Here is a 113706-nt window from a genome sequence, read left to right as displayed (position 1 = left end):
AAACACATCCAGCAGGGACATGCCATCGCCGTAACAATGATGAATACGGAACAGCAGGGCCGCCCCGCCCTCGGCATTGGGCACCAGCCAGAAGGCCCAGTGGGGCCGGTTACGACGCAGGGGCTGATTGAGCCGTGCCGAGACCCATTGCTGCAGGCGCTGCTCATCCATGGCTTCCGGCACATGAACCAGGTGGTTGACCAGGTCAAAGTGGCGGTCCCGCTCCCAGCACCAGCCACAGGATTTTTCCACCGGAACCATGCGGAACCGTTCCCAGGTCAGCCAGTAGCGCTGCAGGAAGGCTCGCAATTCCGCAAAATTCAGCCCGTCAACGCGCATCAGCACAGTGATCGTTAACGGATTTTGCGGGCTTTCGAGATTCAGCCACGCCGCATCCATCGGCAGTAGTCGCAGCGGTTCCCTGTCGTTGACGGCGTCACTCAAAGTGTCGGATCCCGGATTTCCTGATCAATGTGATTCTGGAGTTTTTGAAGTCAGTCATGATAAGCGTCACTCAGAGGCTTATCAGGTCTCAAAATACCGATCCGGCATTGTGACAGAGGCGGGAAACCTGCTCCACTCTCATTAATAATGCCGATCGCTATTGCGCCACGACAGGCAAGTAATCGTATACTCGAATGAAGGGCTAGTGTCCCGTCTGGTTGATTCCTTGATCTACTGAGCCACTGAGAGCCTTGAGAGCAAGGCGCGGTGGCGAAGGTTTGGTGGTTCCAAATCGAGTCAGCGCAACACAGCTATCAAGGCTCTCAGTGGCTCCCGAAGGGCGCGACGCTGGGGCCTCTGGCCGGTGTTGCCAGCCCTTGATGTGGAACCACCACACCGGCGGACTGGCGCCTTGGTCAGAGGCCCCAGCGTCGCGCAGTAGGTCAACGAATCAACCAGACGGGACACTAGTCATTCAGGCTCCGGAGGTGGCCATGAAAGCAAGCCATATACGCAAACTGATCAAGCCTATCGACATCGCCTACTCGGAGATGTTCTCGGGACAGGTGTATCGCATTGGCCAGGGCGCGGTGTCAGTACGCAATCACAGTGGCGAAGCCCGTCATACCGTTATCGGTGTTCATGGCTACCTGGCAAACCACTGCTATTTCACGCAGCTGTACGACGACCCCGGCACCGAACTGATCCTGCTCACGTGCAGCAACTACCACATTCCGGTTAACGGCGTGACGCCGGAAGATGCCGAGTGGCAGTCTCCGATTGACGAGCTCGCAGGTACCATCGGCTATGATGCGGAACTGCTGATCCAGGCGCTGGAAATTCTGCCTTCATCGGAGCACGTGCGGGTTCACGGGCATTCCCGTGGCGGCGCGGTCGCCCTTGAGGCGGCACGCCGGCGCCCGGAGCTGTTCCGCGATGTGGAGCTGCTGCTGGAGGCTCCGGCCCTGCCCCAGGGGCGCACCCATGCCCTGGTAACCATCATGCTGGAACCGGTCAGCCACGGCATGTGGCCCTGGCTGATCCGCCTGATCAACAGTGCGCCGTCTTCTGTTTATGGTCAAACCTTCTTCGGGCGCATGAATGCGCGCAAGAAAACGCTGCTCAACAAGCTGTTTTCATCTACCCGGGACCAGCTCACCATCGTCCGAAACCTGGAAGACGTACTGGAATGGATGGAGAAGACGCCCACTGACATCTACGACAATGTCAGCCACGGCATCTTCCTGATTCCCGGCACCGACCACATACTCGACAAGTCCGCCATGGTGGAGAGCGCCCGGGCCTGCGCCACCATGACCATTCGGGAAACCGACTCCCCCAGTCATTTCCTGGCCCTGGACGACCCGTCACTGATCCCCCCGCTGGACGACCCGGAAGGCAGTGCCGACCCCGGGCTGGCCGGGGCGGCAAACTGACATCAGACGATGATGGTATCCAGCTGGTTGTGAATTTCTTCCTCGATGCGCCCCTTGAACGGTCTCAGCATCATGCCGAGTTCCAGATGGACGTGCAGTTCACTGGGGGAAATGTCCAGATGCCCCTTGACCCCTGAGCGGTGGAAGCGAAGCAGGTCGCCGTCCCATTCATACTGCACATCAAATTTTTCCGACAGGTCCTCTGCCAGTGTCTCGGCCGCGGCGCGGGCGTGCTCCCGGTCCAGTGAATGGCTCCGACGAACGTCGATGGATGACATGAATGGCTACCTTCTGACAGTTGATTTGTGCCCAGTTTATTGACGCCGGCGACAACAGGCCAGCATCCCGTCTGGTTAATTCCCTGGTAAAAAACTTTAGACTTGCCCGGCGGTTCCCTAGAATAGGGGCATTTACAGCACCGAGCAGACCGGTTCAAGCGTCTGCAGGTCGCCGCCCAGCACCCCGATGCCGAATGCCACAGGACACCTCATGAGCGAACAGCAGTCAGCCCCGGCCTCACATCAGAACGGCCCCGCCCAGGACGACACCACCGACTTTGGCTTTCGCAAGGTTCCGAAAAACCAGAAGGCCGGCCAGGTGGCCGAGGTCTTCCATTCCGTGGCCAGCAAGTACGACCTGATGAACGACCTGATGTCCATGGGCATTCACCGCTTGTGGAAGCGTTTCACCATCGAGCTCAGCGGCGTTCGCCCCGGCCACCAGGTGCTGGACATTGCCGGTGGCACCGGCGATCTGACCATGAAGTTCTCGGACCTGGTGGGCACCAACGGCAAGGTGGTGCTGGCGGATATCAATGCCTCCATGCTGCAGGTAGGTCGTGACCGCCTGATCGACCGGGGCTACGCCGGCAACATCGAGTACGTGCAGGCCGATGCCGAGCACCTGCCGTTCCCGGATAACTCGTTCAACGCCGTCAGCATTGCCTTCGGTCTGCGCAACGTCACCGACAAGGATCAGGCCCTGCGGGACATGACCCGGGTACTGAAGCCCGGCGGCAAGGTCATGGTGCTGGAGTTCTCAAAGCCCACCAATCCGCTGCTGAGCAAAGCCTACGACACCTATTCGTTCCGGGCCCTGCCGCTGATGGGCCAGCTGTTCGCCGGGGATGCGGAGAGCTACCGCTACCTGGCCGAATCCATTCGCATGCATCCGGACCAGGAGACGCTCCGCGGCATGATGGAAACCGCTGGCCTGGTCAACTGCCGCTACTACAACATGACCGGCGGCATCGTGGCCCTGCATGTGGGGACCAAGCCCTGATGTCACGGATTCCCACCCTGCACGCCGCCATCACCGGGACCCTGGAGCTGGCGCTGAACCGGGCTCTGGAGCTGGACCCACCGGGCCGCCGCGACCTGCTGAAGGCCCTGACCGGTCCGGTGTGCTTCGAGGTCAGCGAACCGGTCGACATGACAATTTGCCTGCAGGGCACCCGCCGCGGCGTGAGCGTTGCCGGCATTCGCCCGGACCATCCGGCGCTGGTGATCCGTGGCCGCCCCCTGGCGCTGGCGGCGCTGGCGATCGGTGACAACCAGGCCATTGCCGACGGTCGCCTGAGCGTGGAAGGTGATACCGCCCTGGCCCACCAGTTCCAGCAGGCTCTGGCGCGGCTGGATCCGGACTGGGAGGCCGCCCTGGCCCGTTACACCGGCGATATCCCGGCCCACTTTATCGGCCAGCGCATCCGTGGCGCGGTAAGCTGGAGCCGCCAGGCCGTGGCGTCGGTCACCGCCAGCCTGGAGGAGTACATCCACGAGGAAACCGGTACCCTGCCGGGCAAGCGGGAGCTGGAGCCCACGTTCGAGGAGATCGACCAGCTCAGCCTGCGCACCGAGCGCCTGGCGGCCCGGGTCGACCGCCTGGAAAGCGACGCCGCCCCGACCTCCGGCCAGTCCGGGACGGAGACGCCGTGACCCGACTGCAACGCCTGTTTCGCATTTCCTGGGTATTCTGCAAGTACCGGCTGGACCTGTTCCTGCCCATTGCCGAACTGCCCGCCCCCCTGAAGCTGTTTTTCCTGTTTGCTCCCTGGCACCTGTTCCCCAAGGGCAGTCTCGATCGCGGTAATCGTCTGCGGCTGGCCCTGGAAGAGCTGGGGCCGGTGTTCGTCAAGTTCGGCCAGATTCTTTCCACCCGGCGGGACCTGCTGCCGGACGACATGGCCGAGTCCCTGCGCCGGCTGCAGGACGATGTACCGCCCTTCTCCAGTGACCTCGCCCGGAGCATCATCGAAGAATCCCTGGGGCAACCGGTGGATGAGGTGTTCGCCGAATTCGGGCGCGACCCCATGGCCTCGGCCTCCGTGGCCCAGGTACACGCCGCCACCATGCCCGATGGCCGGCGGGTGGTGGTGAAGGTCATCCGCCCGGGTATCGAGCGGGTCATCCATCAGGATCTGACCCTGATGTATTTCATGGCCCGGTTGCTGGAAAAATACTGGTCCGAGGGTCGGCGCCTGCGGCCGGTGGAGGTGGTTGAGGATTACGACAACACCATCCACGACGAGCTGGACATGCAGCGGGAAGCCGCCAATGCCAGCCAGCTGCGCCGCAATTTCGAAGGCTCGTCACTGATCTATATTCCCACTATCGACTGGGACCACACCAGCAAGCGGGTGCTGGTGATGGAGCGGGTCAGTGGCATACCCATCGCCGATGTGGACGCCCTGCGGGCCGCCGGCGTGGACATGAAGGTACTGGCGGAGAAGGGCGTGGAAATCTTCTTCACCCAGGTGTTCCGTGACAGTTTCTTCCACGCCGACATGCATCCGGGCAACATCTTTGTGGATGCCACCAACCCCGCCGACCCCCGCTACATTGCCATTGATTTCGGCATTGTCGGCACCCTGGCACAGGACGACCTCAGCTACCTGGCCCGCAACCTGCTGGCCTTCTTCCGCCGCGACTACCGCCAGGTGGCGGAACTGCACATCCAGTCCGGCTGGGTACCCCCGGAAACCCGGGTCAACGAGTTCGAGGCGGCCATTCGTACCGTCTGCGAGCCCATTTTCGAGCGTCCGCTGAAAGAAATCTCTTTTGGCCACTTCCTGCTGCGACTGTTCCAGACCGCCCGGCGGTTCAATATGGAAGTGCAGCCCCAGCTGGTGCTGCTGCAGAAAACCCTGCTTAACGTGGAAGGCCTCGGCCGCCAGCTCTACCCGGACCTGGACCTCTGGAGCACGGCGCAGCCCTATCTGGAGAGCTGGATGAAACGGCGCATCGGCCCCAGCGGCCTGTTCCAGACCCTGCAGTCGCGGCTGCCTGCGTGGATCGAGCAGTCGCCGGAAATGCCCCAACTGGTGCACGACACTCTGGTGCGGCTGCGCAATTCCGGCAGCCAGGGCACGACAAAACAGGATACACTGGCAGCGATCAAAGCCGGGGAGCGCCGGGCCGACCGCCGCTGGCGCCGGCTGGTGCTGGCCGCCGCCCTGATTGCAGGCGCCTGGCTGGGTCTGCAGGGCGAGCTCGTTCCCATGGCCCGGGACATGCCCTGGCATGGCTGGGCCATGCTGGCCGGCGCCACCTGGCTGGTGGCCAAGCCTTTTAACCATTAAACAGCGCAACCGAACTGTGTCATGAATATGCAAGATTCAACCGATACCGTAACCGGCACCGACTGGCTCGACAGCGTTCGCTGGAACGCCGACGGCCTGGTACCCGCCATCGCCCAGGACGCCGACACCGGCGACATCCTGATGATGGCGTGGATGAACCGCGAATCACTGGCGCTGACCGCACGGGAACAGCAGGCCATCTACTGGTCCCGCTCCCGGGGCAAGCTTTGGCGCAAGGGCGAGAGCTCCGGCCACGAACAGCGAGTGAAGGAAATCCGCATCGACTGCGATGACGACGTGGTCCTGCTGAAGGTAGAGCAGCGCGGCGGCATTGCCTGTCACACGGGCCGTCGCAGCTGCTTCTACCGGGTACTGGAAGACGGCCGCTGGGTCACGAAAGACCCGGTACTGAAAGACCCGGACGCCATTTACGGAAACGGAGGCCACCGCCATGAGTGATGTACTGACGCAACTGTCGACCGTGCTGGAGGCCCGCAAGGCCGCCGACCCGGACAGCTCCTACGTGGCCAGCCTGCACGCAAAGGGTCTGAACAAGATCCTGGAAAAGGTAGGCGAGGAATGCACCGAAACACTGATTGCCGCCAAGGATGCCGAGCGTTCCGGCAAGACCGACGAGGTGATCTATGAAACCGCTGACCTCTGGTTCCACACTCTGGTCATGCTGTCACGGTTTGGTCTTGGACCGGATGATATTCTTGAGGAATTGGGTCGGCGCTTCGACCTGTCGGGGCTGGACGAAAAAGCAGCCCGCTAGAAATAACCGGGCAGCGGGGCTACCCATTCCGGGAGTCTGCAACCTCCCCTTGCGGGGTGTTCGGTTAGTGCCGGGGTTGGCGTACAATAACATCAGGCAAGTTAACCAAAGAGGTTCTGAAACATGGGCATTAGCATCTGGCAACTTCTGATCGTTCTGGGCATTGTTATCCTGCTGTTCGGAACCAAGAAGCTGCGTCATATCGGCACCGACCTCGGTGGTGCAATCCGCGGATTCAAGAAGTCCATGGGCGACGACGAAAGCCCGCAGGACAAGGCCGACGACTCCCTCGAAGAGCAGGAGAAGACCACGGCCCAGGAATCCGGCGCCGAGAAAAAAACCGAAGAAAAAACCCATAGCTGAGTCGCGCCTGCATGTTCGATATCGGCTTTATTGAGCTGGTGATCTGTGCTGTCATCGCCCTTCTGATCCTGGGTCCGGAACGCCTGCCCGCGGCGGCCCGGACCGCTGGTCGCTGGGTGGGCGGTGCCCGCCGTATGGTCACCCAGTTCACATCTGAACTGGACCGCGAGCTCAAGGCTGATGAATTGCGGAAAGAATTACGCAAGGCCGGGGATATCGGGCTGGACGACGTGGAAAAAACGGTAAAGGGCGCGCTGGATGAGGCCAAGCAGTACGAAGACATGATCCTGTCCGACAAGGACACCCGCAAACCCAGACCCGCGCCGGCCACCCGCCGCGTCGCCGGCGAAAAGGAAAAACAGCCGGAATCGCAGCAGGACGAACCGCAACCCCCGGGTGAGCCGCCGCACGAGGGCAGCCAGCAGCAGGATGACAGCGGTGAGGGTGACAACCGTCAGCAGCTCAGGGACTGGGAGCCACCGGAAAAGCCGGGCTACGACCCTCACGCCATGATCCGCAAGGGCAGTCATACAGATCCCGCTGAAGAACCCACCGACTCCGGAGACCCGGAGACGCCAAAGGATAAACCGGAACGCCATTCATGAGTTCAGCCTCCCCGGGCAGACTACCCCCTGAGCAGCAGGAAATGCCCCTGATCGAGCATCTGCTGGAGCTCCGCAACCGCCTTTTGAAGATGGTGCTGGCGGTGCTGGTGTGTTTTGCAGTTCTGTTCCCGTTCCGCAACGAACTCTACCTGATCATGGCCGGGCCACTGATGGAACTGCTGCCGGTGGGTCAGTCGATGATTGCCACCGATATCACCGCTACCTTCTTCGCGCCCATGAAGCTGGCACTGGTGCTTTCGGTATTCATTGCCATACCGGTCATCCTTTACCAGCTCTGGAGCTTCATCGCCCCCGGGCTCTACGCCCACGAGAAGAAACTGGCCTTTCCGCTGCTGTTCTCGTCGATACTGCTGTTCTATCTGGGCGCCATTTTCGCCTACTACGTGGTCTTTCCCCTGGTATTCGGCTTTTTCACCGCCGTCGGCCCTGAAGGCATTGTCGAGCTGCCGGACATCACCAGCTATCTCAACTTTGTGCTCAAGATGTTCTTTGCCTTTGGCGTTGCCTTCGAGATTCCCATTGCCACCATCCTGATGATCCTGTCCGGCGCCACCACACCCCAGGAACTGTCGGCCAAGCGGCCCTACGTGGTCGTTGGCTGTTTCGTGATCGGCATGATTCTGACCCCGCCGGACCTGATTTCCCAGACCCTGCTGGCCGTGCCCATGTGGCTGCTGTTCGAGATCGGCGTACTGTTCGGCTACCTCGCCGTGCGCCACCGCCCGGATGACGGTTACCCCGACGACGACGTATGAACCTGGCGCTGCTGTCGGAACAGGATCTGCTGGACGACCACCGCGCCAGACTGACCGGCCGTCGCCGTGACCACCTGGTTGACGTGCTGCGGGCCGGCGAGGGCGACACACTGCCGGTTGGCGTGGAAGATGGCCCCATGGGCACCGGTACCGTCACCTGCCTGACTGACACCAGCGCGGAACTGCGGCTGGAACTTGACCAGTCGCCGCCACCCCCTCTACCCCTGACACTGATCCTCGCCATGCCACGCCCCAAGATGTTCCGCCGTGTGCTTCAGACCGTCGCCGCCCTGGGCGTCAAGGACATCTGGCTGATCAACAGTTACAAGGTGGAAAAGAGTTTCTGGCAGACACCCTCGCTGCAGCCCGGGCACCTGCGGGAAAACCTGACCCTGGGACTGGAGCAGGCCATGGATACCCGCATGCCACAGGTGCACATCCGCCAGCGCTTCAAACCCTTCGTGGAAGATGAGCTGCCCGCCCTGCTTCGCGACCGCCCGGGGCTGGTGGCTCACCCGGGAACATCCACTCCCTGCCCCGTACATCTGCAACGACCAGCCACCCTGTGCATCGGACCGGAGGGAGGTTTTATTCCCTACGAGGTTGAGAAGCTGGAGGAGGCGGGTTGTCAGTCCGTTCACCTGGGGCCCCGGATACTGCGGGTGGAAACTGCCGTGCCGGTGCTGATTGGCCGGCTGTACGATCTCTGCGGGTAAGCGCCCGTGCACGGGCTGCCAGCAGGCCCAGCACTGGCACCAGCAGCACAAAGAATGTCATGGGGCGTTCCGGGCTGACCTCCAGTAACCAGCCTCCGGTCAGCGTTCCGATGATATAACCCAGCGTATGTGTACTCGCCAGCCTGCCGGCAACTTCGCCCTGGGCATCCGGATGACACTGCCGCAGCAGGCTGCCATACCAGGGTGTCAGCACTGCGGCGCCAAAGGCCAGCGCTGCAATTCCGCTATAAACGGCGGGCAGGCTTTGTGCGCGCGCCAGCACCAGCCCCGCCACCAGCAGGGAACTGCCCCAGATCGCCACGAGGATGACGTTGCCCCGTGCCCATGCATGAACCATCGGCCCGAATACGAGTCCGACGAGGGACGCCAGCACCAGCGCTGCGGCCGTCAGTGAGGAGCCCATTTCCGACGACACCCCCGCCATTGCGGTAAGGGTGGGCCCCAGCACGAATTGCACCGCGCCCACCCAGCCCGTGAGCAGCAGAGCCATCAGGTAGAAAGGCCAGCCCGCCAGCCAGCTCGGGCGACCATCAGCCCCGGAACCGGCCCTGCCCGGTGTCGCGTCCACCGGTGCTTGGGCCCGGGATCGGGCGCCACCGAGCACCAGCAATACGGCCAGTGCGCCGGCCAGCACCAGTACCGTCATCATTTCCAGCCACGCGGCCATGACAACCAGGGCCGGGCCGGCAAGACGACCGGTGTGCACGGCCATCTGCAGGCGGGACAGCCGGTAGCCCCACTCTTCCGGTCCGGTATTCGCTACCGCCAGCCGCTGCGCCGCCGGGAAAACACCACCCGCGCCCACCCCGTGGGCCAGCCGCGCCACCAGCAGACAAGCCACCGCAAGCTCGCCCTGCAGACCCGCTGCCAGAACCAGCAGCAATAGCCCGAAACCTGCCAGCACCATCATCGAGGCCTGGCCGGACACGGAACCGGCCCCCCGCCGGTCCACCACTCGCCCCCACAGAGGCGCCCCCAGAAGCACCGGTATCATGCCGGCAGACAGAATCAGCGACCAGGTACCCGCAGAAAGCCCGGTCCGGTCGATCAGCCATGGCAGGCAGGCCACCAGTGCCGACTGCAATACGCCCATCATCAGCACCGGGCCCCAGGCTTCCTTTCCCCGAATCATCATCTCCATCGCCTGCTCTGCTCCGCCTTGTCTTAATCTGTATTGCGAATCATTATGATTTAAATTACAGTCCTTCGCAAAGCGATCGGACAAGGACATGGTTATGACGCTATCCCGGGAATCCGTAACCCCCTCCCTGAATGCCTACTTCAATGCCCTGCTGCGGGAGACTGGCCCCTGGCCCTGGCACCCCCGGTGCCGGCACTTTTCCATCACCCATACCGGCACCGGGGAGAGGCTGCTGATACCCTGCCGCTTCCGGAGCCTGGGTGGCCGACACCTGCTGGGCCCGGAGCTTTGGCTGGAACGTGGCAGCGGGCCCGAACCCATCGGTTTTTCGGAAGCCGTACGATGGACCCTGGCACTGCCTGAACTTCGTAACCAGTCGTCGCCCGGGACCCGGCAGGGCTTTCTTCACCGGGTAGAACAGAGTGACGACAACCTCCGCCGGGTCCTTGCGCACCGCGCACAGCACTGCCCTGCACCCGGGCCCTCGCCGCAAAGCTTTATCGAGTCCGAACAGGCCCTGGTTAACGGTCACTCCATCCACCCCTGCCCGAAGGACCGGGGTAACATGAGTGACGACGAAGCCAGGGCCTTTGCCCCGGAATACAGCGCACGGTTTCCGCTGATCTGGTACAGCGTGGATCGTCATCAGCTGCGTTGTCATGACTCGGCGCAGGCATCACTGGCCGGGGTTGTCGAATCACTGCTGGAACATGAACCGGCACCATTGCGCCAGGCCGCTTACGCCGCTGCCTCGGCCGGACATACGATCATTCCCTGCCACCCCTTCCAGCACCGGCACTGGCAGGCACTGCCGGCCCTGCAGGAATTGCAATCGAAAGGCCGGCTGCACAGCCTGGGCATGGGCACCAGCCGGTGGTATGCCACGTCGTCGTTACGGGCAATCTGGGCCGATGATCAGGACTGGATGCTGAAGTTTTCGCTCTCTGTCCGCCTCACCAATTCCGTTCGGCACCTGCAGCCTCAGGAGGCGGTAAGGGGACCGGGGCTTGCCGATCTTCTGGACACTGCACCCGCCCGCCAGTGGCTGGACCGCCACCCCCGCTTCCGGATCCTCAACGAGCCGGTTACCACCGTGATCTGCGACAACCAGGGCCAGCCACTGCCGGAAACCACACTGGTGTTCCGGCACAACCCCTTCCGGAACAAGACGGACGAGGCTTGCGAGCTGCTGGCCTCGCTGCTGCAGGACGACCCTGCAACCGGACTTTCCCGTCTGGGTAGCTGCCTGCGGGCTCGAAACGCCAGTGAAGCGGACGCCGTAGCCTGGTTCCGCGGCTACCTGGATCTGGCCGTCAAACCCCTGCTGGACGCGCAGGGCAACCTGGGCCTGCTGTTCGGTGCCCATCAGCAGAACCTGATTCTGCGCCTGGACAGGCAGTTCCGGCCCGTGGCTGCCTGGTTCCGGGATTGCCAGGGCACCGGTTTCTCCTCACTGGCTCACCACCGGTTCGGGCCGGATCTGGCGGCATCGGTACGGGCGGGCGAAAACGAATTGCCGGACGGCCTCGGCGTGCGGCTGTTCTGCTACTACCTGTTCATCAACAGCACCTTCAATGTCATCACCGCCCTGGCGGCCGCTGACCTTTGCACGGAAGACCAGCTCTGGCACCAGCTGAAGCAATGGCTACAGCAGCAACGTGCAGAAGGCCCGGCGGACACCAGCGCCCTCGACTACCTGCAGACCAGCCCGCAGCTGTATGCCAAGAACAACTTCCTTTGTTCCCTGCGGGCCCTGAACGAAAACACCCTCACGGACCTCGAATCCATCTATCACCCCATGCCCAACCCACTGGTGATTGAACAGACCATGACACACAAGGACAGCAAACATCATGACACGCCTATCGCCCATTGAGCTGACACTCTCATCGGACCAACAGCAACTGCGGATTTCCCTGGACACCAGCAGCTGGCAGGCCCGACGTCACACCTCCTCCGGCAGCGAGTGTCTTCTGGACTGGGAGGGACCGGCACTGGACGCACAGAACAGCCACCGTGTGCTGGATACGCTGTTCCATGAACTGGGCACCCGACAGATAGACCTTTACGGCAGCGCCCGGGAGGCTTTCCATACCAGCCACCCCGCCTGGGTCAACGGAGCTGACCGCAGCGCCATATCACGACCGGCCTTCTACCAGGTTCGCGAACACTGGCTGGATCCGGCGTTGTGGCCGGTATTGCCTGAAGTGACCGAACAGACCGGAGACATTCAACACCCCAGGCGACCGGTGACCGGAGACCAGATCCTGTATCGCCGTTTCTCCCCTGCCCTGGGCAAGACCCTCACGCTTCGCCAGGCGACCGTGGAAAAAGACGGGGAACGCTTTCATCGCTGGCAGAACGACCCGCGGGCCGCGAGGTTCTGGGAGTATCCCTGGAGCCGGAAGCGCCTCGACGCCATGCTCGATGATCGCCGGGCCGACCCCCACTCCCTGCCCCTCATCCTGGAGGCCGACGGCGAGGCCGTGGGCTACTTCGAGACCTACTACGTGCCGGAAGACCGGCTGGGGCCCTATTGCGAGGCAGGCCCCTTCGACCAGGGCATGCATGTGCTGGTGGGCGAAAGGAAGTTTCTGGGCAACAGGCAGACAAATCTCTGGCTCAACACCCTCAGCCACTTCCTGTTCCTGAGCGAACCCCGAACCCAACGCCTGTGGGGCGAACCGAGGGCGGACAACCGGGGCATGTTGCGCTACCTGCAGAGCACAACCTGGCAACACCATGGTGAGTTCGACTTTCCGCACAAACGGGCCGCCCTGCTGAGCAATTCCCGTCATCGTTTCTTCGCCGACGCCCGACTCTGACCGACAGGAAGGACCATGATGGAAAACGCCAACCACTGGCAGACCGTCAATCACCGGCTGATGGCCCGCACGCTGGCCGAATGCGCCTATGAGGGGATCATCTCACCCCGCCGGGTGTACGGGGATCAGTATGAACTCGACACCGGCCAGCATCGCTACCGGTTCAGGGCCCGGAGAACACCCTGGGATTTCCTCTGGATACGCCCGCACCCCATTCTGCGTGACGGCTATCCCGTCAGTGATGCCATCCAGCTTGTACTGGACTGCCGCGAGGCACTCGCAATGAGCGACATTACTCTCGGTAACTTTATCGAGGAGCTAAATAACACCCTGGCCGGTGACCTGCTGCGACAACAGAACCTGGCGAACCAGACGGCCTCACAACTGCTCGACCTGCCGCCGGCCCGGCTGGAAGCGCTGCTGGATGGTCATCCGAAGGTACTGGCCAACCGGGGACGCCTGGGCTGGGGTATGGACGACCTTCACCGCTACAGCCCGGAAGCCGGACAGCCGGTGGTGCCACGCTGGCTGGCCGCCCACCGCGCCACCGGGCTGAGGGTTTTTGGCCAGCCCACTCCGGAACAGTGCCTTACCGCCAGCGAGCGCCAGGAACTGGCCCCATGGCTGGATTCCGGCGACTGGCAACTGGTGCCGGTACACCCCTGGCAATGGCAGCATCATATCCAGCCACAATATGCGGCCATGCTACAGGCTGGCAATCTGGTCGACCTGGGCTCGCGAGGCAGCCGCTACCTTCCTCAGCAGTCGATCCGCACCCTGTCGAATGTGGACGAGCCCACAGCCTGTGACCTGAAACTCTCGCTGACCATACTGAACACCTCCTGTTACCGGGGTATTCCGCCGGAACCCATGGCCCTGGCGCCGGCGCTGTCCCGGTGGTTGTCAGCCACCGCCAGCACCGACCCGTTCCTGTCCGCGACCGGCCTGACGGTGCAGCAGGAACTTGGCGGCGTACACCTGCCCCAGCCCCACCAGCAGCAGGTGGACGGCACGCCCTACCGATACCGGGAAATGCTCGGCGCCGTGTGGCGGGAAAGTCTGGCCAGCAAGCCGGCGGCGGGAGAACAGGGCTGGATCTTCGCAGTGCTGATGCAGACCGATGCCGCCGGCACACCATTGGTCGCAGAAATCATCCGCCGCTCCGGCTGGTCCGTGGAAGACTGGCTGACACGACTGTTTGACCGGGTCACCCTGCCGCTGTACCACCTGCTGTGTTGTTACGGCATCGGCCTGGTGGCCCATGGCCAGAACCTGGGCGTGATTTTCCGCCACTTCCGGCCGGAACGGGTGGTGCTCAAGGACTTTCACGGCGATCTGCGGCTGGTGGAAGGCGACCTGCCCGGCCGGGCCGGTGTTCCGGAGTCACTGACCCTGGCACTACCACGCCTGCCACCAGCCCATCTGTTGCACGACCTTTACACCGGACACCTGGTCACCGGCTTGCGCTTCCTGTCGCCGCTGCTGGAGGACCATCTCGGCTATCCGGAGCGGGACTTCTACCGGTTGCTCCACGACCGGCTGCAACAATACCAGCGGGAGCACCCACAACTGGCGACCCGTTTTGCACAGTTCGACCTGTTGTCTCCTGCCATGGCACGGGTATGCCTTAACAGGGTGCGCTTCCGGATCGGCTATGGCGACGACGCATCCCGCCCCACCCCGACCCTGGGCCCGGATCTGCCCAACCCCCTTCACCCACGAAATCATCACACCATGGAGATCTGCCATGAGTAAGGACATCCTCGACCTGGCCGGCATCGGCATTGGCCCCTTCAACCTGAGCGTGGCGGCCCTGCTGGACCAGCACCCGACGGTGAAAGCCGCCTTCTTCGACAGCAAACCGGGCTTCGACTGGCACCCTGGCATGCAACTGCCGGGCGCCCGTCTGCAGACTTCCTGTCTCAAGGACCTGGTGACAGGCGCCGACCCCTGCAACCCCCACAGCTTCCTGAACTACCTGGTTCAGCGGCGGCGCTTTTATGCCTTCCTCAGCGCGGAAAGAACAGCCATAAGCCGCCGCGAATTTGCCGACTATCTGAGCTGGGTGGCCAGCCGCCTGCCCAGCCTTCAGTTCGGGCATGGCGTGGAGTCGGTATGCTTCGAGGATGGCCTCTTCCGGCTCGATTTCCGGCACGGATCAGATCCTGTCTACAGCCGTAATCTGTGCATCGGCACCGGCATCCGCCCCCATATTCCGCCGGCCTGTGAGGCGCTGGCCCCCGAGCGCAGCCTGCACTGCATCCATCTGATGGACCGGGCCAGAGACTTCAGCGGTAAGCATGTGGCGGTCATCGGTGGCGGCCAGTCGGGCGCCGAGGTCATGTTGGGCCTGCTCGACGGCCTCTGGGGTCAGCCCGCCAGCATCCGCTGGTTCTCCCGTCGCCCCAATTTCGAACCCCTCGACGAAACACCCTTCACCAATCTCTATTTTTCGCCACAATACGTGGACACGTTCCAGGGTCTGCCCGAACAGCGTCGCCGGGACCTGGTGCACTACCAGAAACTGGCGTCGGACGGCATTTCTCCGGATACGCTGCAAGCGCTCTACCAGCGTTTGTACGAGCATCCCCTGGAACACCCCGGGCGACCTGAGCCAGAGCTGCTGCCCGGGCGATCCCTTTATGCGGTGACAGACAACGCGCCCATGAGCCTGCTCACCCGCAACCGGCTGGACGACCAGTTCGAGGAATTCCGGGCGGACCAGCTGTTGCTGTGCACCGGGTTCGAACATGGTCTTCCCGACTGCCTGACCCCCATCAAACCGAAGCTTCGCCTGGACAGCACCGGTCGCCCCCACCTGCACCGGGCCTTCAACCTGGATTGGGATGGCCCCGCCGACCGGTCCATCTATGCCGTCAACCAGGGCCGTTTCAGCCACGGCATCGCCGACTCCCAGCTCAGCCTCACCAGCTGGCGCTCCGCCGTTATCGTCAACCACCTGCTCGGCAGGGAGCAGTACCCGGTCGGCGAGGACGCAGTGCCGGTCCGCTGGGACAGCAGGGGAACCAGAGAGAACCCGGTAATACGGGACATTCCCCACAAAAAGGCGCACGCAGGAATTGAATCTATCTGATAATCGTTTACACTTGCGCTTTATTTACATAGGGAGAATTACTGATGACCGTCCGAAAGATTGTTCCGCTTGTCCCGCGGACCCTGCTGTCACTGGCGCTCGCAGCCCCACTGTCTGCACACTCCGCCTCACAGTCACTGGATGAACTTGTGGTGGTCGGCAGCCGGGCACCGACCCAGATCAGTGAAGTTCCGGGTACCGTGTGGGTAGTCGATGAAGAGGACATCTCGACTCAAGCGAGTAGCGGAAAAACCTTGAAGCAAATTCTCGGTGAACTTGTACCAGGGCTGGATGCCGGACCACAGGGGCGAACAAACTATGGCCAAAATATGCGTGGCCGCAAAGCCCTGGTCATGATTGACGGAGTCTCCCTGAACTCCTCAAGGTCAGTTAGTCGCCAGTTCGATTCCATCGACCCTTTCAATATAGCTCGAATCGAGGTGCTCTCTGGCGCCACAGCCCTCTACGGAGGCGGCGCCACCGGTGGCATCATCAATATCATCACCAAAAAAGGCGAGGCAGGTGAGACCCGCTTCAGTTCCATGGCGGGCGCCTCCTCGGGATTCAACGACAGCGATGACCTGTCCTATCAGCTGGCCCAGTCCGTTAGCGGTGGCAACGACCAGATCCAGGGACGACTCGGGATAGCCTATGCGGAAAATGGAGGCACCTTCGATACCGATGGCAATCAGGTCAAGCCTGATGTCACCCAGACCGATCTCCAGTACAACCGCTCAATCGATGTGCTCGGCAACCTGGGCATCTGGCTTGACGACAATCAACGCCTGGATGTCACCGCTCAATACTATGACTCCCGTTATAACGGCGACACAGGACTCTATTTTGGCGAGGACTTTGACGCCTTTACCGGAGTCGACCCCGACAGCTTCGATATCCGGGACGGTGTCAATTTTGACCAGGAGCCGGCGACAGAACGCTATCAGGTCAGCCTGAACTATCAGGCTTACGATGTGCTCGGTCACACCTTCTACGCCCAGGCGTATACCCGGGGCGAAGAACTCAACTTTCATCCGTTCCCTTATGTCAGGGCAGATGGCAGTGGCGGCCTTCTACCCGGCTCCTATTACTCAGCATCCCAGCAGGAAACTGCCCTCTCCGGCATCAAGCTCCTCATGACCAAAGAGCTTACGAACTGGAACCTGAGTTACGGTGTCGACTATTCCCGGGAACGTTTCGAAGCCGATCAGATGCTGTTTGATCTGGCACGGGCCGCCGATACAGGTGGCCTGGCCGCCGACAAGACAGACGTTGTGGGACGCTACCCCGACACGGATATCGACACGCTCGCGCCTTTCCTACAAGTTGAACATCAGGTGACTGATGCCCTTAAACTGAGCGGCGGACTTCGTTATGAAGTGGTCGACACAGAAATCGGCGACTTCGTGGACAACGCCTATCAGGTGAGGGTTTCCCAGGGCATGATTTCGTCGGCCGAGGCGATTCCCGGTGGTGAGGAAACCTACGAAGAGTTCCTGGTGAACCTTGGCGCCGTTTACAAACTGGACCAGAGCCAGCAAGTGTGGGCCAACTACAGCCAGGGCTCCACCCTTCCTGACCCGGCGAAGTGGTACGGTCAGGGAGATTACACAGTTTCCGGGGGGCAGGCCCTACTGGATAATGGCATCTCGATTGATGGTTCACCTTTACAACAGGTAAAAACCGAGCAGGTAGAGCTGGGCTGGAGAACGGGCAAGGCCAAATGGGATGCACAGGTCGCCTTGTACTACGCCTGGTCGGACAAGGAAGTGGCCACTGAAAACCTTTCCGTAGTGGTCAAGGACAACAAGACCCGCAACTACGGCCTTGAAGCCAGTGCTGCTTTCCGTCCTGCCGATAACTGGACCGTGGGCGGTACCACCCACCTCACCCGGGGTGAGGTGAAAGTTGACGGTGACTGGGAGAAAGCCAGCGTGACCGATGCCAGCATGCCCAAGGTGACCGGCTACGTCGACTGGCACAACAACTACAATCAGATTCGTTTCCAGGGTACACACCTGATTGACGTAGAGGATGAAGATGGAAACGAACTGAAAGGAAGAACCACCTTTGACCTGATCGGGAACCGGAAGCTGCCACTTGGCCAGGTGTCCCTGGGTATCAGCAACCTTTTCAACGAGGATTACTCCACCGTTTGGGGACAGCGTTCCGTCATCTTCTACTCTCCCGCCTACGGCCCGGAGGAAATGTTCGATTATAAGGGCCAGGGTCGCACCTACATCCTGACCTACTCCGTGGATTACTGATGGCATGCTGACAGGCAGTTGTCCGGGGCCCGCATTGCGGGCCCTTTTGATGCTATTGCTCAGCTTCACCGCCAGTGCCGGCACCGTGGTCACCCATGATGCCGGCGAACTGCGTATTGAGAACACGCCGCAACGGATCGTGGTGCTGAACTGGTGGCTGGCGGAACACCTGCTGGCGCTGGGGGTGACCCCGGTGGGCGCGGCTGACACCGACGGCTACCGGGAGTGGGTCGCGGAACCGCCGCTGCCGCAGTCGGTAAAGTCCGTGGGTCGTCGCCAGGCCCCCAACCTGGAAGCCATCCGCGCCCTGGAGCCGGACCTGATTCTGGTCTCCGGGCACCTGATGGCGGCGGTGCCCGCTCTGCAAACCATCGCCCCCACACTGGTGCAAACCACCTACGATACTGGCTCAGACCCCTGGGACAGGGCCCGCGAGCACCTGATCACCCTGGGGCGGGTGCTGGACCGGGAAGATCGCGCACGGGCCGTGATTGCGCAGGCCCGACAGGACCTTGCCGACACCCGGCAGCAGCTCTCGGAAGCCGGCCTGACGGGCCAGCCAGCGTTTATCGTTCGTTTTCTGGACGACCGCCGGGTGCGCATCCACGGCGACAACTCCATGCTCAACCAGGCCCTGGAGCAGGCCGGGCTCGACAACGCCTGGAACCGGTCCACCAACCTATGGGGATTTACCCCGGGCACCCTTGCCGATCTGGGCGGGCACCCGGATGCCTGGCTGATCTACATACGGCCATGGCCGGAAGCAGACCGGGAGCGCCTGCGGGCCAGCGGCCTCTGGCCGTACCTTCCCATGGCCCGTAGCGGTCGCATTTCCGGCGTGGGGCCGGTATGGACCTTCGGTGGTGTCGTCAGCGTTCCGCGTATGGCACGTATGCTGGCCGATCAGCTGATTGCCGTCGATACGGAGGTTCAACCATGAGCCTTGCCCCGTTGCGACAAACCACCGGACGACGTCTGGCATTACTGACAATGGCTCTGCTGGCGACGGGATTGCTGCTGTCGCCCGCCACCAGCCCCGACAACCTGGCCCGCCTGCCGGGCGCCCTGATACTGTCCGCATCCGCCAGCTTCGAGCAAGCGGTGCTGCATTTCACCCTGTTGCCAAGGCTGACCGTGGCCCTGCTGACCGGGGCCGCCCTCGGGTTTGCCGGCACCCTGGTCCAGCAGGTACTGCGTAACCCGTTGGCCGCGCCCACCACCCTGGGGGTCGCTGCCGGGGCCCAGCTGGTGCTGGGATTGGTGATGCTGCTCGCCCCTTCCCTGCTGGTGTGGCGAACGGCCTGGGCCATGGCCGGCGGACTTGCCGCCCTCGGCCTGGTGCTGCTGATGGGAGCCCGCCGCGGGTTTGACCCGCTGACCCTGACCCTGTGCGGCCTGATTGTCAGCCTCTACCTGGGGGCTATCAACACTGTCATCCTGCTGTTCAACCAGGAGCAACTGGCGGGGCTGTTCATCTGGGGCGCCGGCGAGCTCAGCCAGAACGACTGGCGCAGCACCCTGGCGCTGTTGCCGCGCCTGCTGGTGGCCGGGGCGCTGATACTGGCACTCTGGCGCCCGCTGCAGGCCCTGGACCTTGGCACGGAAGGCGTTCGTTCCCTGGGACTGTCGCCGGGCATCACCCGGGCCCTGGCGCTGGTACTGGCGGTCTATCTGACGGCGCTGACGGTCAGTCATGTGGGCGTGGTGGGCTTTATCGGCCTGGCGGCACCGGCCCTGGTCCGCCTGCTGGGGGCGCGCACCCTCCGCCAGCGACTGCTGGCCAGCGCCCTGACCGGTGCCCTGCTGTGTCTGGTGGCCGACGGCATGGCCCAGCAACTGACCCTGGCCTTCGGGCATCTGCTGTTTCCCACCGGGGCTGCCACCGCCCTGATTGGCGGGCCCGTGCTGCTGTGGGTGCTGACCCGCAACCGGACCATATCCACGCCACCGTCCGGGCCCACGGCCATGGCCCCGGCCCGGCGCGGGTTCCCGGTCTCCGGCATGCTGTTACTGGGCCTGGTCGGACTGGGCAGCCTGGCCATCACCCTGTCCCTCGGCCCCACCTGGGAAGGCTGGCGCTGGACACCACTCAACGGCGAGACGGCCCTGCTGGCCATGCGCCTGCCTCGCATGACCACGGCACTGATGGCCGGTGGTTTGCTGGCCGGGGCCGGCGTGATCGTACAACGGCTGACCCGTAACCCCATGGCCAGCCCGGAACTGCTGGGCATCAGCACCGGTGCCGCCATGGGCATGGTGCTGCTGGTGCTGACCATCGGCACTGGCAGCCGCATCCTGCAGATTATGGCCGGCGGGCTCGGTGGTACCCTGGTGCTGCTGGGGCTGTTGCTACTGAGCCGGCGCAGCGGCTTTTCACCCCAGCGACTGCTGCTGGGCGGTATTGCCCTGTCTGCCCTGCTGGACGCCGGCATCCGCATGGTACTGGCCATGGGCGATGCCCAGGCGGTGGCGCTGCTGAACTGGCTGGCGGGCTCCACCTGGCTGTCCGGCCAGACCGACGCACTGGCTCTGGCTGTGGTGACGCCGGTGCTGGCGTTGCTGGCCCTGCTGGCGACCCGCTGGCTGGATCTTCTGCCCCTGGGCGAGACCGCCGCCCGTTCCCTGGGTTTACCGCTGGCGCCGGCACGCCTGGCGCTCCTGTTGCTGGCAGCGCTGATGACCGCGGCCGCCACGCTGGTGGTCGGGCCCCTGTCTTTTGTTGGCCTGATGGCTCCGCATCTGGCCCGGTTGCTGGGCTATCAGAGGGCCCTGCCACAACTGCTTGCCGCCTTCGTGATCGGCAGCCTGCTGATGCTCTGGGCCGACTGGCTGGCACGCACCCTGGTATATCCCTACGAATTGCCCGCCGGACTGGTGGCGACCCTGATCGGCGGTGGTTACTTCCTGATCCGGATGGCGCGGATGCCAGCGCCCCGCTGACGGGCGCGGTGGCTCCCCTGAACCATCAGTTATTGATACGCATTTACATTTGAATTAGTATCTGACCTTTCACAGAGCGAGCCGACATCATGTTCCGACTGGACGCCGTCAGTTACCGGTTGCCGGCAAAAACCCTGCTGCACCCCATCGACCTCACCATCGACCACGGTCAGGTGGTGGGTCTGATCGGCCATAACGGGTCGGGCAAATCGACGCTGCTGAAACTGCTGGCACGACAGCTGACGCCATCCGCCGGGCGCATCATCCTGGAAGACAAGGACCTGCACCGCTGGGGCGATCGCCCCCTGGCCCGGCAGATCGCCTACCTGCCGCAGCAACCCCCGGCCACCGACGGGCTCACCGCCATGGAGCTGATCAGTTTCGGCCGCTATCCGTGGCACGGGGCCCTGGGCCGTTTTTCCTGGGAGGACCAGCAACAGGTGGAAAAGGCCATGGCACTCACCGATACCGAAGCCTTTGCCAACCGCGGCGTGGACGAACTGTCCGGTGGCGAGCGCCAGCGAGTCTGGCTAGCCATGCTACTGGCGCAGAATGCCCGCTTCCTGCTGCTGGACGAACCCACCTCGGCGCTGGATGTTGCCCACCAGGTGGAAGTGCTGTCGCTGGTACGCAAGCTGGGCAAGGAGCTGAACATGGGTGTGGTAGTGGTGTTGCACGACATCAATATGGCCGCCGCCTACTGCGACCACCTGGTGGCGCTCCACAGTGGTCGATTGCTGACCGAGGGCGCCCCGGAGCAGCTGATGAACCGGGACACCCTGGAAGACATCTACGGCATTCCCATGTCGATCCTGCCCCACCCCCACAATCACGGTGGCCGTATTGCGGTAGTGTGACACAGCGGATTCAGGCCTCGTCGGGAAGCAGCGCCCCTTTGGGTGGCCGGTCCAGGTGGGGACAGTTCCGGCACAGGGGCAGATCCGGCAACCGGTAGCGGATACAGCAGTGGCGCCTTTGCCGGTGCGGTTCACAGCTTTCGCCCCGTTCCACATACCGCACCGGACTGGCCATGGGGTTGGGGCGGCCATCCGGGCGCTTTTCCAGCGCAATGAGCTGGCGACCGTCTTCCAGCAGGGCGTCGGGAACGCCCCCTGCGCTCATGGTGCTGATCAGCCACTCAAAGTAGTTGGCAGCGTTATTCCACAATACCCGCCGTGACACTTTCACCTGCCGACTCCAGGCCTCGATCAGAGGCTCGAAGTTGTGGTCCAGCAGCTCCCGGAAACGATCATAGGGCCCACCGGGAGGCGTCGCGAAAGGCCTGCCCGCATCCGGCAGACGAAAAGCCTCGGGCAGACCATTTTCGTCGAGGATGACCTCAATCCGGTCCAGCGACACCGGCAGCTCATGGCCCAGAACCAGGTTGGCCGCGGCCACGGGCACGGTCAGCTTGACGAAATAGTACCGTGACCACAGTGAAAGCAAGGCCCGGTCGTCATCACCGGGCTGGAAGCGGCGGTATTCGGCAAGCAGCCATGCCAGGCCTTCGGGTGATATCAGGTCTCGCACCGGTATACCCGAGCGCCGATCTTCGCCCTTTATCACCAGCATATTCCGGTAATACTCAAAGTCGCCAACAAACAGGGGAGCCAGAGCAGGAATGGTCATCGGTCATCCATGTTGTCATTCGCCGGGATCAAACATCCCTGAGAAAAATTCAAGCTTAATGTAAACGCTTATCATTATACACAGGATGATCCGTATGACGAGGGCTCTGCGCCCGTCAGCTGCTTCCTGCCGTTTGCCCTGAAACATTCTGATGATTTTTTCGGCGATGGAACTTTCCAACAAAAAGTTCTACTGCTATACCTGAAAGGGTCAACGTTCCAGACAGGCACCGCCCCCTGAATAACAAAAAGGTGCCTGCGACGGCCCGGCTTTTCCGGAAGCCGGACAATAACGATAACAACAAAACAGAGACCGCTTATGGGATCCTACCTTCTGAAGCGTGTGCTGGCGCTGATCCCCACCCTGCTGATTGCCAGTGTGCTGGTGTTCAGTGTGGTCCGCCTGGTACCGGGGGACGTGCTCGATCTCATGCTCAGCGAGAACGACTACTCCGCCAGTAGCCACGATACCCGTGCCGATCTGGAAAAGGCCCTGGGGCTGGACGACCCGATCTACATCCAGTACGTCAACTGGCTCGGCGACATCGTGCTGCACGGTGATCTTGGCGAGTCCCTCTGGCGCAATACCTCGGTCAATCAGGAAATCGCCGATCGCCTGCCGGTCACCGTTGAACTCGGTGTGCTTTCGCTGCTCATTGCCCTGGTCATTGCCATACCGGTCGGTGTGTACTCGGCAATACGCCAGGAAACGCTGGGAGATAACCTGGGGCGAAGCTTTTCCATCGTTGCCCTGGCGGTCCCCAATTTCTGGCTGGGGACCATGGTGGTGATCCTTCCGGCCATGTGGTGGGGCTGGTCACCGCCCAATACCATCGAACCCTTCTTCAGTGACCCCATTGAAAACCTCAAGGTATTCCTGGTGCCCAGCCTGATTCTCGGCGCCTCCCTGTCGGCAGTGGTGATGCGGATGACCCGCACCATGATGCTGGAAGTGCTGCGCCAGGACTACATCCGCACCGCCTGGGCCAAGGGGCTGCGGGAACGCAAGGTAGTGCTGCGCCATGCCGTCAAGAACGCCATGATTCCGGTAATCACCCTGGTGGGCATTCTGGTGCCCATCCTGTTCGGCGGCACCGTGATCATCGAACAGATCTTCCGGCTACCGGGCATCGGTCAACTGCTGCTGGACTCCGTGAGCAACCGGGATTATCCGATCATCACCGGCATCTTCCTGATTTCCGGTGTCATGGTGATGGTAGTGAATCTGCTGGTCGATCTCTGTTACGGACTGCTGGACCCGAAGGTGCGCTATGACGACTGAAACCGCCCCCGCTGCCTTGACTACCCGCCCCCCCACAACCCCACCCCTGCGGGAGCGACTGGGGGACAACAAGGTGCTCGGCTTTATCGGCCGGCTCATCGTGCAACGGCCCATGGGTGCCTTCGGCGCCGCCATCTGCATCGTGCTGCTGCTCACCGGTGTCTTCGCCGACGTCATTGCCCCCGAGGGCTACAACGCCATCAACCCCATCGATCGCCTCAAGCCGCCGTCGGCGGAATACTGGCTGGGGACGGACCAGCTCGGGCGCGACCTGTTCACGCGTATTGTCCACGGTGCGCAGCTGTCGGTAATCGTCGCCTTTGCCGCCACCTCCCTGTCCATCGTGATCTCAGCGGTCATCGGCATTACCAGCGGTTACTTCGGCGGCCGTTTCGACATGGCCAGCCAGCGAGTGGTGGACGGCTGGATGTGCTTCCCGGACCTGATCATTCTGATTGTGGCGGTCTCGGTCCTGGGGCCGGGTACCTGGCAGGTCATTCTCATACTGGGTCTGCTGTTCGGCATTTCCGGCTCGCGCATCGTGCGCAGCTCGGTACTCAGCGTGAAGCAGAACATCTACATCCACGCCGCACAGTCCATGGGAGCCTCCACCCTGCGAATACTGGTGATGCATATCCTGCCCAACGTGATGGCCCCCATTATCGTGCTGTTCACCACACGGCTGGCGGCGGTAATACTGGCGGAATCCGGTCTCAGCTTCCTGGGGCTGGGCATCCCCCCGCCCGCACCCAGCTGGGGCGGCATGCTCAGCCTGGACGGACGCAGCTATATGTTCCAGGCACCGTGGCTGGCCATTGTGCCCGGCGTGGCGCTGACCGTTGCGGTGTTCGGCATCAACATGTTCGGTGACGCCCTGCGGGACATGCTCGATCCCCGCATGAAAGGGGTTGGCTCGGGCCGCTATGTAGCTGCGGTGCGCCGGGATCGCCCTTCGTCCAGGCAGTCCACCGGAGGTACAGCACAATGAAAGATGCAGTAGCCAACCAGCCGGCAAACACCCCCGGTGAAACCATGCAGAAGGACCCGGTCGGCGGTCTGTTGCAGGTTGAGCACCTGCGCACCGTGTTCCGCCAGGGACGCCGGGAAGTCAAGGCTGTGGACGGAATCTCTTTCTCGGTGAACCCGGGCGAGACCCTGGCCATCGTGGGAGAGAGCGGTTCCGGCAAGAGCATGACCGCCATGTCCCTGCTGCGCCTGATTCCCAGCCCGCCGGGCGAGATCATCGATGGCGACGTGTTTTTCGGCGGCCGCAACCTGCTGGACATGTCCGAGGATGAACTGAGGGATGTTCGCGGCAACGAAATCGCCATGATCTTCCAGGAACCCATGACCTCCCTGAACCCGGTGCTGACGGTACGCCAGCAGCTGGCCGAGCCGATGCGGGTTCACCGCAAGGTAAAGGAGGAGGACATCGAGGCCCGCTGCCTGGACCTGTTACGCCAGGTGCGGATACCCGACCCGGAAACCCGCCTGGACGCCTACCCCCACCAGTTCTCCGGTGGCATGCGCCAGCGGGTGATGATCGCCATGGCACTGGCCTGCGAACCACGCTTGCTGATTGCCGATGAGCCCACCACCGCGCTGGATGTGACCGTGCAGGCCCAAATCCTGGAGCTGCTCAAGGACCTGACCCGCCAGCACGGCTCGTCGATGATTCTGATTACCCACGACCTGGGGGTGGTCGCGCGCTATGCCGACCGCATCAATGTCATGTATGCCGGACGGATCGTGGAATCGGGCACGGCCCGGGAAATCTTCGAGCAGCCTCGCCACCCCTACACCCTGGGGCTGATCAACTCCATGCCCCGCCTGGACGCTTCGGAGAAGGCCCGCCTGTTGCCTATTGAGGGCCAGCCGCCGGATCTCGGCAACCTGCCGACAGGCTGTGCCTTCCATCCCCGCTGTCCGTTTGCCGTGGACCAGTGCCGCCAACAGGACCCGCCCCTGGAGCCTTACCAGGGCCACCATCTGAAAGCTTGCTGGGTGAACGTCGATGACTGATACACCGTTACTGGAAGTGCGCAATCTCAAGGTTCATTTCAAGCTGCCGGGAAGCCTGCTGCGGCCCCGCTCCGGCGGCTCGGTGAAGGCCGTGGACGGTGTCAGCTTTCACCTGAAGCGGGGCGAAACCCTGGGCCTGGTGGGCGAAAGCGGTTGTGGCAAGTCCACCACCGGCATGGCGGTACTTCGCATGACACCGGTGACGGATGGCGAGATACACATTGACGGAGAGGACATCACACACCTCAAGGGCCGCGCTCTGCGCCCCCTGAGACGGCGGATGCAGATGATCTACCAGGACCCGTTCGGCGCGCTGGACCCTCGCATGCGGGTACTGGATATCATCGGAGAGCCGCTGAAAGTGCACAAGCTGGTCACCGGCCGCAAGGCGTACCGTCAGGAAGTGCTGCGACTAATGGAACTGGTGGGACTGCTGCCGGACATGTGCGAACGCTATCCCCATGAGTTTTCCGGGGGCCAGCGGCAGCGCATCGGTATTGCAAGGGCCCTGGCCGCACAACCGGATGTGATCATCTGCGACGAACCCGTATCGGCACTGGACGTGTCGATCCAGGCCCAGATCATCAATCTGCTGAAGGACCTGCAGGAAGAACTGGGGCTCACCTACCTGTTCGTCGCCCACGACCTCGCCGTGGTAAGGCACATCTGCGACCGGGTCATGGTGATGTACCTGGGGCACGTGGTGGAAGTGGCCGACAGTGAAGCCCTGTATACCAACCCGCAACACCCCTATACCCAGGCACTGATGTCGGCCATCCCCATCCCGGACCCCCGGGCCGAATCCCGGCGGGAGGTGGATCCGTCCATCGAAGGGGAGGTTCCCAGCCCGGTGAACCCACCCTCCGGCTGTCCGTTCCATCCCCGCTGCAAGCATGCCACCGAGGTCTGCTCCCGGGTTGCACCAACCCTGCGGGAAACGACGGACGGGCACGCGGTTTCCTGCCATTTGTATGAACCGGAAACGGAGGCCGAGTCCCTGGTCAGGGTCGCATCAATTGCTTGAGCAACCCACAACGAGCACAGGCGAGCGTTATCGTGCGCTCCAAACCAACGAAAAAAGGTGAGTCCTATGCACTCAATGAAAACAACAAGAAAGCGCCTTATGGCAGTGGCCGTTGCCGCCGCCTTCCCACTGACCGCCATGGCGGAGGCACCACCTGATGATCCCGGAGGCATGATCAACGTTGCCAGCATCTACTACGGACTGGATGCCGTGACCTGGGATACCGCCAAGTGGAACTGGAAAGCCAACCACGACATGCTGTTCATGGATCACCTGATCATGGGCGATCTTCAGTACGGGCCCGGAGGCAGCGACGAAAACGACTTCATCGCCCAGGCCTTCATCCCCTCCGAACACTACACCGGCGACCTGGCGGAAAGCTGGGAAGTGAAGCAGGACCCGCTGCGAATCGAATTCGATCTGCGCGAAGGTGTCTACTGGCAGGCCAAGGAAGGTGTCATGGAGCGCCGCGAGGTGGTCGCCGAAGACATCATCAATCACTTCGAGACCATGCAGGCCAGCGACCGCTACATTCCCACCTACTGGGACTTTATCGATGAGTGGAAAGCCGAAGGCGACCACAAGGTTGTGGCTTATCTGAACGAGTTCAACGGCAACTGGGGCTACCGCATCGGCTGGGGTTACTATGACGGCATCATGCCACCGGAGTGGCACAGCCTCAGTGGCGAGGAGCGGGCCGACTGGCGCAACGCCACCGGCACCGGGCCCTACATGCTGACCGAGGTAAACCGTGGCCGGGAACAGGTCTACAAGGCCAACGAGGATTACTGGGACACCACCACCATCGACGGTGAAACCTACGACCTGCCGCTGAATGACGGTGTGGTGTACAACATCATCAAGGATGAGTCCAGCTCCATCGCCGCACTACGCAGCGGCAAGCTGGATATCCACGAATCCATTCGCTGGCAGTTCGTGGAGGAGCTGAAGAAAACCGCGCCTGAACTCAACTTCAAGAGCGCCCTCAAGACAGAAGGCACCTATATCGCCCTTCGCACCGACAAAAAGCCGTTCAATGACGTGCGTGTGCGCCGGGCGATGAACCTGGCGGTGGATCAGCCGGCTATCCAGCAATCGCTGCTCAATGGCGAGGGTGCCTTGCTGAACTATCCGTTCTCCCAACGCTGGGAGTCACTGTACACGCCTCTGGAGGAACTCTCCGATCAGGCTCAGGCCATGTTCGGCCACAACCCGGAGAAGGCAAAAGAGCTGCTGGCTGAAGCGGGTTATCCGGACGGGCTCGAGTTTGACCTGCAGGTCTGCTCCTGTGACCCCTACCACGTCGACATGGTGGCCATGCTCCAGGCCTACTATCAGATGGCCGGTATCACCATGAACATCAAGACACTGGAATACGGCGCCTTCCGCTCCCAGATGCGGGACGAGAACCAGGCCGACGGTTACCTGATGGACAATGGTGAGGGCAACCCTTTCTCGGTATTGCGCAAGAGCTACCTGACCGATCAGACCTGGAACCCGTCGTTCTATGCCGACGAAACCTTCGACAAGATGTGGAACACCGCTCTGCATGAAACCGATGTGGAAAAGCAGAATGAAATGCTGCGGGAAATGAACAACTACATCATTGAGGAAGCGGTACCCCAGGTATGGCTGCCCACCCAGGAGTTCTATATCGCCTGGTGGCCCTGGGTGAAGAACTACCATGGCGAACTGCGGGTTGGTGCCGTACGTCCGGCGCCCATCTATGCCCGTATCTGGCTTGACCAGGAGCTCAAGGAAGAAATGGGCTACTGATGGCCCGTCCCGGGTGCCAACGGAAATGGCATCCGGGATCCGCTCCACCACCCGGTTTACAGACCGCAAGTTCGGACCCACGTCAGGGAGGATCCGATGACAGACCAGCAGAACACACCGCTGAGCCAGTTCGTCAGGCACCCGAGCCATCGGGCAACACCACTGGATGTCCTGAAGGAAGCGCGTCGCCGCTGGCTTCGGGGAGAGCGCATCAGTCTTAACGAGCTGGCTGAGAGCGTAGGCATCGGCAGGACCACCCTGTTCCGGTGGGTGGGCACCAAGGAACTGCTGATGGCAGAAATCATGTGGTCGGTGTATGAACCTACCCTGAAACAGGCCCGTGAAACAGCCTCCGGCTCCGGCGCTGACTACATTGCCAACGTCTGTCGATACACCATGACGGCGGTGATCGAATCCCGGCCCCTGCGGCAATTCATCAGTGATGACCCCCAGTTTGCCCTGCAGATACTGACATCCACCCGGCTGCTCCAGGAACGCCGGCTCAATGCCATGAAGCAGCTGTTACTGGAGGAACAGGAGAAAGGCACGATTGCACCGGGACTGGAAATCGACAGCCTGGCGCTGATCATTATCCGCCTGACTGAATCCTTTACCTACAGCGACCTGATTGTCGGGCGGCGTCCGGCCATCGAGGAAGCCTGCAAGGCGATCCGCACCCTCTGCGGCAGTCAACCGGCCAGCTCCACGGCGTAACGGCAACCGCCCCCGCACCATTTCATCTGCCATCCATTCCGCGCCGACCATAGCCAAGGCGCGCCGTCCATAGCCAGGGACTGTTGCTACAGCCCCATGGCCTCGGCCGCCACCCGGTTCTTCAGGGGGGATGCCCGGTCCAGCCAGCGCATGCCGGTGCTTCGTAGCCAGCGAACGGGTAACTCGTCGCGGGCGAAAAGCTGTTTGAAGCCTTCCATGGCCGCCATCATCGCGAGATTCTCGCCCTTCCGCCGGCGCTGGTAGCGCTGCAGCAGCATCAGCTCGCCCGGTGACTGGCGACGACCGAACGCGCCCTCCAGCTCCGCCAGCAGCGCAGTGACATCACCATAGCCAAGGTTGGCGCCCTGCCCGGCCAGCGGATGGATGGTATGGGCCGCATCTCCCACCAGGGCAAGGCCCGGCTGGACATACTGCTTGCTGTGGCGCTGGCGCAACGGGAAGGCATAGCGCCGGGAGACCGCCTCGACCTGACCCAGCCGGCCTTCCAGGGCCCGGGTCAGCACCGCCATGAACGAAGCATCGTCCAGGTCCAGCAGGCGCCGGGCTTCCGGGGTGTCCTGGGACCAGACGATCGAGCAGAAATGCCCGCCCTGCCCTTCATCGTCTGCCTGCAACGGCAGAAACGCCAACGGGCCCGATGCCGTAAAGCGCTGCCAGGCGGTGTACTGATGGGGCAGTTCCATTTGCACGGTGCAGACAATGGCTTCCTGGTCATAATCCCACTCGCGGGTGGGCAGACCGGCCCACTGGCGAATGCGGGAATGAGCACCGTCGGCGCCCACCACCAGCCGGGCGGCAAGAGTGTCACCGCCGGACAGGGTCACCTGCCAGCCTTTTTCCGCCGCTGTCATGGCCTCCACCGTCTGGCCGTCGAGGCAGGCAAGGTCACTGTCCTGCACCGCCTCGAACAGGCCACGCACCAGGTGCCGGTTCTCGACAATGGTACCCAGGGCAGGCACACCCAGCTCGGCGGCATCAAAGCGGATACGGCCGATGGCCTCCCCGTCCCAGACATCCATGGCCTGGTAAGGGCAGTGGCGGGTGCGGATGGTTCGTTGCCAGGCACCGACGTTTTCCAGCAGGCGCTGACTGGCCACGGAGATGGCGCTGACACGGGGTTCGAAATCGGCCACCGCGCGGGCCGGCGCCGGTGCTGCCAGCAGCTTCGACATCGGCGCCGCTTCCACCAGCGCCACCCGCCAGCCCTGCTGTGCCGCGCCCACGGCCACGGCACTACCGGTCATACCGCCGCCGACGACAACAATATCGAAATCCTTCATTGCCAGTGCTCCCGGTCACGATCCGATGGCTGCCGGGCGGAACCACCCCCGGTTACACCCATGGCCCGGCGGGCAAACCAGTGCTTGGCAGCGGGCAGAATATCCAGCCCCACCAGTCCGGCGTTACGGGCGGCGCCTATGACCGGGTATTCATCGCCGAACAGGCGTACCAGGGAATCCGAGAAGCCAATGGTCTGCTGCTGATCCGGAGCATGCTGTTGCCGGTACCGGCTCAGCACCGTCAGATCTCCCGGCGACAGGTCGTTGTCCCGGGCAAAACGGAATGCCTCCACCAGGGCCATCAGCCCCCTCAGGGCCAGGTTGAAGCCCTGACCGGCCACCGGGTGAAGGGCGTGGGCGGCGTTGCCGACCAGGGCCACGCCGGGACGCACGCACTCGTCCGCCGTGATCAGGGACAGCGGATAGTGATGACAGTCGCCAAAACGGGTAAAGCGCCCCAGCCGCCAGCCAAACACCTGCTGCAGCCGGGCGCACCGGCCAGCCTCGTCCAGCGCCAGGACGTCGTCGAGATCTTCAGGGCTCAGAGTCCACACCAGGGCCGAGCGATGCCCGGGCTCGGGACCACTCACCTGGGGCAACAGTGCCATGGGGCCGCGCTCGGTAAACCGCTCCCAGGCCGTGCCGCCGTGGGGGCGTTCGGTACTGACATTGGCGATCAGGGCATACTGACCGTAATCCTGCTGGTGCACCGCGATGCCCAGGTCCTCCCGCAATCCGGAGCGGCCCCCGTCCGCCACCACCAGGCAGCGGCTGGTAAGGGTGAATGCCTCTTCTGCCTGGCGAATGCCCACGCGCACGCCCTCGCGCAGCGTAGTAACACTTTCCGCCTGCGCCGGTGCCAGCCAGCGGATAGCCGGCTGCTCTCGCAGGGCATCCATCAGGCACAATCCCAGCCAGCGGTTGTCCGCCACATAGCCCAGCGCCGGTTGCCGGTGCTCTTCTGATGCCAGCCGGGTAACGCCGAAGCGGCCCTTTTCCGAGATGTGGATATGCCGGATGGGTGCCGCCTGGCGACTGATGGCGGACCACAGGTCCAGCTGCTCGAAGATCCGGCGGGCGCCCCATGACAGCGCCGTGGAGCGGGCATCGTAGCTGGGCTGATAATCGGTGGGGGCCGGGTCTTCCGGCAACGGGAAGGCTTCCACCACTGTCACCCGATAACCCGGTACCAGGCGACAGACGGCCAGCGCCAGGGTGGCACCGGCAAGGCCGCCCCCTGCGATCAGTATGTCGGTATCAAATGCCTGCATCATAGGCCTGCTGTCCGGATTATTCCGCCATCAACGCTTCCACTTCGGCGATGTTCTTGGGCGCCGCATCGGTGAGCACCTTGCAGCCTTCCTTCGTGACCACCACGTCGTCTTCGATACGAACACCAATACCGCGCCATTGCGGGTCCACGTCCATATTGTCCGGCGGGATGTACAGCCCCGGCTCCACGGTCATCACCATGCCCGGCTCCAGTACCCGCCAGGCATCGCCCACCTTGTAGTCGCCCACATCATGCACATCCATACCCAGCCAATGGCCGGTGCGGTGCATGAAGAAGGGGCGGTAGGCCTCTTTCTCCAGCGCCTCGGCCAGCGGGCCCTCGATAATACCCAGGTCAATCAGCCCCTGGGTCAGCACTTCCAGCGCCGCCTCATGGGGCATGTTCCAGTGGTGGCCAGGCTGGACCGCGTCGATGGCGGCGTACTGGGCCTCCAGAACCACTTCATAGATGGCCCGTTGGGGCTCACTGAACCTGCCACTCACCGGGAAGGTGCGGGTGATATCCGAGGCATAGCAGTCCACCTCACAGCCCGCGTCGATCAGCACCAGATCGCCCTCGTCAAGGGGCGCGCTGTTCTCGATGTAGTGCAGCACACAGGCATTGGCACCACTGCCCACGATAGACGGGTAGGCCGTGTTGCGGGCGCCGTGCTCCATGAAGGTGTGGATCAGCTCCGCCTCCAGCTGGTACTCATAACCGCCCTTGCGGGCCCGCTTCATGGCGCGGCAATGGGCTTCCGCGCTGATCCGGCCGGCTTCGGCCATGACCTTGATTTCCTTCGCGCTCTTGTACAGCCGCAGATCGTGCAGCAAATGCTCCAGGGCGACAAACTCGCCGGGAGGCTGGGCGCCGGCGCGGACCTTGCTGCGGATCTGCTTGACCCAGTCCATGACCCGGGCATCAAAGGCCTGGTCGCGGCCCAGGGGATAGTACACCCGGCTGCGTCCTTCAATCATGCCCGGCAGGATGTCGTCGATATCATTGACAGGAAAAGCGTCGTCCAGCCCGAAAGCCTCGATGGCGCCGTCCTGACCGGTGATGGAACCATCCCATTGTTCTTTCTCCGGGTTGCGCTCCCGGCAGAACAGAACCGACTCGCCAGCTTCCCGGCCGGGGATCAGCACCAGCACGGCTTCCGGCTCACCAAAACCGGTCAGATACTGGAAGTCGCTGTCCTGACGGAACGGGTAGAGTACATCCCGGTTGCGGGTACGCTCCGGAGCGGCCGGCAGGATGGCGATGCTGTCCTGCGCCATCGTTTCCATCAGCCGGCGCCGGCGCTCGGCGTGTTCACTCATCGGAATCCACGGGCTCATAGGGTCTCCTGATACTCGAAAACTCAGTGCAGGGTCTGGCCTGCAACGGGTGATGATTTTGCCGGAGGATTGAACTCGGTAAATACGGAAATCACACCCAGGCGGACGTACTCGGTAATGTCGTTGAGCTGCACTTCCGCCGTCTCGTCACCGTCGTCGGCTTCCTCCACCTGGCTGATAGCGACCATATCCTCGATCAGCTCACGGATTTCATCCGGCGCCTCGCCCAGTTTTTCACCGGCGGCCAGCGCCATACCCTCGAGAAACCCGCGCACCCAGGCCGCCAGGGCCTGCAGCCGCTGCTCGAACGCATAATCGTCTTCCGGCAGCAGCGGCTGGAAAGCCATATCGGCGGCGCTCAGCTGTTCCAGGGTCTGACGATAGACATCGTCCATGAACTCCGGCAGTTCCGCCGGCAGGTCTTCGCCCTGCTCCAGGGTCTCGGGGGCAATGCCGATGTGCTCGCAAACCACCTCGAACCATTGTGGCTGGTCGAGTCTGGCACCGGCCGCCAGCCGGCCGCAGAGACCGCCATGAAGCTCGGAGGGATGACTGAATGCCCGGCAGCGGGTGAAAAGATTCGCCCAGCCCTCAAAATCGCCAGTGCTGGCAGCGGGTTCTGCGTTGTCGGTCATGAAATCGCTGTACCTGTCAGTTGAATGGGTCTCCAATCCTAGCATTTCCGTCGGTGCAGCGGCATAGCCAAGCACAAATCCCCGCAGCACCTTGACCTGATACCTCACTCAGGTAAATTACGTTATAACATATCAAAAGGAACCTTCTGCCATGACCTCACTTCCCGGCCTCCCGGTCATTGCACTTGCCCTGGCATGTGCTGCCACACCCCTCAATGCCAGCGCTGCCGACGATCATCATCAACAGGCCCATGTTCATGGGGAAGCACAACTTCAGATCGCCATCGATGGCCATACGGCAGAGCTGATCCTGCGGTCGCCAGCGGCAAATCTGCTGGGTTTCGAGCATCAGCCGAAGAATGACGGACAGGACAAAATTCTTATGGAGACCCGGGAGTGGCTGACGGCAACGCCCCTGGTGCAGGCAAAAGGCAATGACTGCACTGTGGTCGCAGGTACCATTCACTATGGGCGGGACCGTTCGGAAGACGATGACCACGGTCACGACAGTGATAACCATAGTGACTTCGAGGTGACCCAGCGGCTGGAATGCGAAAGCGCCCTGGCGGATGCGCTGACCACACCCCTGATGGAGCATTTCCCGGGTATCGAAGACCTGTCAGTGGAATGGGTCAGTACCAGTGGCCAGGGCCGTGCCGAGCTGCATGCCGGCGAGAAGGGCATAGAACTGGCACTTTAGCCCTCGTACGGCTCAACCTTCTCGCTGGTCAGCGTGTAAGAGGAAGAGGCAATATCATTTTCCACCGACTCGGTCTTCAGCGTGCCCTGTACCCATACCGGCTCGTAGAGGGCGTCCAGGGTGAAACCCGGCTTGTAGGTAACGTGGATGATCTGATTCGGCGGCGGTGGCGGCACGTGGATACAGGCGCCATAGTAGGGCACCAGGAAGAACTCGACGATACGCTGGTCAGATCCCACGGTTTTCAGGGGCACCACGAAACCGGGAATCCGCGCCCGGGTGCCATCCATTTCCGGCACCACCCGGCCGGTGAGGATCTCGTCGGGCAGCGCAGCGGGGCCGTCACCCTCGTGCTCGACCTCTGGCAGACTTTCCAGCAGGCGCAGGTCTTCCTCCGGCATCAATTCGAGCCAGTCCAGTTCCGGCCAGCTTTCTTCGGCGGTGCTGACGCTGGCCACGGATAGCAGAAGACAGAGCGTCAGCACATGCCGCAGCACAGCAAAGGGGGAGGGAAGGATCATCAATGGCTCTCCGGGGGTGTCTGTCGGAGTATGATGCCACGGTCGCCACCGGCTTTACAGTGACGGCAGGTTACCCGGGGGAAACCTTATGCAACAACAACCCTGTTTTTTACCTCAATCACGGGCATGATCGACACATGGTAATCAAGACAGAAAACCTGCGCTGGCAATGGCCAGACCAGAGTACCACCCTGGCTTTTCCGGATATCCGGCTGCCCAGCGGCGACCACCTGTTTATCCGTGGCCCCAGCGGCAGTGGCAAGAGTACGCTGCTGAGCCTGCTCAGCGGCCTCAACCGACCCCTGGAAGGCGGCCTGGAAGTTCACGGCCAGGACCTGGCCCGGCTGAGCGGTGGCGACCGGGACCGGCTGCGGGCCGACCGCACCGGGGTGATCTTCCAGCAGTTCAACCTGGTGCCCTACCTGAACGCCCTGGACAACGTCACCCTGCCCTGCCGGCTTTCCGCCATCCGCCACCGCAAAGCCGGCCAGCCGCAACAGACGGCCCGGACGCTGCTACAGGCACTGGACCTGCCCGCTGACTGCCTGACACGCAAGCCCTCCACCCTGAGCATCGGGCAGCAACAACGGGTGGCCGCTGCCCGGGCATTGATTGGTGCGCCTCCACTGATCCTGGCGGACGAGCCCACGTCGGCCCTGGATACCGACAACCGCGACCGCTTCGTGCGCCTGCTACTGGATCAGGCCGCCGCCAACGGCTCCAGCGTGGTCTTTGTCAGCCATGACCCCGCCCTGGCGGAGCATTTCACGCAACACCTGGAACTGTCATCCGGGCAGGAGAGCAGACCATGAAACCGGCACTTGCCCTGTCCCTGGCCGCTGCCAGCCTGTGGCACCGGCGCCGGGTGCTGTTGCTGGTCACCCTGACGCTGACCCTCAGCGTGACGCTGCTGCTGGGGGTGCAATACCTGCGCACCGAAGTTCGCCAGTCCTTCAGCAACGCCGTGTCCGGGACCGACCTGATCATTGGCGCCCGCAGTGGTCAGCTCAACCTGCTGTTGTACTCGGTCTTCCACATCGGCCAGGCCACCAACAACCTGCGCTGGTCCACCTTCGAGTCCCTGGAGCAGGACCAACGCATTGACTGGCTGGTACCCCTGTCCCTGGGCGACGGCTACCGGGGCTTCCGGGTGGTGGGCACGGACAAACGCTTCCTGGACCATTATCAGTACGGTGACGGCCAGCCGCTGGCGCTGACAGAAGGGCAATGGTTCAGCGACCTGTTTGATGTGGTGCTGGGCTCCCGGGTCGCGCGCCAGCTTGAGCATCAGGTGGGTGACGACATTGTGCTGTCCCATGGTGGTGGCCGCACCAGCTTCGTCAACCATGACAAGCACCCCTTCCGGGTCAGCGGCATACTCGCCCCAACCGGCACACCGGTGGACCGGGGCGTGTACGTCAGTCTGGAGGGGCTGGAAGCCATCCACATCGGCTGGGAAGCCGGCGTTCCGGCTCCCGGGCGCACCCTGTCGGCGGAAGCGGCCCGGGAGCGCGCGCTGACGCCAGACACCGTGACCGCCGCACTGGCCGGCGTGGAGCGGCAGATTCTGACATTCCGGATCCAGCGGGACATCAACCAGAACGACGCCGAGCCGCTGTCCGCGATACTGCCGGGCGTGGCGCTGTCACAGCTCTGGCAGGTGCTGGGCCAGTTCGAGTTTATCCTGCTGGCGATCACCGCCTTCGTGGTGGTCACCAGCCTGGCCGGACTGGTAACGGTGCTGCTCACGCTGCAATCCCACCGGCACCAGGAAATCGCGGTGCTCAGAGCCAACGGTGCGTCCCCCGCCCTGATCGCCAGCCTGTACCTGCTGGAGTGCAGCGGGCTGGCGCTGCTGGCATCACTGCTGGCCGCCGGCTTCTGGTACCTGTTGCTGGCTCTGATCAGCCCCTGGTTGCTGGAGATCTGGGGAATCGCCATTTCCCTGCGCGCTCCCACCGCACTGGAGGGGGCGCTGCTGGCCGCTGTGCCGGTCGCCGGATTACTGGTGGGCCTGATCCCTGCCGCCAGGGCCTGGCGAATGGGGAGTCGCCGGGGTGCCTGGGGCGTAGCGGAGGATATGACCGGCTGACCCGGGCCTGGTGACCCCGGAATGGCAACAGCACCGCCTCTGATGCCCGGAGTCACGTCAGGACGGCTTCCCGGGTTGGGACAGCGGTCACAGCAAGATGACAGACTGGCAAATTGACCCTTTCCCATAGCCCACTTATAGTGTCTTGCAGGCGGTGGCCCCAAGGCAGCGATCCGTCTGGCCGATTCGTTAATCGACGGCGGACCGCTGGCGCCTCTGGACCAGAGGTGGCCAACCGAAGTACCAGAGCAACAAGAGTGTCAGAGCAAGAGTGTCAGACCGAAAGGGGCCGCCGGTATCAGACGGCCCCGCCAAGTACCGGAAAGTCTATGGAACAGTCAGAATTGCAGGCCATGGCGGACAAACTGGACCGTCTTATTGAGCGCTGTCGCAAGCTGGAGCAGGACAACGCCGCCATGCGTGAGCTTCAGGACGAATGGAACCGGGAACGGGCCCAGCTTATCCAGCGCAACGACCAGGCCAAGAACCGCATTGAAGCCATGATCGGCCGACTCAGAGCCCTGGAGCACCACTGATGCCAAAGTCCCCCACCACGGTCGAAGTCAACATTCTCGACAAGGATTACCTGGTCGCCTGCCCGGAAGACCAGCAGGATGCCCTGCGCCGAGCAGCCCGCCACCTGGACAACAAGATGCGGGAAATCCGCACCACCGGCAAGGTTCTGGGCACCGAACGCATTGCCGTTATGGCGGCACTGAACATCACCCACGAACTGCTGGACGACAACAAGGTTTCCGGTGATGCCGATCAGCTACTCCGCAGCATGGATGAAAAGCTGGACACCGCCCTCGGCGGCAGCCATGAAGTAACGGAAAACGACCACTCCGCTGGCTGACAGAAAAATCACTGATGGCTGTTGCAATGGCCCCGGTCAGTGGCCGTATAATGAAGCCGACTTCCTGGGCTGTTCGCTGGTCGGATTCGTCCTCGAGCCGATGCGCAATACCCAGGTGGCTACTTCAGGGCATTGTGAGCAAGTCCCCCACGCAGGGGAAAGCCTAATATGTCACAGCGGCCACCACCTTGAACTTTGGGTTCAAGGGCCACATCCGATAACGGCAGCCCGGGAAGCTTATTTCACCAGATTCAATATCCGACGTGCCTCACACCTTTCAGAATCTCTCAGATTTCGAGCCGGAATCCGCCCGGGACCGCAAGGCCCTGAGAAAACACCTCCGCGAGGCGAGACGGGCTCTCAACCCCGAACAGCAGAAACTGGCCGCGATAGAGCTGGCCAACTCCCTGCGCAAGCACCCCCGGGTCGTAGGCGCCCGCAACATTGCCCTGTATCTGCCCAATGACGGGGAAATTGACCCGCTGACTTTCATGGCTCAGACCCGCCGCCGGAACGTGCACTTCTACCTGCCAGTGCTGCACCCGATTCACTCCGGCCAACTGGCGTTCTGCCGCTATGACGAGCACACCCCCATGGCACCCAACCGCTTTGGCATACCGGAACCGGTCTTTCATCATCGCCTGATAAGGCCGGCCTGGTCACTGGATGTGATCCTGATGCCGTTGGTGGGGTTCGATGAGGAAGGCGGACGCCTGGGGATGGGCGGCGGTTTCTATGATCGCACTCTGGCATTTACCCGGATAAGACCCCGGCTGAGACCGGCGCTGATCGGCCTGGCCCATGAGCTACAACGGGTGGACAAGCTGCCTGTGGAACCCTGGGACATACCGCTGGATGCCATCGTGACCGATGGCGGAATATACCGGACCCGCTGAGGAGGCTCAGCCTTCGGTGCGTGCGGCCTGATTACGCTGCGCCTGGGACCACTGACCCTGGGAGCTGATTTCGGCGGGCAATACACGGGGCTTATCGTCCCCGCCCTGGAATGATGTCAATCCGGTAACCGCGAGCCCCACGACAAACGCCAGCACTACTGTCCGAATCGTGTCCGGCCTGCGACTCATTGCATCTCCTCCATTGGTATACATGTAGCCATTATTGTTGTTTGAAACGATCGCTTTGTCTGGAAAAACAGCGGGATGGTGGCGTTTCCCAGAATTGACAAAAAGCGTAACATGTCTCCGGGAATTTACAATTGTTTATAATTAAAATTTGTAAATTCTGTCGACAGTGTGTTCGCGGTCAGTAACCGCCGGTAACCGTAAGAGAGAAAGTGGCTCCGCCTGATACACCCGGAGCAGGCCGGACGGCATCAGGCGGTACCCCAGGCAGGGCAATAACGGAATCAGTGCCCGTTGCCGGCACCCAGAAACAGTCGGTAGGCTTCGTTATCCGTCTCATTGCTGTAGCGGAACCCGACCTTGTCCAGCATGGCCTCGAAATCCGCCAGTTCCGCATCCTTCACCTGGGCCCCCATCAGCACCCTGCTGTAGGCGGCGCCGTGATTGCGGTAATGGAACATCGAGATGTTCCAGCGCGTGCCCAGGGACAACAGGAATTTCAGCAGCGCGCCGGGCCGCTCCGGGAACTCGAACTGGAATACCTTCTCGTTGTCCACCGTGGGCGCATGGCCGCCCACCATGTGGCGGATGTGCTGCTTGGCCAGATCACTGTCGGTCAGGTCCACCACCTGGTAGCCATCCTCCCGCAGGCTCTGGACCAGATCCTCACGGCCATGACCACCCGCCTGGATCTGGATGCCGACAAATATCCGCGCCGCTTCCGAGTCGGAATAGCGGTAGTTGAATTCAGTGATGCTGCGCTTGTGCAGGGCATTGATAAAAGTCTTGAACGCCCCTGGCCGCTCGGGAATGGTCACCGCCAGGATGGCCTCCCGCTTCTCGCCCACCTCGGTGCGCTCCGAGATATAACGCAACCGGTCAAAATTCATGTTCGCGCCACTGAGGATGCCTGCCAGGTTCTCGCCTTCCAGCTGTTCCCGCTCCACGTATTTTTTCATGCCGGCCACGGACAGGGCGCCCGCGGGCTCGGAAATGGAGCGGGTATCCTCGAAGACATCCTTGATGGCCGCGCAGATCTCGTCGGTGGATACGGTGATCACCTCGTCCACGTTGTCCTTGCAGATCTCCCAGGGGGCCTCGCCGATCTGCCGTACGGCAACGCCATCGGCAAAGATGCCCACCTCGTCCAGCACCACCCGCTCACCGGCCGCCAGGGCCGCCTGCAGGCAGTTGGAATCTTCCGGCTCGACCCCGATGACCCGGATCTCGGGGCGCAGGTACTTGATGTAGGCCGCCATACCGGCAATCAGACCGCCACCGCCAACAGGGATGAAGACCGCATGCAGATTATGGGAGAACTGCCACATCATCTCCATGGCCACGGTACCCTGCCCGGCGATCACATCCGGATCATCATAGGGCGGGATATAGGTGTAGCCATGTTTGGCGATCAGTTCCCGGGCGTGGGCGGCCGCCTCGTCAAAGGCATCCCCCTTGAGCACCACTTTCGCCCCCCGGTCGCGCACGGACTTCACCTTGATGTCCGGCGTGGTCTGGGGCATGACGATCACCGCCTTGATACCCAGCTTCTTCGACGCCAGTGCCACACCCTGGGCATGGTTGCCGGCGGAGGCGCAAATCACACCCTTGGACTTCTGCTCATCCGACAGCTGGGCAATCCGGTTGTAGGCACCACGAATCTTGAAGGAGAACACCGGCTGCAGGTCTTCCCGCTTGAGCAGAATATTGTTACCCAGACGCTTGCTGAGACTGCGTGCTTCGGTCAGCGGGGTTTCGATGGCCACATCGTATACCCGCGCATCAAGAATCTTTTTGATGTAGCGTTGCGGCATGGTGCTTTACGTCCGGTTCAGTTGGGTGACTTGACAGGTGTCGGGAAGCCCCGGAGCTGGGGCAAACGCACAGTGTAGAAACTTTGCACGGTCCGCGTCTATAACCGAACCGCCGGTGGGGGCTATAATAGTCGGCCTCGCGCCGCGCCCGGCGCCACTTTCCCTGACAACCAGAGCGGAGGCCAGCATGGCACAGGACGAACTCAAAAAGGCGGTGGCCAAAGCTGCCCTGGATCATGTCGCACCCTACCTGGACCGGGACAGCGTGATCGGAGTGGGCACGGGCAGCACCGCCAACTTCTTCATCGACTACCTGGCCGACATTCGCAATGACTTTGACGGCGCGGTCGCCAGCTCCGACGCTACGGCGAAGCGCCTGAAGGCGCATGGCATTCCGGTTTACGACCTGAACGCCGTCAACGAGCTGGAATTCTATGTGGATGGCGCCGACGAAACCAACGATCGCCTGGAGCTCATCAAGGGCGGCGGCGCCGCGCTGACCCGCGAAAAGATCGTCGCTGCCGTTGCCCGCAGCTTTATCTGTATCGCCGATGAGTCCAAGCGCGTCGACATTCTCGGCGACTTCCCGCTGCCAGTGGAAGTCATCCCCATGGCTCGCAGCCACGTGGGCCGCCAGATCGTCAGGCTGGGGGGTGACCCGGTCTACCGGGAAGGGGTGACCACCGATAACGGCAACATCATTATCGATATCCACCACATGGACCTGTCCCGCCCGATCGATGTGGAGGAGCGCCTGAACCAGATCGTGGGCGTGGTGACCAACGGTCTGTTCGCCCGGCGCCCAGCGGATGTATTGCTGCTGGGCACCCACGATGGCGTAAAGACCATTACCCGGCCAGCGGCAGGCTGACCCACAGCGCGGCAGGGTCGACTCTGGTCGTGTTTCGGTTGCTGACCGTTGCCCGTATAATGGCGCCCACTTTTTACCGCAGTTCCTTAATCCCAATACCGCAGAGAAGGATCCGTCATGAACTTTGATCACATCCCGGCCGGCAAGAACCCGCCCGAAGATATTTACGTAGCCATCGAAATTCCGGCCAACAGCTCCCCGGTCAAGTACGAAATCGACAAGGACATGGGCGCTGTCATGGTCGACCGATTCATGACCGCTCCCATGTTCTACCCCGCCAACTACGGCTTCATCCCCCACACCCTGGCGGATGACGGTGACCCCCTGGACGTGCTGGTGATTACCCCCTATCCGGTGCAGCCGGGCTCGGTCATCCGCTGCCGGCCAGTGGGCGTGCTGAACATGGAAGATGAAGCCGGTGGCGATGCCAAGCTGGTAGCCGTACCCCATGACAAGCTGACCCAGGCCTATACCAACGTCAGGGACATCGACGACGTGCCGCAGCTGCTGCGGGACCAGATCCAGCACTTCTTCGAGAACTACAAGACCCTGGAGCCCGGCAAGTGGGTCAAGGTACAGGATTGGGCCAATGCCGAGGCGGCCCGCAAGGCCGTTGAGGAATCCGTGGCCAACTATCAGGGCAAGTGATCACGCCCTGACACAAAAAAGCCGGACCCTCGGGTCCGGCTTTTTTGTGTCCCGTCATCAGCCCCGGGACAGCAGCTCCCGCAGATCGGAAATGGCCGAGCTGGCCCTGGCCAGATAGGCCGCCATGGTCAGGGAATGATTGGCCATCAGACCAAAGCCACTGCCGTTGAGGATGACCGGGCTCCACATCTGGGCCTGGGATTCCTCCAGCTCGATGATGATCTGGCGCACGCTGGCCTGGGCATTCTTGTCCGCCAATACCTTGCGGAAATCCACTTCAATGGCACGGAAGATATGCAGCAGTGCCCAGGAGGTCCCCCGCGCTTCGTAGAACACATCGTCAATCTTGAGCCACGGGGTCTTGACGTCCTCGCCCCGCTCTTCCTCCGCTAGCGGATCAGAATCCTGGATGCCGGCCAGCGCATCGGTGATCTCCGGCTTGCCCACGCTCTCGCTCAGGGTCCGGGACAGGCTGCCCAAACGGGTTTCCAGATCCGCCAACCAGCTATTCAGGTTATCGGCGCGGGCGTAGAAATGGGCTTCAGGGCTCTCCGGGCGTGACAAGCGGTCGAGATAGCTTTGCAGTGCCCGGATACCACGGCGATATTCACCTTCGGTGGATGGTAACGCCCAGCTGCCGCTGTCGAAATGGAACTGGGGCTCGGCCACGGTCAGGTCCGGATCCTCCGATGACTGGCTTTGGGACCGGCTTATGTTCTGGCGAAGGGCCCGGGAGAAATCCCGCAGCTGAACCAGTACGCCGTATTCCCAGGCCGGCATATTGTCCATCCACAGTCCCGGGGGAAAGATATCGTTGGAAATGTAGCCACCGGGTTTTTCGAGCAGGGTTTCGGCAACGCGGATCATGGTGGCGGTGGTGGCAAAACCGGTGACAGGTTCGCGCCCCATCTCCTGCGCCACCGTCCGGGTATGCTCACGAACGGAAAAGGTGTCCGGTGCACTGCTCCAGATCATGCCCAGAATAATGGTGACCAGCAGATAGATCAGCACCACGGCAATAATGATCTTGCCAACAGGGCGGCCGTGACCGGAACCGCCGGATGAGCTCTGGTAGCCGGAGCTGCCACCGGAGAAAACGGATTTGAGTCGGTTGAGCATATGCGCCTGTCCTTTGCCGATAAACCGTAAAGCCGGTTTCAAAGATGAATGATTTGTCAGATTTATGCAATGCCGGCAGGAACTTACCCAGGCGCCCCGATCACCGGCGGATCGCCCGCAGGTCCGGGCCTGCCCAGGTGGTAGCCGGTGGCACCGTCAATGCCCGCTGCCTTGAGGGTACGCCATTCTGATTCTGTTTCCACACCAGCGGCATAGACCTTCACGCCACGGCCGTGGGCAATGGTGATCATCGACTCCAGGAAGAACCGGTTTTCTTCGTGACGATCAATGCCATGAACAAAGCTTGAATCAATACGCAGCGCCTGGATGGACAGATTCTTCAGGTAACTGAAGGGGATACCGCCCACGCCGAAACGATCCACCAGCACACTGGCCCCGGTCCGGCGCAGTTGGCGGATAAACGCCTGTGCTTCCTGGCGATGGTAATGCAGCGCCTGCTCGGGGATACCGATCCACAGCCGCCGGGCATCGGTACCGGCGGCCCTCAACATCAGCAGGATGCGCTCGGGAATGTCCGGCAACATCACGGTTGAAATACCCAGGGACAGACCGGCCACCACTGATGGCTCCTCCCGAAGCCGCTGCAGTGCCCGCTGGAATACCAGAACATCGAGCCTGCCGATGAGACCGAAACGCTCCGCCATCGGCGTGAACGCGTTGCCTCTCACCCACTCCCGCTCAACCAGCAGACGGGAGAACACCTGCCGGTAGAGCACGGTTTCATCATCCGTCGCAATCACCGGCTGCTCCCACAGCCACAGGGCTTCCCGATCCAGGGCATCGGTCAACAGCCGCCGCCAGTCTTCCGCGCCATGGTGCACATCGGCACCACTGTCTGCCAGCTCACAATGATGAACACCCTCGGTCTGGGCGCGCGCAAGGGCCGTATCCGCCGATTCGAACAGGGTTTTTACCGATACCCCATCACCGGTACCGGCCACGCCCCCGTGGACCAGAAGATCCAGTTGGGCGTCACTGCGCTCACCGGCAAACTCCACGCAAATGGCCTGCAGGTCCTCCACCAGTTCCCGCCCCCAGATCAGCGCATCAGCGGGCGCTCCGCCGGGGATGAAAACCGCAAACTCGGCACCACTGCGCCGTCCTGCAAAGCTGCCTGCATGATAGTCCACAAACTGGTGGACGCATTCGGCCAGGCGGGTCAGCAGCGCATCGGCTTCCAGCCGTCCGGCATGCTGATTGACATCGGCAAAGCGGGAAACCTGTACCAGTACCAGACTGCCCGGGCGCCGCCCCTCTTCGGTAACGGCCTCAACCGCCAGCCGCTGATCAAAGGCGTTGCGGCTGGCCAGTCCGGTCAGGGCATCCTCGTTATTGAGCCTGCGCAGATGGGCAATCAACGCTGCCTGACCGGCAAACAGCTGCTCAAGATCATCGGTCATCTGGTTCATGGCGCGGGTGACCTGATTCAGCTCGCGGGTCGACCGGATATGGGTACGCTTGCGGAAATCCCGGTGACCGATGGCCTCGGCCTGACGCTCCACCGCCCTGAGGGGGCGCAGCAGCCTGCCCAGCAGAAAGTACAGACTGGCGATGGCAATGGCGCCGATAAGGACGGACGACAGGATCAGCCACTGGCTCACCCGCCACAGATCACGGTAGGCGTTGCCGGGATGCCCGACCACCCGCACCTGCCCCAGCCACTGCCAGCCCCTCATGACGGCCGCGGTGCCTTCCGGCCTGGGCAGGTCCGCCGCCCGGATGAACCACCGCGGCACGCCGAGGTCAGCCAGGGGCTGGGAACGCCCGGCCACAACATTATTGTCATGGTCGACAAATTCCACCACCAGGTACTGGCTGCTGTCGAAAATGGAATCGATCAAGGAACTGACCGCCACCGTATCGGTGGCGTCAATGGCATTGGACAGTGACAGCCCGATGGCGGTAGCTGCATCCCGGGTCTGCCCCTCCAGTTCCTCGATCACATAACCATGAAAGCTTCTGGCACTGATCACCATGCTGACCACCAGAAGCAGGAGCACCAGAGCGCCGGTAAAGAACAGCAAGAGGGTGCGCAACGTGATGACGCGGCTCGAACGGATTTTTCGGTTTGCCTGCTGCATCCGTGCCATACCTTGAGTTTGCGACGTATCAACTACCGAAAACCGGCCCCGGATCGTACCCACGTCTCAGGTTCACAAAGATTTACAGTTCGCTGCCTGCGTCTTCGGTTACAAACACTATAGACTGCAGCAACAAAGACATCCTGCAATCCCGAAGAAAAGGTGCCGCACAAATGGGGCAAGGTCCCGGCCATCGGACTTTCCACATTCTGAAGGCACCCCAGAACAACCAGGACAGGACAGATTGACACCACCATGACTGACGAGTCCCAGAAAGAAAAACTGCGACAGCATTTCGCCCGCCGGGTCACCAATCAGGCCCGCGTCGTTCTGGACACCTGGCAGAAGATTCACGCGGATCCCCCGGCCTCCGCCCCCTTCCGGGAGGATCTCAACGCCGCTGCCGACAAGCTGGCCCGCTATGCCGGCCGCTTCGAGATGTCGGCCTATGTCGACGCCGGCAAGGCCATCATGGCAGCTATCCGGCAGTGGCCCGAGCACCAGGCACCGGACGCCGAGGCCCTGCAGGCCCTGCGCGAGGCCGTTATGTCACTGGAGCAGAGCACCCAGCGCCGTTCCGATCGCCAGAGCAGTGAGCCGCCGCGGGTCTACCGCAAGACACCGGTCTATGTTGCACTCAGCAATCATGAGCTGGCCAGCCGGCTGATCCGTCAGCTGGAGTTTTTCGGCTTCCGCGCGGAAGCCTTCGATACCCCGGCCGAGCTGATGGAGGCCTGCGCCCTGCACAAGCCCGAAACCATCCTCATGGATATCGGCTTCGGCGGCCAGCCGGACAACGGCCTGGCCACCGTGGAAACCCTGCAGCAGCGCCACGACACCCCTATTCCCATCATCTTCGTCAGCGACGAGGATGGCACCATTGAAACCCGCCTGCGGGCTTCCCGCTGTGGCGGCGAGGAGTTCTTCTACCCGGCGGTGGACCCGGGCCAGCTGATCGAGAAAATCGAGACCTACACCCACAACAACGCGGTCGAACCCTACCGGGTATTGGTGCTGGACGACTCTCGAGCCCAGGCCAAGTTCATGGAAACGGTGCTCAGGAAAGCGGGCATGACCGCCCACATCATCACCGATCCCATGCAGATCATTGTCGCGCTGGAGGAGTTCAACCCGGAGATCATCATTCTCGACATGTACATGCCCGGCTGCACGGGCATGGAAATCGCCCGGGTGATCCGCCAGCAGGATCGCTTCCACAGCGTGCCCATCATCTACCTGTCCGCCGAGGACGATGTCCAGAAGCAGCTGCATGCCATGAGCCTGGGGGGCGATGACTTCCTCACCAAGCCCATTGATCCGAAACACCTGGTGGCTACCATCCACAACCGCGGCCGGCGCGCCCGTTCGCTGCTGGCGCTGATGATCCGCGACAGCCTGACCGGCCTGTTCAACCACACCCATACTCTGTACCTGCTGGAACAGGAGATCGTAAAGACGCAGCAGAAAGACCAGCCCCTGTGTTTCGCCATGATCGACGTGGACTACTTCAAGAAGGTGAACGACACCTTCGGCCACCCCATAGGCGACCGCATCCTGCGGGCCCTGTCCATGTTCCTCAAGCAGCGGCTGCGCAAGACCGACCATATCGGCCGCTACGGGGGTGAGGAGTTTGCCGTTATCATGCCGGATACCCGGGAAAGCGATGCCCGCACCGTGATCAACGACATTCGCGAGCGCTTTGCAGAGCTGACCCAGAATGCCGGTGACCGGGAGTTTCACGTTACCTTCAGTTGTGGCGTGGCTGCCTGGCAGGGAGAGCCGGCCTCCGCCTTTTGCGAGCGGGCGGACGAGGCGCTGTACAAAGCCAAGGAGTCCGGTCGCAACTGCGTGATCGGCGCCGACGACTGAGCCGTCGGCGGATACCCTCACCGTACTTGCCCGGCCGTATCGTCATCCGCTGCGAACCGGGCGACATCTTTGCGCTTCCAACCATGAAACCATAGTCTTATGGACGGAACTCCTGCAAACGTCGAAAATATGTCATCAGGCGCAACAAATCCCGCGGCGGACCCGGAATTCATACGATCGTTTGTCAAAAACTGTTGAACCAACGGGATTCACGACGCATTATGGGCACAAAATACGGCAAAATACGGCATTTCCCCAAAAGACAAGCAAGGCAAGACCGATCATGGCCACCATTCTTGTGCTCCACGGACCAAACCTGAACATGCTCGGCGTCCGCGAACCCGATGTTTATGGCCGGGAGACCCTGCAGGACATCAATGACCGGCTGCATGCCACTGCGTCGGACCGGGGCCACCATCTGCTGCACCTGCAATCCAATGCCGAATACGAACTGATCGAACGGCTGCACGATGCCCGCGCCGAGGGTATCGACTATCTTGTTTTCAACCCCGCCGCCTTCACCCACACCAGTGTGGCGCTGCGGGACGCAGTGCTGGCCTCCGGCATCCCCTTTATCGAGGTGCACCTGTCCAACGTGCACACCCGGGAGCCGTTCCGCCATCACTCCTATTTCTCGGATATCGCCGACGGCGTTATCTGCGGTCTTGGCAGTCAGGGCTACGATCTGGCGCTTGCCGCCGCCCTGCAAAAACTCAACTCATAAACACCGATACCACGGGACGTTGACTACCATGGACATTCGTAAAATAAAGAAGCTGATCGAACTCCTCGAGGAATCCGACGTTGAAGAACTGGAGATTCAGGAGGGTGACGACTCCGTTCGCATCTCCCGCCGCCGTGAGCAGGCCCCGGTAAACTACGCCAACTATCCCATGCCGGCGCCCCAGCACCAGGCCCCTGCACCGGCACCAGCGCCGGAACCGGCCGCGCCGGCCGAGCCCGAGGCTCCGAAAGGGCATGCGGTCAAATCCCCCATGGTGGGCACCTTCTACCGATCACCATCACCCACTGCGGCATCCTTCGTGGAGGTGGGCCAGACCGTCAAGGCTGGCGAAGTCATCTGTATCGTCGAAGCCATGAAGATGATGAACCAGATCGAGTCCGACAAGAGCGGCACCATCTCCGAAATCCTGGTTGAGAACGGTCAGCCCGTGGAATTCGACCAGCCACTGGTAATCATTTCCTGAGCGACAGGTGACATAACATCATGGCCATGATTGACAAAGTTCTGATCGCCAACCGCGGCGAGATAGCCCTGCGGGTGCTCAGGGCCTGCAAGGAACTGGGCATCCGGACGGTTGCCGTGCACTCCCAGGTCGACCGTGACCTCATGCACGTGCGCCTGGCGGACGAATCCGTGTGCATCGGCCCCAACAGCGCCACGGACAGCTACCTGAACATTCCCACCATCATCAGCGCCGCCGAAGTGACTGACAGTGTGGGCATCCACCCCGGTTACGGGTTTCTGGCGGAAAACGCCGATTTTGCCGAGCAGGTCGAGAAAAGCGGCTTCACCTTCATCGGCCCCCGCGCCGAGACCATCCGGCTGATGGGCAACAAGGTCTCCGCAATCAGCGCGATGATCAAGGCTGGTGTGCCTACTGTGCCCGGCTCCGACGGCCCCATCGACAACGACGATGAGCGCACAATCCGTATCGCCCGTGAAATTGGCTACCCGGTCATCATCAAGGCTGCCTCCGGTGGCGGTGGCCGCGGCATGCAGGTGGTTCACTCCGAGGCCGCATTGCTGAAGGGGATTCAGGTCACCCAGAGCGAAGCCAAGAACTCCTTCGGCGACGCCACCGTGTATCTGGAGAAGTATCTGGAACGCCCGCGTCATGTGGAAGTTCAGGTACTGGCGGACACCCACGGCAACGTCATTCATCTGGGCGACCGCGACTGTTCCATGCAACGCCGTCACCAGAAGATCCTCGAGGAAGCTCCGGCGCCGAATATTGACCCCAAGGCCCGCAAAAAGACCCTCAAGGCCTGTGTCGACGCCTGCAAGGAGATCGGCTACGTCGGTGCCGGCACCTTTGAGTTCCTGTACCAGGATGGCGCCTTCTACTTCATCGAGATGAACACCCGGGTCCAGGTGGAGCACCCGGTTTCCGAAATGGTCACCGGCGTTGATATCGTCCGGGAACAGCTTCGCATTGCCAGCGGCCTGCCGCTGCAATACAGCCAGGACGATATCCACATTTCGGGCCACGCCCTGGAATGCCGGATCAACGCCGAAGACCCGAAAACCTTCGCGCCCAGTCCCGGCAAGGTGAAGCATTTCCATGCCCCCGGCGGCAATGGCATCCGGGTGGATTCTCACCTGTACAGTGGCTATACGGTACCGCCCTACTATGATTCACTGGTGGCCAAACTGATTACCTGGGGCGATGACCGGGAAATTGCCCGCCGTCGCATGAAAAATGCCCTGGATGAACTGCTGGTGGAAGGCATCAAGACCAACCAGTCCCTGCACCGCAACCTGGTAAGGGACGGCGGCTTCAAGAGTGTGGATTTCACCATCCACTACCTCGAAAAGCTGATGCGGGACTGATATGCCCTGGATACAACTGCAGATTCCGGCTGACCCGGACAATGCGGATCAGCTGGAAGATCTTCTCATGGAGATGGGCGCCGATGCCGTCACCATGGAAGACGCCGCCGATCAGCCCATCTTCGAGCCGGACCCGGGCACCACGCCCCTGTGGAGCGACACCCGGGTCACCGGCCTGTTTGATGCCGACCAGGACATAGACCGGATCTGCGCTGACATTCGTGACGCCTGGCACCAGCAGACCCAGCAGGAACTGGCGGAAATCGACGTCACCCTGGTGGAGGACAAGGACTGGGAACGGGCCTGGATGGACGATTTCACGCCCCTGAGGTTCGGCCGGCGCCTGTGGATCGTACCCAGCTGGCACGACGCCCCCGATCCGGAGGCCGCCAACCTGCTGCTGGATCCGGGCCTGGCCTTCGGCACCGGCACCCATCCCACCACTGCCCTGTGCCTGGAGTGGCTCGATGGTGCCGAGGTGGAGGGACGGCAGGTCATCGACTATGGTTGCGGGTCGGGCATATTGGCACTGGCGGCATTACTGCTGGGAGCCGACCATGCCATTGGCGTGGACACCGACGCCCAGGCCCTGGAGGCCAGCCGCGACAACGCCCGCCGCAACCAGGTTGAGGATGCCCGCCTTGACCTGTACCTGCCAGGAGACGATCCGGATACGCGGGCGGACATCCTGCTGGCCAACATCCTGGCGGGCCCTCTGGTGGAACTGGCGCCGACTCTGGCCACCAGGGTCAGCCCCGGTGGACACCTGGTCCTGTCCGGCATCCTCGCGCAGCAGGCGCGGGAGGTTATGGCCGCCTACGAGCCCTGGTTCATCATGGATGAGCCGGAACAGCGGGAAGAATGGATACGCCTCACAGGTCGCCGCATTGACGGATGACGAGCAACCTGTGTGTGTTTACACTGCTGAACGTCTGACACCTTACAGGATTTAGGGATGGCCGATACCTCCAGTCTGTTGACACGCTGCCCACACTGCGACACCCGCTTCCGGGTGACGGATGAGCAGCTGGCCGTAGCCAACGGTAAGGTACGTTGTGGCCACTGCATGGAAGTGTTCGATGCCCGCGCTCACGCCGATACCGGCACGGACAATGGTATGCCTTCCGACGAGACGGAGTCCTACGAGAGCTTCAGCGCCGCCGACCCTGACGACGACATCATCTTCGAGGACAACCCCGAGGAAGACGCCGTCGAAGGTCACTACGCCGGGCAAAAAGCGGGCTTCGCCGATGAGGAGCTCAGTGACAGCTTCCGGGATGGGGGAGCCCCTGGCGAAGGCCCCGGCATGGGCGATGACGAGGACACGGAAGACGTTGACGAAAGCTGGGCCGAGGCCATGCTGCAGGAAGAGTTCCCTGATGCGCCGCCCAGAGCCGCTTCTGACAGCCACCCGGCCAACAGGAACGAAGAACCCCGGGCGCCGGCAGGACAGACACCCACGCCGACCCGGCGACCGCCCGAGCCGGAACACTCTGCCGGGGAGCCCGAACCGACCCGGCACGACGCGCCTCAATCCACCGACGACCTGGAGCTGACGGAAATCACCGCGGCACCACCGCCGGAGGAGGCGCCGGCAGGCCCGGCCCGCCGGCAAGACGCCACTACTGGCGGCACCTTCCCGCCACTGGATGATTTCTCGCCCTATGAACAGCTCTCCCGGGAGCCGGTAGCGGTTCATTCCCGCAAGGGCGGGGGTTTGCGGGGCGCGCTGTGGACCCTGGTAGTGCTGGCCCTGATTGCCGGGCTGGTGTCCCAGGTGGCCTGGTTCCAGTTCGACCGTCTGGCGGCCATTCCGGAACTGCGCCCCTGGTACGAAAAGGCCTGCGAATACGCCGGTTGCGAACTTGAACCACTGGTCGCCATGGACCGCATACAAAGCCGCAAGCTGGTGGTGCGTACCGATCCGGAAAACCGCAGTGCCCTGCTGGTGGATGCCGTGATCATCAACCAGGCCGAGTTCGAACAACCGTTTCCGTCCATTGCACTCACCTTCTCGAACCTGAACGGCGATGTGGTGGCCCAGAGTATTTTCCCGCCGGAAGATTACCTGGAAGGTGAAGGCACCGATCTGAGCACCATGCCACCGGGCACGCCAGTGCGGATCGCCATCAGTATCCGTGACCCCGGCCGGGATGCGGTTAACTATAATCTTCGCTTCGTTAACCGCGGCAATGACTCATGAAGCGACCGGCATCAATCCGCTGCGATGGACAGCAGGCCGCACAAAAGTCAACCAGAAAGAACGAAAAATAATCAGTTTTTTACGCCCTCACGGCCTTCAATAGCCTCTCACCCGGCGGTATCATTGTCGCCCCCTGAAATGACCGCCCATTGCTGACAGACTCCACAGTCAGGAGTTCGCCGGTGAGGTATGGTAGTTTCAGACGGACCTCCGGAAACCGACAACGGACACAGACGTATGCTGCCCACGGTGAAGATCGGGCCCTACACCCTGCCCAACTCGCTGGTGGTCGCGCCCATGGCCGGTGTGACAGACCGCCCCTTCCGGCAACTGTGCCGTCGCATGGGTGCGGGTCTGGCGGTGTCCGAGATGGTGATTGCCGACTCGTCACTGTGGCATACCCGCAAGTCGCGCCTGCGACTGGACCATACCGGTGAGCCGGAGCCTCGCTCGGTGCAGATTGCCGGCGGTGACGCCGACATGCTGGCCAATGCCGCCCGCATGAACGCCGAACACGGTGCGCAGATCATCGACATCAACATGGGATGCCCGGCCAAGAAAGTCTGCAACAAGGCCTCCGGTTCCGCGTTGATGAAGGATGAGGCCCTGGTAAAGGACATCCTGCATGCCGTGGTGCGGGCGGTGAACGTTCCCGTCACCCTGAAGATGCGCACTGGCTGGGACCGTGACAACCGTAATGCGGTCACCATTGCCCGCATGGCCGAAGAGGCGGGCATACAGGCGCTGGCCGTTCATGGCCGCACGCGGGCGGACGCCTACAAGGGCGAGGCGGAGTACGACACCATCGCCGCGGTGAAGTCCGCCGTCGGCATTCCGGTGTTCGCCAACGGCGACATCACCAGCCCCGGCAAGGCACGGGACGTGTTGCGGTATACCGGCGCCGACGGCCTGCTGATTGGCCGGGGGGCGCAGGGGCGTCCGTGGATCTTCCGGGAAGTCCTGGAGTTTCTGGAAACCGGCAGACCGGCAACGCCGCCACCCCTGGACGAGGTGGAAAGCATTCTGCTGGAGCACCTGGAGCAGCTGCATCTCTTTTATGGTGACCCCATGGGCGTTCGCATCGCCCGCAAGCATGTGGGCTGGTACCTGCAGTCCCATGATGCCGGCAAACAGTTCAGAAAGCGTTTCAATACGCTGGAATGTGCCACGGCACAGTCCGACAGTATCCAACAGTATTTTGCAGCCTTACGAAATGGAGAGGTATTCGCAGCATGAGCGCTGAAACCCTGGCAAACGACAACCTGGCGCCTTCCGCCAACGACGATCAGCCCACTCTGCAGACTGTCAGCAGCACCGGTAACTCGGTTACCCTGCGCGACAGCGTCGAAGTGGCCCTGAAAAACTATTTCGCCCAGCTTGACGGCGCCCCCGTCACGGAGGTTTACCAGCTGGTATTGTCGGAGGTGGAAGCCCCCCTTCTGGAACAGGTGATGAAATACACCCGCAACAACCAGACCAAGGCCTCCACCATGCTTGGGCTCAATCGCGGTACGCTGCGAAAGAAGCTGAAGCAGTACGGTCTGCTATAATCAACTGGATTTCCCAAGGCCTCCCGGAATCATTTCGCGAGGCCTTTCCTGTTTCAAGAAGGCATCGAAAATGGCACAACCGTCAAGCACTCCTGTTCGTCGCGCCCTGATCAGCGTTTCCGACAAGACCGGCATTGTGGAATTCGGTCGCAAACTGACCGAAGCCGGCGTTGAACTCCTCTCCACCGGCGGCACCTTCCGCCTGCTGAAGGAAAACCAGGTCCCGGTCACCGAAGTCAGCGACTACACCGGCTTCCCGGAAATGATGGATGGCCGGGTCAAGACTTTGCACCCGAAGATCCACGGCGGCATTCTCGGGCGCCGGGGCACCGATGACGCCATCATGGGCGAGCATGGCATCGACCCTATCGACATGGTGGTGGTCAACCTCTACCCGTTCGAGGACACCGTGGCCAACCCGGACTGCGACCTGGCCACCGCCATCGAGAACATCGATATCGGCGGCCCCACTATGGTTCGCGCCGCGGCCAAGAATCACAATGATGTGGCGATTGTGGTCAACGCCTCCGACTACAGCCGGGTACTGAACGAGCTGGCAGACAATGACGGCCATCTGACCCATGCCACCCGCTTCGACCTGGCGGTCAAAGCCTTCGAGCACACCGCCGGCTACGATGGCGCCATTGCCAACTACCTGGGCGGGCGCACAGCGGACAACGACAATGCCGACTTCCCCCGCACCTTCAATAGCCAGTTCGTGAAGGTGCAGGACATGCGCTACGGCGAGAACCCCCACCAACGCGCCGCATTCTACACCGAGCGTTCGCCCCGGGAGGCCTGCGTGGCTACCGCCAGACAGCTGCAGGGCAAGGAGCTGTCCTACAACAACGTGGCCGATACCGATGCCGCCCTGGAATGCGTCAAGCCGTTTGCCGACCCGGCCTGCGTCATCGTCAAGCACGCCAACCCGTGCGGCGTGGCCATCGGTGCCGACATCCGCCAGGCCTATGACCTGGCCTTTGCCACCGATCCTACCTCTGCCTTCGGCGGCATCATTGCCTTCAACCGGGAACTGGACAGCGAAACCGCCCAGGCCATTATCGACCGCCAGTTCGTAGAGGTGATTATCGCCCCCACCATCGCCCCCGAGGCCGTGGAACTGGTGGCCGCCAAGAAGAATGTGCGCCTGCTGGCCTGCGGTGAGTTCGACAGTGAGCGAGTACAGACCATGGACTTCAAGCGGGTGACCGGTGGCCTGCTGGTACAGGAACGGGACCTGGGCATGGTCGCCATGGACGACGTCAAGGTGGTCACCGAGCGCCAGCCTTCCGAGGACGAGCTGAACGACCTGCTGTTTGCCTGGGAAGTGGCCAAGTACGTCAAGTCCAACGCCATTGTCTATGCCCGTGCCGGTCGCACCATCGGCGTTGGTGCCGGCCAGATGAGCCGCGTTTACAGCGCGAAAATTGCCGGCATCAAGGCCGCAGACGAGAACCTGGAGGTAAAGGGTTCGGTGATGGCCTCCGACGCCTTCTTCCCGTTCCGCGACGGTATCGACGCCGCCGCCGAAGCCGGTATTACGGCAGTGATCCAGCCCGGCGGTTCGATGCGGGACCAGGAAGTGATCGATGCCGCCAACGAGCACGGCATTACCATGGTGTTCACCGGCATGCGCCATTTCCGCCACTAAATTCGGCCATTAAAGGACAGAACAATATGAACATCCTGATTATTGGCAACGGCGGTCGCGAACACGCCCTGGCCTGGAAGGCCGCCCGGTCACCGCACGCCGACCGGGTGTTCGTGGCCCCGGGCAATGCCGGTACCGCCCTGGAACCACGCCTGGAGAACGTATCCATCGATGTCATGGAGCTGGACGCGCTGGCCGACTTCGCCGCCACCCACGACGTCGGCCTGACCATTGTCGGTCCGGAAGCGCCCCTGGTGGCGGGCATTGTGGACCGGTTCGAAGCCCGTAACCTGCGGGTGTTCGGCCCCACCGAGGGAGCCGCCCAGCTGGAAGGCTCCAAGGCCTTCACCAAGGACTTCCTGGCGCGCCACCGGATTCCCACCGCCGCCTACGCCAACTTCACCGATGTTGACCAGGCCCTGACCTATGTCCGTGAACAGGGCGCCCCTATCGTGGTCAAGGCCGATGGCCTGGCTGCAGGCAAGGGCGTGATCGTTGCCATGACCCTGGAGGAGGCAGAAGCGGCGATCCGTGACATGCTGGCGGGCAATGCCTTCGGCGATGCCGGCAGCCGGGTAGTGATCGAGGAATTCCTGGACGGCGAGGAAGCCAGCTTTATCGTCGTGGTGGACGGTGAGCATGTGGCGCCCATGGCCACCTCCCAGGACTACAAGCGGGTCGGTGACGGCGACACCGGGCCCAACACGGGTGGCATGGGTGCTTACTCTCCCGCACCGGTGGTCACCGCCGATGTGCACCAGCGCGTTATGGACGAGGTCATCTACCCGACGGTCCGGGGCATGGCGGCGGAAGGCCACCCCTACAGGGGCTTCCTCTACGCCGGCCTGATGATCGACGACAGCGGCGCACCCAAGGTGATTGAATTCAACTGCCGCTTCGGCGACCCGGAAACCCAGCCCATCATGCTGCGCATGCAGTCGGACCTGGTCGAGCTGTGCAATGCCGCGATTGATGGCCGGCTCGATCAGTGCGACTCCCGCTGGGACGATCGCGCCGCGGTGGGCGTGGTGCTGGCCGCCGGGGGCTATCCCGGTAGCTATAACAAGGGCGATGCCATTACCGGACTCCCGCAGACGGAAACCGATGGCGAAAAAGTCTTCCACGCCGGCACCCGCATGCAGGGTGAGCAAGTGATCACCAACGGTGGCCGCGTGCTGTGTGCGACGGCGCTGGGCAACACGGTAACCGAGGCCCAGCAAAGAGCCTACGGGCTGGCCGGACGCATTCACTGGGACGGTGTGTTCTGCCGCAAGGACATCGCCTACCGCGCGATCGTCCGCGAATCCGGCAGCAATTGACCGGGAGTTGCATGATCATCAGGGTCCGGTGAGGACACCAGGCCCTGGTTCACGCTAGAATCAGCACCTGCATGCGCTCCCTTGTTGTCAGTCAGGAACTTGCCCTTCCATGTCCGAAGCTCTCTGGATCACCTTTGCCTTTTCCCTGGGCCTTCTCGTCAAGGCCATTGGCCTGCCGCCCCTGGTAGGCTACCTGGCCGCCGGTTTCCTGCTCAGCGGACTGACAGAGTTCACCCCGCTGGTCGTGGAAGATACCGACGCCCTGAACCATATTGCGCACCTGGGTGTCCTGCTGCTGCTGTTTACCGTGGGGCTGAAGCTGAAACTCAAGTCCGTGGTCAGCCCGGAGGTAATCGGCGGCAGCCTGCTGCATTTCGGGTTTACCTGCGCGGTTTTCGCACCCGGGCTCTATTACATTGCAGGGGTGGACTGGAAAACCGCCATTCTGCTGGCGGTGGCGCTGTCCTTCTCCAGCACGGTGCTGGCGGCCAAGGTCCTGGAGGGCAAGCGGGAGTTGAGAGCCTTCCATGGTCGCGTGGCCATCGGCATTCTGATCATGCAGGACCTGATCGCCCTGGCGGTAATGAGTATTGCGGCGGGCAAGACACCATCTTACTGGGCGCTGGTGCTGTTTGGCCTGCCCCTGCTACGCCCGCTCCTTTACCGCCTGCTGGATGCCAGTGGTCATGACGAGCTGCTGGTGCTGCTGGGGCTGCTGCTGGCGCTGGTGATCGGTGGGCTCGGTTTCGAGGCGGTAGGACTTAGCTCGGAACTGGGTGCTCTGGTCTTTGGCGCCATGCTGGCCAACCACCCGCGGGCCCAGGAGCTGTCGAAATCCCTGTGGAGTGTGAAGGAAATCTTCCTGGTGGGCTTTTTCCTGCAGATAGGGATCGGCGGCCTGCCCGATGCCACCGCCATGGGTTACGCCCTGGTGGCCCTTGTGGTGCTGCCACTGAAGGGCGTGCTGTTCTTTTTCCTGCTGCTGCTGTTCCGTCTGCGGGCCCGCAGCAGTTTTCTGTCCAGCCTGGCACTGACCAACTACAGCGAGTTCGGCCTGATCGTGGCCAGTGTCGCGCTGCCGGACTGGCTGGTGCCCCTGGCCATTGCCGTGTCCCTGTCGTTTATCGTATCGGCACCGCTTAACCGCCTGGCACACCCTATCTACGAGCGGCTGGCCCATCGCCTGGCTCCGCTGCAAAGCAGCCGCCGCCACCCGGACGAACAGCCCATTTCCCTGGGCGATACCCGCGTTCTCATCATGGGTATGGGTCGCACCGGCACCGCCGCCTATGACAACCTGCGCGGAGAGGAACCGGATCTGATGGGCCTGGACTCGGACCCGGCCAAGGCCCAGAAACACACGGACGAGGGTCGCAACGTGGTCTTTGCCGATGCCGAAGACACCACTTTCTGGGAGGGTCTGGACATGCCCCGGCTGGAGGCGGTGATCCTGGCCATGAACGATATCGAGGGCAAGCTGATTGCCGCGCGCATGCTGCGCAGGAAGGGATTCACCGGCTATGTGGTCGCCCACACCGCCTATGCGGATGAGGCGACCAAGATCCGCGAGGCCGGTGCCGACCAGGCATACCTGACCATGAGCGAAACCGGCGTGGCGCTGGCCACTCATCTGAGGGACGAGCGACCTCCGATCCATGAGGCCATCGTCTGATGGATACCCAGTCCAGTTCACTTCATGAGGAGCGCCTGGACCGGGTAGCCGCACTTATCCTTGGGTCCGGCGCGAGAAGCGTGGTTGACCTGGGTTGCGGCAGTGGTTCGCTGCTGCGCCGGCTGGTACAGGAGCCGGGCTATACCCGGATCACCGGCGTGGAACAGTCCGGTCTCTCCCTCAGGCAGGCCCGGACCATGCTGGAGGAAATCGCACCCGACGAATCCCGGGTATCGCTTCTGCAGGGTAGCTATACGGACAGCAACCTGAAGCTCTCCGGCTTCGACGCGGCCGCCATGGTGGAGACCATCGAGCATGTGCCCCCGGGTCGACTGTCGGAAGTCCAGCGGGCGGTTTTCGACCACTACCGCCCGGGCTGGCTGGTGATGACCACCCCCAATGCTGAATACAATCCGCTGTATGGACTTCGCCCAGGTGAATTCCGCGATCCGGACCACAAGTTCGAATGGAACCGCGACAAGTTCCGCAAATGGTGCACCACGACCGCGAGACAGTCCGGGTATCAGGTCAGGTTCAACGGTATCGGTGAGGACGACCCGGAGTTCGGGCCGCCTACGCAGGTGGCGGTGTTTACCCGCCTGTAGAGATTTTTGCCACGGAATCCACGGAAAAACACGGAAAAAAGCAAAAGATAAAGACGTTTTTGGCCACTAAATCCACGAAAGAACACGAAATTAAAGACAAAGACGTTTTGGCTTTTAATCAGTCAGCTTTGTTCGTGTTTTTTCGTGGATTTCGTGGCGGAAAATTCTTTCGTTTTTCCGTGGCTAAAAAACCAGTCAGTCCCGGGGTGCATACTCCAGCACATCGGAATAGAACTCGGACTCTGGCAGGCCCGCCTCGATCAGGGCGTCCATCAGGGTATACACCATTGTCGGTGAACCGCTGGCCATGACCTGGACGTTGCTCCAGTCAGTACCGGACCGGAGAACCGTATCCACCAACTGGTCGTGGTGGCCGCTCCAGTCATTGTCGTCATCGTCACCCACCACCGGCACGAAGGTGAACGGCTCCCACTCCCGCTCCCAGGTTTCCGCCAGCCCCCTCAGGTACATATCCTCCGGACGGCGCACACCCCAGTAGAGCGTCGCGGGCTGGTCGAAACGGGTTTCCCGCAGATAGTCCACCATACTCTTTACCTGGGCAAAGCCGGTGCCCGCTGCCACGAACAACAGGGGCTTCTCCGGAGCCGACGCCAGGCAGGCCTTGCCGTGGGGCAACTCCACCGTCACTTCCGGGCCCTCGATGATGGCATCAATCACCTTCTGGGCCGAGACCCACTCCGGGGTTGCCTGTATATGCAGCTCGATGGCCTGAGCCAGAGGGCTGCTGGCGATGGAAAAGTAGCAGGGCTCCGCATCCGGCAGGTTGACCGACAGGTACTGACCGGCATGGAAGGTAAGCTCCCGGCGACGGTTCAGTTGCAGTTCCACACGATAGACATCGTGACTGATGGAACGTACATCGGCCACTTTGGCCTGAAAGGTCTTGGGCGGGTTCTGTCCTGCGGCCATAACGGTGTCTATCTCCAGCTCCAGGTCGGTAATGGCCTCGGTACGGCACATCATCAGGCGATCACCGACCCTGATGGTCTGTTGGTTTCGGGTGCTGAGGGCCTCGCCGGCAAGCAGGCGCGCCTCACAGATTTCACAAACGCCGTTACGGCACGAAACCGGTACGGCAATACCGGCGCTCGCGGCGGAGGTCAGCAGATCCTCATCGGCGCGGCACTTGAAGCTTAGTTCAGAGGGATAAAGTGTGGTACGAAACGAATCTCTGGCCATATCACTCGGGACGACGATGGGGAGTTTCAATCCCCAGGCTGTCCCATTTTTCGTCCACCCGGCGTTTTACCTCATCATCCATGGTGATGGGGGTGCCCCATTCCCGGTCGGTTTCGCCGGGCCACTTGCTGGTAGCATCCAGGCCCATTTTGGAGCCAAGACCGGACACGGGCGACGCGAAATCCAGATAGTCGATCGGGGTATTCTCCACCAGGGTCGTGTCCCGGGCCGGGTCCATGCGGGTGGTCATGGCCCAGATCACGTCATTCCAGTCGCGGGCATTGACGTCGTCATCGGTGACAATCACGAACTTGGTGTACATGAACTGGCGCAGGAATGACCACACCCCCATCATCACCCGTTTGGCATGGCCCGGATACTGTTTTTTCATGGTCACTACCGCCAGCCGGTAGGAACAGCCCTCCGGCGGCAGGTAGAAGTCGACAATCTCCGGGAACTGCTTCTGCAGGATGGGAATGAAGACTTCGTTCAGCGCCACACCGAGGATGGCCGGCTCATCCGGCGGGCGACCGGTGTAGGTGCTGTGGTAGATGGGATCCTTGCGGTGGCTGATGCGCTCCACGGTAAACACCGGGAACTGGTCCACCTCGTTGTAATAACCGGTATGGTCACCGAACGGCCCTTCCGGGGCGGCGTCATCCGGGTAGATAAAGCCCTCCAGCACGATTTCGGCGCTGGCCGGCACCTGCAGGTCACTCAGTGCGGCCTTGACCAGCTCGGTACGGGCGCCCCTGAGCAGACCGGCAAAGGCATATTCCGACAGGGTATCCGGCACCGGTGTGACCGCACCCAGGATGGTAGCCGGGTCAGCCCCCAGGGCCACCGCCACGGGGAAGGGTTCACCGGGATGGGCCCGCTGCCACTCTTGGAAATCCAGTGCGCCACCGCGATGGCCGAGCCAGCGCATGATCAGGCGGTTTTTGCCGATGACCTGCTGGCGGTAGATGCCCAGATTCTGGCGCTCCTTGTGGGGGCCACGGGTAATGACCAGCGGCCAGGTCACCAGTGGTCCGGCGTCTCCGGGCCAGCAGTGCTGGACCGGAATCCTGCCCAGGTCCACATCGTCCTTTTCCAGCACCACATCCTGACAGGGGGCCGAGCGCAGCACCTTGGGGCTCATGCGCATGACCTGACGGAACAATGGAAGCTTTTCGATGGCATCCCGGAAGCCCTTGGGGGGATCCGGTTCCTTCAGATAGGCCAGCAGCTTGCCCACATCCCGCAGGGCAGTAACGCTGTCCTGCCCCATGCCCATGGCGACCCGTTTCGGTGTACCGAACAGGTTGCCCAGCACGGGCATGTCATAGCCTTTGGGATTTTCGAACAGTAACGCCGGCCCTCCGGCCCGCAGGGTACGGTCACAGATCTCGGTCATTTCCAGGTGGGGGTCCACCTCCACGGAAATGCGTTTCAGTTCACCCTGTTGTTCGAGCTGGGCCAGAAAGTCACGCAGGTCGCTGTATTTCATGGTTAGCTCCGGTGGCTGGGCGCGGAGAACGTTTAAGGGCGGAGTCTGGAGTACGATCCGGGGGCGGGATGGATCTTTCCGGACACGCCGTAGATACATCCCGCCCCCGAATCCCCGACCCTGGAAGAATGCCCTCACCGGAGCAAAGGGTCGGAAGCACAAGGGGGTGGGTTAACGACGCTTCATGGACTGGAAGAATTCGTCGTTGGTCTTGGTGTCCTTGAGCTTGTCGAGCAGGAACTCGATGGCGGCGGTATCGTCGTCCATGGAGTGCAGCAGCTTGCGCAGGATCCAGATTCGCTGAATATCAGCCTCGGTCATCAGCAGGTCTTCACGGCGGGTGCCGGAGCTGCGAATGTTGAGGGCCGGGTAAACCCGCTTCTCGGCGATCTTGCGATCCAGGTGCACCTCCATGTTGCCGGTGCCCTTGAACTCCTCGTAAATCACCTCGTCCATCTTGGACCCGGTGTTCACCAGCGCGGTCGCCAGGATGGTCAGGCTGCCGCCTTCCTCCACGTTACGGGCCGCACCGAAGAACCGCTTGGGCTTTTCCAGGGCGTGGGCGTCAACACCACCGGTGAGTACCTTGCCGGACGACGGAATCACCGTGTTATAGGCGCGGGCCAGACGGGTAATGGAGTCCAGCAGGATAACCACATCCTTCTTGTGCTCCACCAGGCGCTTGGCTTTCTCGATCACCATTTCCGCCACCTGAACGTGACGGGCCGGGGGCTCGTCAAAGGTGGAGGCAATCACTTCGCCGCGCACGGTGCGCTGCATTTCCGTCACTTCCTCCGGACGCTCGTCAATGAGCAGTACCATCACATGGCACTCGGGGTTGTTACGGGTGATGGCCTGGGCGATGCCCTGCATCAGCAGCGTTTTACCGGCCTTGGGCGGCGATACGATCAGGCCCCGCTGGCCCTTGCCGATAGGCGCCACCAGGTCGAGGGTGCGTGAGGTCAGGTCTTCGGTGCTGCCATTGCCTGCCTCGAGCACCATCCGCTCATCCGGGAACAGCGGCGTCAGGTTTTCAAACAGAATCTTGTTGCGGGCGTTGTCCGGCTGGTCAAAGTTGATCTCATTGACCTTGAGCAGCGCGAAGTAGCGCTCGCCGTCCTTGGGGGGCCGGATCTTGCCGGCGACGGTGTCACCGGTACGGAGGTTGAAGCGGCGGATCTGGCTCGGGGACACGTAGATGTCGTCCGGGCCCGCCAGGTAAGAGGCGTCTGCAGACCTGAGGAAGCCGAAGCCGTCCTGCAGAATTTCCAGTACGCCGTCGCCGTATATGTCCTCGCCACTCTTTGCATGCTTTTTCAGGATCGTGAAAATCACGTCCTGCTTGCGCGACCGGGCCAGGTTTTCCAGGCCCATCTCTTGCGCAATATCGAGCAATTCGGGCATGGACTTCTGCTTGAGTTCGGTAAGATTCATAGTTTGTAGGATTATCAGGAATGGAAGTAAGCGATAGTTGGTATGACAGGGAAGCCCCTGAACGGATTGATCAGATAAACGCTAAAAAAAGTTGATGCTGGCCAGATGGAGCAACCGGTGGTGATGGAGTCCGGAAAGTATTGGGGCCAGGGACAAGGAGAACAACCGTTCGCCAGGCAAACAGGATAATCGACTACCCGTAGTGCGCCTGTCAAGTGTTGCCTTCCAATTTCGCATCAGATTTTTCAAGACGAAACCTGGTTCTCAATGGATTGGCCTCTCCGGTGAGGGGATTATCCCTACGCCCGTTGGGGTATTCCCTTCCAATGGCTGCTATCAATACGGATACTGTCACCATACGAATGAACACATTGCGGAGATTTCCATGAGCAGCACGCCCACCGGTGAACTGACCCCCCTCAATATCGCCCTGCTGACCGTTTCCGACACCCGGGGCCCGGCGGAGGATACGTCAGGTCAGTACCTGGAAGACCAGTTGCTGGCCACCGGTCACCGGCTTGCCGCCCGGCGCATGCTGCCAGACGATGTCTACCTGGTACGGGCGCTGATGTCCCGCTGGATTGCCGATCCGCAGATCCACGGGATCATCATCACCGGCGGCACCGGCTTCCATGAGCGGGACAGTACCCCGGAAGCGGTGGCTCCGCTGCTGGACAAGACGATTGACGGTTTCGGGGAGGAATTCCGGCGTCTGTCGCAGCAGGATATCGGCACCTCCACCATCCAGTCCCGGGCCTTCGGCGGTCTGGCCAACCACACGGTGATTTTCTGCCTGCCCGGTTCCACCGGCGCCTGCCGCACCGGCTGGGAAGGCATTCTCAGCACCCAGCTGGACAGCCGCCACGGCCCGTGCAATTTCGCCGCACTGGTTCAACGTAAGCCGGACCGGCCCCTGCACCGGGTGGACGAGCAGATTGGCGACAGGGCAGCAGGTTGATGGCTGGCCAGAACCTGACTTCCCTGGACGACGCGCTCGCGCACCTGCTGGACCGGGCGCGGGTGGTAACTCGGACCGCCACCCTGCCCCTCCACCAGACCCTGGGGCGTGTGCTGGCAGCGGATATCGCCGTACCGGCGGATGTACCACCGGCGGACAACAGTGCCGTTGACGGCTACGCCGTGCGCGCCGCGGATCTTGCCGATCACCCGGTGCTGCCGGTGTCTGGCCGGGTCGCCGCCGGTGAGCCGCCGGGGGAGCTTGAATCAGGCACAGCGGTACGCATTTTTACCGGCTCGGAAATCCCCGCCGGCGCCGATGCCGTGGTGATGCAGGAACGCACCGAGCAAAAGGACAGCGGCATTGCCATTACCGCTGCGGTGGAAACCGGCCAGAACATCCGGCGCCAGGGCCAGGACCTGAAACAGGGCGACACTGCCCTCTCCGCCGGCACCCCCATTCGTCCCCAGGAAATGGGCCTGCTGGGTTCCATGGGCATCGGTGAGGTCACGGTACTTCGCCGCCTGAGGGTGGCGGTATTCTCCACCGGCGATGAGTTGGTGGACCCGGGCCAGCCACTCCAGCCGGGGCAGATCTACAACACCAACCGCTTCACCCTGAGCGGGCTGTTGGAGGCCGTGGGTTGCGAGATCATCCGTTGCGAGACTCTCCGTGATGAACGGGGTGCCACCCGCGACAGCCTGCTGACCGCCGCTAAAGAGGCGGACCTGATCATTACCAGCGGCGGTGTTTCCGTGGGCGAGGAAGACCATGTGCGGGCGGTGCTGGAGAAGGAAGGCGAGCTTTCCCTGTGGCGTCTGGCCATCAAACCGGGCAAACCGTTGGCGTTTGGTGCCATTGGCGGCGTTCCGGTTCTGGGCCTGCCGGGCAATCCGGCCGCGGTGCTGGTGACCTTCCTGGTAGCAGGGCTGCCCTATATCCGCCACTGTCAGGGAAACCGCCGCTATCGCCCTATCGGGGAGCCCCTGCCCGCCGGTTTCACGGTGGACAAGGCCTCCATCCGGCGGGAATTTCTCAGGGCCCGCAAGGAAGATGGCCCGGACGGGGTAACCGTGAAGGCCTACCCCAACCAGAGTTCCGGCGTGCTGAGTTCCGCCTGCTGGGGCGATGGGCTGGCGGTTGTGTCGGAGGACACCACCGTCACCCCGGGTGATATCATTCGCTATTATTCCTTCAGTGAACTGCTCGGGTAACGCCATGGCCGAAGACACCGTAACCATTCGCTATTTTGCACGCCTGCGGGAGGAGCTGGACACGGACGGTGAGTCCGTGCCCTGCGCCGGGGCGCGGACCGCCGGCGACCTGCTGGCACAACTGGCCAGCCGGGGCGGCCCCTGGCAGCAACTGGTGGAGGGTCAGCCGGTAATGATCGCGGTCAACCAGGCCATGGCCAGACCGGAAACACCGGTTCAGCCCGGCGATGAGGTCGCTTTCTTTCCGCCGGTAACGGGAGGTTAGCCATGTCCGAAGTTCGGGTCGGTGAGGCGGATTTTGATGTGGCGCAGGAGTATGCCCGCCTGAGGGACAGTGGCGGTGGTACCGGTGCCATTGCGACTTTTACCGGACTGGTGCGGGATAGCGGTGATCTCAGTGGCGTGACCGGCCTGTACCTGGAGCATTATCCGGGCATGACGGAACAGGTGATTGAGGATCTGATCCGGCAGGCGCGGGAGCGTTGGCAGCTGCGTGCTGTGCGCGTCATCCACCGGGTCGGTACCCTGAAGCTGACGGATCAGATTGTGTTTGTGGGAGTGGCCAGCGCCCATCGGGAGGATGCTTTTGCTGCCTGCCAGTTCCTGATGGATATTCTCAAGACCAGTGTGCCTTTCTGGAAGAAGGAACTGACCGAGAGCGGCGAGCATTGGGTTGAACAGAAGGATACTGATGTTCGGCTTGGGGATCGTTGGGGGGAGTAATTACAGACTGTGGTGCCTGCCAGCACTAGTCGTCTGCTAGATAATTGATGTTATCCAGCAACGTTTCTGACTTGATTGTTACGGACCTTGCACCTGCCGCCTCTACGAATGCCATGACCTTGCGATTTCCTGCCCTTAGTCTCTTTTCCAGTTCTGGCACCAGTGATACCGGATAGACGCCATGCAGCGGATGCAGACGGTCGCCGGACCGGACTATAACCGCTACGCCGGGCTCGTCCTGGTAGGCGTCGTAGAGTGTACGAAACAGTTCGGGGGTGACATTGGGGGTGTCGCAGGGGGAGACGAGTACGGCGTCCGCCCCACACTCAGCCGCCGCCCTCAGCCCGGCCAGGAGACCGGCCATGGGGCCCTGCCACTGGAAACCATCGGAGTCGCTGATCAGGTGATCACTGTACAGCCGGTACTCTTCCAGGGAGCGGTTGGCGCTGATCCATACGGCTGTGACCACCGGTGCCAGGGCGTCGAGCACCCGGGCGACCAGGGGCCGGCCGTGCCAGTCGACCAGGCCTTTGTCGACACCGCCCATGCGGCGGCCTTCGCCGCCGGCCAGGATCAGGCCGGCAATAACTGATTTGCTCATTCTTTCAGCCATAAAAAAACCGCCCGTGAACCTGCTGTCCAGGGGCGGCCTTTGACCGGCAATCTGTGATTACAGGTTGCTGTCGAGGAACGCGGCGAGCTGGGACTTGGACAGCGCACCTACCTTGGTGGCGTCCACGTTGCCGTTCTTGAACAGCATCAGGGTGGGAATGCCCCGGATGTTGAACTTGGGCGGGGTCTGCTCGTTTTCGTCGATGTTCAGTTTGCAGACCTTGAGCTTTCCTTCGTACTCTTCGGCAATTTCCTCCAGTACCGGCGCGATCATCTTGCACGGGCCACACCATTCCGCCCAGTAGTCCACCAGTACGGGGGTGTCGGCGTTCAGTACGTCCTGATCAAAGGAATCGTCGGTTACGTTTACGATATTGTCGCTCATTGCTGTTTCCTGATTCTGTCACCAGGCCGGTCTCACGATGAGGTGAGGGGCACTTGGCGATCTGGATCTTTTGACGGTGAAGCCACCGTCGCGAATAAAATGTCGGGTGCTATGAGAAGGCGATGCCGTTACTTTACGCGATTTCTCATCTGCCTGTGAAGCGTCCCTATGTGCAAACCCTGACCTCTGGCGATGGACGGACCGTTACTGACAGGCTGGCACGGTTTCGCTTATAGTACCGACTCCGGCATTTCACGGGCAATGCGGCGCACTATAAACCGTGGCAAGAGGATTTCAAAACACGTGACGGCTTCAGACAACGCCAACCCTTCCGAGCTGCTTGCAGCCATTGATATGGGCTCCAACAGCTTTCACATGGTGGTGGCGCGCCAGGTTCACGGAGAAATACGAACCCTCGAGAAAATGGGCGAGAAGGTACAGCTGGGGGCCGGCCTGGATGAAGACAACAACCTTACCGAGGAAGCCCAGCAGCGGGGGCTGGATTGCCTCCGTCGTTTTGCCCAGCGGCTCAGCGGCATGCCCCAGGAGGCGGTGGAGATTGTCGGCACCAACGCCCTCCGGGTCGCCCGCAATGCCAACCAGTTTATAGCCCGCGCCGAGGAAGTGCTGGGCTACCCGGTGGAGATCATTGCCGGCCGGGAGGAGGCACGTCTGATCTATCTGGGTGTCGCCCATACCCTGTCCGATGATACCGGGCGCCGCCTGGTGGTGGACATCGGTGGGGGCAGCACCGAGTTCATCATTGGCGAGCGGTTTGAAACCCGGGCCCTGGAAAGCCTTCACATGGGCTGCGTGTCGTTTCGTAACCGTTACTTTGCGGATGGCAAGATCAACCGCCGGCAGATGGACCAGGCAGTCACCCACGCGTCTCAGGAGCTGCTCAATATCCGCTCCCGTTACCGTGAACTGGGCTGGCAGAGTTCAGTGGGCTCATCCGGCTCCATCAAGGCAGTCTCCAGCGTGTTGTCGACCCTGCGCATTACCGACGGCAGCATTGACCTGAAGAGCATGCGCGAGCTGCGCCGGCGGCTGATTGACATGGGCCATGTGCGCCGGCTTGCCGACCTGGGGGTCCGTACCGACCGCCAGAGCATCTTTCCCGCAGGCTTTGCCATTCTGCTGGCGGCCTTCGAGTCCCTGGGCGTGGAGAGCATGACCTACGCCGATGGTGCCCTGCGGGAGGGCCTGCTTTACGACATCATGGGCCGCATACAACACGAGGATGTGCGCGAACGCACCATCAGCGCCCTGCAGGAGCGCTATCAGCTGGACCAGCGCCATGGCGAGGCCGTGGAGGCGTCGGCTATCACCCTCTGGCAATCAGTCTGTCAGAGCTGGGGCATTGATACGGTGGCTGACGAGGAACTGCTGCGCTGGGCCTCACGCCTGCATGAAATCGGCCTGACCATCTCCCACAGCCAGTACCACAAGCACGGCGCCTACCTGCTGCGCTATTCCGACCTGCCCGGCTTCACCCAGCAGTTCCAGCAGGAACTGGCGACCCTGGTGCGAGGCCACCGCCGCAAGTTCAGCACCTCTATCTTCGAGGGCTTCTCGCCCCGGGATGCCGACCGGCTCAAGCGACTTTGCATACTCCTGCGCCTGGGCGTGTTGCTGCAACATGCCCGCAACTACGAGGCGCCTCCTGCCATAAAAGCCCAGGCCTCGGGAAAACAGCTGACCCTGACCTTTGACGAGGAATGGCTGAGCGATCGCCCGCTGACCCTGGCGGATTTCACCAACGAACGGGAATACATCGCCCGCCAGGGCTTTGACCTGGATATCCAGACCCGCTAGTGAATGCGCTGACCGAACGGGACACCCGGCAGACGAGGGTACCCGGGCAGGTCAGTCTAGCCGGGCTTCCAGCTCTTCCAGTTTTTCGCCGGTTTCCAGCCAGCTGGCTTCCGCCTTGTCCAGGGCAGCCTGGGCCGATGCCTGCGCCGCCAGCAGCTCTTTGAGCCGGTCCTTGTTGCCGGCCTCGTACAGAGAGGCGTCGGACAGTGCGTCTTCCAACTCCGCCAGTCTGGCCTGCTCCGCTTCGATCGTTTTTTCCGCCCGCGCCAGCTGTTTTTTCCAGGGGCTGAGCTGCTGGCGCAGTTCCGCCTGTTCCCGTTTGCGAACCTTGCGCTGGTCGGCGGTCAGGCCGGAACCGGGGTCGGCTTCGGTGTCGGGCGCCCGGGTTTCCCGCCTTGGCGGCTGGTCATCGTCCTTGCGGCGATCCGCCAGCCAGCGCTCGTAATCTTCCAGATCACCCTCATAGGGCGTCACGGTGCCATCACTGACCAGCCAGAACTGGTCCACGGTATTGCGCAGCAGATGGCGATCGTGGGAGACCACCACCATGGCACCCTCGAAATTCTGCAACGCCATGGTCAGGGCCTGCCGCATTTCCAGGTCCAGGTGGTTGGTGGGCTCGTCCAGCAGCAACAGGTTGGGTTTCTGCCAGGCAATCACCGCCAGGGCCACCCGCGCCTTTTCGCCGCCGGAGAAGGAGCGGATCGGCGACAGGGCTTCATCACCGTGGAAATCGAAGCCGCCCAGGAAATTGCGGATGCTCTGTTCGGAAGCGGTCGGCGACAGGCGCTGCAGGTGCAGAAACGGGCTGGCGTCCAGGTCCAGTGACTCCAGCTGGTGCTGCGCAAAGTAGCCGATGGACAGGTGCTCGCCACAGGTACGTTCGCCGCCGAGCAGGGTGGCTTCTCCGCGCAGGGCATCCATCAGGGTGGATTTGCCGGCACCGTTGGGGCCCAGCAGACCGATACGGCTGCCTGGCAGCAGGGTCAGGTTGAGCCCGGACAGCACCTCCGTGTTGCCGTGGCCGGCTCTGCCATGGCGTATCGACAGCAGCGGGTTGGATACCTTGTCCGCCATCGGGAAGGTAAAACTGAACGGCGAGTCGATATGGGCCGGCGCAATCTGCTCCATCCGCTCCAGTGATTTGACCCGGCTCTGGGCCTGCCGCGCCTTGGTGGCCTGGGCCCGGAAACGGTCGATAAAGCGCTGGATCTCGGCAACCCGGGCCTGCTGTTTCTCGTAGTTGGCCTGCTGCTGTGCCAGCCGTTCGCTGCGCTGGCTCTCGAAGGCGGAATAGTTGCCGGTGTACTGAATCAGCTGCCTGCGCTCAAAGTGAATAATGTGGGTGGCCACCCGATCCATGAAATCCCGGTCGTGGGAGATAAACAGCAGTGTACCCGGATAGCGGGCCAGCCAGTTTTCCAGCCACAGGCAGGCATCCAGGTCCAGGTGGTTGGTGGGCTCGTCCAGCAACAGCAGATCAGACGGCTTCATCAGCGCCTGGGCCAGATTCAGCCGGATTCGCCAGCCACCGGAAAACGAGGACACCGGGCGGTCCGCATCGCCGTCCACAAAGCCCAGCCCGCGAATCAGGGTTTCCGCGCGCCGGGGTGCGGACCACGCCTCGTGCACATCCAGCTCGCCGTGAATCCGCGCCATGGCGTTATCGTCACCGGAGGCCTCCGCGCGAGCCAGTTCCGCTTCCAGCTCCCGCAGGCGAGTGTCACCATCCAGCACGAAATCCCGCGCACTGCGTGCGGTCGCTTCCACTTCCTGTGCCATGTGAGCAATCCGGCAACCGCCGGGCAGGTTCACACTGCCCTGCTCCGGGCTCAACTGCCCCAGCAGCAACTGGAACAGGCTGGTCTTTCCCGCCCCGTTGGAGCCGACAATGGCAACCCGCTGGCCTGGCTGGATAGTGACGCTGGTGGACTCTAGCAACCAGACACCACCGCGTTGTAAACTGAGATCGGTTATCGTAAGCATTGCAGGATTATAACGCCCCGAGCGGACCGGGCGTTAATCGTGAAGCTGCGGAACAGGCAAAACAGACAAAGAGCGGGTAATGCCAGAAACGGACACCCGGCACAACGGGCCGGACACAGACACGCCACTCTGGCAATTTGCCCTGGCACTCTGGCAACAGGATGCTGCCCGTGACTTGCTCCTGTGCCTGCAGGAGCAAGGCTGGAGCGTAACCCGATTACTCTGTGCGGCCTGGCTGGCCAGTCAGGGGGCGGCCTGGTCCGGCAACGAACCACAAGCCATTCAGCAGTGGCGGCGGAATGTGACAGAGTCGATACGATCTTTGAAGAAATCCCTCGATAAATCAGATAGCCTGCTCACCCCCCTGAGGGAGAGCCTGGCCCGGTCGGAGCTGGAAGCCGAGCGAGTAGAGCTGTACCGGGCATGGTTGGCGATACGGGAAACCGAGCCTGCCGACAGCCCTGTGGATGTGGACCGGATGGCGGAGTACAACCTCCGGCAGGCGGCCCCGGCAAACACCAGCAGCAACGACACAACGGAGCCCATGATCAGACACCTGGCACAGCTCATCAGCGCCACCTCGCACGGGACCCCCGATCAACCGCGAGGGCAAGGGGCATGACCCGATGGCTGATCCGGCTCGCCTTCCCCGCCCTGGCCGTTCTGGTGGGCTTTATCGTCTACGGCGTTAAAGCTCCGGATAACCCCGCCGGCCAGAGCCCGGAACAGAGCGAGTCCGACACCATCCCCTCCTTCGAGGCCGTGGTACCGGCGCCCGTTATCCCCGAGGGACCGGAAATCGTTTTCAAGTGGCAGGACGAAGACGGCGGCTGGCACTACGCCGATCAGCCACCCGCCGAGGGGCCGTGGTACACGCTGACCGTCGACCCCGGCCCGGAAACCCGGCCGGCCACCCCCGACGGCCCCGACCCGGCGGATGAAGACCTGAATTCCCCCTATTCCGCCCCGTTTTCCCTTGGCCCCCGTTACCCCGAAAACGGCAGCTGAGCAAACGACCGGCAGCGGGTATCATTATCACGCCAGAATTACGACACTGTCAGTGGCATCCGGGCCTTTAAGGAGTTACCTTTTGCCCGAGTGGACACCAGAAAACACAATCAATCTGACAGGAACGATCATGAAGAAATCGCTTATTGCTCTCTCGGTTGCCGGCATCCTCGCCGGGTGCACAGCCGGCACACAGACCCCCGAGGTAACCCAGGCGCCCCTGGAAACCAACAGCCAGAAAGTCAGCTACGGTATGGGCATCGTGTTTGCCGAGCGCATCAAGAACGACCTGCCGAATCTGGAGCTGGAGCAATTCATCGAAGGCTTCCGCCTGGCCCACGGCGGTAGCGAGGAGGCCCGCCTGAGCGATAGCGAAATTCAGGACGCGATGATGGCCTACCAGCAGGAAATGCAGCAAAAGCAACAGCAGGAAATGCAGCAGACCGCGACCGAGAACCAGGAAAAAGGCGAAGCCTTTCTGGCCGAGAATGCCGAGCGCGAGGAAGTCATGACCACCGACTCGGGCCTGCAGTATGAAGTGCTGGAAGAAGGCGATGGCGAGAAGCCCGCCGCCGAGGATGAAGTGAAGGTTCACTACACCGGCGAGTTGCTATCCGGAGAGGTTTTCGACAGCTCCCGTGAACGGGGGGAGCCCGTCACCTTCCGCCTGAACCAGGTGATTGCTGGCTGGACCGAGGGCCTGCAGCTGATGAACGAAGGCAGCCGTTACAAGCTGTACATTCCGTCGGACCTGGCCTACGGCCCGGGTGGTAACAGGGGCATCGGCCCCAATGAGACCCTGGTGTTCGATGTGGAACTTCTGGAAGTGAACCCGGAAGCCGGCCAGGAGTAAATCCGCTACCTGTCCAGGCGAAACAGGAAGGGCGGCCTCCGGGCCGCCCTTCCTGTATGCCGCGCAATCACACCGGGCATGGTCAGACCGAGGAAGGAACCTTGTCGGCGTGGGCGTTGTGCAGGTACTCGATCAGGAAATCTTCCAGTTCGAACCGGGTCTCCAGGGCTTCACCCAGCCGGGACAACTCCGCCATCAGATCGTCCATCTCCGACGCTGCCGGCCGCTTGCCATCGATTCGTTCGTTGAAGTCCAGCACCACTTCGGTCGTCTCGCTGATCCGGGGGTACAATCGCCCTGCCAGCTCAGTGCCGCCGTCATCGAACTCCCGGGCCTCCTGAATCAGTTGCTCGTAAATCTCGAAGTGACCGGCCGAGGTATAGTCCACCAGAATCTCGCAGAGCCGCTCCAGCTTCTTGCCCAGGTCTTCCGAGGCTGTGTCCCGGGCCGTGTCCGACAGATCGCAGTAATGCACCAGTAATTCCTGACGCTCCTTGAGCCAGCGATCAATCAGTTGGTGAACGCCTCCCCAGCGCTCCTTCGCATTCTGGCAGTGGTCTAGCATGGTGCCTCCCGGGCAGACTTACTTTTGGTGGTGTTGGCTTGCTGTCTCAGCCAGTGCCCGTCTGGTCCATTGGGTGACCAACGGGGCACTGGCGTTAATGTTAACCAAGTTACCCCAATTCCGATCAGCCGGGCAAGCGCGGAAGAGCACCCCGTGGAAGAGTCAGTACAAACACTATCGGGTCAGTCGATAGAGGCGTCAGAGCCAGGCATCGCGGGTGCCTGCAGAGCAAAAACAAAAACGCCCCACCATGATGGCAGGGCGTCAGATTTCAGCTGCAAAGAGCCGTCGGTGACTGTACAGCCCTCAGCGATCAGTACTCGTTCCGCGGACCAGACCAAACAGAATACCCAGGCCAGCCAGAATGATCAGGGTAAAGAATACGGCGGTCCAGCCCGGAATGCTGAGTCCCAGGAAGGTCCAGACGACCTTGGCGCAATCGCCGGTACCCTTGACGGCCATGGCCAGCACATCTATCAGCGGAAACACTTCCAGCATGTAGTCCACGGACGAACCGCAGGCCGGCACCTGATCCGCCGGCAGGCTTTGCAGCCATAACTGGCGCCCTGCCAGGCCCAGGCCGATACCGCCGGTCAGCGCCAGCAGGAAACCGTATATGCGGCTACCGATGTTCCCGGGGTTGTGCAACACCGCCACCAGCCCCACGGCACCCACTGCCATGAACGCAAAGCGTTGCAACCAGCACAGCGGACAGGGCTCCAGGCCCATGACATACTCCATGTAGAACGCCACCGCCAGTAACCCGGCGGGCACCAGAAACGCAAAAAGATAAACCAGCCTGCGCATATAAACCCCAACCTTCTGCCAAACCCCTGAGCACAGTGAACCGCAATGGCTGCATCAGCCCCCGGGTCCTGATATTGTGCGAGTCAGAATTCCTGTCAAAATGAAACAAGAGCGCCGATGATGAATCGACCCCTTACCCTGTGGATCAGCCTGCTCCTCGCCGCCGCCCTGTCGCTGCCTGCTGTGGCCGCCGACGATGACGAAGAGGCATCGGAAGACAGCGAGGAAACCACAGAAAGCCACACTGAATACGTGGAAATGAGGCCGTCCTTTGTCACCCACGTGGGCGAACCCAGCGAGCGCCCGGCCTACCTGAAGGCCAATGTCAGCCTGCGGGTCGGCACCGAAACCGCCAGGGACGCCATTGAAACCCATATGCCCCGCCTGCGCCATGAACTGGTCATGCTTTTTGGCGAACAGTCCGACCTGCAGACGCTGTCCGGCAGCGAAGGCCAACAAGCACTGCGGCGGGAGGCCCGTGATCGCATGAACCAGGTACTGGAAGAACAGCAGACCGGCGAACAGGTTGTCGACGTGCTGTTCACCTCCTTTGTGATCCAGCGTTAGCCAGGGAGAATACCCAGACCCTCAACTGGCCAGGTAGTGCTCCAGAAATTCCGCGAAGCTGCCCTGGTCGGACTGTTCCATGGCGCGCTGCTCCTCCAGCGATTCCCGGGTCATCTTCTCGAAGTCGGCCCGTACCTGTTCATCCGGCACTGCATCCTGCAGAGCCTGCTGGTGCTCCCGGGACAGTGCCAGGGTCCAGTCCCGATGACCTTGCCCGGTGCTTTCCATGGCCGCGAGAACCCGGGCCGAGGGCAGCAGTGAGGGGTCTTCCACCTTGTTGCGCTGCACCTCCAGGGCTTCCCGGTAACGGGTGCCGCCCTGCCACTGGTCAAGCTGCTCCGCCAGACCCTGCAGATCGTCCAGGGCCTCCCGGGCGGCATCCATCACCGGCGTGGACTGGTCGCAGCGGGTCAGTCTCAGGTCGGGGTTGCGCCCCTCATTGATCACATCCTTGTAGTTGTCATCCAGGCGTTCGCACTCGGCATCATCAATACGCGGGCTGTCCCTGAGCAGGCAGCCCAGCAGGAACAGGTCCAGGAAATCCACCTGCGGTGCATTCAGACCAAGGGGTGAAAACGGATCCAGATCCAGGCAGCGCACTTCGATGTACTCCACACCCCGGTCATCCAGGGCCTGAATGGGCTTTTCGCCCCGCTCGGTTGTACGCTTGGGGCGCACCGCACTGTAGTACTCGTTCTCGATCTGCAGAATGCTGGTGTTGAGCTGTATGAACTGATCCCCCCGGCGGGTGCCGATCTTCTGGTATTCCGGCCAGTCGGTGTGGATGGCACGTTCCAGGGTTTCGGTGTAGGTCTTCAGCTCGTTGAAGCAGATGTTCAGGGAAGACTGGGCGTTATTGTGATAGCCAAGATCGCCCATACGCAGCGAGGTGGTATAAGGACCGTACCAGGAATCGCGGCCCAGCGGCGCAAGCTGGTGCTTCATGCCCTTCACAAAGCTGGCATCCAATGCCGGCGAAGCGCCGAACAGCAGCATCAGCAGCCAGCTGCGACGGCGGAAGTTCCGGATCAGCCAGAAGTACTGGTCCGACTTGAAGTCCCTGAGGGGCTGGCCGCCGCCCAGCATCTGCTGCCACTTTTGCCAGAAGCTATCCGGCAGCGACAGGTTGTAGTGGGCGCCGGCGATACTCTGCATCATGCGCCCGTAACGCACCGCCAGCCCCTGGCGGTAGACATGCTTGAGCTGACCGATATGGGAGCTGCCATATTCAGCGATGGGGATGCTGGGGTCGCCATCCAGCTCACAGGGCATGCTTGCTGACCAGAGCACCTCGTCCCCCAGGTGCTGCTGCACAAACCAGTGGATATCCCGCAGCGAGGTCAGCATTTCCTCGGTACTGCGGCACACCGGCGTGATCAGCTCCATCAGCGACTCGGAGTAGTCCGTGGTGATGCGAGGGTGTGTCAGCGCCGAGCCCAGCGCTTCCGGGTGCGGCGTCTGGGCAATAAAACCGTTGCGGTCCACCCGCAAGCCCTCTTTCTCGGCCCCTTTCAGGAAACCGTCCCAGTCACTGGCCGTGAGCTGTGAAAACAGCGCCTGGCGCGATGCACCCATGGTTGACTCCTCTGATCACCAGGTAAACGGCCTGATCGCCGTTGCGGACAATGTGTGGGGGCAATGTGCCCTATCAATCAATCTTCAGCGCTTGCCCTTGGCCGACGCCATGGCCTGGGCCAGCGCGCCGGCCATGGCACCCTGTGGCTGTTGCTGTTGTTTCGGCTTGCCCTTGCCGTTATCACGCGCCCCGGCGCCCTGTCCGGGCTTACCGGCAGCCTTGCGGTCGCCCTGCCCCCGCTCCGGCCGGTTGCTCTCGCCGGGTTTGTCGTCCAGGCGCATGGACAGGGCAATCCGCTTGCGGGGAATGTCCACGTCCATAACCTTGACCTTGACGATATCCCCGGCCTTGACCACTTCCCGCGGGTCCTTGACGAAGTCGTGGGACAGGGCGGAAATGTGCACCAGCCCGTCCTGGTGCACACCGATATCAACAAATGCACCGAAGTTGGTGACGTTGGTGACAGTACCTTCCAGAGTCATGCCCGGCTTGAGGTCGTTCAGGGTTTCCACGCCTTCCTGGAAACTGGCAAAACGGAATTCCGGCCGCGGATCCCGCCCCGGCTTCTCCAGCTCGGCGATGATGTCACGGATGGTGGGCACACCAAACCGTTCGGTGACATAGTCCTCCGGGTTCAGGGAACGCAAAAAGCTGACATCCCCCACAAGGTCCGCCACCTTGCGGGCATTTTTCTCCGCAATGGCCGCCACCACGCCGTAGGCCTCGGGATGTACGGCGGAACGGTCCAGAGGGTTCTCTCCCTGGCTGATACGCAGGAAACCGGCGGCCTGTTCAAAGGTCTTCGGACCCAGGCGAGGCACCTCCAGCAGCTGCTTGCGGCTGCGGAAAGCGCCGTTGCGACTGCGAAAATCGATGATGTTCTCGGCGGTGCCGGGGTTGAGACCGGACACTCTTGAAAGCAGCGGTGCGGACGCGGTGTTCAGGTCCACCCCGACACCGTTGACACAATCCTCCACCACCGCATCCAGGCTGCGCGCCAGCTGCACCTGGGAGACATCATGCTGGTACTGGCCGACACCAATGGACTTGGGTTCGATCTTGACCATCTCGGCCAGCGGATCCTGCAGGCGACGGGCGATGGATACGGCGCCGCGGATGGTGACGTCCAGGTCGGGCAGCTCCCGGGATGCAAATTCGGAGGCGGAATAGATCGAAGCGCCAGATTCACTGACCACAATGCGATTGAGCTTCAGCTCCGGGTAACGTTTGCAGAGATCGGCCACCAGTTTCTCGGTTTCCCGGGAAGCGGTGCCGTTACCGATGGCCACCAGCTCGATGTTGTATTCCCGGCACCATCTGGCCATCTGCTCAATGGCCTGGTCCCACTGGTTCTTCGGCGCGTGGGGGTAAATGGCGCCATGACCGGCAACCTGGCCGGTGGCGTCGATGATCGCGACCTTTACTCCGGTGCGCAAGCCGGGGTCCAGGCCCAGGGTGGCGCGGGGACCAGCCGGCGCCAGCAGGAGCAGGTCCTTGAGGTTGTTGGCGAACACCTGGATAGCCTCGGCCTCGGCCGCTTCGCGAACCTGAGCCATGAGGTCGGTTTCCAGCTGGGTGGACAGCTTGACCCGCCAGGTCCAACGCACCACTTCCGACAACCAGCGGTCCGCCGGCCGGCCATCGTCGCGGATACGCCAGTGGGCGGCGATCTTGCCTTCCGCCGGATGCGGTACGCGACGATCATCGCTCTCGCCCTCAACGGCAATACCATAGGTGAGAATGCCTTCGTTTCGTCCCCGCAGTACCGCCAGGGCCCGGTGGGAGGGCATCTTCTTCAGGGGCTCCCGGTGGTCGAAGTAGTCCCGGAACTTGGCGCCCTCGTATTCCTTGCCTTCGATCACGCTGACCTTCAGCACACCTTCATTCCACAGGTAGTCTCGTAAGCGGCCCAGCAATTCGGCGTCCTCGGCGAACCGCTCCATCAGGATATTGCGGGCTCCCTCAAGGGCGGCCTTGACGTCTTCCACGCCGGCTTCCGGGTTGAGATAGCCGGCTGCCACGGTTTCCGGATCCTGGCCCGGGTCGTCGTACAGGGTATCCGCCAGCGGTTCCAGACCAGCCTCGCGGGCAATCTGGGCCTTGGTGCGACGCCTCGGCTTGTAGGGCAGATACAGATCTTCCAGACGGTGTTTGGTCTCCGCCGCATTAATATCGTTGCGGAGCTCGTCGGTCAGTTTGCCCTGTTCATCGATGCTGTTGAGGATGGTCTCCCGGCGATCTTCCAGTTCCCGCAGATATCGCAGCCGTTCTTCCAGGTTCCGCAGCTGGGTGTCGTCCAGGGCACCAGTGACTTCTTTCCGGTAGCGGGCGATGAAGGGCACGGTGGCGCCCTCGTCCAGCAGGGCAATGGTTGCGTTTACCTGTTGTTCACGAACGCCGAGTTCTTCGGCAATACGAGCGGGGATACGGATCATGCTGTGTTACCTGAATGGGGGACCTTCGACTGCTGCGGAAGCAGGCGGTCCCTGACTGTATTAAGCTGAGGAGCAAAAGGTACAGGGCCTTACTCCGGCAGGCAAGCCAGGCGATTGCGGTCGTGCAGGAAAGTGATCAGATCGGACCAGGGCATGGGCCTGGCGTAATAGAATCCCTGCACCTCGTCGCAGTGCTGTTCCCGGAGGAAATCCAGCTGGCCCTCGGTCTCTGCACCCTCTGCCACCACGCTCATCTGCAGGCTGTGGGCCAGGCTGATGATGGCGCGGATAATGTGCTCCGAGTCCCCGGACTGCCCCAGAGCCTGAACGAAGGACTTGTCGATCTTCACCAGGGAAATGGGCAGATGCTGCAGGTTGGTGAGCGAGGAATAGCCGGTACCGAAGTCGTCCAGGGCAAAGCTGATGCCCAGCTGGCTGAGTTCCCGCAAACAGCGCTGGGCATAGTCCGGGTCATGCATCATGGCGCTCTCGGTCAGCTCCAGCTCGAGTAGCGAGGTGTCGACATTGGCGTTGAAGATAATGCGAAAGATGGTTTCCGTCATCTTGCGGTCGTGAAACTGGCGGAAGGACAGGTTGACGGCGAACACCAGCCCGGGGAAACCCAGATCGGCGGATTCACGCAGGCGCTCACAGGCCTGCTCGATCACCCAGTAGCCGATCGGCACGATCAGCCCGCTACGCTCGGCGGCGGGAATGAACTCGTCGGGCATCACCAGGCCACGGGTCGGGTGGTTCCAGCGGATCAGGCACTCCACCCCCCTGACCTCGCCGGTGACAAGATCAATGCGCGGCTGGTAATAGAGTTCCAGTTCATTGCCCCGCAGCGCATTGCGCAGGTCCCCTTCCAGTTTGATCTGGTGGCCGGCGGAGATATGCAGCTGCCGGTTGTAGAACCGGTAGCTGGTACCGGCATCGCGCTTGGCCTCGAACATGGCCCGGTTGGCCCGCCGCAGCAGCGTTTCCGGCGTATCGCCGGCCTCCGGGAACGTGGACACGCCCAGACTGGCGGTCACGCCGACCAGATTGCCGCCAACATTGACCGGGTCACCCAGGGCCGCCACCAGCTTGCGCACGATATGGGACAGGTCGAGGGAATCGTCCACGTTCTCGGCGATCACCGCCAGCTCGTCGCCGCCGATACGCATCAGGGAATCCACCCGGCGAATCACCTTGCGCAGCCGTTCCGCCAGCTTGAGCACCAGCTCGTCACCTCGACTGTAGCCCAGGGACTCATTCACGGTACGGAAATCGTCGATATTGATATGCACCAGCGCCAGCCGGTGATCGCCCCGCTCCGCCCTGAGGATGGCCTGCTGCAGCCGGTCAAAGAACAGGTTGCGGTTGATGAAGCCGCTGGCCACATCCCGCCCCATCTGGCCCCCGGCACTGTCCTCCAGCTGCCGGCGGAACCAGACACAGCGAACCGCCCGGCCGAGAGACCAGCGCTCAAGGCGAGCCTTGCTCAGGTAGTCGGCAGCACCGCTGGCCATCATTTCCTGGCTGAGCTCATCTTCGCTGGCGGCACCCAGGGCTATGACCGGCTTTTCATTGCCGGCAACGGAAAGGTACTGCAGGAAACCGGCTGCGGAGCCGGCGTGGAAGGTGCACTCCCACAGCAGCACATCGAAATGGGCATTGAGCAGCAGATCCCCCAGGTCGTCCGGGTCCGGACACCAGGTCAACTCCGGCACGAAATCCTGATGGCCACGGAGCAGATTGCCGTACCAGAGGAAATCAGTGTGTTCCCCGGCCAGGACGAGGATCCGCAGATTATCGGACTGCATGAAAATTCTGGTGCTCTCTGTTCCCGGAGCTGCCCAGCTGCAGGTACCGCAAAACCCCGGAGCCGTGTCCTGAAAGCGATTTCCCGCCCCGCTGCAAGGGATTGAGGGGCAGCCGCTTCCCATATTGTCGACATATCACTTGATTCAACCTACACGATAGCTGAAAGCCACAGAAGATACAGAATTTACACTCAGGTAGAATGCTCCTTTGTATTTAAATCCCACGCCAGGTGAATTGTGTCACAACTCAACCCACGTCAACGCGAAGCTGTCCGCTACATCGACGGCCCCCTGCTGGTACTGGCCGGAGCCGGTAGTGGCAAGACCAGCGTTATTACCCGCAAGATTGCCTACCTGATCGAACAGGCAGGCATACCGGGGCGACATATTGCCGCAGTGACCTTCACCAACAAGGCCGCCCGGGAAATGAAGGAGCGAGTGGGCAAGCTGGTCGACCGCAAGCTGACCCGGGGCCTGACGGTGTCCACCTTTCACAACCTGGGCATGCACATCATCCGGGAAGAACTGGCCCACCTGGGCTACCACCCGGGCTTCTCCATTTTCGATGCGGAAGACGCCAAGGCCCTGCTGCAGGACCTGATGCTGCGGGAAGCCAGCGCTGACGCGGGTGACGAACTGTCGGCCATCCAGAGCACCATCTCCACCTGGAAAAATGACATGAAGGGTCCGCAGGATGCCTGGAGCAAGGCGGCCGACGAACGGGAGCAGCGCATTGCGCTGATCTACAAGCGCTACCAGCAGTATCTCAAGGCTTACAATGCCGTCGACTTTGACGACCTGATCCTGTTGCCGGTGCAACTGTTCCATACCGTGCCGGAGGCCCTGGCCAAATGGCGCCGCAAGATCCGCTACATGCTGGTGGATGAGTACCAGGACACCAACCTGTGCCAGTACGAGCTGGTCAAACTGCTGGTGGCGGAAAGGGCGGCCTTTACAGTGGTGGGCGATGATGACCAGTCCATCTATGCCTGGCGTGGCGCCCGGCCGGAAAATCTGGTGCAGCTCAAGGCAGACTTCCCCAGCCTGAAGATCGTCAAGCTGGAGCAGAACTACCGCTCCACCGCCCGTATCCTGCGCTGCGCCAACGACGTCATTGCCAACAACCCCCACGTGTTCGAAAAGGTCCTGTGGAGTGATCACACCATCGGCGACGAACTGCGCATCGTGCGCTGCCGCAACGAAGACGCCGAGGTACACCGGGTAGCCTCGGAAATCATCGACCAGAAGCTCAAGAAGGGCCTGCAGTTCCGGGATTTTGCGGTGCTGTACCGGGGCAACCACCAGGCCCGGCTGCTGGAGATGAAGCTGCAGGCGTTCCAGATTCCCTATCGAATTTCCGGCGGCCAGTCGTTCTTCGCCAAGAACGAAATCCGCGACGCCATGGCCTACCTGCGGCTGCTGATCAACCCGAACGACGATGCCGCCTTCCTGCGGGTGGTCAATGTGCCCCGGCGGGAAATCGGGCCCCGCACCCTGGAGCAGCTGAGCCACTATTCGCGCTCCCGGGATATCAGCATGCACCGGGCCCTGGATGAAATGGGCGTGGAAACCCATGTTACCGAGAAGGGCCTGGACCGGTTGCGCCGCTTCCGCCATTGGGTGGAAGCCACCTGCCGTCGCCTGTACGAGGAAGACCCGATACCGGTGCTGAAACAGCTGTTCACCGATATCGAGTATGAGGAGTGGCTGCACCAGCATGCTGCCAGCCCGAAGGCGGCCACGCGGCGCATGGAGAACATCTGGTACCTGATCGATTCTGTACAGCGGATGCTCGACAACGACAAGGGCACCGCCGACGAAACCACCATCGAAGATGCCATCAGCCGGCTGATCCTCCGGGACCTGATGGAACAGCAGGAGGAAGAGGACGACAGCGACAAGGTCCAGTTGCTGACCCTGCACGCATCAAAGGGCCTGGAGTTTCCCCACGTGTTCATCATGGGCCTGGAAGAGGAAATCCTGCCCCACCGGGCGAGCATCGAGGAAGGCAATATCGAGGAAGAGCGTCGCCTGATGTACGTGGGTATTACCCGGGCACGGGAAACCCTGACCCTGACCTATGCCGGTCAGCGGCGACAGTATGGCGAGAAGATCGAACCCATCCCCAGCCGATTCCTGGACGAGTTACCGGAAGACGATGTACGGCGGGAAGGCATGGGCGACCTGGATCAGGAAGCCAACCAGGAGAAAGGCAAGGCTACCCTCAGCGCGTTACTGGGAGACCTGGGGGGGTGAAACGTATCGGGGGGAAGACGCGGACTGGCCCGGATCAGGCCAGCCCGCCATCAGCCTTACTGGACCTCATCCACCATGTGCTCGACGGCAGCCTGGATCTCTTCATCCGAGCAGGAGCTGCATCCGCCCTTCGCCGGCATGGCATTGAAACCGTTGATAGCGTGGCTGACCAGGGTTTCCATGCCCTTGTCCACACGGTCGCTCCAGGCGTCGGCTTCACCGAACACCGGGGCACCGGCCACACCGGAAGCATGGCACGACTGGCAGGCGGCGGCGTACACATCCTCACCGGAGCGGGGGCCATCGCTGGACGCAGCAGCAGGTTCAGCAGTGCCACAATCCTCGCCTTCAAGGCACACTTCACCCACCGGCGAGATACGCTCACGGATCTGGTCTTCAACGCTTGCCATTACGGCACCGGCGGTCAGGCCGAGGGCAACCAGGGCGGCCGCCAGGACTTTCATCATTTTCACTATGCACCTCTCATCAGAGCATGTTGGGAAGCCAGTCGTTGTTCAGGGCAGATTTTCAGCCCCCCAATAATTGTGTGTGGGCGCATTATAGCGGCTGGAGCCGGGCAAAAAAACCAACAAACCACTAGTGTCCTGCCCGGGTAGTTCGATAATCTACCGCCTAACGCCCTTCAGCAACCCCGGAGAGTCCGGCCAACAAGGCCTTCAGAGGATCAGCAGACGATTGAGCTGCCCGGGGCGGGCACCATCAGAACCCCTTGGTACGCAGCAGCAGGACCGCAATGACAGGCAAACCTTCACAGAATACCCACCCCTGGCGCAAACCTCTTCTGATGGCCGAATTCACGGCCCTGGCGGTACTTGTCGGGTCCATGGCGCTGCTGGGGAGCCAGGAGGGCGATGGCGGCGCCATCCAGGCAGCCTGGTTACTGATCCCGGCCGTGGCCAGTCTGGTGGTTTTCCTGTCGTTTCTGGGGTTGATGTACATTCGCTGGGTGGCCTCCGCGGGGGATGAGGCAGGCGGCCGCCAGAAACTGCTGTTCTCACTGCTGGCGCTGACTCTGCTGGGGGTGTGGGCCTATGCCATAGCCCAAACCTGGCAGAGTCTGCCGGTGTAATTGCCCGTTCATGACCTCGCCATGCCCCGGCGCCCATAATCCAGATTCATTTTGTTGAGGGAACCCACATGAAACAGCGGACACTGCCTGCCCTGCTTGCAACCATCATCGGCGCCGCACCCGCCCTGAACGCGGCAGCTCAGGACCAGAGCCCGGAAACCGGAGATTCGCCTCAGGCGGCCGTTTCCGGGCAGGCAGAGAATCCGGAGCAGGCGATGGATCAATCCGATGCTACTGACTCGGGCGAAGACGCCATGGAGCATGAAGTGGAAGAGTATGAAGCCAGGGAGAGGCTGATCGGAAGCCTGATCGGCGGTTTCGTTCCCTACCAGCCCACCTATATCCTGCCCTATACGTATGTGGACAACCCGAATCAGACGCCCGACAGCCCCAACCTGGGGGAGTCGACTTATGACGCACGCCTGCAGAGCGAGGAAGCCAAATACCAGATCAGCTTCCGGGTGCCCCTGCTCACCGGCATGCTGGATGACAGTACCACGCTATGGTTCGGCTATACCCAGACGTCTTTCTGGCAGGTCTATGACACAGAGGAGTCAGCCCCTTTCCGGGAGACCAACTACGAGCCGGAAATATTCATCAGGCAGCGGCTGGGCTGGGATCTTGGCCCCGGCCAGCTGACTGGAGTGTCTGTTGGCCTTAACCACCACTCCAACGGTCAGTCGGAACCCCGTTCCCGTAGCTGGAACCGCATCAGGGGCAGCATCACCTACACCTATGACCGCTGGTTGTTCATGGTCAGCCCCTGGTACCGTCTGCCGGAAAATGACAGTGACGACAATAACCCTGATATCGAGGAATACGTGGGCTATGCCGACTACATGGCGGTCTACAAATGGGACGACAACCACGTGCTTTCCGCCCGCCTGAGGAACAATCTGCGTTCAGAAGACAACAAGACCTCGGTGGAACTGGGCTACAGCTTCCCCATGGGCGACACCATCAAGGGCTATATCCAGTATTACAACGGCTATGGCGAGAGCCTGATCGACTACAACGAACGCACCCACCGGATCGGTATCGGCATCATGCTGAACGACTGGATGTGAGAAAAGAAGGGCTAACTCGATGTCGGCGCCAAACATTCCCTCTCCCTTGACGGGAGAGGGGCTTTAAAGCGTCAGGCGTTCAGGCGCTCCATTTCCGCCAGCAGTTCGGCAGTCTTCTGTTCCATCAGCGCCTTGTCAGCCCGGGATTCCACGTTCAGACGAACCACCGGCTCGGTATTGGACATGCGCAGGTTGAAGCGCCATTGAGGGAATTCGACACTCAGCCCATCCACATGATTGACCGAGACCGCGTCACGGGCGTAGGTCTCCTCGATGGCCTGGATCACCTTCGGCGGATTGGCGATGGTGCGGTTGATCTCACCACTGGCCGGATAGGCCTCGATACGGGCGTCGATCAGTGACGACAGAGTCTGGCCGGACTGGCACAGGCGCTCGGCCACCAGCAACCACGGAATCATGCCGCTGTCGCAGTAGGCAAAGTCACGGAAATAGTGGTGGGCACTCATCTCGCCACCGTAAACCGCATCCTCGTCCCGCATGCGCTGCTTGATAAAGGCATGGCCGGTCTTGCTCTGAACCGCCTCGCCGCCGGCGGCCTTCACCAGATCCAGCGTATTCCAGGTCAGACGCGGATCATGGATCACCTTGCCACCACCGGTCTTGCGCAGAAACTGGTCCGCCAGCAGACCAACAATGTAATAGCCTTCGATAAAGCGACCGGTTTCGTCAAAGAAGAAGCAGCGATCGAAATCACCGTCCCAGGCAATCCCCATGGCGGCGTTATGTTTCAGTACCGTCTCTGCCGTGACGGCACGATTTTCCGGCAGGATGGGATTGGGCACGCCATTGGGAAAGCTGCCGTCCGGTTCATGGTGTAGCTTGATGAACTCGAAGGGCAGATGTTCTTCCAGGGCATCCACCACCACACCCGCGCCACCATTGCCGGCGTTGACCACAATCTTCAGGGGTTTCAGGGCCGCTGCATCAATGTACCCCAGCAGGTGGTCCACGTAGGGCGCCATCACTTCCAGCGGTTCATGGCGGCCCTGCACCGGCGCGTCCGCGAAAGGCTCCAGCACCCGGTCGCGGATGTCATTCAGGCCGTTATCCGAGCTGATAGGACGGGACTGCGGCCCCACCATCTTCATGCCGTTGTGATCTTTGGGATTGTGGCTGGCGGTCACCATGATGCCGCCGTCCATTTCAAAGTGACTGGTGGCGAAGTAGACGTGCTCGGTACCGCCGAGACCAATATCAAAAACATCCGCGCCAGCGGCCATCAACCCGGAGCTGAGGGCATCGGCAATTTCGGGGCTGGATTCGCGGATGTCGTAGCCGACGATCACCTTGCGGGCCCCGGTCACCTCCACGTAGGCCCGGCCGATCTTCTCCGCCAGCGTTGCATTGAGCTGATCCGGTACACGCCCGCGCAGGTCGTATGCTTTAAAACAGGACAGGTCCATGGCGACTGTTTCTCCCAGTTGGTCTGCGGTAATGGTTCATGCGCTGCCCCCTGAAGATCGAGGGCAATGACATTCAGGCAACAACCAACCCCATTCTAGCCACTTGCAGGTGACAAGGGCACGAAACAGCTGGAAAAATGAAGAAAAAAACCCGGTGGGAACCACCGGGTTCAGTCTGCAGGCGCAAAGGCCATTGCGCAATGCTGGAGCGGCGGCGGAAGAGCCTTACCCGGCGGAGCCTGACTGAAGCTGGATGTAATTCTGGATACCCATCTGGCCGATCTGCTCCAACTGGGTTTCCAGCCAGTCGATGTGCTCTTCTTCACTGTCGAGAATGCTGCGGAACAGCTCACGGCTGGTGTAGTCCTGCACCTGCTCGCAGTAAATGACGGCTTCCTTGAGATCCTTGTGGGCGATCATCTCCAGCTTGAGATCGCACTCGATCATTTCCTGGACATTCTCACCGATCAGCAGCTTGTTCAGGTCCTGCAGGTTGGGCACAGCCTCCAGAAACAGAACCCGCTCGATCAGCTGGTCCGCATGCTTCATCTCATCGATGGACTCTTCGTACTCCTTGTCCGCCAGTTTGGTGATGCCCCAGTCCTTGTACATGCGCGAATGCAGGAAATACTGGTTGATGGCGGTCAACTCGTTGGCCAGTACCTTGTTCAGATGCTGAATGACTGTTTTGTCACCTTTCACGGTCGGGGGTCTCCTCTCAGATGCTTATCGTTTATCCGCCGCAGTGCGGCGGTATTGCACACAAGGATAAACCCAATCCCGGAAAGAAAAAATCGCGTAAGAGAATCGTTTACGTTTGACATGGCGCATTGACAACCGTCGCAATGGCCCGCGGCCTCAGGCAGGCTGGGCGAGCATGTCCGCCAGGGCCAGATAATCGGTGGAGCGACTCTCCCTCAGGATTTCCCGTGCCGTGCAGGCACAACGCCCGCACTGACGACCCACCCCCAGCTCCTTGCCGAGCTGGCGCATGGAACTGACCCCGTTTTCAGCCGCTTCGCGGATTTCCCGGTCGGTCACACCGGTACAAAGGCAGACGTACATAGGCAGAATCTCACACACCGATTAAAGGTAGTGATAATTATTGTTATTCTCAGGAGTGATTGCAACCCACTTTTTAAAATTTGTACGAATCGTCACAGAATGCCGCCGGTCAGGCACCTGTGCCGTGAAAAACTCACGGCGCCAGCCTCCAGATCCGCTACACTCTGCACCATTCCAGGCCCCAAGCGGAGCAGACCATGGCCCTGAAAGCGACCGTATTCAAGGCGACCCTGAACATCGCCGACATGGACCGGCACTATTACGCGGACCACCACCTGACCATAGCGCGGCACCCCTCGGAAACCGACGAACGGCTGATGGCCCGACTGCTGGCCTTTGCCCTGAACGCCGACGACCAGCTGGAATTCACCCGCGGCCTGAGCACCGACGACGAGCCCGACCTGTGGCGCAAGAGCCTGACCGGGGATATCGAGCACTGGATCGAGGTGGGCCTGCCCGAGGAAGACCGAATCCGCAAAGCCTGCAACCGCGCCGACCGGGTCACCCTCTATGTCTATGGCGGGCGTGGCGTACCGGTCTGGTGGGACAAGCATCACAACCGGCTGGAGCGCTTCAGCCACCTGACCGTGATCGCCCTGGCACAGGATGACACCGACGCCCTGGCGGAGCTGGCTGACCGGTCCATGACGCTGCAGGTGAATGTTCAGGACGGTGAAGTGACCGTGGGCAATGAATCCCGGGTAGTGAGCCTTGAGCCGGAGGTGCTCAAGCGGGGTTGAGGCGGAGTCAAAACCGGACGCCCACTATTTCCCGGGTTCGGCGACGAACGGGGAAGCCCTGGCTTTCCAGCAGGCTAACCAGCTGCCGGGAATCCCGCGGGTTAAGGAAGTCCGCCAGAGGCACCTCCTTACCCTCACAACAAAGACAGACCCGCTCCCGCAGCCAGGGATGAGGCTTCTCATCCAACAGCACACGCACAGCCGGGCGCGGCCAGTCCCAACGCCGCTCCGGCCATTGCCGCCCCTTTTCCAGCACTACCCGCGACGGCCCGAAGGTGATCACTTCCTGCCGGCAGCACTGGCGGGCGGTGTACCATAACCCGGCCCCCACCGCCGCCAGCTCCAGTCCGGCAAACGGAATCACCAGCCAGGCACCGGCCAGGCTCATGCCCACCACCACAACGGACGTCAGCGCCACCAGACCAAGCCAGACACGAACCAGAGCCGGCCAGCTGATAGACCGATTGGGTGTCAGCCGGTAACGTACGCCGTCGCTGTCAGATAACCGTTCAATCATGGGAAAAGCCAACCCGGATAAAAGCCGGCGTTATTGCCTTTCATCAAGTATACGCGATGATCGCAAAACGGTATCAAGGAGGGCTGGACAGACCCAATCTGCCCACGTAAGATTGCGCACTCGAAATTGACGCACTAAATGTGCTGTTTACCGCCCGTAGCTCAGCTGGATAGAGCGCTGCCCTCCGGAGGCAGAGGTCTCAGGTTCGAATCCTGACGGGCGGGCCATATTCCATAAAAGAGCCCACCGTGCGTGGGCTTTTTTATGGAATATTGATCGCCCGTCAGCCATGGTGAGAGCCTGTGCTCGACCCGGAGCCCCCGAAGATCGCCCCAAAGGCGATCTGAGTCCATCCTGACCTTTCACGCAACTCCACAGTTTGACGTAGCCACGATTTCGCCCTTTCGCCTACGCTACACGGCAACCCCCTGAGACGACCACACCGTTGAAACTGCACTCAAGCGAGCTATTCTGCACATCCGTAAGATTCAGGTGTGTCGATGGCCATTTATTTTGATCCACCGTTAGCCAATAAAATCACCCCACTATTCATCGTCTAGTGTCCCGTTTGGTTAATCCGATCGATAATGGGCACAGCTAAATTTCCGTCATGGAAGAACTCGCCCACGCTGGTGAGGTCCTCCTTGGCGGTCAGGATGGTGGACCGGTATTCGTAGAGACTGTTGGTTAGCCACCAGTTTTTAAAGGTGCCCTATCCTTCTTCGTGAGAAGCCTCGCCTTTGGCGATGTCGTATATTGCTTTTGCCTGGTGCACGAAATCGATATAGGACCTGACCCAATCACGGGCTGCATCGACACTTTCTCCCGCTTGAGCTTTCTTTTCCATGCTCTCGTTAAACCGCTGTCTGATACCCTCATCTACAGCTTCCTGCAGTAAGCTGAGGAGATCTTCCACCGACCCTGTTTCAATGCACTCGTCTACAGTCCGGACGGCCGGGCCCTCATCCAGGCCTGCGGGTTTCAGTCCTGTATATGGCTCTCCCTCCATCAGTCTGTGTACCCGAACGCAGGTTTCAAAAAACCAGTAATCGGCAAGCTCCCTGGCTTCGTCACCATTTTTTCGTACGTTTAATGTCTTTTCAAAAGCCTGTCTTACCTCCTCCTCTTTATCCTTCGAAATCCAGGGGAAGACTTTAGTTACATCCTGTGTTTCCAGAGCGTCTCGCGCTGCGGTAACGACCGGCCCGTCGACGGTATCGCAATGTGGTGGCATACTATTCTCCATAGTCTTAGATGTATTTATGTTACTAGATTACGTAACTCAGAGTCTTTGCGCAGCGATCCTGGCTGTCAAGGTTCGGAGATCCGTATATTCCAGCATTTCTGCCTCAGATAGGCCTGATTCGGGGATCTTTTACCTATGTCGTACATACACCGGGAACATCACCGTACGCAGCGAACGAGCTGGCTTCGGGCCGCAGTACTTGGCGCGAACGACGGCCTTGTCTCCGTTGGTGCTCTGGTGCTGGGTGTCGCGGCCTCCCAGTCGTCGCCGACGAGCGTTGCCATTGCTGGCGTTTCGGCATGGATCGCCGGCGCCCTTTCTATGGCGGCGGGAGAATACGTATCTGTGAGTTCCCAGGCGGACACAGAGGAGGCGGATCTCAACATGGAGCGCCGTGCGCTCGAACGGCATCCCCAGGAAGAACACACGGAACTTACTAATATCTATGAGCAGCGCGGCCTGGAGCCGGAGCTTGCCAGCAAGGTCGCAGATCAGCTCATGGCCCACGACGCCCTTGGCGCTCATGCCCGCGATGAAATTGGCATAACCGACGTCGCCAGCGCCCGACCGCTCCAGGCAGCGGGCGCCTCCGGGCTAAGCTTCACTGTGGGCGTGGCACCGCCACTTATCGCAATGTGGCTGGTACCGGCCTCCTTGCTCATACCGGTCGTGCTGGTCGTCAGTCTGGCATTTCTCGCTCTGCTCGGTGCGCTCGCCGCCTGGACGGGAGGTGCACCCATTGTCCGCGGGACCTTGCGTGTATTCCTCTGGGGGACGCTCACGATGGTGGCAACGGGCGGTGTCGGCGCCATGCTCGGTTCCGCAGGGTAGACAAGCCTGACGCCACGGCGATAGCGGAACTTTTGCTTAGCGTTGCAGCCATTTCTGGCTGTCCCATTGGTTGTTTCACTTTGCTTCCTTCGAGTTGGTTAGCTCCGCTTCAAAGCCGTCCTGCCGCCCGGTTGCCGGCGAACGAAGATGCAATGTCATACCGGCACCTTTGGCAATCGCGTCTGCGATGGCCAGGCCCAGGCCGGAACCGGCTGCATCCGTTTTTGAGCGTGCAAAACGGTTTCGTAACAGGACGAGTTGTTCTGGTGGCACGATGTCACCGCCATTGCTTACCCTCAACGTACCGTCCTCGGTCATGCTGACCTCCACCGGCTCTTTAGGGGAGCCATGCCTGAGTGCATTTTCAATCAGGTTGCGAACCAGAATGGCGAAGGCATCAGGATCCAGAAAGGAGTTAACGTCACGCTCAGGCAGAGTCAGGCTAATCCGCCCGGGGGTCTGGCTCTCAAAATCCCCAACAATCATCGTCAGTATTGGCACAAGGTTGTGCCGGGTCTGAGATGTTGCGCCGCCTCCTTCTGCTTTTGCCAGTTCGAGCAGCTTTCCGGACAGTTGCGACAGGCTGCGCAAAGCTTCCTCAATCTCGGCAACATTGCTCTTCAGTTGATCGCTTTGGACCTGGGTTTTCAGCCGCTGCGCTTTGGCGAGAGCTGTTGCCAGGGGAGTCCGCAATTCATGGGCGCTGTTGGCGGTAAAACTTCGCTCTGTCTCCAGAGCGCGTTGCAATCGTTCCAGCAACCGGTTGACGGCAACGGCGATCGGCTCAAATTCGGTTGGTAACCGCCTCCCCTCAACCGAGGAGAGATCTCCGACCCCCCGGGATTCTATTGATTCCCGGAACTCGACCACCTCGCGCAGGGAAAGCCGGACGATCCACCAGACACCCATAAGGGTGATCGGGATCAGGACGATCAGAGGCATCAGCAATGCCACACCCGCCTCAAGAGCGGATTCGCGACGGTGAGCCAGGGGTTCGGCCACTTCAATATAGATGGTATCGCTGACGGCAGACGCGCCGTATATCCGGTGGGTCGGTGTGTTTGAAAAACCTTCCTCTGGCAGTTTTCCAAAAACACCGGGATCCGCATCGTGAGACTGGAGCAGAAGGTTGCCCTTTTCGTCCCGGACCAGGTACGTGAGGTATTCGTCATGGTCTTTAAGAGCAGGGGCTGTCTGATTCCCGGTGCCATTTTCCCGGTTCAGGATGTCGGTAACGGCCAGCGGAAGAATACGTTGGGCCGTTTCCTGAAGGGCGCTGTCGAACACCTCGTTCATCTCGTGCTGGGCCACCAGTCCGGAAGCGGCAACGCCCAACAGCCAGAGCAGGCTGACGCCGAGTGTAAGGCCGACGCTCAGGCGTTTCTGCAAGCTGCTTCTATTGGTCATGTGTATCCAGGCGATAGCCCATGCCCCTGACGGTTATGATGGCATCCTTTCCCAGTTTTTTACGCAAACGGCTGACATAAACCTCAATAGTGTTGCTTTCGATTTCTGCTCCGAAGGCATAAAGGCGATCTTCCAGCTGCGATCGCGACAATAACATTCCGGGGCGTTGGATGAAGCCCTCGAACAGGGCCCACTCCCGGGCAGTAAGTTCAACTGGCTGGCCGTTGCGAATGACGCGGTGATCACCAAGATCCACCTCCAGATGACCCACCCGTATCAGCGGGCTCGGATTACCGCGATAACGACGGGCGACAGCTGCCACACGGGCCGACAGCTCCGAAAGATCAAAGGGCTTTACCAGATAGTCGTCGGCGCCGGCGTTCAGTCCTTCAATCCGGTCAGAGACCTGATCCCTGGCGGTAAGAATGATGACCGGTGTCGTATTTCCGTTTGTTCTCAACTTCCTCAAAAAGCCGAAGCCATGGCCGTCCGGAAGTACCAGGTCGAGCAGGATCAGGTCGTAGGCGGTGGTCTGAACACTGGCTTCGGCAAAGCCAAGGGTTTGCACCCAGTCTACTGCGTGGCCATCTTCCATGGTCTGATCCCGCACTGCCTCACCAAGCCCGACAGCATCCTCAACCAAAAGCACTCGCATCGTTCGCCTCTATTCCAGCCCTGGGAGAAAGATACTACAGCCGGAACCTGACAGCAGCCTGAATGGCGTTGAACCTTGTCCTGACACTTCACCGACCTTCAGCTGGCTGTCAGGTTCGGGCGCTAGTCTTCTCCCGACTATTTCAGGATCCGATCGGAGGAGATGTCATGATCCGGATGATTTTACCTTTTATTGTGCTGGTCACCGGTCTCTGGGCCTGGAGTCTCGCCGCAGGGCCGGGCACCGGTTCGCCCTGGGCGGTCTATGAGCAGAGCTTGTTACTGAGCGGGACACTAGCCATCGCGTTGATGTCGCTGGCCATGATGCTGGCGCTGCGTCCGGGCTGGCTGGAAAGACCGCTGGGCGGCCTGGCTCGCTCCGCTGCAATGGTGGCAGCAGCCGATTGGTGTGCTGATGGCCATTCTGCTGCTGGGAGGCAGCATCGCCAGCGGGTTTTCCCTGACTGGCAGAGTTGGCCGTCGGCGTCAGGTTCAAGGCACGATCATCAGTATCAACACCCCGGCCCGGGATGTCACCGAGGTTACCTGCGATTTGGGGCCGGCATGGCACGGACACCGTGCAGGACAATTTGCGTTTGTCACCTTTAACACCATGGAAGGTGCCCACCCGTTCACTATCGCAAGTGCTGACCAGGGCAATGGCACAGTCACATTCCTCATAAAAGCGCTCGGAGACTTCACCCGTAATCTCAGCCACAAAATCAGAGTAGGGCAAACAGTGAAGATTGAGGGCCCCTATGGCCGCTTTAACTTCGACCGAAGAAACCGCAAAGCCCACCAGATCTGGATTGCCGGCGGCATTGGTATAACGCCGTTCCTCGCCTGGCTTGAGGCTATTGACACCACCACGGTGACCGCACCGGAGGCAGACCTTCACTACTGCACCCGAAATGCCGATCAGGACCCTATGGTAGAGCGACTGCGGGAGCTTTGCCGGGATGTTCCCGGCATTCATCTTCAGATCCATGACAGCACCAAAGGTGAGGTTTTATCGGCAGAAAAACTGTCGACGGGGGGGCGGTCATCCAGAGCTGCAGAAGTATGGTTTTGCGGGCCAGAAGGGCTGAGCCAGGCCATCGAAAAAGGTTTGCAATTCACGCCCTTGCGTCTGTGGCGATTCCATAAAGAGGCGTTTCAGTTTCGCTGATTTTTCATTGATCCGAGCCGGTCCCGTTCAGGCCAGTGTCAGGAAAACCTCATAAAGTGTTCATTGTGGATTCAACAGGAGATATTTCATGAAGACCAAACCCGTGATTTTAAGCCTCGCTTTATTGTTGGTGGGCACTCCGCTGCTGGCTGACGATGACTGTGATGATCCGGTGGCCAACTGGCAGCCGCGGGAAAACCTGCGCCAGAAGCTGGAAGGTGAAGGTTGGACGGTGTACCGCATCAAGGTGGATGACGGTTGTTATGAGGTGAAAGGTCTCGTTCCGGCAGGGTTTCGGGCAGAGGCGTCCTTTGCACCGGCCTCACTGAAATTGAGGGAACTGGAGCGGGAAGAAGACGATGATGAGGACGACGACAACCATTATGGAAATCATACACAAAAAGGTGCTGAGGCCAATGGCCAAAGGCCGGCTCGCAGCAATGCCATCATCAAGGGTCGCCCCAGCGTAACGGTTGAATAATCCGGCGGTTCTTTCGGTTTACTTTTTTAGCGGTTCACGTTTTTACCGGAGAGACTGTATGAAAAAGCTCTTTTTTGCGCTGGGCCTGGCGATAGCTGTTGCCTTGCCCGCGCTTGCCCAGGCTCGTGAAGTAACCTTCACGACCGAATTGCTCAACTACGGCGGCGATGGCGCCTACCTGGCGCTTTACCTGACGGATGCTTCCGGCAAATACCAGGGGACGCTCTGGGTCGCGGGCGAGAAATCCAAATACTACAAACACCTGCGCGGCTGGGCTCGTGGCAGCAGGCTGGATCCGGCTGAGTATGACGGACTGACCGGCGCCAGTATAACCAGCGGGCGCACCCTGAAAATCACACTTGACCTGGATGATGCACTGATTGACAGCGGCCACGAGGTCCGTATCGACACCGCCGTTGAGGATTTGCGGGATAATCGGGCGGATGTCGCGGTATCACTGACCAGCGAAGGTGCCGGCAAACCAGTCACCGGGCGCGGTTATGTTCGCTCCTTCCGGTACGATTTCTGAGGGACTGGCAGGAGCCAAGGTGATGTTACGACAATTGCACGGTTTACCGGGGCTGCTTGCGGCGTTGCTCCTGGTGACACTTGCCGCCACCGGAGCAGTTCTCGCCCTGGCGCCTGCCATGGACAGGGCGGCAGCGGTAATCCCGGCCGCCGGCGAGGTGAGTGTGGCGGAGCTGGCAGGACGGGTGGTGGAACACTACCCGGGAACCGAACAGATTGTACGCGGCCCTTCCGGTGGAGTAATCGTGTATTACAGCCGGGACGGCCAGCCTGGGGCCGATCTGGTCAGCCCCTTGACCGGGGAAGGCATTGCGCCCTACGAGCCATCGGCATTTTTTACCTGGGTCAGGGACCTGCATCGCTCCTTTCTGCTGGATGACGCAGGCCGGATGCTGGCTGGGGCGGTGGCCGCAGTTATGCTGCTTCTCTGTATTTCCGGAACTCTGCTGCTGGTCCGCCGGAGCGGTGGCTGGACAGCATTGCTACGGCCGTTACCCGGTTCTGGTGGCAAACGCATCCATGCCGAACTGGCCCGGTTTGCGGTTCTGGGGTTGCTGCTGTCGGCATTGACCGGCAGTTATATGGCCGCGCAGCGATTTGGCTTGCTGCCGGAAACTTCCCAAATCGGGCCAGCTTTTCCTGCAGAGGTCGCTGGTGGCCAACCGGCGCCAGTGGCTACACTGAGCGCCCTCTCGAAAGTTGATCTCAGAGAACTGCGGGAACTGGTGTTTCCCTATCCTGATGACCCTCAGGATGTCTATTCCCTGACAACCAGCGACGGTTTCGGGTTTGTTGATCAGGCAACCGGGGAACTGCTGAAGTACCAGTCCCGCTCTGAAGGTAGCGTGATCCAGCAGTGGATCGTCAGTTTGCATACCGGCGAGGGGCTATGGTGGCTGGGCCTGATTCTGGGAGCGGCAGCGTTGACCGTGCCAGTGCTCTCAATAACAGGAATAACAATCTGGTGGCAGCGTCATCGGGCGTCGGAGCAGTTGCCGGACAATGCTGACGTCTCTCAGGCTGAGGCCGTTATCCTCGTCGGTTCAGAAGGTAACACCACCTGGGGGTTTGCCCGGGCGCTCCGTGCCAGCCTGCATCAGGCCGGTCTTCGGGTGCATTGCAGCGAAATGAACGCCCTGGCGGACCATTACCCACAGGCATCCATGCTATTGGTGCTGACCTCGACCTATGGTAACGGCGATGCGCCGGCATCGGCCCGGCGGTTTATGGCCAGGCTCAGTGAGTTCAGGGAGGGCAAGGCTCTGAAGTATGCGGTGTTGGGTTTTGGTGACAGGCAGTTTCCGAACTTCTGTCAGTTTGCACTGGATGTGGATGCGGCGCTCGCCCGCAAAGGGCTGAGCCGTTTGCATAGCGTTGAACTGATTGATCGGTGTTGCGCGTCGCAATTCAGCGAGTGGGGCGACAGGATCAGTGAGCTTATCCGGACTCCGTTTTCGCTGACCTACGATCCGTTGCCGTCACCCACGGTAAAACTGGAGCTTGTGGAACGGTCGGATTACGGTCTGGCGGTTCAAGCGCCTACCAGTATTCTTCGTTTCGAGGCGGCGGAGCAGCGCGGGTGGCCGAAGTTTCTCCCCCGGGCCCGCAAGGCTCTGCCCTCGTTCGAAGCTGGCGATCTTCTTGGTGTTATACCTCCGCAGGGGCAGGCCGCGCGATTCTATTCTCTGGCGTCCTCGTCTACGGACGGTGTGCTGGAGATATGCGTCCGCAAAAAACCTGGTGGTCTTTGCTCTGGCTATTTGCATGATCTGAAGCCGGGCGACCGTATTGATGGTTTTCTCCGCCACAATCCCGACTTTCGACCAGCAGTCGGTAACACCCCGGTCATTCTGATCGGCGCCGGTGCCGGGATTGGCCCATTGACCGGGTTTATCCGGAAAAATACCAAAGGTAACCCGATGTACCTTTATTGGGGCGGACGCAACTCGCAATCGGATTTTCTATATCAACCGGAGCTGGGGCGCTACCTTGAAGACAATCGACTGACAGGGCTGAATACCGCTTTCTCCAGATCTGATGAGCGCGCTTATGTTCAGGACAAGCTCAGGCAGGATGAGATCGCCGTGCGCCAAATGGTCAGGACCGGAGCTCAGATTCTGGTCTGTGGCGGCCGGGATATGGCCGAGGGGGTAAAGCAGGTCATTGACGAGATTCTAAAGCCCTTACCGGTGGATGTGGAAACACTCCGAGCGGAGGGGCGCTACCTGGAAGACGTTTACTGATGGAAGACCATACGAATATCAACACCCATAGGGCAGCCGACAGCTACCTACCGCCTCACCAAGGAGACAGGATGAACGCACCACACAGTTACTCAGGAACCTCAACCCTCAATCACTGGGCCTTTGTATATTTTCACGGAGGGAGAGGCTATCAATGTCTTCGGCTGGTTCAGCGTTTCTCTGCCGCTGGAATCACTCGGGGTGCTGCACGAGCCAGCTGAAATCGTGCACATCTACCTGGGTGTTTACGTGTTACCCATTCTCATAGGCCTGCATTTTCTGGGAGCGGCCAGACACTACCTGACAAAGCGCCAGGAGACACCCGCAGACCTGTCCCCTCTTGAGCAAGGACGAGGAGACTTCTAAGTCGGCTTTCAAGCTCAACAAACGAACTCACCTGCTCTTCTTCGAAATTCGAGGCCCGGGGTTTGCGGTTGATTTCGTCCATCAACATCGTCAGCCGGGTCGACGGAATGTACAAGCAGTTGCGCGTCGGTCGTCCCCCGCCAATCAGGGGAGAAGAACAGGAAAACTGGATTATCGGGATGGCCCTGGCCACCACCTCATTGGCCTGGCTAAGCGGCTGTTCCGCCCCGAACCAGATTGGCTCACCGAAATACTCGGAATACGAAAACGACCACAGCATGGCGTGGAACCTGGCTGAAGGTCAGTGATGAGGAATAAGGCCTTGCCAGGCGGCCTGGCAAGCGAATAGGCAGAAGCCGGTGCAGGCTTACTGGATAGCCTGGGGCCGGCCCTCCCCGGACAGGGCCCAGGTAGCCTTGCCCTTGTCCTTGGCAACGTACATGGCCAGGTCCGCAGCTTTCATCAGGTCTGTCGGGTGAATGCCATGTTCGGGGTAGAGGCTGATGCCGATGCTGAGGGTAACGGTAAATGGCTGCCCCTCCACGACGACGGGCTCCTTTGAGGCAGCCAACAGCTTTTCAGCCACCCGCACTGCATGGTCCTGATGATCGATATTCTGCACCAGCACCACGAATTCATCGCCGCCCAGCCGGGCCAGCACATCGTGTTCGCGCAAAACCTCTCGCAACCGGCCGGACGTCTTCTGGAGAACACCGTCACCGGTGTCATGGCCCCAGGCGTCGTTGATTTCCTTGAACCGGTCCAGGTCGATAAACATGATCGCGGGCCTGTGACCCGTCCGGCCTACCGATGCAATAGCCTGACCCAGCAGATCTGTCAGCAGGTTGCGATTCGGCAGGCCGGTAAGACCACAGTGAGTGGCCAGGTAATGGGCCCGCTCCTCGGCCTCACGGCGTTTTTCCTCATGTTCGAAGTTCTGAAGGGCAAAGGAAAGGTTGCCGGCCATGCGCACCAGTAGGCCAATGATCTCTTCGTCAAACGCACGCCGTTCCCGTGAACAGAGGTACAAAGCTCCCACAGAGCGTCCATGGCGGATGATAGGCACTGAAGCGGCCGACCTTATCTGCGTGCGGTCCCGCACCAGAGTGTGCCAGTGAGTGGTGCGTGTGTCCTGCAGATAGTCATCTGTGATGCTGGGTTTGCCGGTGCGAAAGGCCTTGCCGATGAGCCCGCGCCCCTCCGGCCGCTGGGGATCTGTTGAGATGACAGCGACCTCCATGGTATCGCGCCCCTTGCCCGCCATCGCCTGCAGTTCCATCAGATCGGAGCCGGGCGCCGGCATCAACATGGCGGCTGTGGTCATGCCCCCACTTTCGATAGCCGCATCACAGACCGCCTGAAACAGTTCTTCCGACGATGAGCTGTGAATGATCGCTTCGTTCGCCGAACTGAGCGCGGCATAGATCTTCGTGGCCCGGCTTGCGGCCCTTTCGGCCAGAATCCGGGGGGTCACTTCACGGGAGACAATCACGATTACTTCCTGACCGCCAATGACCTTGAAACGTAAGTTCGATTCCCACCACCCCCGCCGGGACCTGTCCTTACTGAGCAACAGTTGGGGCTCTTCGGTATAGCCTCTTTCGCCCGCCTGACGGGCACGCTCATAGGTCTCGCGAATCTCTGCCTCGCTCTGCAGAGTCAGCTCGGAAACGTGCATGGACAACAGTTCCTGGAGACCATACCCGGTCATCACACAGGATGTATGGTTTACATAAAGGTAACGGTGCGTGTCGTAGTCAGTGACCAGAACGCAGTCCGGAGAGGAATCGAGGAGTTCTCGAAAATCTCGTTCCGGATCCTTACCAAAGCCATCCTTCGCCATTCCATTCCCCCGCTGAGAACTGACCTACCCTGCTATTTTGACTTACATAACCTAAACATTAGTTTGTTCGGGCCTAAACCGAAATCCAAACATGTCTATTTTGACAGCCTTTTACAGTTTACCGCCCCGGCTCGTGACCAGACTCGTGAAGAGATAAAAGTAAGCAGCTGACGAAAACCTCAAAATACTGTCCGGAATCAGTCGACCACTACAGGTTCTGATAAAGCTCCGCGCCCTTTTCAGCCCGGACCAGCTGTCGAGTTTTGCGGGACCGACTCCCTGACCACAACAAATGCTAGACTGGTTTCATCCAAATATGTCGTTAACAACAACATGAAGGACTCACCATGGCGCGGCGGGGCTGGCTTTCAACAATACTGATCATTCTGCTGGTACTGGCGACCATTGCCGGCGTCTATTTCTATCGATCCCTCAACGAGGACCTGGCCCAGATTGACAGCGCCCGTGAGGAGGCACTCTCCGAGGTTGATCGCCTGCAAGCTGAACTTTCCCGGGCCCGTCAACGCCTGGCCCAGCGCAGCACCAGTGCAGACCGGTTGGAAGCCCAGCTCAATGAAGCACAACAATCGCTGGCCAATTCCTCCGCTGAGCTGGAAGCGTCACTAAGTCAGATCGAAACCCTGGAAGACCGTATTGATGACCTGGAAGCCGAGCTGTCAGCCAGCCAGGCGCTGGCCAGTGAGCGCGGTGACCAGCTGGCCCATAGCCAGACCCGGATCGACGAACTCAACGAGCAGCTGGCACAGCGCGAAGCCCGGATCACTGAACTGCTTGCCAGCCGCGAAGAGCTCGACGTCTCCCTGGCCACGGCCAGGGAGGAACAGATCCGGACCCGTGCCCAGGCTGATGAGCTTTCAGAGGAACTGAAAGCCGCCCGGGCCGCTCTTGATCAGGCCCGCAATCAGCTGGCCCAGAAGGAAAGCACCCTGGAGCAAGTAGCGGAAGAGCGCCAGTCGGTCGCTGAACAGTACCGGGAAGCGCGGGAGCAACTGGCCCTGCAGCAGGCCCGGAGCCTCAGTGCCAGCGAGACCATTGAAGCACTGGAGGCCCGTTTGCAGCGTGAACGCACTGCTATGGATAACCTGCAGACCCAGTTGCAGGAACTGAGCAACGAGAAGCAGACACTGGTATCACGCCTGGAAGACGGCACCACGGTCATCAAACTGCCAGAAAGAATCGTGTTTGATTCCGGCTCCGCCTACATAGGCAAGCCCGGTCGTGAGACCCTGCAACTGCTCGCCACCGCCCTGGAAAGCTTCCCGGACCACCTGATCAGCGTTCAGGGCCACACCGACAGCCGTCCCATCTCCCCCCGCCTGCAGAGCCGCTACCCCACCAACTGGGAGTTGTCTGCCGCCCGCGCCGCCTCGGCAGTCCGGGTGCTGAGAGATACCGGCATAGCACCTGATCGCATGCAGGCAGCAGGCTATGCCGATACCCGCCCACTGGTGGAGGAAACTGACGCCGCCAGCCGTCGCATGAACCGACGCATCGAAGTGCTGCTTTATCCGGACCGTTTCAATATCAAGGCCCCCGCCAATATCACTGCGTACTGACACCACGTTGCGTCACTGTCAGACCGCCAGCTGTGCTTTGACCAGGCGCCGGTCACACCGAGACCTGGTCAGTAAGACTGGCGATGACAGCACGGCCGTGAGTTACACGATTAAACGCGTCAGAGGACGACTGTAACAAACACTTACAATCCTGTGATCCGGTAAATAAGCGAATACCGATACTGGCCTTTTTCAGGCCGTCAAATCGATTGCTCGCCCCCTCGTCACGCCATAAAATTCACCTCCACAGGCAGCTTCTAACGACACTCGGTAGAGCGCAAACCGCCACCCGGAAAACACAAGGCTCTACACAATGGAAAACATCAACGAAATCCGCGCTGCCGAACCCGAAGACATCGCTTTCGATAGCGTTGAAATCGCCGGGCTCGTGGTCCCGCTGCTTTTTGCAATCATGGCGATCGTCCTGGTGGCACTTACCCCGGACTCAGGCTCCACCGGAACAGCTTCGGTAGACTCAAAAACCGCCTCCGAGCGTGCCGAATTGATCGAACAGATCCAGAGACGGTAAAACCGTTCGCAATGACAGCCTGACCTGTTGACCGACAGTGATCGGGCTGCAACAAGCCCCCTCCTGTCCTGGTTACCCCTCCCGACCCGGTTGTCAGGGAGCGCGAAAGGTAGCCTGGTTGGTGAGCCGGGCATAGATATCCCCGGAGGCGATCCCGTCAGCTCCCGCAACAAGCCATTGCCGGATGGACTCCGTATCCTGCCACGAGGGCCAGATAAAACGGCGTTGCTCGCCGGCAATAACATTGAACTCGTAGTGGCCCAGCCTCTCCAGCTCCTCCAGGCATCGCAATGCCTGCTCCAGGGTACCGTTGATAAATTCAAAGGACAGTGCCGGCAGCGGCTGACTCAGCCCCGCCAGTACCTCCACCTCGAAGCCTTCCACGTCAATCTTGCAGAAGCCAGGCCGGCCATACTGTCGTATCAGATCGTCCAACGTGGTGACCGTCACGGTGATCGAGTCTTCCCAGCGCACATGCCGGAAACCAGCCGTGGTTTTGTGCAGCTGTTCGCGCCAGCGGCTGTCCAGCGAGGCCACCGTGGGATTGCGCCGGCTTAGCGCCAGTTCAGCGCTGCCAGGGGCCCGGCCCACCGCGAGTGGCAGGCACACTACCCCGGGCTGATGCCGGGTCAGCCTCCTCAGCCAGCGCAACAGTCGTGGCTGTGGTTCCAACGCCACCACCCGTGCCCCCAGCGCAGCAAACGCGGAGCTGCGATCCCCCAGATGGGCACCGATGTCGAAGACCAGATCCCCGGGGCGGATGAATTCGCGGTAGAGCCGGCGTAAAGACCTCTGGCGCCCGGGTCGTCGATAGATGACAAGGGACCGTAGCAGCCCCAGGCCGCGGTTCAGTTGATCGCTAATCGCAACCCGCAAGGTCACCTCCTTTTTGCGTTCAGCTCAGCTTTGGACACGGGAAGTCGAGCCATGTACGCCTCCCAATTGAGCTTACAACAAGAGACGCCGGGGCCCGAGACGCAGTGAGCCGAATGAGCCTTGATTCACCTCAGGAGAGCTCGAGATGGAAACGGATCGTTGCACAGGCCTCCCTGACCATTGCTGACGTGGTGTTCAAACAAAGGGCGATGCCAGTTACCATGCCACTGATCCAGCTACATCCTGAAACATTGAAACCCAGTCCACAGGGGAGTCCCGGCGATCGAAGCCGGGGCTGAGAGTGTCCCGGGGTGCCGACGGCGCACCAGACAGACCCTGGAACCTGATCCGGTTCATACCGGCGGAGGAAGTGCGACATGATGATGACCCACCTGGCCGCCATTGTGGTGGCACTGTGTCTTTTTGCCTGGCTGGGGCTGCGAGCCCGCAAGACAGCCAACGGTATCGACGACTACATGACAGCCCGCAACAGTCAGGGGGCAGCCACCATAGGCCTCTCCTTCCTGGCGTCCGGCATGGGCGCCTGGATCCTGTTTGCGCCACCGGAAGTGGGCGCGTTTGTGGGCCCGGTGGCACTCGCCGGATACGCTCTCGGTGCGGCACTGCCGTTTATCGTATTCGCCACACTCGGCCCCCTGATACGCCGACAGCTGCCGCAAGGGCGCAGCATCAGCGAGTTTGCCGAACAGCGATTCGGCAAGGGCATGCGCCGATGGGTATCGCTGATTTCCGTTCTCTATATGCTTTGCTTCCTGGCGGCGGAACTGACCGCCATCGGCTCGATCACCGGGCTGCTATCGGAGCTGAACGGCCAGCTTGTGATTATTGGCGTAGCGGTAACAACGTTGATCTACACAACCTGGGGAGGGTTGCGGGCCAGTCTCGCCACCGACCGCTGGCAGGCGTTACTGCTGATGGCATTGCTGGCCGCCGTTCTGTTTGTCGACTGGAAGCACCTGCCTACGATGGCGGAGCCTGCCGAGCTGCCTGGCATTCCTTTCTGGAGTGCGGTCAGCGTGGCCCTCACCCTGGTGCTTGCGGTGACAGCGGCCAACCTTTTCCACCAGGGATACTGGCAGCGCGTCTGGGCGGCGCGGGATAGCGCATCGCTGTGGAAGGGGGCAATCCTCGGTGGCGGCACCACCATCGTTGTGGTGGCAGTGGTGGGTACGCTCGGCATGAGCGCGGCCATGGCGGGGCTCGACCTGGGCAGCCCACCGATTCCGTTCTTCGCACTGCTCAGTGAGGCGCCACCGTGGCTGGGAGCGGTGGCACTGGTGCTGGCGGTTACCCTGGTCGCATCCTCAGTGGATACGCTCCAGAACGGTATCGCATCGCTGGCAGTGGCAGAGAAGAAGGGGCTGACTCTGACCTCCGCCCGTTGGGTGACGGTGGCCCTGATGGTGCCGGTTGTTGCCGTCGCGTTGCAGGGCGTGTCGGTTCTGCGTCTGTTCCTGATCGCGGACCTATTGTGCGCGACGGCAATCATTCCGGTTTTGATAGGGCTATGGCCCCGGGTCACAAAAGTCGCCGCGATGGCCGGTGCCCTGGCTGGCCTGGCTGGTGCAATCCTGCCCAACTGGATAATGAGCGGCAGCCTTTCCGAGGCACTCTATACCGCCAGCTTTCCCGGTGGCGCGCCGACGCTGGCGCCGTTTGCCGGCGCAATACTGTTCTCAGGCGGCGTCACTCTGGTGCTGACCGCTTTGCAGGGTCGTCGGTCAGGCTGACGAAGAAGTCCCGACCCGCAGATACTGTCTGTGACTCGGGAAGAATGACTTCAGGGTCAGAGCCGGGGCAAAGACAGGGAGAGAGCATTCTGCACCGACACCAGGGCGGCTTGCAGATCCTGCGGCAGATGCAATTCCGCGTCGTAGGGATGAATCGCAATGCGTACCGGTTGGCGCCGCCACCGTGCCAGACACAGTTGCACGTTATTGATCAACCGCAGCATCAGGGCCCGGACGGTAGTGTCCGCCTCGAAGCCGATGACCGGCATACGGAAAAACCGGTCCCGCTCCGCGTCATAGATCCCGGTCAGGGTTTCGTAGTAGCGAAATGGCAACCTACGCAGCGCCGGGCGCCTCATGGGCCCCAATGCCCAGGCGGGCGGTACATAGAGCTCCGGCGGCTCCAGGCCCTGTTGCTCAAACCATAGATAGCTGGCCCGGATCAGCGCGGCAATGGAATCCGTATCCAGGGAAAGGTGCTCCGCCGCATCACGGGAAAGCAGCGCACTGTGCAGGCGATGATAGACTGTACGCGGCGGTGCGCACTGATGACACCAGCCGTGGCCGGCGAGAGGGTATCCCTGACGCTGTAATGAAGCCAGCCAGGCCCGGTCCCCTGCGGACCAGTCCCGGCCGGGAACCACCAGTAACAGGACCGATCGCGCGGGCACTGACGCTGGCATCCGGTCCAGCAGTGCCTGGACCCGTTGCCGGGTTTCCGGCATCACGTCATGAATCGAAATCAGTGCCTCTAGCCTGTTCCCGCAGACATTCATCACGAGGCTCGGGCACCGAGACGGCGCAACAACCCCAGGGTAGCGGACGGCGCAGGCCGCTCAGGGGCGCGCAGGGCGGTCTGGCCCAGCACATCCTCCCAGCTCGCCAGGGTCTCGTCATTCACCGCAACCGCCAGTTGGCGACCGCGTCTGGCCAGCCCGGTGCGCCATGCCGGCTCCAACTGCTCGAGCCGACGCAGGCCCTGGTCGAGGGTCTCGCCCTCACCCAGCGGCAGAAGGCCGCGGGCCAGTCCGGGCCACTGATTGATGCCGCAGGCATGCGAAGTAATCACCCAGCGCGCACGAGCCATGGCTTCCAGTGCCACCGTGCCGAAGGCTTCCACCGAAGAGGGCAGCATCAGCACGTCATGGTTGTCCAGAAAGGTCATGACCTCATCGCGGGAACGCCAGCCCGCGAAAAACAGGTTGTCCAGCCGCTCGGCACTGGCCTGGACCTCACCCCGCAAAGGGCCGTCGCCGAGTACCGTGAAGGTCAGGTCCGGACGACGGGCTGCGAGTTCCAGAAAGGCCCCGATATGCTTTTCAGCGGCCAGCCGCCCCACAAATAGCACCGACCGTACGCCGTCGCGGGGAGGCTCGGCCGGGCAGCGGATGAATTCACTGGCCACCGGTGTACCCACCAGATGCGGCCGGGCCACGCCAATGGCTCGGGCCTGCTCCATCATGGTCTCACTGATAGTAACCACGGACGATGCCCCATGGAACATGGCCAGATTGAGCCGGTCGAGCAGTCCGCAGACCAGTCGTGCCAGCAATGGCCCCCAGTACAGTTGCACGAGATGCGTGTAATCGGTCTGGAAGGTTACGCAGACGGGAACGCCCATCTTGCGGGCCAGCCAATATCCGCCCAGCGAAAAGAGGCCGGGGCCTGGAACCACCACCACATGAGGCTGCATCTCTTCCATGAGTCGGGTCAGTGCGCGCATGTGCGGGAAAAACAGGCGTTGGGTGGTGTCCCCCGGCATCGGGAGAGAACCGCCCTGGCAGAAATGGGGATCATCCAGTGACGGTGCGACCAGCTCTGCGCGCTCAATGCGCTCGCTCAGCAGGCCCACCAGGTCCTGATAGTAGGTGCCCACCCCATTGCGACCCTTGATGGCGTCCACGACGAAGAGTATGCGCAGGTTTTGTGTCTCCATGACTTAATTCTGAGCCTGTTACATGTCGGAAATATTACCGATGCAACGGGACAGTCAGACCAGCCAGTGACAACACCCTGCGAATCACAGTTTTTCAGACTCAGGCAAGGGGTAGCCCAGATGCCGGTAGACAAAGCCGAAATCCCGCGCCAGGCGTTGCGGGGACAGCGCTACCCCGGTCAGTGAATACTGGTGACCGCTCTGGTAATGCCGGGTGCGCGTCTCCTCCTTTTTCAGCGCATTCTCGAAGGCTTCGCCCGGCGTCCATCCGAACTGCTGGTAGAGGGTTATCACGCCGGCATTGGGGCTGGGCGCCAGCTCTTCCAGCAGCACCCGTGCGTGCCGGCACCCGGGCAGATGGGGCAGCGTCTCGAACAGATGACGGTAATAGAAGCAGAGCATGTCGGTAAGCCGGTCGCGCCAGTAATCCGCATCAACGTCGCGGCCACGGAAGATGCGCGCCCCCACCAGAATGGAATTGATCTGCGAGGGCACCGCCCGTGTGGGGTTGCGGAAACAGGCCACGAAACGGGCATCCGGAAACTCCGCCGCCAGGCTTTCGATCAGCGGCGTAAAGGAGGGGTTCTTGGACAGCAGGGTCCGCTCGGGGCCGTGAAACCAGAGATGTCGCTGAACGATCCCCCGGTAGAAGCTCAGGATACGGCGTTTCTCCCGCGCGGAAAGCGCACGGTCGCCCCGGGCCAGGCGCCAGAGCCGCTCGTCCGGCAGCGGCAGCACCAGCAGGAAACAGCCCAGCACTGGTGCCAGGGCCAGATAATCCTCCTCCGGAGCCGCCAGGCCGGTGCTGTGGATATCGTCCAGCTTGCCCAGCACCCGCCGCTCGAAACCTGCCAGCAACCGGGCCAGGGGCGCGCCTGCCAGCCGGTCGAGTCGTGCAAGGCCGAGCCAGAAATAGCGCTGGGTGATGGAGGGCGCGAACACCAGTTCCCACAACGCCGTGGTGCTGAATCGCTCATCCAGTGCCAGCAAACGGTGCAGAAACGTGGTGCCGCTGCGGGGTACGCCAATGACAAACACGGGGTTGCGGATGCGGACATGGCGGTAACCGGGAAAGAACAGGCGATCCAGGGCCAGCCCGGTGCCATTGATCAGCAACAGGCCCAGCAGCAAAGGCCAGAACAGCAGCAATACCAGCCAGCGCCGCCACAGTTGACCTGCTGGCTGGTCCGGTGCCGGCAGCCATGAGCGAAGGAAGAGCACCAGGAACTCTCTCGGCATGCTGATCTCCTGTTCTTCAGGAACTCCGGACCGTCAAAGCAACGACAACCTCAATCATCCGCAGACGTACGGAATCGGGCTGTAAGATCTCTCATGGAAAGCGCTTCCCGTTTCAGTGCCACGCTGACTTCCCTGCTGCCCGCCACACTCTGGGCCAGGGTCGCCGCGTGAGCGTCAAGTTCCGTAGAGCGACGGCCAACCCGGTCGATTTCCTCACGTTGAAGTGTCAGGGCTTCATTAATACTCGCACTGCGACGCTCCAGATCCGAAAAACGATGGTTCATGGACACGAGGTGTGCCTTGAGCTCTTCCAGGGTCTGGCGGTTGCCGAGTCCGGCTTCCTTCATTTCCGTAATCTGGTGATCAACGCCGTTGACTCCTGCGACCAGGTCTCCCACCCACTGGCGGATTTCGACGGTGGAATCCGCAGTACGCTTTGATAGGGTGCGGACCTCGTCAGCAACAACCGCGAAGCCGCGGCCATGCTCGCCCGCTCTCGCGGCCTCGATCGCAGCATTCAGGGCCAGCAGATTCGTTTGCTCGGCTATGTCAGCGATCACACCAATAACCTTCTCGATCCTGGAAGCCGATTCCGTCAGCTCCTGAATCGACGCGGATACCCGACCAATGACATCAACCGTATGCTCCGCCGCCAACTCACTCTTTCTAAGGCCAGACTGAATGTCAGAGTTTGCATTGACGGCCGATCGTATGGTGTCCCTGGACTCCCCGGTCGATGTCTCGATCGCGGAGGCCTGATCAGCAATAGACTTCATTGAATTGCTGACATCCTGGATCTGGTGTCGGGTTGTTTGTGAGGCGGACTCAAGCTCCTCCGCCTGGGTATCCAGACGTTCGGATCGTTCGTTAACACTTTGCGAGACGTCGCGGATATCGCCAATGAAGATCTCAAAGCGGCCAACCAGACGAATCAGTGCCGCGGCGACCCCTGCAACCTCGTCTTTCCCGGTCACTTCCGGTGGATTAGCCAGGTCCGAACGCTCCTCCATGGCGCGAAGATCCTGTTCAATACGCTGCAATCGAATGATGACAATTTTTCTCAGCCAAAGAGTCATCAGCGCAATGACAATCAGGAAGATAACAAAGCCGGTGATCAGGGAAGTCTGCTGGCTTCCGAGATAGTCCAGCAGTTCGCTGGATTCCTGGCCAATCCGCGCACGACTGGCCACCTCCCGCTCGCTGATGCTCTCGAGCATTGGCGACAACGCAGGGAAAAGATCAAAGTCCACGGCTTTACCCGCCTGATAGTAGCTTTTTTCGTCGATTCCCTTTTTCAGCTTTTCCATATACAGAAGCACGGGCTCGAAGACAGCCGCCTGTTCAGCGGCCCATTGCCCCAGCTGGGGATTCCGTTCAATGGCACGCCACTTGTCGGGAATCGACTCCGAAAGTGACGCAAATTCCCCTTCAATTTCATCCCAGAGCAGCAACTGACCTTTGACCTTGTAGGAAAGATCCTGCAGGTGGCGTAGATCCTGTTCCAGGTCGTTCAGAAGCCAGGACTCCGTCAGGCGATTCTGTATCAGTTGTTCGGCGGCATTTTCCGCCTTGATGATGATTGACCAGGACAGCAGGGCGAGGGTCGAGAGTGCGAAAACCGAGAGAAACGAAAAAAAGAGAATCCTGCTACGAACGGTTCTGAGCATGGTGCCCCCATAGTCAAATGAGAGGCCGATACTGCGTACCTTTCATGACACTTGGATGACACTTGCTGCCAGCAGCGAGTGTTCATGGCAGAAAAATGGCGAGCCTCCCGGCAAAAGAAGCCAGTAATACGTCAAACTGAAACATTGCGGTCATATTTCTTACACACCATGTCAGGCGTAATCTCGAGACTTGGCACAACCGGATATGAGCCAGTTGAATCAGCAGGCAAGGGGCATGCGATGGAGTAACGCAGGTTGCCTACCCCAGCCTCACTCACATCCAGGAGTGACCGACATGCAGGACTGCCTCAGTCAGGAACTGAACCGCTTACTAACTGACGAGAAAATAACAACCCTCCTACAGCCCATCGTCAATATTGAAAAAAAGAACGTGTTTGGTTACGAGGCCCTCAGCCGTGGTCCCTCGGACAGCACCTTGCATGGGGCCCAGATGCTATTCGAAACCGCCGAGCGATGCGGCCTGACTTCGGAACTGGACGGCCTCTGTCTTCGCACTGCGGCACGCAGCTGGTCCGGTCAGGGCACGCCGTTGAAGCTCTTTGTCAACGTCAGTCCGGCCAAACTGATGCCCCCGGAGTTCAATCCCTCACAGTTGCAAGAGCTTCTGGAGACAAATCGGCTGAAGGCATCGGACATTGTTATCGAGCTTTCCGAACGCTACCCCACAGCCGATCCATCGGAGCTGCTGAAAACCCTCTCCTGGCTGAAGGCCGAGGGGTTCCTCATCGCCATTGACGATCTGGGCAGCGGTTATTCCGGACTTAAACTCTGGTCCGAGCTGAAACCGGACTTCGTGAAAATTGACCGGCATTTCATTCGTGATATCCAGGACGATCTGGTCAAACGGGAGTTCCTCAGGTCTGTGGTGGAACTGGCGGACCGCCTGGGCTGTAAACTGATTGCGGAGGGAATTGAAACGGATGCGGAATTCCGGGTCGTGGCAGGACAGGGGATCTCGCTGGTGCAGGGATTCCTGTTCGGTCGGCCAAAGCCTGTTGCAACAGCCTGCCTGGATGCATTGGTCGTAAAGCCTGCTCAAACGAACAAGCTGCCCCGTCAGGAAACAGCCGGCTCCCTGTAAAGTGGGCAAAGGCGTGCCCGGGATTCTGTTTTGTAGAATCAGCCGCTGCTCAGACTCGCGCGCCCTCGACAATAGCCGAAGTGCACGGAATCAAACCCGGCGAGCAAACCGGAACCTTCCCCTCTCATTCAGCAGCAAAGCCGCATGGATCATTGACGAGCGTCAAATACTGAGTAGCATGGAAGGCATACAGTGAATCAATGCAACTCAACCCAAGCATAGAGATTATCTATATGTCTGTAGAAAAGCACGATCTGGTCCATGAGCTACCCGAATCAAAAGAAGCCATCCACCACCTGAAAATCAATGACAATCATTTTGCGAAGCTGTTCGAGGAATACCACGAGGTAGAGCATGAGGTTCACCGCTACGAATTGGGGGCGGAGAACACCTCCGATGAACACCTGGAAGATCTCAAGAAACAACGCCTCCATCTCAAGGATCAGTTGTTTCACATGATTCACGAATACGAATCGTCAGCCGAGAAGTAAAAGCAACCGGCAAGCCCCGTTGACCGGCGTGGTCAGACAAGGATGTTTACACGCCGATCAACACACCCTGGGCGTTGCGAATTCATCCTGACGTTTCCGATACCTGCCGAGACTGACCCGCCCCTCAATAACGACGTTTAGTTGCTGCCCGGCCAGATATTCCTGATCGGCTATCAGGACACCCGCGTATTTACGAGTCTCATTGCTACACTATAGGTTATCGACGTTACTCATCAGGCAGGCACCGTCGGCCAGACCTCTTTGCCCACAGGACGCAGCTTGAACACCAGAGCATTCCCGGAATTACCAGACCTCTCCCGCGACGACTCGCTCTTGTTGATGCGGGCGACCGCCGAGTTCGCGTTCAATTCCGTGGTGATTACCGATGCCGACCACCACATCATTTACGTCAACCCGGCCTTCTGCCACATGACCGGCTATTCCGCTGATGAGCTGGCCGGGAGCAACCCCCGCATACTGCAGGGACCACTGACGGAGTCGTCTGTCATTAACAGGCTTCGTCACGACCTGCAGGCCAGTGGTTCCTTCTCTGGTGCCACCATCAATTACCGCAAGAGCGGAAACCCTTATCTGGTGGAGTGGAACATTTCGCCGGTGCGGAACGAGGCCGGCGATGTCCGCTTCTACGTATCCATCCAGAAGGACATCACCCAGTTGCATGCCGAACAATCCACCGGCAACCTTTTTGCCAAGGCCATTGACGCGGCCTATGACGGTATTTTCATCACCGATGCCGAGGGGGTAATCGAGTTTGCCAACCAGGGATTCGAAATACTGACCGGCTATACGCCCACCGAGGTTATCGGCCGCAGGCCCTCGGTGCTCAAGTCCGGCAAGCACGACGACAAGTTCTACAGGGGGCTGTGGCGACGCCTGAACAAGGGCCTGCCGTTCCGGGCCATGGTGGTCAACCAGCACAAGGACGGCCAGGAAATTCACTGCCAGCAGACCATTACCCCGGTGAAGAATGCCGACGGTGAAATCACTCACTTCATCAGCATCATCAAGGACCTGACCGACCGCGTTTTCGCCGAGCTCAAGCTCCGCGAACAGGCGTCCCACGATTCACTGACCGGTTTGCTGAATCGCCGGGCCGGCGAAATCGATCTCGACGTTGCACTCATTCAGGCCGTTGAGAAAAGCGCCACCTTGTCCCTGCTCATGGCGGACATCGATGATTTCAAGCCGGTGAACGATACCTTCGGCCACGCCCGCGGCGACGAGATTATAAAGGCCGTTGCCGACATACTGATGGAACAGACCCGCAAGACCGACAAGTGCATACGCTGGGGCGGAGAGGAATTCATTGTGCTGCTGCCATTCTGCGGCCAGGACAAGGCGCAGGATATCGCTGAAAAGATCCGTGCAGCCATGGCCGGGGAGACCTTCGGCAAGGTCGGACAGGTCACCCTGTCCATCGGCGTTACCGAATCAATGGCCGATGACCGGCCTGCAACTTTGCTCGAGCGTGTCGACAAAAAGCTCTACGAGGCCAAGAGACAGGGCAAGAACCGGGTCGCCCTGTAATCGACGCTTTCTGGTGCTGTATTAGTGACGTCACGACAGAATATCCGATCAACCTGATCGTCAATGGCGGCATTGACGAAACCAACTGCCAGGATGTGGCCAACCAGTTCCCCGGCGCCCTGCTGGCAATAGGCAAGAAAGCGCTGGCCAATCCGGACTTTGTGCAGCGGCTCAAGGACGGCAAGGAGGTTGCCGAGATCGATTTCCAGATGCTGCTACCCAAGGCCACAATCGCCAACGAACTGGCCTGGCGCAAGAAAAACGCGGCCTGAGGTCTGGCATAAACCCTGCCGGTTGCCGTGTCTTGCCCTGCCTGTTTGCCCTGCGATAAGCAGAACAGGCAGGGTTAACCGCCCAGTAACCAGGGACTCCAGCCCTGCAACAGACCGACTCAGTAGAGGTCCGGGCCCTGCGACTCCCGCCGCACCAGAACCCTGCCATCACGGACGGAGGCCAGCACCGGCTGCTGCCCCAGTAACACCTCATAGGGTGACCGCCCCTGAAGTACCACGCAGCGCGCGGGCATCCCGCCGGAAATACCAAACTCCTTCAGATCCAGCGCAGCGGCGCCGTTCGTCGTGACAAGTTCCAGCGAGCGCTCGATCCGGTTCATGCCCAGCATATGGCACCCGTGCAAACCCACATCCAGCGTGCGCAGCATGTTGCCATTACCCAGCGGGTACCACGGATCCCGGATCGAATCCTGACCAAACGCCACCTTCAGACCCGCATCAAGCAATTCTGGCACTCGTGTCAGCCCCCGGCGTTTGGGGTAACCATCGAACCGTCCCTGCAGGTGAAGGCTCTCGGTCGGCATGGACAGAAATCGCAAGCCCGACTTCTTCAGCAGACGAAACAAGCGGCTGCAATAGGCGTCGTTATAGGAACCCATGGCACAGGTATGGCTGGCCGTCACCCGGGACCCGTAGTCAAGCCGCAGAGCTTCCGCCGCCAGCACCTCCAGGAACTTCGATTCGGGATCGTCAATCTCGTCACAGTGAACGTCAACCAGCCGGTCGTGCTTCTGGGCTAGATTCATCAGCCAGCGGACGGATTCGGCACCATAATCCCGCGTGAACTCAAAATGTGGAATGCCACCCACCACATCCGCGCCCAGTCGTACGGCCTCTTCCATCAACTCACGACCATTATTGAACGACCAGATGCCCTCCTGGGGAAAGGCGACAATCTGCAGGTCCACGGATGCGACGGTGCGCTCTCGCACTTCCAGCATGGCCTTGAGCGCAGTTAACTGGGGATCGGTAACGTCCACGTGGGTTCGCACATACTGAATGCCGTTATCGGCGAACAGTTTCAGGGTCTGTTCCGCCCGGGCAATAACATCATCACGGGTCAGTGTGGCCTTGCGTTCCGCCCAGCACTCGATGCCCTCGAAAAGCGTACCACTCTG

At 61.1% G+C, this 113706-nt stretch carries 107 protein-coding genes, 1 tRNA gene, 1 other RNA gene and 2 pseudogenes (2 of these 111 running past the window's edge); 72 read left to right on the top strand and 39 right to left on the bottom strand.

Annotation, left to right across the window (positions count from 1 at the left end):
• Positions 1-444, bottom strand: partial view of a WSD1 family O-acyltransferase gene (locus tag IE079_RS10875; RefSeq protein WP_227712445.1) — the beginning only. 996 nt of this gene lie to the left of the window's left edge; only the first 444 of its 1440 coding nucleotides appear in the window; it begins with the start codon at positions 442-444; the stop codon falls past the left edge of the window.
• A gap of 494 nt (positions 445-938) precedes the next feature.
• Here IE079_RS10875 and IE079_RS10870 point away from each other — a divergent pair, with 494 nt between their 5' ends.
• Entirely contained in the window at positions 939-1880 is a 942-nt protein-coding gene (locus tag IE079_RS10870) for an alpha/beta fold hydrolase (protein ID WP_189576271.1), read from the top strand.
• A gap of 2 nt (positions 1881-1882) precedes the next feature.
• On the opposite strand, the gene IE079_RS10865 is transcribed toward IE079_RS10870, so the two are convergent.
• Entirely contained in the window at positions 1883-2158 is a 276-nt protein-coding gene (locus IE079_RS10865) for a polyhydroxyalkanoic acid system family protein (RefSeq protein WP_189576269.1), read from the bottom strand.
• A 211-nt stretch (positions 2159-2369) separates the two neighbouring features.
• On the opposite strand from IE079_RS10865, the gene ubiE reads away from it, so the two are divergent.
• The 9 genes and pseudogenes from ubiE to IE079_RS10820 all read left to right on the top strand — a co-directional run bounded on the left by ubiE (position 2370) and on the right by IE079_RS10820 (position 8692).
• Positions 2370-3161, top strand: coding sequence for a bifunctional demethylmenaquinone methyltransferase/2-methoxy-6-polyprenyl-1,4-benzoquinol methylase UbiE (gene ubiE / locus IE079_RS10860; protein WP_189576267.1), 792 nt, complete (start codon positions 2370-2372; stop codon positions 3159-3161).
• A complete protein-coding gene (locus IE079_RS10855) occupies positions 3161-3814 on the top strand; it encodes a ubiquinone biosynthesis accessory factor UbiJ (protein ID WP_189576265.1) in 654 nt (217 codons plus the stop codon). Before ubiE ends, IE079_RS10855 begins: the two co-directional genes overlap by 1 nt.
• A complete protein-coding gene (gene ubiB / locus IE079_RS10850) occupies positions 3811-5457 on the top strand; it encodes a ubiquinone biosynthesis regulatory protein kinase UbiB (RefSeq protein WP_189576263.1) in 1647 nt (548 codons plus the stop codon). Before IE079_RS10855 ends, ubiB begins: the two co-directional genes overlap by 4 nt.
• Positions 5458-5484: 27 nt before the next feature.
• The gene (hisI, locus tag IE079_RS10845) at positions 5485-5916 is read left to right on the top strand and encodes a phosphoribosyl-AMP cyclohydrolase (protein ID WP_189576261.1); all 432 of its coding nucleotides are present in this window, start codon (positions 5485-5487) and stop codon (positions 5914-5916) included.
• A complete protein-coding gene (locus tag IE079_RS10840; RefSeq protein ID WP_189576259.1) occupies positions 5909-6232 on the top strand; it encodes a phosphoribosyl-ATP diphosphatase in 324 nt (107 codons plus the stop codon). The genes hisI and IE079_RS10840 overlap by 8 nt, the downstream gene beginning before the upstream one ends.
• Before the next feature lie 123 nt (positions 6233-6355).
• Positions 6356-6595 carry a twin-arginine translocase TatA/TatE family subunit gene (gene tatA, locus IE079_RS10835; protein ID WP_189576257.1) on the top strand — a complete coding sequence of 80 codons (240 nt, stop codon included), beginning with the start codon at positions 6356-6358 and terminating at the stop codon, positions 6593-6595.
• Between the two features lie 11 nt (positions 6596-6606).
• Positions 6607-6882 (top strand): annotated as a pseudogene (gene tatB, locus IE079_RS19015) (Sec-independent protein translocase protein TatB); the annotation flags it as partial.
• 314 nt (positions 6883-7196) lie between these two features.
• Complete coding sequence (tatC, locus tag IE079_RS10825) at positions 7197-7976, top strand: twin-arginine translocase subunit TatC (protein ID WP_189576253.1); 780 nt, start codon at positions 7197-7199, stop codon at positions 7974-7976.
• On the top strand, positions 7973-8692 hold the full coding sequence (locus IE079_RS10820; protein WP_189576251.1) for a 16S rRNA (uracil(1498)-N(3))-methyltransferase: 720 nt from the start codon (positions 7973-7975) through the stop codon (positions 8690-8692). The genes tatC and IE079_RS10820 overlap by 4 nt, the downstream gene beginning before the upstream one ends.
• A gap of 355 nt (positions 8693-9047) precedes the next feature.
• On the opposite strand, the pseudogene IE079_RS18835 reads toward IE079_RS10820, so the two are convergent.
• A pseudogene (locus IE079_RS18835) lies at positions 9048-9806 on the bottom strand (MFS transporter); the annotation flags it as partial.
• Positions 9807-9948: 142 nt separating this feature from the next.
• Between IE079_RS18835 and IE079_RS10815 the strand changes: the two are divergent.
• The 8 genes from IE079_RS10815 to IE079_RS10780 all read left to right on the top strand — a co-directional run bounded on the left by IE079_RS10815 (position 9949) and on the right by IE079_RS10780 (position 21834).
• A complete protein-coding gene (locus IE079_RS10815; protein ID WP_189576249.1) occupies positions 9949-11730 on the top strand; it encodes an IucA/IucC family protein in 1782 nt (593 codons plus the stop codon).
• Positions 11708-12679, top strand: coding sequence for a GNAT family N-acetyltransferase (locus IE079_RS10810; protein WP_189576247.1), 972 nt, complete (start codon positions 11708-11710; stop codon positions 12677-12679). The genes IE079_RS10815 and IE079_RS10810 overlap by 23 nt, the downstream gene beginning before the upstream one ends.
• A gap of 15 nt (positions 12680-12694) precedes the next feature.
• Complete coding sequence (locus IE079_RS10805) at positions 12695-14434, top strand: IucA/IucC family protein (protein ID WP_189576245.1); 1740 nt, start codon at positions 12695-12697, stop codon at positions 14432-14434.
• Positions 14427-15773 (top strand): lysine N(6)-hydroxylase/L-ornithine N(5)-oxygenase family protein, encoded by a 1347-nt coding sequence (locus tag IE079_RS10800; protein ID WP_189576243.1) that lies wholly within the window; start codon positions 14427-14429, stop codon positions 15771-15773. The genes IE079_RS10805 and IE079_RS10800 overlap by 8 nt, the downstream gene beginning before the upstream one ends.
• Before the next feature lie 44 nt (positions 15774-15817).
• The gene (locus IE079_RS10795; protein ID WP_189576241.1) at positions 15818-18037 is read left to right on the top strand and encodes a TonB-dependent receptor; all 2220 of its coding nucleotides are present in this window, start codon (positions 15818-15820) and stop codon (positions 18035-18037) included.
• 4 nt (positions 18038-18041) lie between these two features.
• Positions 18042-18977: an ABC transporter substrate-binding protein gene (locus tag IE079_RS10790; RefSeq protein ID WP_189576239.1), complete on the top strand. Its 936-nt coding sequence runs from the start codon at positions 18042-18044 to the stop codon at positions 18975-18977.
• On the top strand, positions 18974-20977 hold the full coding sequence (gene fhuB / locus IE079_RS10785; RefSeq protein ID WP_189576237.1) for a Fe(3+)-hydroxamate ABC transporter permease FhuB: 2004 nt from the start codon (positions 18974-18976) through the stop codon (positions 20975-20977). Before IE079_RS10790 ends, fhuB begins: the two co-directional genes overlap by 4 nt.
• Before the next feature lie 89 nt (positions 20978-21066).
• The gene (locus tag IE079_RS10780) at positions 21067-21834 is read left to right on the top strand and encodes an ATP-binding cassette domain-containing protein (RefSeq protein WP_189576235.1); all 768 of its coding nucleotides are present in this window, start codon (positions 21067-21069) and stop codon (positions 21832-21834) included.
• Between the two features lie 10 nt (positions 21835-21844).
• Here the strand turns inward: IE079_RS10780 and fhuF are convergent, their stop codons facing one another.
• Positions 21845-22606: a siderophore-iron reductase FhuF gene (gene fhuF / locus IE079_RS10775; protein ID WP_189576233.1), complete on the bottom strand. Its 762-nt coding sequence runs from the start codon at positions 22604-22606 to the stop codon at positions 21845-21847.
• A gap of 318 nt (positions 22607-22924) precedes the next feature.
• Here fhuF and IE079_RS10770 point away from each other — a divergent pair, with 318 nt between their 5' ends.
• The 6 genes from IE079_RS10770 (at position 22925) to IE079_RS10745 (ending at position 29423) form a co-directional block, all read left to right on the top strand.
• Positions 22925-23887 carry an ABC transporter permease gene (locus tag IE079_RS10770; RefSeq protein ID WP_189576231.1) on the top strand — a complete coding sequence of 321 codons (963 nt, stop codon included), beginning with the start codon at positions 22925-22927 and terminating at the stop codon, positions 23885-23887.
• On the top strand, positions 23877-24875 hold the full coding sequence (locus tag IE079_RS10765; RefSeq protein WP_189576229.1) for an ABC transporter permease: 999 nt from the start codon (positions 23877-23879) through the stop codon (positions 24873-24875). The genes IE079_RS10770 and IE079_RS10765 overlap by 11 nt, the downstream gene beginning before the upstream one ends.
• Positions 24872-25909, top strand: coding sequence for an ABC transporter ATP-binding protein (locus IE079_RS10760; RefSeq protein WP_227712444.1), 1038 nt, complete (start codon positions 24872-24874; stop codon positions 25907-25909). The genes IE079_RS10765 and IE079_RS10760 overlap by 4 nt, the downstream gene beginning before the upstream one ends.
• On the top strand, positions 25902-26933 hold the full coding sequence (locus IE079_RS10755) for an ABC transporter ATP-binding protein (RefSeq protein ID WP_189576228.1): 1032 nt from the start codon (positions 25902-25904) through the stop codon (positions 26931-26933). Before IE079_RS10760 ends, IE079_RS10755 begins: the two co-directional genes overlap by 8 nt.
• Positions 26934-27032: 99 nt before the next feature.
• The gene (locus IE079_RS10750) at positions 27033-28709 is read left to right on the top strand and encodes an ABC transporter substrate-binding protein (protein ID WP_189576227.1); all 1677 of its coding nucleotides are present in this window, start codon (positions 27033-27035) and stop codon (positions 28707-28709) included.
• Positions 28710-28805: 96 nt separating this feature from the next.
• Positions 28806-29423, top strand: a complete 618-nt coding sequence (locus tag IE079_RS10745) for a QsdR family transcriptional regulator (RefSeq protein WP_189576226.1) — start codon at positions 28806-28808, stop codon at positions 29421-29423.
• A gap of 86 nt (positions 29424-29509) precedes the next feature.
• On the opposite strand, the gene IE079_RS10740 is transcribed toward IE079_RS10745, so the two are convergent.
• Genes IE079_RS10740 through IE079_RS10725 form a run of 4 tightly spaced genes read right to left on the bottom strand, consistent with a single transcriptional unit; the run spans position 29510 to position 33969 of the window.
• Complete coding sequence (locus IE079_RS10740; RefSeq protein ID WP_189576225.1) at positions 29510-30724, bottom strand: UbiH/UbiF/VisC/COQ6 family ubiquinone biosynthesis hydroxylase; 1215 nt, start codon at positions 30722-30724, stop codon at positions 29510-29512.
• Positions 30721-31995, bottom strand: a complete 1275-nt coding sequence (gene ubiH / locus IE079_RS10735) for a 2-octaprenyl-6-methoxyphenyl hydroxylase (protein WP_189576371.1) — start codon at positions 31993-31995, stop codon at positions 30721-30723. The genes IE079_RS10740 and ubiH overlap by 4 nt, the downstream gene beginning before the upstream one ends.
• A 19-nt stretch (positions 31996-32014) precedes the next feature.
• Positions 32015-33334, bottom strand: coding sequence for a Xaa-Pro aminopeptidase (gene pepP / locus IE079_RS10730; RefSeq protein ID WP_189576224.1), 1320 nt, complete (start codon positions 33332-33334; stop codon positions 32015-32017).
• Between the two features lie 23 nt (positions 33335-33357).
• Positions 33358-33969 carry a UPF0149 family protein gene (locus tag IE079_RS10725; RefSeq protein WP_189576223.1) on the bottom strand — a complete coding sequence of 204 codons (612 nt, stop codon included), beginning with the start codon at positions 33967-33969 and terminating at the stop codon, positions 33358-33360.
• A gap of 151 nt (positions 33970-34120) precedes the next feature.
• Here IE079_RS10725 and IE079_RS10720 point away from each other — a divergent pair, with 151 nt between their 5' ends.
• Positions 34121-34669 carry a ZrgA family zinc uptake protein gene (locus tag IE079_RS10720; protein ID WP_189576221.1) on the top strand — a complete coding sequence of 183 codons (549 nt, stop codon included), beginning with the start codon at positions 34121-34123 and terminating at the stop codon, positions 34667-34669.
• Here the strand turns inward: IE079_RS10720 and IE079_RS10715 are convergent.
• The gene (locus tag IE079_RS10715) at positions 34666-35190 is read right to left on the bottom strand and encodes a DUF3299 domain-containing protein (RefSeq protein ID WP_189576219.1); all 525 of its coding nucleotides are present in this window, start codon (positions 35188-35190) and stop codon (positions 34666-34668) included. The two genes, IE079_RS10720 and IE079_RS10715, sit on opposite strands and share 4 nt — an antisense overlap.
• 137 nt (positions 35191-35327) lie before the next feature.
• Here IE079_RS10715 and IE079_RS10710 point away from each other — a divergent pair, with 137 nt between their 5' ends.
• The 6 genes from IE079_RS10710 (at position 35328) to IE079_RS10685 (ending at position 39034) form a co-directional block, all read left to right on the top strand.
• Complete coding sequence (locus tag IE079_RS10710) at positions 35328-36002, top strand: ATP-binding cassette domain-containing protein (protein ID WP_189576217.1); 675 nt, start codon at positions 35328-35330, stop codon at positions 36000-36002.
• Complete coding sequence (locus IE079_RS10705; RefSeq protein WP_189576215.1) at positions 35999-37282, top strand: ABC transporter permease; 1284 nt, start codon at positions 35999-36001, stop codon at positions 37280-37282. The genes IE079_RS10710 and IE079_RS10705 overlap by 4 nt, the downstream gene beginning before the upstream one ends.
• Before the next feature lie 329 nt (positions 37283-37611).
• Positions 37612-37818 (top strand): TIGR02449 family protein, encoded by a 207-nt coding sequence (locus IE079_RS10700; protein ID WP_189576213.1) that lies wholly within the window; start codon positions 37612-37614, stop codon positions 37816-37818.
• On the top strand, positions 37818-38138 hold the full coding sequence (locus IE079_RS10695) for a cell division protein ZapA (RefSeq protein ID WP_189576211.1): 321 nt from the start codon (positions 37818-37820) through the stop codon (positions 38136-38138). The genes IE079_RS10700 and IE079_RS10695 overlap by 1 nt, the downstream gene beginning before the upstream one ends.
• Before the next feature lie 58 nt (positions 38139-38196).
• Positions 38197-38377: non-coding RNA, 6S RNA (gene ssrS, locus IE079_RS10690), on the top strand.
• A 24-nt stretch (positions 38378-38401) separates the two neighbouring features.
• Positions 38402-39034 carry a 5-formyltetrahydrofolate cyclo-ligase gene (locus IE079_RS10685; protein ID WP_189576209.1) on the top strand — a complete coding sequence of 211 codons (633 nt, stop codon included), beginning with the start codon at positions 38402-38404 and terminating at the stop codon, positions 39032-39034.
• Between the two features lie 6 nt (positions 39035-39040).
• Here the strand turns inward: IE079_RS10685 and IE079_RS10680 are convergent, their stop codons facing one another.
• The gene (locus IE079_RS10680; RefSeq protein WP_189576207.1) at positions 39041-39223 is read right to left on the bottom strand and encodes a hypothetical protein; all 183 of its coding nucleotides are present in this window, start codon (positions 39221-39223) and stop codon (positions 39041-39043) included.
• A 281-nt stretch (positions 39224-39504) separates the two neighbouring features.
• Complete coding sequence (gene ilvA / locus IE079_RS10675; RefSeq protein ID WP_189576205.1) at positions 39505-41034, bottom strand: threonine ammonia-lyase, biosynthetic; 1530 nt, start codon at positions 41032-41034, stop codon at positions 39505-39507.
• A gap of 187 nt (positions 41035-41221) precedes the next feature.
• On the opposite strand from ilvA, the gene rpiA reads away from it, so the two are divergent.
• Together rpiA and ppa are read left to right on the top strand one after the other, a co-directional pair.
• Positions 41222-41905, top strand: coding sequence for a ribose-5-phosphate isomerase RpiA (gene rpiA / locus IE079_RS10670; protein ID WP_189576203.1), 684 nt, complete (start codon positions 41222-41224; stop codon positions 41903-41905).
• A 117-nt stretch (positions 41906-42022) separates the two neighbouring features.
• Positions 42023-42553, top strand: a complete 531-nt coding sequence (gene ppa / locus IE079_RS10665) for an inorganic diphosphatase (RefSeq protein ID WP_189576201.1) — start codon at positions 42023-42025, stop codon at positions 42551-42553.
• A gap of 57 nt (positions 42554-42610) precedes the next feature.
• Here ppa and IE079_RS10660 read toward each other — a convergent pair whose 3' ends face one another.
• Entirely contained in the window at positions 42611-43672 is a 1062-nt protein-coding gene (locus tag IE079_RS10660; protein WP_189576199.1) for a DUF2333 family protein, read from the bottom strand.
• An 83-nt stretch (positions 43673-43755) separates the two neighbouring features.
• The gene (locus tag IE079_RS10655) at positions 43756-45774 is read right to left on the bottom strand and encodes a bifunctional diguanylate cyclase/phosphodiesterase (RefSeq protein WP_189576196.1); all 2019 of its coding nucleotides are present in this window, start codon (positions 45772-45774) and stop codon (positions 43756-43758) included.
• A 255-nt stretch (positions 45775-46029) separates the two neighbouring features.
• On the opposite strand from IE079_RS10655, the gene IE079_RS10650 reads away from it, so the two are divergent.
• The 12 genes from IE079_RS10650 (at position 46030) to IE079_RS10595 (ending at position 59218) form a co-directional block, all read left to right on the top strand.
• Entirely contained in the window at positions 46030-47643 is a 1614-nt protein-coding gene (locus tag IE079_RS10650) for a diguanylate cyclase (RefSeq protein ID WP_189576193.1), read from the top strand.
• A gap of 283 nt (positions 47644-47926) precedes the next feature.
• Positions 47927-48367, top strand: a complete 441-nt coding sequence (gene aroQ, locus IE079_RS10645; RefSeq protein ID WP_189576185.1) for a type II 3-dehydroquinate dehydratase — start codon at positions 47927-47929, stop codon at positions 48365-48367.
• Between the two features lie 28 nt (positions 48368-48395).
• The gene (gene accB / locus IE079_RS10640; protein ID WP_189576182.1) at positions 48396-48851 is read left to right on the top strand and encodes an acetyl-CoA carboxylase biotin carboxyl carrier protein; all 456 of its coding nucleotides are present in this window, start codon (positions 48396-48398) and stop codon (positions 48849-48851) included.
• A gap of 20 nt (positions 48852-48871) precedes the next feature.
• Positions 48872-50218, top strand: coding sequence for an acetyl-CoA carboxylase biotin carboxylase subunit (gene accC, locus IE079_RS10635; protein WP_189576181.1), 1347 nt, complete (start codon positions 48872-48874; stop codon positions 50216-50218).
• A 1-nt stretch (position 50219) separates the two neighbouring features.
• A complete protein-coding gene (gene prmA / locus IE079_RS10630; RefSeq protein WP_189576178.1) occupies positions 50220-51116 on the top strand; it encodes a 50S ribosomal protein L11 methyltransferase in 897 nt (298 codons plus the stop codon).
• Positions 51117-51173: 57 nt separating this feature from the next.
• Complete coding sequence (locus IE079_RS10625; protein ID WP_189576176.1) at positions 51174-52421, top strand: DUF3426 domain-containing protein; 1248 nt, start codon at positions 51174-51176, stop codon at positions 52419-52421.
• A 240-nt stretch (positions 52422-52661) separates the two neighbouring features.
• Positions 52662-53657: a tRNA dihydrouridine synthase DusB gene (gene dusB, locus IE079_RS10620; RefSeq protein WP_227712456.1), complete on the top strand. Its 996-nt coding sequence runs from the start codon at positions 52662-52664 to the stop codon at positions 53655-53657.
• On the top strand, positions 53654-53971 hold the full coding sequence (gene fis, locus IE079_RS10615; RefSeq protein WP_189576174.1) for a DNA-binding transcriptional regulator Fis: 318 nt from the start codon (positions 53654-53656) through the stop codon (positions 53969-53971). The genes dusB and fis overlap by 4 nt, the downstream gene beginning before the upstream one ends.
• 70 nt (positions 53972-54041) lie before the next feature.
• Positions 54042-55622: a bifunctional phosphoribosylaminoimidazolecarboxamide formyltransferase/IMP cyclohydrolase gene (purH, locus tag IE079_RS10610; protein ID WP_189576163.1), complete on the top strand. Its 1581-nt coding sequence runs from the start codon at positions 54042-54044 to the stop codon at positions 55620-55622.
• 26 nt (positions 55623-55648) lie between these two features.
• Positions 55649-56941 (top strand): phosphoribosylamine--glycine ligase, encoded by a 1293-nt coding sequence (purD, locus tag IE079_RS10605; protein WP_189576155.1) that lies wholly within the window; start codon positions 55649-55651, stop codon positions 56939-56941.
• A 109-nt stretch (positions 56942-57050) separates the two neighbouring features.
• The gene (locus IE079_RS10600; protein WP_189576153.1) at positions 57051-58613 is read left to right on the top strand and encodes a cation:proton antiporter domain-containing protein; all 1563 of its coding nucleotides are present in this window, start codon (positions 57051-57053) and stop codon (positions 58611-58613) included.
• Positions 58613-59218: a methyltransferase domain-containing protein gene (locus IE079_RS10595; RefSeq protein WP_227712442.1), complete on the top strand. Its 606-nt coding sequence runs from the start codon at positions 58613-58615 to the stop codon at positions 59216-59218. Before IE079_RS10600 ends, IE079_RS10595 begins: the two co-directional genes overlap by 1 nt.
• Positions 59219-59413: 195 nt before the next feature.
• On the opposite strand, the gene IE079_RS10590 is transcribed toward IE079_RS10595, so the two are convergent.
• The 3 genes from IE079_RS10590 to rho all read right to left on the bottom strand — a co-directional run bounded on the left by IE079_RS10590 (position 59414) and on the right by rho (position 63341).
• The gene (locus tag IE079_RS10590; RefSeq protein ID WP_189576151.1) at positions 59414-60418 is read right to left on the bottom strand and encodes a 2Fe-2S iron-sulfur cluster-binding protein; all 1005 of its coding nucleotides are present in this window, start codon (positions 60416-60418) and stop codon (positions 59414-59416) included.
• Position 60419: 1 nt separating this feature from the next.
• On the bottom strand, positions 60420-61907 hold the full coding sequence (ubiD, locus tag IE079_RS10585; RefSeq protein WP_189576149.1) for a 4-hydroxy-3-polyprenylbenzoate decarboxylase: 1488 nt from the start codon (positions 61905-61907) through the stop codon (positions 60420-60422).
• 171 nt (positions 61908-62078) lie between these two features.
• Positions 62079-63341, bottom strand: coding sequence for a transcription termination factor Rho (rho, locus tag IE079_RS10580; protein WP_189576147.1), 1263 nt, complete (start codon positions 63339-63341; stop codon positions 62079-62081).
• Between the two features lie 385 nt (positions 63342-63726).
• Between rho and moaB the strand changes: the two genes are divergently transcribed.
• The 4 genes from moaB to IE079_RS10560 are packed head-to-tail and all read left to right on the top strand — an operon-like array spanning position 63727 to position 66236.
• Complete coding sequence (gene moaB / locus IE079_RS10575) at positions 63727-64299, top strand: molybdenum cofactor biosynthesis protein B (RefSeq protein WP_189576145.1); 573 nt, start codon at positions 63727-63729, stop codon at positions 64297-64299.
• Entirely contained in the window at positions 64299-65513 is a 1215-nt protein-coding gene (locus IE079_RS10570; protein WP_189576143.1) for a molybdopterin molybdotransferase MoeA, read from the top strand. The genes moaB and IE079_RS10570 overlap by 1 nt, the downstream gene beginning before the upstream one ends.
• Before the next feature lie 4 nt (positions 65514-65517).
• Positions 65518-65778 (top strand): molybdopterin converting factor subunit 1, encoded by a 261-nt coding sequence (moaD, locus tag IE079_RS10565; RefSeq protein ID WP_189576140.1) that lies wholly within the window; start codon positions 65518-65520, stop codon positions 65776-65778.
• Between the two features lie 2 nt (positions 65779-65780).
• Positions 65781-66236 carry a molybdenum cofactor biosynthesis protein MoaE gene (locus tag IE079_RS10560; protein ID WP_189576138.1) on the top strand — a complete coding sequence of 152 codons (456 nt, stop codon included), beginning with the start codon at positions 65781-65783 and terminating at the stop codon, positions 66234-66236.
• A 25-nt stretch (positions 66237-66261) separates the two neighbouring features.
• On the opposite strand, the gene mobA is transcribed toward IE079_RS10560, so the two are convergent.
• On the bottom strand, positions 66262-66837 hold the full coding sequence (gene mobA / locus IE079_RS10555) for a molybdenum cofactor guanylyltransferase MobA (RefSeq protein ID WP_189576136.1): 576 nt from the start codon (positions 66835-66837) through the stop codon (positions 66262-66264).
• A 69-nt stretch (positions 66838-66906) separates the two neighbouring features.
• Entirely contained in the window at positions 66907-67233 is a 327-nt protein-coding gene (gene trxA / locus IE079_RS10550) for a thioredoxin TrxA (protein WP_189576135.1), read from the bottom strand.
• Between the two features lie 303 nt (positions 67234-67536).
• On the opposite strand from trxA, the gene ppx reads away from it, so the two are divergent.
• A complete protein-coding gene (ppx, locus tag IE079_RS10545) occupies positions 67537-69051 on the top strand; it encodes an exopolyphosphatase (RefSeq protein WP_265013639.1) in 1515 nt (504 codons plus the stop codon).
• A gap of 51 nt (positions 69052-69102) precedes the next feature.
• On the opposite strand, the gene IE079_RS10540 is transcribed toward ppx, so the two are convergent.
• Positions 69103-71037 (bottom strand): ATP-binding cassette domain-containing protein, encoded by a 1935-nt coding sequence (locus tag IE079_RS10540; RefSeq protein ID WP_189576133.1) that lies wholly within the window; start codon positions 71035-71037, stop codon positions 69103-69105.
• Positions 71038-71116: 79 nt separating this feature from the next.
• Here IE079_RS10540 and IE079_RS10535 point away from each other — a divergent pair, with 79 nt between their 5' ends.
• The 3 genes from IE079_RS10535 (at position 71117) to bamJ (ending at position 72898) form a co-directional block, all read left to right on the top strand.
• Positions 71117-71659 (top strand): DUF2390 domain-containing protein, encoded by a 543-nt coding sequence (locus IE079_RS10535; protein ID WP_189576132.1) that lies wholly within the window; start codon positions 71117-71119, stop codon positions 71657-71659.
• Positions 71656-72045 (top strand): DUF4124 domain-containing protein, encoded by a 390-nt coding sequence (locus IE079_RS10530; protein ID WP_189576131.1) that lies wholly within the window; start codon positions 71656-71658, stop codon positions 72043-72045. Before IE079_RS10535 ends, IE079_RS10530 begins: the two co-directional genes overlap by 4 nt.
• A 130-nt stretch (positions 72046-72175) precedes the next feature.
• Positions 72176-72898: a BamJ family beta-barrel-assembly machinery protein gene (bamJ, locus tag IE079_RS10525; RefSeq protein WP_189576130.1), complete on the top strand. Its 723-nt coding sequence runs from the start codon at positions 72176-72178 to the stop codon at positions 72896-72898.
• Between the two features lie 82 nt (positions 72899-72980).
• Here the strand turns inward: bamJ and rsd are convergent, their stop codons facing one another.
• Together rsd and IE079_RS10515 are read right to left on the bottom strand one after the other, a co-directional pair.
• On the bottom strand, positions 72981-73463 hold the full coding sequence (rsd, locus tag IE079_RS10520; RefSeq protein WP_189576128.1) for a sigma D regulator: 483 nt from the start codon (positions 73461-73463) through the stop codon (positions 72981-72983).
• A gap of 306 nt (positions 73464-73769) precedes the next feature.
• Positions 73770-74270 (bottom strand): disulfide bond formation protein B, encoded by a 501-nt coding sequence (locus tag IE079_RS10515; protein ID WP_189576126.1) that lies wholly within the window; start codon positions 74268-74270, stop codon positions 73770-73772.
• Positions 74271-74387: 117 nt separating this feature from the next.
• Here IE079_RS10515 and IE079_RS10510 point away from each other — a divergent pair, with 117 nt between their 5' ends.
• On the top strand, positions 74388-74837 hold the full coding sequence (locus IE079_RS10510; RefSeq protein ID WP_189576124.1) for a flagellar basal body-associated FliL family protein: 450 nt from the start codon (positions 74388-74390) through the stop codon (positions 74835-74837).
• Between the two features lie 21 nt (positions 74838-74858).
• On the opposite strand, the gene gshA is transcribed toward IE079_RS10510, so the two are convergent.
• The 3 genes from gshA to IE079_RS10495 all read right to left on the bottom strand — a co-directional run bounded on the left by gshA (position 74859) and on the right by IE079_RS10495 (position 80653).
• Complete coding sequence (gene gshA, locus IE079_RS10505; protein ID WP_189576122.1) at positions 74859-76412, bottom strand: glutamate--cysteine ligase; 1554 nt, start codon at positions 76410-76412, stop codon at positions 74859-74861.
• 84 nt (positions 76413-76496) lie between these two features.
• The gene (locus IE079_RS10500) at positions 76497-78848 is read right to left on the bottom strand and encodes a Tex family protein (RefSeq protein ID WP_189576120.1); all 2352 of its coding nucleotides are present in this window, start codon (positions 78846-78848) and stop codon (positions 76497-76499) included.
• Positions 78849-78937: 89 nt separating this feature from the next.
• Positions 78938-80653 (bottom strand): putative bifunctional diguanylate cyclase/phosphodiesterase, encoded by a 1716-nt coding sequence (locus tag IE079_RS10495; RefSeq protein ID WP_189576117.1) that lies wholly within the window; start codon positions 80651-80653, stop codon positions 78938-78940.
• A gap of 237 nt (positions 80654-80890) precedes the next feature.
• Here IE079_RS10495 and rep point away from each other — a divergent pair, with 237 nt between their 5' ends.
• A complete protein-coding gene (gene rep, locus IE079_RS10490; RefSeq protein WP_189576116.1) occupies positions 80891-82909 on the top strand; it encodes a DNA helicase Rep in 2019 nt (672 codons plus the stop codon).
• A gap of 56 nt (positions 82910-82965) precedes the next feature.
• On the opposite strand, the gene IE079_RS10485 is transcribed toward rep, so the two are convergent.
• The gene (locus tag IE079_RS10485; protein ID WP_189576113.1) at positions 82966-83376 is read right to left on the bottom strand and encodes a c-type cytochrome; all 411 of its coding nucleotides are present in this window, start codon (positions 83374-83376) and stop codon (positions 82966-82968) included.
• Between the two features lie 287 nt (positions 83377-83663).
• Here IE079_RS10485 and IE079_RS10480 point away from each other — a divergent pair, with 287 nt between their 5' ends.
• Both IE079_RS10480 and IE079_RS10475 read left to right on the top strand, forming a co-directional pair.
• A complete protein-coding gene (locus IE079_RS10480) occupies positions 83664-83999 on the top strand; it encodes a hypothetical protein (RefSeq protein ID WP_189576111.1) in 336 nt (111 codons plus the stop codon).
• Between the two features lie 68 nt (positions 84000-84067).
• Positions 84068-85066, top strand: a complete 999-nt coding sequence (locus IE079_RS10475) for a phospholipase A (RefSeq protein WP_189576109.1) — start codon at positions 84068-84070, stop codon at positions 85064-85066.
• Between the two features lie 71 nt (positions 85067-85137).
• Here IE079_RS10475 and IE079_RS10470 read toward each other — a convergent pair whose 3' ends face one another.
• The 3 genes from IE079_RS10470 to IE079_RS10460 form a co-directional block, all read right to left on the bottom strand.
• Complete coding sequence (locus IE079_RS10470; protein ID WP_189576107.1) at positions 85138-86490, bottom strand: phosphohexomutase domain-containing protein; 1353 nt, start codon at positions 86488-86490, stop codon at positions 85138-85140.
• Between the two features lie 225 nt (positions 86491-86715).
• Complete coding sequence (gene bfr, locus IE079_RS10465; protein ID WP_189576105.1) at positions 86716-87192, bottom strand: bacterioferritin; 477 nt, start codon at positions 87190-87192, stop codon at positions 86716-86718.
• A gap of 156 nt (positions 87193-87348) precedes the next feature.
• Positions 87349-87555: a bacterioferritin-associated ferredoxin gene (locus IE079_RS10460; RefSeq protein WP_189576103.1), complete on the bottom strand. Its 207-nt coding sequence runs from the start codon at positions 87553-87555 to the stop codon at positions 87349-87351.
• A gap of 197 nt (positions 87556-87752) precedes the next feature.
• Between IE079_RS10460 and IE079_RS10455 the strand changes: the two genes are divergently transcribed.
• Positions 87753-88295, top strand: a complete 543-nt coding sequence (locus tag IE079_RS10455; RefSeq protein ID WP_189576102.1) for a YaeQ family protein — start codon at positions 87753-87755, stop codon at positions 88293-88295.
• Between the two features lie 7 nt (positions 88296-88302).
• On the opposite strand, the gene IE079_RS10450 is transcribed toward IE079_RS10455, so the two are convergent.
• The gene (locus IE079_RS10450) at positions 88303-88812 is read right to left on the bottom strand and encodes a DUF2244 domain-containing protein (RefSeq protein ID WP_189576100.1); all 510 of its coding nucleotides are present in this window, start codon (positions 88810-88812) and stop codon (positions 88303-88305) included.
• Positions 88813-88962: 150 nt separating this feature from the next.
• Here IE079_RS10450 and IE079_RS10445 point away from each other — a divergent pair.
• Positions 88963-89039 (top strand) — tRNA-Arg (locus tag IE079_RS10445).
• Between the two features lie 485 nt (positions 89040-89524).
• Here IE079_RS10445 and IE079_RS10440 read toward each other — a convergent pair.
• Positions 89525-90046, bottom strand: coding sequence for a DUF6448 family protein (locus IE079_RS10440; RefSeq protein ID WP_189576098.1), 522 nt, complete (start codon positions 90044-90046; stop codon positions 89525-89527).
• A 147-nt stretch (positions 90047-90193) separates the two neighbouring features.
• On the opposite strand from IE079_RS10440, the gene IE079_RS10435 reads away from it, so the two are divergent.
• Positions 90194-90889, top strand: coding sequence for a VIT1/CCC1 transporter family protein (locus IE079_RS10435; protein ID WP_189576096.1), 696 nt, complete (start codon positions 90194-90196; stop codon positions 90887-90889).
• 75 nt (positions 90890-90964) lie between these two features.
• On the opposite strand, the gene IE079_RS10430 is transcribed toward IE079_RS10435, so the two are convergent.
• Together IE079_RS10430 and IE079_RS10425 are read right to left on the bottom strand one after the other, a co-directional pair.
• The gene (locus IE079_RS10430) at positions 90965-92296 is read right to left on the bottom strand and encodes an ATP-binding protein (RefSeq protein WP_189576094.1); all 1332 of its coding nucleotides are present in this window, start codon (positions 92294-92296) and stop codon (positions 90965-90967) included.
• A complete protein-coding gene (locus tag IE079_RS10425; RefSeq protein WP_189576093.1) occupies positions 92286-92951 on the bottom strand; it encodes a response regulator in 666 nt (221 codons plus the stop codon). Before IE079_RS10425 ends, IE079_RS10430 begins: the two co-directional genes overlap by 11 nt.
• A gap of 414 nt (positions 92952-93365) precedes the next feature.
• Here IE079_RS10425 and IE079_RS10420 point away from each other — a divergent pair, with 414 nt between their 5' ends.
• The 5 genes from IE079_RS10420 to IE079_RS10400 all read left to right on the top strand — a co-directional run bounded on the left by IE079_RS10420 (position 93366) and on the right by IE079_RS10400 (position 98044).
• Positions 93366-94118, top strand: coding sequence for a ferredoxin reductase family protein (locus IE079_RS10420; RefSeq protein WP_227712441.1), 753 nt, complete (start codon positions 93366-93368; stop codon positions 94116-94118).
• Between the two features lie 88 nt (positions 94119-94206).
• Entirely contained in the window at positions 94207-94599 is a 393-nt protein-coding gene (locus IE079_RS10415) for a PepSY domain-containing protein (RefSeq protein WP_189576091.1), read from the top strand.
• 58 nt (positions 94600-94657) lie between these two features.
• Entirely contained in the window at positions 94658-95128 is a 471-nt protein-coding gene (locus IE079_RS10410) for a DUF2271 domain-containing protein (RefSeq protein ID WP_189576088.1), read from the top strand.
• A 22-nt stretch (positions 95129-95150) separates the two neighbouring features.
• Complete coding sequence (locus IE079_RS10405; RefSeq protein ID WP_189576086.1) at positions 95151-97370, top strand: PepSY domain-containing protein; 2220 nt, start codon at positions 95151-95153, stop codon at positions 97368-97370.
• Positions 97371-97804: 434 nt separating this feature from the next.
• Complete coding sequence (locus tag IE079_RS10400; RefSeq protein ID WP_189576084.1) at positions 97805-98044, top strand: hypothetical protein; 240 nt, start codon at positions 97805-97807, stop codon at positions 98042-98044.
• A gap of 59 nt (positions 98045-98103) precedes the next feature.
• Here IE079_RS10400 and IE079_RS10395 read toward each other — a convergent pair whose 3' ends face one another.
• Entirely contained in the window at positions 98104-99579 is a 1476-nt protein-coding gene (locus IE079_RS10395; protein WP_189576082.1) for a diguanylate cyclase domain-containing protein, read from the bottom strand.
• 347 nt (positions 99580-99926) lie between these two features.
• On the opposite strand from IE079_RS10395, the gene IE079_RS10390 reads away from it, so the two are divergent.
• Positions 99927-101156, top strand: coding sequence for an OmpA family protein (locus IE079_RS10390; RefSeq protein WP_189576080.1), 1230 nt, complete (start codon positions 99927-99929; stop codon positions 101154-101156).
• Positions 101157-101469: 313 nt separating this feature from the next.
• Positions 101470-101685 (top strand): hypothetical protein, encoded by a 216-nt coding sequence (locus IE079_RS10385; protein WP_189576078.1) that lies wholly within the window; start codon positions 101470-101472, stop codon positions 101683-101685.
• 93 nt (positions 101686-101778) lie between these two features.
• Here IE079_RS10385 and IE079_RS10380 read toward each other — a convergent pair whose 3' ends face one another.
• A complete protein-coding gene (locus IE079_RS10380) occupies positions 101779-102561 on the bottom strand; it encodes an FkbM family methyltransferase (RefSeq protein WP_227712440.1) in 783 nt (260 codons plus the stop codon).
• Between the two features lie 377 nt (positions 102562-102938).
• On the opposite strand from IE079_RS10380, the gene IE079_RS10375 reads away from it, so the two are divergent.
• Positions 102939-104312, top strand: a complete 1374-nt coding sequence (locus IE079_RS10375) for a sodium:solute symporter family transporter (protein WP_189576076.1) — start codon at positions 102939-102941, stop codon at positions 104310-104312.
• 56 nt (positions 104313-104368) lie between these two features.
• Here IE079_RS10375 and IE079_RS10370 read toward each other — a convergent pair whose 3' ends face one another.
• From IE079_RS10370 to IE079_RS10355, 4 genes are all read right to left on the bottom strand, one after another.
• Entirely contained in the window at positions 104369-105088 is a 720-nt protein-coding gene (locus IE079_RS10370; protein ID WP_189576074.1) for a polysaccharide deacetylase family protein, read from the bottom strand.
• On the bottom strand, positions 105088-106248 hold the full coding sequence (locus IE079_RS10365) for a glycosyltransferase (protein ID WP_189576072.1): 1161 nt from the start codon (positions 106246-106248) through the stop codon (positions 105088-105090). The genes IE079_RS10370 and IE079_RS10365 overlap by 1 nt, the downstream gene beginning before the upstream one ends.
• 84 nt (positions 106249-106332) lie before the next feature.
• On the bottom strand, positions 106333-107487 hold the full coding sequence (locus IE079_RS10360) for a sulfotransferase (protein WP_189576071.1): 1155 nt from the start codon (positions 107485-107487) through the stop codon (positions 106333-106335).
• Positions 107488-107537: 50 nt separating this feature from the next.
• Positions 107538-109154 carry a methyl-accepting chemotaxis protein gene (locus IE079_RS10355; protein WP_189576070.1) on the bottom strand — a complete coding sequence of 539 codons (1617 nt, stop codon included), beginning with the start codon at positions 109152-109154 and terminating at the stop codon, positions 107538-107540.
• Positions 109155-109359: 205 nt separating this feature from the next.
• On the opposite strand from IE079_RS10355, the gene IE079_RS10350 reads away from it, so the two are divergent.
• From IE079_RS10350 to IE079_RS10335, 4 genes are all read left to right on the top strand, one after another.
• Positions 109360-110256: an EAL domain-containing protein gene (locus IE079_RS10350; RefSeq protein ID WP_227712439.1), complete on the top strand. Its 897-nt coding sequence runs from the start codon at positions 109360-109362 to the stop codon at positions 110254-110256.
• A 233-nt stretch (positions 110257-110489) separates the two neighbouring features.
• Positions 110490-110747 carry an HP1242/YdcH family protein gene (locus IE079_RS10345; protein ID WP_189576068.1) on the top strand — a complete coding sequence of 86 codons (258 nt, stop codon included), beginning with the start codon at positions 110490-110492 and terminating at the stop codon, positions 110745-110747.
• A 279-nt stretch (positions 110748-111026) separates the two neighbouring features.
• Entirely contained in the window at positions 111027-112295 is a 1269-nt protein-coding gene (locus IE079_RS10340) for a sensor domain-containing diguanylate cyclase (RefSeq protein ID WP_227712438.1), read from the top strand.
• A 95-nt stretch (positions 112296-112390) separates the two neighbouring features.
• Positions 112391-112567, top strand: coding sequence for a hypothetical protein (locus tag IE079_RS10335; RefSeq protein ID WP_227712437.1), 177 nt, complete (start codon positions 112391-112393; stop codon positions 112565-112567).
• Positions 112568-112686: 119 nt separating this feature from the next.
• Here the strand turns inward: IE079_RS10335 and codA are convergent, their stop codons facing one another.
• A protein-coding gene (codA, locus tag IE079_RS10330; RefSeq protein ID WP_189576067.1) for a cytosine deaminase crosses the window boundary here: on the bottom strand, positions 112687-113706 show its 3' portion. The gene runs 228 nt beyond the window's last position; only the last 1020 of its 1248 coding nucleotides appear in the window; its start codon lies beyond the right edge, outside the window; its stop codon occupies positions 112687-112689.

This window comes from Marinobacter zhanjiangensis (assembly GCF_014651935.1).
GTDB classification, from domain to species: domain Bacteria; phylum Pseudomonadota; class Gammaproteobacteria; order Pseudomonadales; family Oleiphilaceae; genus Marinobacter; species Marinobacter zhanjiangensis.
This window is presented reverse-complemented; position numbering and strand designations above follow the sequence as displayed.

Bases quoted from the DNA above. Each gene is read 5' to 3' on its own strand.
- IE079_RS10540 (WP_189576133.1), bottom strand. From the start codon at position 71,037: ATGCTTACGATAACCGATCTCAGTTTACAACGCGGTGGTGTCTGGTTG.
- ppa (WP_189576201.1), top strand. From the start codon at position 42,023: ATGAACTTTGATCACATCCCGGCCGGCAAGAACCCGCCCGAAGATATT.
- IE079_RS10475 (WP_189576109.1), top strand. From the start codon at position 84,068: ATGAAACAGCGGACACTGCCTGCCCTGCTTGCAACCATCATCGGCGCC.
- bamJ (WP_189576130.1), top strand. From the start codon at position 72,176: ATGAAGAAATCGCTTATTGCTCTCTCGGTTGCCGGCATCCTCGCCGGG.
- IE079_RS10360 (WP_189576071.1), bottom strand. From the start codon at position 107,487: ATGCCGAGAGAGTTCCTGGTGCTCTTCCTTCGCTCATGGCTGCCGGCA.
- IE079_RS10425 (WP_189576093.1), bottom strand. From the start codon at position 92,951: ATGCGAGTGCTTTTGGTTGAGGATGCTGTCGGGCTTGGTGAGGCAGTG.
- IE079_RS10660 (WP_189576199.1), bottom strand. From the start codon at position 43,672: ATGCTCAACCGACTCAAATCCGTTTTCTCCGGTGGCAGCTCCGGCTAC.
- moaD (WP_189576140.1), top strand. From the start codon at position 65,518: ATGGCCGAAGACACCGTAACCATTCGCTATTTTGCACGCCTGCGGGAG.
- IE079_RS10530 (WP_189576131.1), top strand. From the start codon at position 71,656: ATGACCCGATGGCTGATCCGGCTCGCCTTCCCCGCCCTGGCCGTTCTG.
- IE079_RS10625 (WP_189576176.1), top strand. From the start codon at position 51,174: ATGGCCGATACCTCCAGTCTGTTGACACGCTGCCCACACTGCGACACC.
- rsd (WP_189576128.1), bottom strand. From the start codon at position 73,463: ATGCTAGACCACTGCCAGAATGCGAAGGAGCGCTGGGGAGGCGTTCAC.
- IE079_RS10695 (WP_189576211.1), top strand. From the start codon at position 37,818: ATGCCAAAGTCCCCCACCACGGTCGAAGTCAACATTCTCGACAAGGAT.
- rho (WP_189576147.1), bottom strand. From the start codon at position 63,341: ATGAATCTTACCGAACTCAAGCAGAAGTCCATGCCCGAATTGCTCGAT.
- IE079_RS10680 (WP_189576207.1), bottom strand. From the start codon at position 39,223: ATGAGTCGCAGGCCGGACACGATTCGGACAGTAGTGCTGGCGTTTGTC.
- IE079_RS10460 (WP_189576103.1), bottom strand. From the start codon at position 87,555: ATGTACGTCTGCCTTTGTACCGGTGTGACCGACCGGGAAATCCGCGAA.
- IE079_RS10700 (WP_189576213.1), top strand. From the start codon at position 37,612: ATGGAACAGTCAGAATTGCAGGCCATGGCGGACAAACTGGACCGTCTT.
- IE079_RS10370 (WP_189576074.1), bottom strand. From the start codon at position 105,088: ATGAATGTCTGCGGGAACAGGCTAGAGGCACTGATTTCGATTCATGAC.
- IE079_RS10840 (WP_189576259.1), top strand. From the start codon at position 5,909: ATGAGTGATGTACTGACGCAACTGTCGACCGTGCTGGAGGCCCGCAAG.
- IE079_RS10870 (WP_189576271.1), top strand. From the start codon at position 939: ATGAAAGCAAGCCATATACGCAAACTGATCAAGCCTATCGACATCGCC.
- IE079_RS10810 (WP_189576247.1), top strand. From the start codon at position 11,708: ATGACACGCCTATCGCCCATTGAGCTGACACTCTCATCGGACCAACAG.
- IE079_RS10720 (WP_189576221.1), top strand. From the start codon at position 34,121: ATGACCTCACTTCCCGGCCTCCCGGTCATTGCACTTGCCCTGGCATGT.
- IE079_RS10570 (WP_189576143.1), top strand. From the start codon at position 64,299: ATGGCTGGCCAGAACCTGACTTCCCTGGACGACGCGCTCGCGCACCTG.
- IE079_RS10395 (WP_189576082.1), bottom strand. From the start codon at position 99,579: ATGGCGAAGGATGGCTTTGGTAAGGATCCGGAACGAGATTTTCGAGAA.
- gshA (WP_189576122.1), bottom strand. From the start codon at position 76,412: ATGGGTGCATCGCGCCAGGCGCTGTTTTCACAGCTCACGGCCAGTGAC.
- IE079_RS10705 (WP_189576215.1), top strand. From the start codon at position 35,999: ATGAAACCGGCACTTGCCCTGTCCCTGGCCGCTGCCAGCCTGTGGCAC.
- IE079_RS10790 (WP_189576239.1), top strand. From the start codon at position 18,042: ATGCTGACAGGCAGTTGTCCGGGGCCCGCATTGCGGGCCCTTTTGATG.
- fhuB (WP_189576237.1), top strand. From the start codon at position 18,974: ATGAGCCTTGCCCCGTTGCGACAAACCACCGGACGACGTCTGGCATTA.
- IE079_RS10345 (WP_189576068.1), top strand. From the start codon at position 110,490: ATGTCTGTAGAAAAGCACGATCTGGTCCATGAGCTACCCGAATCAAAA.
- IE079_RS10510 (WP_189576124.1), top strand. From the start codon at position 74,388: ATGATGAATCGACCCCTTACCCTGTGGATCAGCCTGCTCCTCGCCGCC.
- IE079_RS10515 (WP_189576126.1), bottom strand. From the start codon at position 74,270: ATGCGCAGGCTGGTTTATCTTTTTGCGTTTCTGGTGCCCGCCGGGTTA.
- IE079_RS10410 (WP_189576088.1), top strand. From the start codon at position 94,658: ATGAAAAAGCTCTTTTTTGCGCTGGGCCTGGCGATAGCTGTTGCCTTG.
- IE079_RS10865 (WP_189576269.1), bottom strand. From the start codon at position 2,158: ATGTCATCCATCGACGTTCGTCGGAGCCATTCACTGGACCGGGAGCAC.
- IE079_RS10430 (WP_189576094.1), bottom strand. From the start codon at position 92,296: ATGACCAATAGAAGCAGCTTGCAGAAACGCCTGAGCGTCGGCCTTACA.
- IE079_RS10440 (WP_189576098.1), bottom strand. From the start codon at position 90,046: ATGCCACCACATTGCGATACCGTCGACGGGCCGGTCGTTACCGCAGCG.
- IE079_RS10350 (WP_227712439.1), top strand. From the start codon at position 109,360: ATGAGCCAGTTGAATCAGCAGGCAAGGGGCATGCGATGGAGTAACGCA.
- IE079_RS10480 (WP_189576111.1), top strand. From the start codon at position 83,664: ATGACAGGCAAACCTTCACAGAATACCCACCCCTGGCGCAAACCTCTT.
- IE079_RS10710 (WP_189576217.1), top strand. From the start codon at position 35,328: ATGGTAATCAAGACAGAAAACCTGCGCTGGCAATGGCCAGACCAGAGT.
- ubiH (WP_189576371.1), bottom strand. From the start codon at position 31,995: ATGCAGGCATTTGATACCGACATACTGATCGCAGGGGGCGGCCTTGCC.
- IE079_RS10795 (WP_189576241.1), top strand. From the start codon at position 15,818: ATGACCGTCCGAAAGATTGTTCCGCTTGTCCCGCGGACCCTGCTGTCA.
- trxA (WP_189576135.1), bottom strand. From the start codon at position 67,233: ATGAGCGACAATATCGTAAACGTAACCGACGATTCCTTTGATCAGGAC.
- IE079_RS10715 (WP_189576219.1), bottom strand. From the start codon at position 35,190: ATGATCCTTCCCTCCCCCTTTGCTGTGCTGCGGCATGTGCTGACGCTC.
- IE079_RS10650 (WP_189576193.1), top strand. From the start codon at position 46,030: ATGACTGACGAGTCCCAGAAAGAAAAACTGCGACAGCATTTCGCCCGC.
- mobA (WP_189576136.1), bottom strand. From the start codon at position 66,837: ATGAGCAAATCAGTTATTGCCGGCCTGATCCTGGCCGGCGGCGAAGGC.
- accB (WP_189576182.1), top strand. From the start codon at position 48,396: ATGGACATTCGTAAAATAAAGAAGCTGATCGAACTCCTCGAGGAATCC.
- IE079_RS10375 (WP_189576076.1), top strand. From the start codon at position 102,939: ATGATGATGACCCACCTGGCCGCCATTGTGGTGGCACTGTGTCTTTTT.
- accC (WP_189576181.1), top strand. From the start codon at position 48,872: ATGGCCATGATTGACAAAGTTCTGATCGCCAACCGCGGCGAGATAGCC.
- IE079_RS10760 (WP_227712444.1), top strand. From the start codon at position 24,872: ATGAAAGATGCAGTAGCCAACCAGCCGGCAAACACCCCCGGTGAAACC.
- IE079_RS10455 (WP_189576102.1), top strand. From the start codon at position 87,753: ATGGCCCTGAAAGCGACCGTATTCAAGGCGACCCTGAACATCGCCGAC.
- tatC (WP_189576253.1), top strand. From the start codon at position 7,197: ATGAGTTCAGCCTCCCCGGGCAGACTACCCCCTGAGCAGCAGGAAATG.
- IE079_RS10470 (WP_189576107.1), bottom strand. From the start codon at position 86,490: ATGGACCTGTCCTGTTTTAAAGCATACGACCTGCGCGGGCGTGTACCG.
- moaB (WP_189576145.1), top strand. From the start codon at position 63,727: ATGAGCAGCACGCCCACCGGTGAACTGACCCCCCTCAATATCGCCCTG.
- ubiE (WP_189576267.1), top strand. From the start codon at position 2,370: ATGAGCGAACAGCAGTCAGCCCCGGCCTCACATCAGAACGGCCCCGCC.
- IE079_RS10535 (WP_189576132.1), top strand. From the start codon at position 71,117: ATGCCAGAAACGGACACCCGGCACAACGGGCCGGACACAGACACGCCA.
- IE079_RS10415 (WP_189576091.1), top strand. From the start codon at position 94,207: ATGAAGACCAAACCCGTGATTTTAAGCCTCGCTTTATTGTTGGTGGGC.
- IE079_RS10750 (WP_189576227.1), top strand. From the start codon at position 27,033: ATGGCAGTGGCCGTTGCCGCCGCCTTCCCACTGACCGCCATGGCGGAG.
- ilvA (WP_189576205.1), bottom strand. From the start codon at position 41,034: ATGCCGCAACGCTACATCAAAAAGATTCTTGATGCGCGGGTATACGAT.
- fhuF (WP_189576233.1), bottom strand. From the start codon at position 22,606: ATGACCATTCCTGCTCTGGCTCCCCTGTTTGTTGGCGACTTTGAGTAT.
- IE079_RS10725 (WP_189576223.1), bottom strand. From the start codon at position 33,969: ATGACCGACAACGCAGAACCCGCTGCCAGCACTGGCGATTTTGAGGGC.
- fis (WP_189576174.1), top strand. From the start codon at position 53,654: ATGAGCGCTGAAACCCTGGCAAACGACAACCTGGCGCCTTCCGCCAAC.
- IE079_RS10435 (WP_189576096.1), top strand. From the start codon at position 90,194: ATGTCGTACATACACCGGGAACATCACCGTACGCAGCGAACGAGCTGG.
- purD (WP_189576155.1), top strand. From the start codon at position 55,649: ATGAACATCCTGATTATTGGCAACGGCGGTCGCGAACACGCCCTGGCC.
- IE079_RS10485 (WP_189576113.1), bottom strand. From the start codon at position 83,376: ATGATGAAAGTCCTGGCGGCCGCCCTGGTTGCCCTCGGCCTGACCGCC.
- tatA (WP_189576257.1), top strand. From the start codon at position 6,356: ATGGGCATTAGCATCTGGCAACTTCTGATCGTTCTGGGCATTGTTATC.
- IE079_RS10450 (WP_189576100.1), bottom strand. From the start codon at position 88,812: ATGATTGAACGGTTATCTGACAGCGACGGCGTACGTTACCGGCTGACA.
- IE079_RS10815 (WP_189576249.1), top strand. From the start codon at position 9,949: ATGACGCTATCCCGGGAATCCGTAACCCCCTCCCTGAATGCCTACTTC.
- IE079_RS10365 (WP_189576072.1), bottom strand. From the start codon at position 106,248: ATGGAGACACAAAACCTGCGCATACTCTTCGTCGTGGACGCCATCAAG.
- IE079_RS10780 (WP_189576235.1), top strand. From the start codon at position 21,067: ATGTTCCGACTGGACGCCGTCAGTTACCGGTTGCCGGCAAAAACCCTG.
- IE079_RS10855 (WP_189576265.1), top strand. From the start codon at position 3,161: ATGTCACGGATTCCCACCCTGCACGCCGCCATCACCGGGACCCTGGAG.
- aroQ (WP_189576185.1), top strand. From the start codon at position 47,927: ATGGCCACCATTCTTGTGCTCCACGGACCAAACCTGAACATGCTCGGC.
- IE079_RS10500 (WP_189576120.1), bottom strand. From the start codon at position 78,848: ATGATCCGTATCCCCGCTCGTATTGCCGAAGAACTCGGCGTTCGTGAA.
- IE079_RS10600 (WP_189576153.1), top strand. From the start codon at position 57,051: ATGTCCGAAGCTCTCTGGATCACCTTTGCCTTTTCCCTGGGCCTTCTC.
- IE079_RS10745 (WP_189576226.1), top strand. From the start codon at position 28,806: ATGACAGACCAGCAGAACACACCGCTGAGCCAGTTCGTCAGGCACCCG.
- purH (WP_189576163.1), top strand. From the start codon at position 54,042: ATGGCACAACCGTCAAGCACTCCTGTTCGTCGCGCCCTGATCAGCGTT.
- IE079_RS10595 (WP_227712442.1), top strand. From the start codon at position 58,613: ATGGATACCCAGTCCAGTTCACTTCATGAGGAGCGCCTGGACCGGGTA.
- pepP (WP_189576224.1), bottom strand. From the start codon at position 33,334: ATGAGCCCGTGGATTCCGATGAGTGAACACGCCGAGCGCCGGCGCCGG.
- IE079_RS10800 (WP_189576243.1), top strand. From the start codon at position 14,427: ATGAGTAAGGACATCCTCGACCTGGCCGGCATCGGCATTGGCCCCTTC.
- hisI (WP_189576261.1), top strand. From the start codon at position 5,485: ATGCAAGATTCAACCGATACCGTAACCGGCACCGACTGGCTCGACAGC.
- IE079_RS10355 (WP_189576070.1), bottom strand. From the start codon at position 109,154: ATGCTCAGAACCGTTCGTAGCAGGATTCTCTTTTTTTCGTTTCTCTCG.
- rpiA (WP_189576203.1), top strand. From the start codon at position 41,222: ATGGCACAGGACGAACTCAAAAAGGCGGTGGCCAAAGCTGCCCTGGAT.
- IE079_RS10820 (WP_189576251.1), top strand. From the start codon at position 7,973: ATGAACCTGGCGCTGCTGTCGGAACAGGATCTGCTGGACGACCACCGC.
- IE079_RS10420 (WP_227712441.1), top strand. From the start codon at position 93,366: ATGGCCATTCTGCTGCTGGGAGGCAGCATCGCCAGCGGGTTTTCCCTG.
- IE079_RS10655 (WP_189576196.1), bottom strand. From the start codon at position 45,774: ATGCAGCAGGCAAACCGAAAAATCCGTTCGAGCCGCGTCATCACGTTG.
- IE079_RS10560 (WP_189576138.1), top strand. From the start codon at position 65,781: ATGTCCGAAGTTCGGGTCGGTGAGGCGGATTTTGATGTGGCGCAGGAG.
- IE079_RS10770 (WP_189576231.1), top strand. From the start codon at position 22,925: ATGGGATCCTACCTTCTGAAGCGTGTGCTGGCGCTGATCCCCACCCTG.
- IE079_RS10405 (WP_189576086.1), top strand. From the start codon at position 95,151: ATGTTACGACAATTGCACGGTTTACCGGGGCTGCTTGCGGCGTTGCTC.
- IE079_RS10390 (WP_189576080.1), top strand. From the start codon at position 99,927: ATGGCGCGGCGGGGCTGGCTTTCAACAATACTGATCATTCTGCTGGTA.
- IE079_RS10495 (WP_189576117.1), bottom strand. From the start codon at position 80,653: ATGCAGTCCGATAATCTGCGGATCCTCGTCCTGGCCGGGGAACACACT.
- IE079_RS10740 (WP_189576225.1), bottom strand. From the start codon at position 30,724: ATGAAGGATTTCGATATTGTTGTCGTCGGCGGCGGTATGACCGGTAGT.
- ubiD (WP_189576149.1), bottom strand. From the start codon at position 61,907: ATGAAATACAGCGACCTGCGTGACTTTCTGGCCCAGCTCGAACAACAG.
- IE079_RS10755 (WP_189576228.1), top strand. From the start codon at position 25,902: ATGACTGATACACCGTTACTGGAAGTGCGCAATCTCAAGGTTCATTTC.
- IE079_RS10590 (WP_189576151.1), bottom strand. From the start codon at position 60,418: ATGGCCAGAGATTCGTTTCGTACCACACTTTATCCCTCTGAACTAAGC.
- prmA (WP_189576178.1), top strand. From the start codon at position 50,220: ATGCCCTGGATACAACTGCAGATTCCGGCTGACCCGGACAATGCGGAT.
- IE079_RS10805 (WP_189576245.1), top strand. From the start codon at position 12,695: ATGATGGAAAACGCCAACCACTGGCAGACCGTCAATCACCGGCTGATG.
- IE079_RS10385 (WP_189576078.1), top strand. From the start codon at position 101,470: ATGGAAAACATCAACGAAATCCGCGCTGCCGAACCCGAAGACATCGCT.
- IE079_RS10765 (WP_189576229.1), top strand. From the start codon at position 23,877: ATGACGACTGAAACCGCCCCCGCTGCCTTGACTACCCGCCCCCCCACA.